We start from the raw sequence: 115,343 nt of genomic DNA, 5'->3' as shown, positions 1-115,343 counted from the left end.
CCGTCATCTGCGCAAGCAGAGATGCCAAAGTATCAATCGCCTTTGATGTGCTTCCAATGGCCTGCACGGTTCCTGCTGCCAGCGTATTTGCTCCCGGATTCTGCGCCGTTCCATCTCCCTGATATCCGGCATTTAGTTTCCCTGCTCCTTCTGCCAGTGCGGCAAGCCCGGCCTGTTCCTGCTCAATTCCTGCCGTCAATGCATTGACACCGTCTTTCACCTGACTGCTTCCGCTTGCCAGACTGCTGACACCTCCTGTGTAGGCATTGACACCCTCTGCCAAATCATTGACACCCTGCGTCAGTTCCCCGCTCTTACTGTTTAGCGTATTCACACCTTCTGCTAACGCTCCTACTCCGGTCTTTAGCGCACTGCTTCCATCAGCCAAGGTCTTGCTTCCGTCTGCCAAATCCTTACTTCCATCGGCCAGTGCGCTGCTTCCATCGGCCGCCTTCGCAGAGCCTTCTGTCAGCTGCTGCGCTGCGTTTTCCAACTCATCGACAGAATCACTAAGCCCATCAAAGCTGTCGATGCCGTCTAAGCCAACCTGATCCAGAACATCTGCCGCTGCCACCGTCATCGTCGGTCCTACGGATGCATTCTTTACGTCTGCCGTAATCGTAATGCTGTCAGGAATCTCAATATCCAGATCTTCACTGGACAGATTCAGATTCTCTTCCAATCCCGGAAAACCAAGACCGACCACAATGTTTTTGTCTCCGTCAGAAAGGATTCGCCCATTGTCGATCGTGACATTTGTATACTCATCTCCGGGAAGCATCATTGCTGTTACCATGGTAAACGGCGTGTACATTTCTACCTGCTCTCCTGACACATCTACCATCTCTTTCGACTGATTTTCATATTGAATCTTCATCTGAAGCTTCCCGTTCTTCCCCTTAAGTTCCTTTGGTGAAATTTCTTTTCCATCAAGCTGATAAGTAATCTTGACATTTACCGGAAGTTTCTGATTGGTAGTTCCCTGATAATAAATGTCTTTTCCTTCGGACTTCCAACTCATTTCATCCGCGCCATTTTGCGTATAGGTCTCTTCGCCCTTTACATTTTCAATCTCCTGAAGCGCTGTCACATCCTCTACTGCCCCTGTTCCCGGATTTTTCAGCCATTCTGTGACGGTTGTTTCTTTTACCATTCCGTCGGCGTCCGCTTTTACATACACGGACTCATCCTTGTAAACCTTTCCTTCTTCTATGACTGTACTATCTCCTAATACCTGTTCTGCTGCTTCTTTCAATTCCTGCGTATCCACTTCCTGCGCATCTGCCTGAAGGGATGTCTCATATGCACAAGTTCCAAGTAATCCGGTTCCTACAACAACTGCCATGGAACCTGCCAACATCTGTTTTACTTTTCGATTCTTCATTGTCTACTGCCTCCTATTTTCCTTCTGCCTTCTGGGGCAGAAAATTTTTACTCGTTTTTACAATTACTTTATCAAAAATCATAAACATGGACGGCAGAATAAATACTACCACCAGCATACTGATCAAAGCGCCTCTTGCCATCAGAATACAAAGAGAACTGATCATATCGATATCAGAATAGAATCCAACTCCGATCGTCGCCCCAAAGAAGCTAAACGCACTGACGATAATCGATTGTGCTGACGCCTTGTGAGCCGTGGTAATCGCATCGTATTTGCCTGCTCCGTGATTCCGCTCTCTCTTATAGCGGGTTGTCATCAAAATTGCATAGTCAACCGTTGCTCCAAGCTGAATCGTTCCAATTACAATAGACGCCACAAACGGAAGCTTCGTACCCGTATAATATGGAATTCCCATATTAACGAAAATAGCAAATTCAATAACACCTACCAGAATCACCGGAATGCTTGGTGACTTAAAGAGAATCAGAATAATCAGGAAAATGATTCCGATGGAAACCGCGCTGACCGTCTTAAAATCCTTATCTGTGATGCTGATCAAATCCTTCGTAAGCGGCGCTTCTCCTACCAGCATAGCTCCTTTGTCATAATGATCTAAAATCTTGTTAATCTCTGCCACCTGATGATTGACCTTCTCTGATGCCACTTTATAAGTAGAATTAATCAGAATCATCTTATAGCGGTCGCTCTGCAGCATCTCTGTCACCGACTCTGGAATCATGCTTTCCGGAACCCCGGGACCAATTACCCGATCCAGACCAAGCGCCCATTTCACACCGTCTACACTCTCAATCTTCTTTAGCATTTCCCCAGTATCTTTCGCTGACAGAGAACGATCTACCAGCAGCATATGCGTGGTATTCATATCATAATCATCTTTTAGTTTTTCATTGGCAATAATACTTGGAAGATCCTTCGGAAGCGTCTCATCCAGGTTATAGTACACTCCTACATGATTATTTCCGTAAACGGCCGGAATAAGTAAAAACAAAAAGATCGCCACATACCAGCCATATTTTTTTGTTACCTTATCGGAAATCTTTCCAATATCCGGAAGCAGCGGTCTGTGTTTCGTCTTCTCAATCCATTTATCAAAACAAAGAATCATAGACGGAAGAATGGTTACACATGCGATCACACCAAAGATGACGCCTTTTGCCATAACGATACCGATATCTTTTCCCAGTGTAAAGCTCATAAAGCACAGTGCAATAAAGCCGGCCACCGTCGTAACAGAACTTCCGATCACAGAGGAAAAGGTCTGGGAAATTGCATGTGCCATCGCCCGTTTCTTATCTCCGTCATACCGCACCTGTTGTTCCTGGTAGCTGTGCATCAGGAAAATGGAATAATCCATGGTAACTCCCAGCTGAAGCACGGCCGACAACGCTTTTGTTACATACGAAATCTGTCCCATGAACACATTGGATCCCAGGTTGTAAACAATCGCCATTCCAATACTAAGAAGAAACAGGATCGGTACAAATGCCGATTCCATCGTCACTGCCAGAACCAGGGTAGACAGAAGCACTGCAATTAATACGTAGATCGGTGTCTCCTTCTCAGACAATTCCTTGGTATCTTCTACTACTGCCGACATTCCACTTAGAAAGCACTGCTTTCCGGAAAGTTTTCGTATCTCCTTCACTGCATCAAGGGTCTCATCCGAGGATGTTGTATCGTCAAAGAAAATGGCCATCATCGTTCCATTTTCTGAATTAAACACTTCATAAATATCATCCGGAAGCATCTCCATCGGTACAGAAATGTCTGCCAGTGAATCATACCAAAGTACATTTGATACATGATCGACTTTCTCAATCTTATCTTTTAACGCTGCTACCTCTTTTTCTTTCATTCCATCAACCATAAACATGGAAAATGCTCCCGTTCCAAAGTCATCTACCATGATGTTCTGCCCTTGCATCGTCTCAATGTCTTCCGGCAGATACGTCAAAATATCGTAGTTAACTCTAGTATGGAGATATCCAAACACAGATGGAATCAAAAGCAGAATGCTGGCAATTAAAATCGCCACCCTGTGTTTTACCACTTGCTTTCCAAACTTAACCATAACTCATAGCTCCTTTTCTTTTATGACTATTAGTCATTTGTTACTCACTGCAATATACTACAAAAATGACCTTTAGTCAATATGTTTTTGACCAAAAGTCATTTTTTAGCTTTTCCTATTGCAATTCTCCAAAATCTCTGGTTATAATATGCCTAAGGAGTGAGTGATATTATGGGAAAAATCGACGAAAATAAGAAAAAAAAGAAAGAGGCCCTCTTTAATACAGCCTATGAGCTTTTTACCACCAAAGGGATTACCTCTACAACAATCTCAGATATTGTAGAAAAAGCAAAGGTTGCAAAAGGGACCTTCTATCTCTATTTTAAAGATAAATATGATATTAAAAACAAGCTGGTTGCCCACAAGACCCAGGAACTATTTGATGCGGCAGGACTGGCTCTTTCGGAAGCAAGAATTCACGGACTGGAAGATCAGATGATCTTTCTAATCGATCATCTGATCAACAGCCTCAAAGAAGACAAGCCTTTGTTAAACTTTATTTCCAAGAACCTGGTCATGGGAGCCCTGCGCTCTGCCCTGCTCACCGGAGAATACTCCGACGGGAAGGTCTACGAACAGTTTCTGGAACTGGTCGCTGCCGACGACCATGAATATGAGGATATCGATGTCATGCTCTTCACCATTGTAGAGCTGGCAGGGTCTGCCGGATATAATTCCATCATGTACGAAGAACCACTTCCCATCGATCATTACAAACCGTTCCTGTATCGAACGGTACGCTTAATTGTCAGAAGTCACCAAAAAGGAAATCTTCCTGATTAAGCCATTCTGGCAATACTCTCTGTAATCAATTTCTGAAATTCTGCTGCCACGCGGTCTGCCGTCTCCTGCACCTCCGCGTGGTTTAATTTTTTCTCTGACATTCCCGCTGCCAGATTGGTAATGCAGGAAATCCCGCACACTTCCAGTCCCATATGTCTGGCCGCCATAGCTTCGCACGCCGTGCTCATTCCCACCGCATCTGCGCCCCAGCTTCTGAACATCCGAATCTCTGCCTTTGTTTCGTATGCCGGACCGGTCGTCTGTACATACACTCCTTCTTTTAAAGAAATGGAAAGCATTCCGGCCGCCTCCTTTACTGCCTCCTGCATCCTGCGGCTGTACACTTCACTCATATCCGGAAATCTTGATCCTAACTGATCTATATTTGCCCCAATCAGCGGACTTGGCACCGCTGTTGTGATATGGTCTGTAATCAGCATCAGATCCCCCGGATGATAATCAAAATTCACACCGCCTGCTGCGTTCGTCAAAATCACTTTTTTTGCGCCAAGCATTCCCATCACCCGAATGGGAAGGACGACATCTGCCATGGAATATCCTTCGTAATAGTGCACCCGGCCCTGCATTGCCACCACTGGGACAATTCCCACATACCCGAATACAAACCTCCCCTTATGTCCAGCCACCGTAGACATCGGGAACCCTTCAATCTCCCGATACTCCACCGTCTGTTCAATCCGAATCGTATCTGCATAGTCTCCGAGTCCGGAGCCCAATACCAATGCAATCTGCGGCTGAAAGTCCGTTTTCCTTTGAACTGCTTTCACGCAGGATTCCAATTTTTCATAAATTTCATTCATATTTTTTTGCTTCCTTTCCTCTCTTATCCATCTACCATCCATATTATATTTCATTGAATCAAAGAAGCTTCGCAAGCATCGAAGTTCCAATGGTTCCTTCTGGCATCTCTATCTGAAAGTTCTCTGCGATGGTAGCGCCAATCGCCGCAAAGCTCTTCCCCTCTTCCAGCCTTCCGCCTTCCTTTATTCTCCGGGAATAGGAAAGAAACGGCACGTACTCCCTGGTATGATCGGTACCCTTGTACGTAGGATCATTCCCATGGTCTGCTGTCAGGATCAACAAATCATCTTCTCGAAGTCTGTCAAGCAAAACGCCTAAATTCCGATCAAACTTCTCGATCTCCTTTCCATAGCCTTCCACGTCCCTTCGGTGTCCCCACAGAGCATCAAAATCCACCAGGTTTACAAAGCAAAGGCCACAAAACTCCTGATCACAGACTTCCAGTGTCTGCTCCATTCCATGCACAGAACTGTCCGAATGATACGCCTTCGTAATCCCTTCTCCGCAGAAAATATCGTTAATCTTTCCAATACCGATCACATCCAGATCTGCATCCTTCAATGCATTTAAAACCGTCCTTCCTGTAGGTTTTAACGCATAATCACGACGGTTGCTGGTACGGTGAAATTCGCCCCGTTTCTTTCCCACGTAAGGTCTTGCAATCACACGTCCCACTCGCCATTCATCCTTCATGGTAATCTCTCTGGCAATCTCGCAGCATCGATATAAATTGGCAAGATCGAACGTCTCTTCATTTCCGCAGATCTGCATCACGGAATCTGCCGACGTATAGACAATCATGGCTCCTGTCTGAATCTCTTCTTCTCCCAGTTCTTCAATAATTGCCGTACCACTTGCACTCTTATTCCCAATAACACGCCTGCCGCAGCGTCTCTCAAGCTCCTGAATCAATTCCGGCGGAAATCCATTTTCCGTAAACGTCCGAAAGGGCTTTTCCGTCCGAAGCCCCATCATCTCCCAATGACCGGTCATGGTATCCTTGCCGTTGCTGGCTTCCGCAAACCTCGCATAACGCCCGATGGGACGTTCTTCTTCCTTCATTCTGCCGCCAGGATGAAGATTCACAAGTCCCAGTTTTTGAAGATTTGGAATCTTAAGCGTCTCCATTTTCTCCAGAATATGACCAAATGTATCTGCTCCTTCATCCCCAAAGGCTGCCGCATCCGACATCGCCCCAATTCCCAAAGAATCCAGTACAATTAAAAATATTCTCCGATATGCCTTCATGTGCCATCACCTCTCTACCGTCTTTGCCTGTTAAAGTTTTCCAATCTATCATAGAGCTCTTTTCGCATCGGTTCGTCCACGAATGCTGTGGTCGCTGCATTTTTCATACACCTTAGGATCTGTTCATTCGTCACCTGATACTGCTTTTGAATCCACGCGAATTCTTTCGTAAGAGACGTATTGCTCACCGTCCGGTTATCCGTATTAATGGTTACCAGAAGTCCGGCATCCAAAAATTCCTGAAGCGGATAAACAGACGCATCCGGTACCGCTTTCGTCTGAAGATTGCTGAGCGGACACATTTCCACTCCAATCTGTCCTTCCCTCATCTTCCTTTGTACTTCTTTGTTCCTGCGCATAGCAATTCCATGACCGATTCGTTTTGCACCAACTGCGGCTGCATCCAGAATATTTTCCACACTTCCACACTCGCCTGCATGAATCGTAAATGGCATTCCAAGTTTTCTCGTCTCCTGAAAAAGCTCCGCGAACTGTTTCATTGGATATTGGGCTTCCGCTCCTGCAAGATCCGCTGCACATACTCCTTTTCCAAGAAATTCCCTGGCAGAACGAATCATCTCATAATTTTCTTCAAAGCTATGGTGACGCATCGCACAGACAATCACATTGTAAGCAACATGATACTTTTCTTCCCCACGCTTCAGCCCTCGAAGCAGCGATTTGATTACCGTTTTTACATCCATATGATCGTTCACCGAAAGAAGCGGTGCAAACCTGATTTCTGCGTAGATGACGTTCTCCTTAGCCATCGTTCGAAGGACATCTTCTCCTGCCTCTTCTAAGCCTTCCTCATCCTGCAGACAGGACAGAGGAAGTGAAAACTTCTCCAGATACTCAGAAAGGCTTTGACAGTCTTCCTGCACGCAGAGTTCCCTTTGGCTGACAGACCGCCCAAGCCTTCGTTCTATATATTCCTGACTGAGAGAACCATCTAAATGACAGTGGAGTTCAATCTTCGGCAATCTTCTCAATTCTTCTGCTGTCATATTCCTCTCTCCCTTCCCAGATTCTTGGGTCCAAATCCCATCGGAAGTAATTCTCTCAATGTAAAAATCCGGTAATGTTCCCGGTCTATGGCCAGGATAATCTGAAACTGATCCGGCTCGCAAAATTCCATCATTACCTGGCGGCAGACACCGCAAGGCGCCGTATAATCTGCTGGCACGCCGTCTGCTCCGCCTACGATACAGATCCCAGAGAATTCTCGTTCTCCTTCACTGACCGCCTTGAAAAACGCGGTTCTCTCTGCACAGTTCGTGGGAGTATAAGCAGCATTTTCTATATTGCAGCCTGTGTAATATCTGCCATCCTTCGTTAACAGCGCCGCTCCTACCCGGAAGCCGGAATAGGGCGCGTAAGATTTGGAAAGCTGTTCAAGCGCCAGTGTAATCATTTTCTCAATCTGCATCTTAGAAAGCATTTTTCTCCCCACCTTCCCGGTCCTTTTGAATCATTTCCCGGATAGCTTCTACCGCTGTCTGGATAGCCAGATCCGTATCATGTACCACAGGATTTTCCATTCCCAACTTCTCCCGTTCCTGATTCGCAATCACCAGAAAGCAGGCTCCTGCCCGTACGTGAAGATAACTTGCCACCGTAAAAAGCGCTGCCGACTCCATCTCGGAAGCCAGACACCCTAACCGTTTCCAGGCTTCCCACTTCTGCATCAATTCATAGCCAACCGGCTTCGTTTCCGGTTCATGCTGTCCGTAAAAGGAATCCTTACTCTGCACCACACCTGTATGAAAGGAAAGCCCCTTCTTCTTCGCCGCCTGCAAAAGTGCATTCGTTACTTCAAGATCCGGAACGGCCGGAAACTCAATTGGTGCAAATTCCCGGCTGGTACCTTCCATCCGAATGGCGCCGGTAGCAATCACAATGTCCCCGCTTTTCACCTGCGGCTGCATGCCTCCGCAGGTTCCTATCCGCACAAACGTGTCTGCTCCGCAGTGATACAGTTCTTCCATAGCAATGGCCGCCGATGGTCCGCCAATTCCCGTTGATGTGACGCTGACCTTCTCGCCATCCAACATCCCCGTATAGGTAACATATTCCCGGTTGTCCGCAATTAACACCGGATTCTCCAAATACTGTGCAATCTTCACACACCGCTTCGGATCTCCCGGCAGTATCACATAACGTCCAACCTCTCCTTTCGACACCTGAATATGGTATTGTCTTTCTGCATCTTCCGAGTAATTCTTCATACAATCAACTCCTTTAGCACTATCCTTTTTAAGCTCTTTCCCCATCATCCTTCTGTCTTATAGTGTACCACAAAAGCGAAAAATCTACCATTCTTTTCGCTCCAGGAAGCAGATCGAGATCTTCATCGAAGTCAGCCCTGCCACGCACCAAAAGATACCAAGTCCCAGCACAATCACAGCACCCGACAGCTGTTCTACCTTACGAATCAGGTTAAGAACGCCCATAAGTTCTCCATCCTGCGTCAGCTTCATTACGAGATAGAAACCAAGGAAAAATACTGCCATAATCACGATAAAACCGATTCTTCCCTTCTCTACACCAAATTTAATCTCGATTGGGAACGCAATACTTAAGAACAGCACACAAATCGTAATCGATGACAATCCGGTTGCACCAATTGTCACAAGATCCACGGACTGCCCTTTGATCACACTTGCACCTATTGCCAGCACAGTAGAAACTGTCAGAGCAATAAGACAGGTAAGCAGCCCAAAAAGATATTTCTCTCTTACATAGGTTTTCCGGCTAAACGGCAAGGTAAACAAATAAACCGCGCCATTGTCAAATTCATCATAACTAAAAGACGTAATGGCAAACATAGAAAACATCATGGTAATATAACTGATTGCAAAATAAGGGGCATCCCAGGTAATCAAAAAGATCAGCCCCACAACTGCCATAACCATAAAAAACGATTTCTGATTCTTCATTAATTTCAAATCTTTGATTAACAATCCCTTCATGATCTGTCACCTCTTACCATCATCATAATCAACTCATCGATACTTCCCTTCTCCACAACGATATCCGGATAATTTTCCTGATAAAACTGTTTCTCATTCGTCAGGCAGCTATATCCAAAGGTTTCCTTTCTGGATCGAAGCACATAGGTCTTATCAAGACGCTCATACTGCTTCCCGTCAACCTTTAAGAGTCCATATTCATTCAATAGCGTATCCGTCTCCTCATGGAGAATCACCTGTCCATGATCAATCATATAAATATCATCACAAAAATCTTCCAAATCGCTGGAAATGTGGGAACTGATTAAAATCGCACGCCCTTCTATCTCCATATATTCCCGCAGCATCGTTAGCATCTCATCTCTTGCCAGCACGTCAAGCCCTGCCGTTGGTTCATCTAAGATCAAAAGATCTGCATGATGCGAAATTGCGGCCAGCACCTGTAGTTTCCGCTTCATCCCTGTTGAAAACTCTTTGATCTTCTTCGTCATAGGCAGTTCAAATCTGCGGCACTGCTCTTCAAAATAGGTCTGATCAAATTGATGATACATGGCCTTTAAAACCGGTATCAGATCCCGTATACTTAAGTATCCGCTAAATCCCGAATCTGCCAGTACCACTCCAAGCCGTTCCTTATCTTCCGGTGTTATCTCCTCCGGCCGTTTCCCGAACAGCTCCACCATTCCGCTCTCTGTGCGAATCAGTCCCAGCACAGCCTTGAATGTCGTACTCTTTCCTGCTCCATTCGCCCCAATCAACCCGGTAATCATTCCTGGCTTCACAGTCAGGGAACAGTCCAGATGAAAATCCTTATACTGTTTTTTTACATGTTCCAATTTTAACATTTTTAATCCTCCAAAATAATCTCAAACAGCTGCTTTAACTCTTCCCTGCTCATTCCACAACTTCTGCCTTTTCGGATCGCCGTCTCCAGATCTGCTTCCACTTCTTTCCTTTTTTCTTCCAGCATCACATTCTGATTGGCAAATGCCACAAAGCTTCCTTTCCCATGAACGGTAACGATCAGCCCTTCTTCTGTTAAAACATCATACGCTTTCTTTACCGTCAAAGCGCTGACCTTTAAATCCTTTGCCATTCCCCGAACCGACGGAAGCGGAGTATTTTCTTCCAATTCTCCCCTCATCACCATTCCTTTAATCTGATCTACGATCTGCTCATAAATCGGCTGCATGGAAGAATGATTTATAATCAACTTCATTTTTTCCCTCCTTTTCTATAAACAGCATATAACAGTTCACATCTGTTGTCAACTGTTATGTGCTGTTTATTTTCAATTTTTCTCCATCGGACGAATACTTCACATGAAACAATTCCATTTTACAGACAAAAAAGGACACCTGCCATCTGCAAAGTGTCCCTCTTCTTCGTTCTATATTCTATATCTTGTAGTTTGCCTAACAAACTCTGTGAATCCAGCCTTCCGGCGCTTCAATATGTCCCATCTGAATGCCTGTCAGCGTATCATAAAGCTTCTTTGTCACCGGTCCCATCTCATCCATACCGCTTGGGAAACAGATCTCTTTTCCATGATCTACCACCTTGCCAACCGGAGAGATGACTGCCGCTGTTCCGCAAAGTCCGCACTCTGCGAACTCTTTCACTTCATCAAAGTATACTTCCCGCTCTTCTACTTCCATTCCCAGGTAATGCTCTGCCACATACATTAGAGAACGTCTTGTAATCGATGGCAGAATGGTGGAAGACTTTGGCGTTACCAGTTTCTGATCTTTGGTAATAAAGATAAAGTTGGCGCCTCCTGTCTCTTCTACTTTGGTTCTGGTTGCTGCATCCAGGTACATATTCTCGTCGTATCCCTGGCTGTGAGCCTCCATAATTGCGTACAAACTCATGGCATAATTAAGACCCGCTTTTACGTGACCTGTTCCATGCGGCGCTGCACGGTCATAATCACAGACGCGAATGGTAATCGGCTTTGCACCCCCTTTAAAGTAAGGTCCAACCGGAGTCGTAAATACACGGAACTGATATTCATCCGCCGGTTTTACACCGATAACTGGATTGGATCCAAACATATAAGGACGGATATACAAGGTTGCTCCTGAACCATACGGCGGAACAAACGCCTTATTCGCCTCTACCACTTTGTGTACCGCCTCTAAGAAACGCTCTTCCGGGAATGCCGGCATCATAAGTCTCTTTGCTGAATCCGCCATTCTCTTTGCATTCAGATCCGGACGGAACATCACGATATGCCCATCTTCTGTCGTATATGCCTTTAAGCCTTCAAAACAAGTCTGTGCATACTGAAGTACACCCGCACACTCGTTAATCACAACATTTGCATTATCTGTTAAAAGTCCCGCATCCCATTTTCCATCTTTATAATTGGAAACGAAACGCTTCTCGGTCTCCATATATGAAAATCCCAAATTTGACCAGTCAATCGCTTTCTTTTCCATAAGTTCCACTCTCCTTCATCCTTCTACAGCTAATTTTAAATCTGAAGTTATTATAATACCATCGTTTTTAAAATTCAAGAGTGCGCTCTGTTTTTTACAGAAAATTTTAAATCCAAAATTTTAAATTACCGCTCCATCATGCTGATAGATTCAATTCCAACACTTCCTCCGCGTACCACTTCAATGCTGTCAAACTCTTCTTTCATCAGCTTAATCACCGCATCATTCTTCGTTCCGGTCTGCACAAATTCCAAAAGAACACTGTCCTTCCCATAATCAATGACCTTCGCCTTGAACGTCTCTGCGATCTGGAAGCACTCTACCTTATCTTCCGGTGTACATCTGCGCACTTTAACATACAGAATCTCTTTCATCCGAACAAACACGTCTGTAAAATCTATTACTTTGATGACTTCTACCATACGGTTTAACTGCTTTTTGATCTGTTCAAACGTCTCATTATCACTAACCGTTGCAATCGTCATCCTTGACACGGTAGGATCTTCCGTTGTTCCTACCGTCAAGCTGTCCAAATTATAAGATTTCCCTGAGAACAGACCGGAGATCTTAGAAAGAACTCCTACCTGGTTCTCTACATACAGAGAAATCCAGCGCTTTTTCATTCCATTTCCATTCATATGCCCATCCTCCTTAACAATCCAGAATCATCTCTTTGAGCGTTCCACCCGGCTGAATCATTGGATAAACCAGATCTTCCGGATCAATCTCAAATTCAATAACCACTGGTGTCTTCTGGCTCTTCATCGCCTCGCGAAAAGCCGGTTCAATGTCTTCCTTTCTCGTTACCCGGATTCCTTTTGCGCCATAACTTTCCGCCAGCTTCATAAAATCAGGCGTATAAGTCGGACACTCTACCTCTCCGCATCTTCCTCTGCAGGCAGCTCCGGAACGCAGACAGGTCATGGAATATCTCTTTCCATAGAACAGTTTCTGCCACTGACGCACCATTCCCAAATTGCTATTATTAAAGACACAGGAAATAATCGGCAGTTCTTCCAACACTGCTGTGGCCAGCTCCTGGCTGTTCATCTGCATTCCGCCGTCTCCGGAAATCGAAATAACCGGTGTATCCGGATTCCCGATCTTTGCACCAATGGCGCCTGGAAGTCCATACCCCATCGTTCCAAGTCCACCGGACATATAGAGCCTCTTCTTCTCATTCAATTCAATAAACTGCGCGGTAAACATCTGATGCTGACCTACATCGGTAATAATAATCGCCTCATCAAAAAGACGATTGATTGTCTGAATCACATCTTCTGGCGTCATAATCGGCTTTTTCTTCATCTCCATCGGATGCTCCTGCTTCCAGGAGTCAATCTGAGAAATCCATGCTTCTGTCTCACATTCTGCAGCGTATTCCCGCATTTTCTCAAGGGCTTCCTTCGCATCTGCTACAATCGGCACATCAACCTGCACATTTTTGGAAATTGCCGCCGTATCAATATCAATGTGGACAATCTGCGCATTCGGTGCGAATGAATGCAGTTTTCCGGTAATTCGATCATTGAATCTTGTTCCGATTGAGAACAGAAGATCACACTCATTGACCGCCATATTGGCTGCATAAGCGCCATGCATCCCCAGATTTCCAATATAAAGCGGATTCGTTGTTGGAATTGCCCCCCGCCCCATTACTGTCGTCACAACCGGAACCTTCGTCTGATTCACCACCTCGGTAAACAACGCTCCTGCACGGGAAATATTCACACCGCCTCCAGCCAAGAACAGGGGACGTTTTGCCTTTCCAAGCATCTTAATCGCCCGTTTCATCTGACCAATATGGACATGTGTATTCGGTTTGTATCCCCGGATATTTACTTCTTCCGGATATTCATTGCTTCCCAGCTCTCCCATTACATCCTTAGGAAGGTCTACCAGTACCGGCCCCGGCCTTCCGCTTCTCGCAATGTAGAAAGCCTCTTTCAAAATCCGCCCCAGATCCTCTCTTCTTCTTACGGTTACTCCGTACTTCGTAATGCTTCTGGTAATACCGACAATGTCTACTTCCTGAAAGGCATCGTTTCCAATCAAATGCCTTGCCACCTGCCCGGTAAAGCAGACAAGCGGTACGCTGTCATAATAAGCTGTCGCAAGTCCGGTTACCAGATTGGTTGCTCCCGGCCCGCTTGTCACCAGACAGACACCTACTTTCCCAGTCGATCTTGCATAAGCATCTGCTTCATGTACCAGCGCAACTTCCTGACGCGGAAGAATCACCTTCGTGTAATCCTGCTTATACAATTCATCACTGATATCGATCGTACAGGCTCCGGGATAACCAAAAATGGTATCTACCCCTTCTTCTTTCAATGCCTTTACCAATAACTTATTTCCACTGATTTTCTTCATATTCTCTACCCTCCATCAAAAGCTCTCATCAAAAAAGTTCCGTATCTTCTTTGCAATCGCCGCCCAGGAAATCCGGCTGACATCCGCCGCCTTTTTTGTCTCTGTCTGAATACTTGCAAATAGTGCATCTGCAAGATTTTTCTCGAACACAGGAAGACTTTCTTCTACTGCTTCATCCGTATTTTGCATCTTTGGCATCGGTACATAACGAACAAATGCCCCACTCGTATTAGATTCAATCCAATCTCGAATTCCCGGAAGATCCGTCACTACCACCCGGTCACCGCAGGCCAGTGCTTCAATGACCGTTAACGGCAGACCGTCAAAAAAGGAGGGAAGCACAAACACATCGCTCTGATTATAAACTTTGGCAAGCTCTGGCTGTGAAAGTCTTCCCAGAAACCGAACCGGATACGGACACTTAGACGCAAGATCCTGAATCTGTCGAAACTCCGTTTCATTTCCCGCACTTCCGGCAAGCAGAACTTCCAACTCTTCCCGCTTATATGGCAGATAAGAAAGACTCTTTATCAGGCTTTTTACCCCTTTTTTCTCTGCAATCTTCCCGGCAAATACAAGTCTGGTAATCCCATCTTCCGGCTTTTTCCCCATCACGTGGAATACATCCTTATTATATCCCATCCCAAGAATCGTGATCTGTTCTTCCGGCATATCATAAATCTTCTGCACGCCCTGCTTTTGTGCACTTTGAGGAACAAAGATATGATCCAGCTTCCGAATCTGCTCCCGAATATAACTGCGCTTCAAATCTGTCTTCTGCATCTGTCTAAGGTCAGTATTATGACAGAAGCCATAGATCGCATGCGATGGAAATCGTTCCCGAATCAGAGCAGTCAGTAGATACAGGTGATGACACAAAATCAGATCCGGACGGAACTCTCTTACCGCTTTTTCTGCTACTTCCAGAAATGCCTCTTCAAACTGCCGCGTCATCGTTTCCGTAAGATCGCAATACCGGATACTTTGATACGGCATCTCATCCGACATTCCCACGACAGGAAATGGCAGCCTCTCGCTTTCAAACAGAACCGGATACCATGCTGTCCCTTCCGGAAGCTCCACCTGGTCTTCCCGCGTAACACCTGCAATTACCGCCTGCGTACACCCTGACTTTGCAAATTCCTTTACAAGCTCCGTCAGATAGATCCCACTTCCGGTGCTGCTTGGCTTCTGTGCAGTAATACTCAATATCCTCATTACTTCCTTGCGTTCCTTTCGTAAATCGTAAAATAATATTCCAAATTAAAACAAGTCTGTTCTTCACTGATCTTTGTCATCGTCCACTCCGGATCCTCATCCAGATTCGGGAAGTAGGTGTCCGCATCGTAAGCATGATCAATCTTTGTCACCAGCGCCTTCTCACAGTACGGAAGCATAGCGCGGTAGATGCTCTCTCCGCCAATGACGTAAATCTCTCCTTCATACTTTTTCGCTTCTTCCATCGCCTCTTCAATACTGTGCACGATAAGCGCATCCTTCACTTTATAATTTGGATTCTTAGTAATCACAATATTGGTACGGTTTTTCAATGGCTGTCCCTGAGGAAAACTCTCCAGCGTCTTTCTTCCCATAATAACAATATTTCCCTTTGTGGTCTCCCGAAAATACTTCATATCCGCCGGAATACTCCACATTAATTTATTATTTTTCCCAATGGCCCAGTTCTTGTCCACTGCTACAATCAAATTCATCTTTGCATTTCCTCCTTTTTGTCCTTTTCGTCTTCTATATTGCTACCGGAATATTTTTAATCTGCTCGTGTGTCTCATAGTCAATCAGCTTTACATCATCCCGCGTAAACTCATAGAAATTCTTGACTTCCGGATTCAACCAGAATTTCGGCGCCGGAAGAGGCTTACGGCTAATCAGCTCCTCGATCATCGGAATATGACGGTCATAAATATGAGCATCTGCAATCACATGTACAAATTCTCCCACCTTCATGTCGGAAACCTGTGCCATCATATGAAGAAGCACCGCATACTGGCACACATTCCAGTTATTCGCTGCCAGCACATCATTGGAACGCTGATTTAAAATTCCGTTCAAGGTCAGCTTCTCGCTTCCCGGCTCCTTGGTCACATTAAAAGTCATGCTGTATGCACACGGATACAGATTCATCTCATGGAGATCCTGATGCACATAGATATTCGTCATAATCCGGCGGCTATAAGGATTGTTCTTCAAATCATAGAGCACTCGATCTACCTGATCAAACATTCCTTCCTTATACTCATGCTTTACTCCCATCTGATATCCATAGGCCTTTCCGATGGAGCCATCTTCATCCGCCCAGCTATCCCAGATATGGCTGTGAAGATCGTTAATGTTATTGGATTTCTGCTGCCAGATCCAAAGCAGTTCATCGGTACAGCTCTTAATGGCTGTGCGCCGAAGCGTAAGCGCCGGAAATTCTTTTGACAGATCATAGCGGTTGATGACTCCGAACTTCTTCACTGTATAAGCCGGTGTTCCATCCTCCCACACCGGGCGTACCTTCTCACCTCTGGTATCTGTCCCATTGTCAATTATATCTCTGCACATATCAATAAAGACTCTGTCTGCATAACTCATTTGCTTGCCCTCCTGTCCCTTATTCCATACATTATGCAACCATTTTACCATGTTTGTCCCAATAAAAAAAGAGGGATTCCTCCCTCTTCCACATTTCTCCTCTTCCCTATTTGCAGCACGTAAGCATAGCCTCCAGCGCATTAGCACTGCTGCTGTGCGACCGCTCCACACGGATATTGTAACGCTCTGCCTCTTTCAGCGCACAGCGAACCATCTTGTGCGCCACCGTAGAGGTGAACAGGATAATCAAATCCGGCCGGCCAATCTGCGTCTTTAGATTTCCTGACATTCTTGTAAATACCTTTGCCTTACATTGGTGCTTCCTGCATATCTGCTTGTACTGCTGTTCCATCCTCTCGTTGCCGCCTATAATTACAACACTCATCCGAACCTTCCTTTCCTGCCGCTAGTCATTTCCCTTTGGATTCCCGATTCCATATCTGTCATGCCAGACCATTCCTACGCCGCATGACAGACAATTTCACACATTCTCTTTCCTGTCAGAAATTCATTCACCGCACTTGTCTTCGCCTTGTCATAAGCCAAAAATATCATTCTTGCCCGCTCAGGATTCTCATAAACCTTCCAATATCCCGTCAAAAGACTTCCCTTTCCTTCCTGCCGGATAAACCCTCTGACATCCTCCACCGGATAATCTAAAAATGCTCCGATTTCGTGGGGAAAACAAATATGATTTCCGGAATATTCACAGACTCTATGTGCCAGCCTCTCAAGCACCCTCTCAAGCCACTCTTCTTCCATTTCATCCGCATTTAACGTTCCGACTCTTCCTTCTTCGTCTCTCTCCATATCATACGCATATCCATATTCCCTTAAAAAAGAGGCGACATCTCGCCGTTTCAGATATCGAATCAAAGACTTTCTTCGATAAAAATACACCAGACTTTTCCCCTTACGGGATGCCAGCACAAAATATTGAATCCCTGTTTCTTCTAAAGCTTCTTCCAATTCCTCACACTGCGATGCTTCCAGATTCATCACACAGGCAACTTTGATTCCTTTTAAAAACGGCGCGCCCTGCAGAATCATCCGAAACTGCAGCCTTCTCCTGATATCTTCATTGGAAAGCATGTATGATATAACTTCTACCGGCATTTTAATTCCCTCCTTTTATTTGATTATGATTATCATTTGCATTAATATTATCATAGACGAATTGCCTTGGCAAGAACTATTTTTCTAATACGGATATCTGAATACATAAAAAAGACCCCTATGCTTAACATAAGAGTCTTTCCATTCTTTTCTGCTTTTATTCATACGGACACTTTCATGGATCTTCAAACCATATTAATTACGGATCTGAAATATTATACAACACCTGATCCAGCATCCGTTCCAATGCCGCGACCTCCTTCTTACTCATACCAAGAGTCAGCATCTTGTCGATCTTCTTGCGGTCTGTCTCCATCCTTCGCTGGATATCATAGGCTTTTTCTGTCAAATAAATATTCTTGCATCTGCGGTCCTTATTACTTGGAATAATCAAGATATATCCTTTCTCATCCAGACGTTTTAACAACCCGGTTACGGTAGGATTCTTAAGGCTTAACGCTTTCTCAATATCCTTTTGGTTGACCGCTTCCTTACTGCTATGGAACAAATAATCCAAAACCGCGCACTGAGAGGATGTAATGCCTAACTTTTTCAGTCGGTTATTGCATTCTTTCTCATATACGTTATTAATCTGTTTGATCACAAACCCAATGGGCACCCTCTCTTTCATCCGCTCCTCCTACTTAAGATCTGGCAGTGCTTCCCACCTCTGAAAATACCCGCGCACGGGAAAGAATTTTCGCCACCGAATAATACAGCACAATCTCAATTGGAAGCATAATCAGCTGCTTTACTGCTCTCGCCGGAAATAAAGCAGCATAAGTGTCTCCATAGAGAATGGTCATCCAATAAGTGTTAAGAAACAGATTGATTAAGATCGTCACCGTCGTATTGGCCATGATAATCCGCTTTAAGCTAAGCGGCTTCCGATACAGGAACATTCCATAAATAACAGACGCCAGCATGGCGCTGATGGTGAGTCCTGGGAAAAACGCTCCTACCGGCTTAATGATAAAAGAAATAATATCAGCCAAAGCCGCAACCACACACCCCACTCCGGGGCCAAAAAGCATAGCCGTTAATTCCTTTGGCAGGAAATCAAAGCCAAGCCTCAAAAAGTCTGTCAGCTGCAGGCGGTAAAAGCCCAATACCACGGTAATCGCCAGCAGCATAGATGCCGCCACCATGGTTTTCATGCTTCTCAACTCTTGAAAGGAATCTGTAAATTGAGTTCTTAGTTTCTTCATAAAAAATACCTCCTTTGCAGTAGTCCTTAATGCTACGCATAAGCAGGTATATACACTGTCTATGTGTAGCAGCGGGATGCGGAACATGTACCGCAAACAATCCATTGCTGATTGCTTTTCGTCCCTCCGGCAACTCCCCGTCCGACTGGCACTTAACGCACATCTTCCTACTCTGCTTTTCTTTATTCTATTATTACACACACATTCTAGCACACTCTGTTTTATAACTCAACCCTTTTCATCCGGCGAAGTTCTCACAACATTTCATTTTGCGAAGCTCTCGCAGCGCATATCCAATTGCCACCAGTGCCGCCGCTGCGTCTGCAATCGGTCCTGCATACATGACACCGTCAATTCCCATAAGAATCGGGAAAATAATAATCAGCGGCAAAAGGAAAATCACCTGTCTTGTTAAGGACACCACAATTCCAAGCTGCGCCTTCCCGATCGAGGTGAAAAATCCCGACGACATAGGCTGAATTCCATTGATAAACGTCATCAGCATATAGATGCGCAGATAACGCTCTGCAAAGTGAAAATATGCCTCACTTCCCCCTCCGAAGATTCCCACGATAGATCGCGGGAAAATTTGGAAACACAGGCAGAAAATAATCCCCGTCAGCAATGCTGCCCGAAACGCCAATCCATAGGCCTTCCGCACCCGGTCATATTTTCCGGCTCCGTAATTATATCCCCAGATTGGCTGACATCCCTGGGAGATTCCGATACAAATTGCCATAAAAACCATATTCACCTTGGAAATCACACCCACACAAGCCAATGGAATATCCGTTCCATAAGAAGACAACGCACCATAATGGCGCAAAGTATTGTTCATCGTAATCTGAACGACTGCCATAGAGACCTGATTGATGCAGGACGCCATACCAAGGGATGCAATTGCCCGAACGAAATCGCCCTTCGGACGAAGCATAGAAAGCGTCAGTTCCATATTCCGCACCTTCCAGAAATACACAATCACCATCATGCCGGATACCATCTGACCAATCACCGTCGCCCACGCTGCACCTTTAATCCCCCAATTGCAGCCAAAGATAAACAACGGATCCAAGATCGTATTTAAAATGGCACCTGTCAGCATACACATCATGGAATACGTCGGGCTTCTGTCCGCCCGGATCAAATGATTGCCTCCCGTCGTCAACACCAGAAACGGAATTCCAACGGCCGTAATCCCGGTATAGTCCTGCGCATAAGGAAGCACCTCCGGCGTGACGCCAAAGAGCTCCAGGAGAGGGTTTAGGAACACCCCTACAATGATAGATATGATGACTCCACATATTACCAGGAGCGAAAGACCTGTCGCAGCAATCTGACATGCTTTCTTTCCCTGTCCCGCTCCCATCTCCAGATTAAAATTAGACGCACTTCCGATTCCCAAAAGCAGCGCTGTAGCCGTACAGATAATCGATACCGGAAATGCAATGTTCGTAGCTGCATTTCCCAGCATTCCCACTCCCTGCCCAATAAAAATCTGATCCACGATATTGTAAAGAGAGCTTACCAGCATACTGATAATGGCTGGTATTGAAAATTTTGCCATCAACCTTCCAATCCGTTCTGTTGCCAGCGGATTTGCTTCTTCTACTCTTTCACTCATGTTCTAACCTGCTTTTTCCAGTTTCTTACTCTTTCTTTAATATTCCCGGATCACACTGCTGATCTCTCTTGTGGTCTCCATATCCCGAAGATGCATCAGTGCATCTTCCATATGATATTCTTTCACCGGCTCTGTGACGATCACAAGTTCTGCAACTCCATCTGTAATTCTTTTCTGAATCACCTTTGAAATACTTACCTTGTGTACACCAAATACGCTCGCAATTGCCGCTAATACCCCCGGCTTATTGTCTACCTGCATCCGAAGGAAGAACTTATTCTTAATATCACGGAAATCCTTTATCTTCGTCGTCCGGTAACAGGTACAGCTGATCCGCCCCGTACAGTGGTACTGGATATCCCGGATCACATCGATCACATCACCCATCACAGCACTGGCTGTAGGGAATTCACCGGCGCCACGCCCATAGAACATCACATCGTCAACCGCGTCTCCATGCACAAACACTGCATTAAAAGAATCCCGAACAGATGCCAGCGGATGGTTCTGATCAATCAGCATCGGATATACCGCCACTTCGATTCCACCTTCTGTATTATGCGCAACACTCAAAAGCTTAATCACACTTCCGAATTCTTTCGCATAACTGATATCTCTGCTGGAAATTTTCGTAATTCCTTCTGTATAAACATCCTGAAATGTCACACGTGAATGGAATGCAATTGAAGACAGAATCGCTGCCTTTCTTCCTGCGTCCAGCCCCTCTACATCCGCCGTAGGATCTGCTTCTGCATAACCATACTCCGTTGCCTTTGCAAGCGCTTCCTCAAAATCCATTCCATCTTCAAACATTTTGGTCAAAATATAATTGGTGGTTCCATTCATAATTCCCACCACTTCTGTAATCTCATTGGCTGCAAGGCACTGTTTCATCGGACGAATAATCGGAATTCCTCCAGCCACAGCAGCCTCAAACAGGAAATCCACCCCATGTTCTTCAGCCGCATCCAGAAGTTCCCTTCCATGCTCCGCTACCAGATCTTTATTCGCAGTTACCACGTTCTTCCCAGCGCGAAGAGCTTCTAGAATCCGGGTTCTGGCTGGTTCAATTCCACCCATCACTTCTATGATCAGCTCGATCTCATCATCCATGATAATCTCTTCCCACTGATCTGTCAGAAGCGCGGGATCCACGCCTTTTCTCTCTTTATTTCTATCACGCACCAAAATCCTAGTAATCTCAAATCTTGCTCCCGTCTTCGACTCCATCTCTTCTTTCTGACGTTTTGCCAGTTTATAGACACCTGCGCCCACCGTTCCAAATCCAAGAAGTCCTGCTTTTATTATCTTATGTTCGGCCATTGCACTCGCACTCCTTTTCCAAATATTTTCTAAAAGTATAGCATAAAACAGGGCAATCTGCACGGCAGAATTATTTTTTCATTTTTTTCAGAAAAAGTGTTGACATCCATCTTTTCTTGTAGTATAGTATTCATTGTTCTGAGGAACACAAACGACACAGAACAACACAAAACATCAAATGCGACAGTGGCTCAGTTGGTAGAGTACGACCTTGCCAAGGTCGGGGTCGCGGGTTCGAACCCCGTCTGTCGCTCTCAAAAAACACTTGGAAAATTCCAAGTGTTTTTTATTTTATACCGAATGAAAACTTTTATAATTATGTCAGTTCTCTTCCATCCATACACAAAGAGGCGGCTCCCACTTTGGAAACCGCCTCTTTGCGATATTTACTCTTTTATCTTTCTATTTTTACTCTACGCTTTCTTCTTCACCTTCGCCCAGAGCCAGTCCCAGCTCTTCCAACTGTTTTTCGTCCACCACGTTTGGCGCTTCTGTCATCAGACAGGATGCATCCTTCACTTTCGGGAACGCAATGACATCACGGATACTGTCCTCTTTTGCCATCAGCATTACCATACGGTCCAGTCCGTAAGCAAGTCCTGCGTGAGGCGGAACTCCATATTTAAATGCATCTAAGAGGAAACCGAAACGGTCATAAGCTTCTTCTTTAGAGAAGCCAAGTGCCGCAAACATTCTCTCCTGTACGTCATCCTGGAAGATTCGTACACTTCCTCCGCCGATCTCATTTCCATTCAGCGTAATGTCATAGGCTTTCGCGCGTACGCGTCCCGGTTCACTTTCCAGATATGGCAGGTCTTCTTCCATCGGCATGGTAAATGGATGATGCATCGCCACATAACGGTTCTGCTCTTCACTCCACTCCAAAAGCGGGAATTCTGTAATCCACAGGAACTTATACTCATCCTTGCGAAGAAGGTCCATCTGTTTTGCCAGCTCCAGACGCAGATTTCCTAACACATCCCATACCACTTTATTCTTATCTGCGGCGAAAAGAAGCAGGTCTCCTGATTCTCCGCCCATGGCATCAATCAATGCCTTCATCTCTTCCTCTGTCATAAATTTTGCAAAGGAGGATTTCACTGTCCCGTCATTTTGAATTGCAATATAAGCAAGTCCCTTTGCGCCATAATCCTTCGCAAAGCTTACCAGCTTATCAATCTTCTTTCTTGGCATCTCGCCCTGGCCTTTGGCGTTGATTCCCCGAACCGTTCCGCCATTCTCGATTGCCCCTTTAAACACTACGAACTCGCTGTCCTTCACAACTTCTGTCACATCCGTAAGCTCCATGCCAAAACGGGTATCCGGCTTATCGGAGCCATAACGATCCATGGCCTCCTGCCAGGTCATACGCGGAATTGGAAGCGGCACTTCCACATCAAGGACATCTTTAAAGAGTTTTGCCAGCAGGCGTTCATTCACGTCAATCACATCGTCCACGTCTACAAAGGACAATTCCATATCAATCTGTGTAAACTCCGGCTGACGGTCTGCACGCAGATCCTCGTCACGGAAACACTTTGCAATCTGGAAATACCGATCACATCCAGAACACATCAGCAGCTGCTTGAACAGCTGCGGAGACTGTGGAAGTCCATAGAAATTACCTGGATGCACACGGCTTGGCACCAGATAATCTCTGGCTCCTTCCGGAGTACTCTTTCCAAGAATCGGAGTCTCAATCTCCAAAAATCCTTCCTCAGCAAGGAACTGTCTCGTCAATGTTGCCACTCTGCTTCGAAGCAGCAGATTCTTCTGCATATCCGGACGTCTCAAATCCAGATAACGATATTTCAGTCGAATCTCTTCCTTCGTCTTGGAATTTTCTTCGATCGGGAACGGAGGCGTCTCTGCCTCAGACAGCACCCGAAGCTCGGATGGAATCACTTCAATATCTCCGGTAGACAGATTTTCGTTGACTGCTCCAGAACGTTTTGCTACCTTTCCTACAATTGCCACTACATACTCTGCACGAAGCTTTGCTGCCTTTTCAATCAACGCTGCGTCCGTACTTCCTTCTTCAAATACCACCTGGATCAGCCCAGAACGGTCTCTGACATCAACGAACACCAGTCCGCCTTTGTTTCGATTCTTCTGTACCCATCCCATAATCGTCACGTTCTCGCCTACGTTTGCCGCAGACAATTCTCCACATCTGTGACTTCTTTTTAAGCCTTTCATTGACTCTGCCATTTTTCTTTACGTCTCCTCTCTATAACTGATCCACAGAATCGCAATAACAGTCTACAATCTCACTGTATCCGTCTTCCATCAGCTGCTCCTTCTGGAACTTCTTATTCTTCTTCATATTTGCAATCAGCACCTGGCTTCCGGCTTCTCTGTCCGCCTTCGCCATAGCAAGCACCTTCAGCATTCCTTCTTTTGGCATGTTTTTCTCCAACAGATAAGCTTTTCGCTTCGCCTTTCCCGGAACCTGATAACCATTTTCCAAAAGCAGCATTACGATTCTCTCAAATCCGATGGAAAATCCACAAGCCGGCGTATCCTGTCCGGTAAATTTTCCGATCATCTTATCATAACGTCCGCCTCCGGCTACTGAGCCGCCGAAATCGTCCATGGTTACCTCAAAAATCGTACCTGTATAGTAAGATTGTCCTCTCACCAGCGTCGGGTCAAATTTAAGATTAAACTCACACTCTTTGGCCGCTTCCACACTGGATATAATCAGCTCCATACCATCCGCCGTCTCATCTTTTAAGTAATCTCCAAGCTTTTCCTTCAAGTAACGGACACCCGTCACATCCGAATTCACTTCCTCAAAAAGATTCAAATAGGTTTCCACATTTTCTTTGGTATAACCCATCTCTTCCAGTTCTTTTGCAACGCCTTCGGCGCCAATCTTATCCATCTTGTCAAGAATGATGAACACTTCATCATAATCTTCTTCTCTAAAGCCACTGTAAGCCGCCATCGCCTTTAAAATGTTGCGGTCATTGATGCACACTGTAAAGTTGCGGAAGTTCAGTTTCCCAAGCATGGCTGTTGTTGCAAGGATCAGCTCAATCTCCGCCAAATTGCCCGGTTCTCCCAAAATATCAATATCACACTGCATAAACTGGCGGAAACGTCCTTTCTGCGGACGGTCTGCACGCCATACATTTCCAATCTGCAGAGCTTTAAACGGAGACGGAAGCTCATTTGCATGATTTGCGTAATATCTTGCAAGAGGAACCGTCAGGTCGTAGCGAAGTCCGCCGTCTGCCAGATCATTTTCCTCTTTTGCCGTATCAATCTTAAGCTTCTCTCCACGTTTCATAATCTTAAAGATCAGCTTTTCATTATCTCCCCCCTGCTTGCTGCACAGGTTCTCAATATGCTCCACACAAGGAGTCTCCATAGAGGTAAATCCATAGGTTTTATAAGTATCTTTGATCAGCCAGATCACATAATCCCTAATTTCCATCTCCTGTGGCAGGATATCTTTCATCCCGGTAACCGGCTTCTTCTTTAACGCCATAACCATTCTCCTTTTCGTTCTATCATCTCATCAATGCGGTCAATGTACGCATCAATCGCCTTTACATTTTCAATCCGCATCAATCGCGTCAGTTTCTGATTTCCACGTCCAGATGGCACCGGCTCTTTCAGCACAATTTTCGTCGATGCTCCAGCACCTGCTGCCACAATGGACTGTTTTTCTTCCATAATAAGTATATTGTATATTCCCGCTTTGTCAACCTTTGCATAACCAACATTTTCAAAATTCCCGGCAATATTCTTCTGGCGGTACAGATAATACGGGAAAAGCCCCATCCTGGCCGCCGATTCTGATGCTGCATGGATCATCTGTCCCAGACATTTTGCCAGCTTTCCACCGTCTTCTCCTAAGTCTTTCTGCTCCATCTTCGCCGCCCGCTTAATCGCAAGGGAGTGTACCGTCAGACTGTCCGGCGCCAGGCTTTCAATCTGGCGGAGAGTATCTTCCATCTCTTCACTCGTCTCCCCCGGAAGCCCGGCAATCAGATCCATATTAATATTATCAAATCCGATTTCTCTTGCTAGATGAAACGTCTCATAGATCTCTTCCACCGTATGTTTTCTTCCGATCGCATCCAGCGTTTTCTGCTGCATACTCTGAGGGTTAATCGAAATCCTGGTAATTCCATGCCGCTTCAATACTTCCAGCTTTTCTTTGGTCACACTGTCGGGGCGTCCCGCCTCCACGGTATACTCCAACAAAAATTCCCGCGAAAAACTCTGATCAATACAGGCAAGAAGACGCTCCAGCTGTTCTGCACTCAGAGTTGTAGGCGTTCCTCCGCCGATATAAATGGTATTTAACTTCTTATCCTTCGACCGTTCTGCAATAAATGTCAGCTCTTTGCACAGAGCATCCACATACTCTTCTACCCGGTCTTTCCAATCTGAGAGAGCACCCGAACTAAAGGAACAATAGGTGCAAACCGATGGGCAAAAGGGAATCCCCACATACAGACTATAACCATTCTCATAATCCAAGCGGTCTAAAAGCTGTTTTTCTCTTCCTGCAATCTCCCATGCAAGTGCTGCTTTTTCTTTACTTACCTTCATTTCATTTTGAAACCATGATAGGTATGTTTCATAATCCCAACCTACTTCCAGCTTCTGCATGGCAAGCTTTGTCGGGCGTACCCCTGTTAAAATTCCCCAGGCAAGTGTTCTTCCTGTAATCTTTGCAAGCTTCTGATAAAGTATCCGGTCCAGCTCTTTTTTCTCCATTTCCCCGGCCGCAGAATCTGTATCATCAAAGATTTCCACCTTCTGTCCGTCCGCAAGCTGTACCATTACATAATTAGAGGCTTTTTCCTCTACTCTGCAATGAATTTCCTCAGAGGGGTAAAAAGCCTTAATTACATGATACGCATTATAAGTATAAGTGTCTCTCTTACATATAACCTGAATCATTCTATTTGCTCCATTCTAAATAAATGGGTTATTCTGTTTCTCATAACCGATGGTGGTTTCTCCCATGTGTCCCGGATAAACCTTCGTCTCATCCGGCAATATCAGCAGTTTTTCCCGGATGGAATGCATCAGATCCGACATACTGCTGTTTGGGAAATCCGTCCTTCCTACCGATGCCTGGAACAAGGTGTCCCCACAGAAAAGTGTGTTTTCCGCCTCTACATAATAACAGCATCCGCCTTTCGTATGTCCCGGTGTATGAATCACCCGAAATTCATATCCTGCAAAGGAGAGGATCTCTCCATCTTGCACCGTCTCTGCCTTCGTAAATACATACCCCTCTGTATAAGTAGCGGACAGGTTCAGCCGCGGATCTTGCAGCACCTCTTCGTCCTCCTCCTCTACATAAACCGGTACATCATATTCTTTCAGGAACCCATCCAGCCCCATCATATGATCAAAATGGCCGTGTGTCAAAAAGATTGCTTCCACCTTAAGTCCTTCTGATTTCAAATGGTTCATCAGATATTCCGGGCTTGCTGCCGGATCAATGATCACGGTCTGCTTCGTTTCTTCATTAATCACGAGATAACAGTTGGTACTGATGATCCCCGTTACAAATTTTTCTATTTTCATCTCTTCTACCCCGCTGTTCTTTCTATATCGATCACACCTTCTAACTGCCTAAATTTCTCAATCAGCCGCGTCAATTCTTCTCTTCTGTGAACGATAAATCCCATCTCAATCGTTGCTGTTCCCTTCTTGCTGGTACGCACATTCATAGACTTCACATCTACATTACCCTCGGTGAAAATCTTAGACAGCTCCATCAAAAGTCCCTGTCTGTCATAGGCATACATTTTAATTTCTGCCAGATACTGTCCGCCCGACTTTTCTGCCACATCGCTTTCCCACTCGGCGTCGATCAAACGCGCCCGCTCTGACTCGGACAGGTGAATCATATTCACGCAGTCGGTTCGATGGATGGAAAGTCCCCGTCCTCTGGTAACAAATCCTACGATTTCGTCTCCCGGCACCGGATTACAGCAACGGGAAAACCGGACTGCCACATCGTCAATTCCTTTGACCACAATTCCACTCTTGGATTTTGCAATATGCACCTTATTCTTCGCTGCTTCTGCAACCTTCTCAAGAACCACTTCATCCGTCAATTCCTGCTTGTGCTCTTTGTTGTATTCCTCAGCCAGACGGTTGACTACCTGGCCTTCCTTCAATCCACCGTGGCCGATCGCTGCAAGCACCGCCTCCCAATCTCGGAATCCGTACTTTTTCTGTACAATCTCCATATACTTCGTATTCATAATATTGCTCTGGTTGATGTTCTTGGTCTTACAGTAAGCAGTAATCATCTCTTTTCCCTTGATGATATTGCTTTCCTTAAATTCCTTCTTGAACCATTGGTTGATCTTATTCTTTGCCTGTGTACTCTTAACGATGTTCAGCCAATCCCGGCTTGGCCCCTTGGAATTCTGGGATGTTAAAATCTCAATTCTGTCACCGTTTTGAATCTTATAATCAATGGTTACCAGTTTGCCATTTACTCTGGCTCCTACCATCTTATTTCCCACTGCACTGTGAATCGCATAGGCAAAGTCGATCGGTGTAGAGCCGTTTGGAAGATTCTTAACGTCTCCTTGCGGGGTAAAGCAGTATACATCCTCTGCAAAAAGATCCAAATCCCCTTTGATCAGATTTAAGAACTCCCGGTTATCAGACATATCTCTTTGCCACTCCAGAATCTGTCTAAGCCAGCTTAATTTTTCTTCTTCCTGCGCTGCCACACTCTTCTTTCCATCGTTTGATTCCTTATATTTCCAATGAGCAGCAATTCCATATTCTGCCGTCTTATGCATCTCCTGCGTACGAATCTGAATCTCAAATGGCTGTCCCACCGAACTCATCAGCGTCGTGTGCAGGGATTGATACATATTTGGCTTTGGCATAGCAATATAATCCTTAAAGCGGCCGGGGATCGGCGTATACATCTCATGAATCACTCCCAGCGCCGCATAACAGTCTTTCACAGAATCTACAATGATACGAACTGCGAACAGATCATAAATCTGATCCACCGTTTTATCCTGATTCACCATCTTTTTATAAATACTGAAGAAGTGCTTAACACGGCCATTGACATCCGCCTGAATCCCGGCATTTTTCATATGCGCGGAGACTTCATCCACAATCTGCTGAACGAATTCTTCCCGCTCCGTCTTTCTGGCATTGATTTGGTTTACCAGATCAAAGAATACCTCCGGCTGAGAATATTTTAAAGCCAGATCGTCAAGCTCTGTCTTAATCTTGGAAATACCAAGCCGCTGCGCAATCGGCGCATAAATGTCCATGGTTTCTTTCGCTTTTTCTTTTTGCTTCTCCGGCCGCATAAACTGAAGCGTCCGCATATTGTGAAGGCGGTCCGCAAGTTTGATAATAATCACACGAATGTCCTTTGCCATTGCAAGGAACATTTTCCGAAGGTTCTCCGCCTGTACTTCTAATTTATCCGAAGAATAAGACAGCTGTCCCAACTTTGTAACGCCATCTACCAGAAGCGCTACTTCCTCGCCAAACTCTTTCTTAATATCTCCGTCCGTCGCATCCGTATCTTCCACCACATCGTGCAGAAGTCCTGCTACGATCGTCTCCTTATCCATCTCCAGATCTGCCAGAATAATAGCAACCCAAAGCGGATGAACGATATACGGTTCTCCTGATTTACGGCACTGAATCCCATGCTTGTTAGCTGCAATATGATAAGCCTTCTCAATCATGGTCACATCCGTAGACGGGTGATATTTTCTGATACGGGCGATCAACATATCAAATAACTGGTCTGGATTTTCATAATCCTTTTCTGCCTTTACAGCGTGGCCGTCTACGATATCCAGTCCTTTTGCATTGTCTTTCACCAGCGCCTCCGTCACCGCGTGGCCGTCCAGTGTCTCATATGTTATTTTCCCTGACATATCAATGCCCCCTTTTTTTCGCTCATTCTCGCTTTAAACTTATTCTTAAGTATAGCATTACTCCGCATTATTTTCAAACAATTCTGCATATTTCCTATTCCATCATTTACTGATAATGGGTAATCACAATCTGAGGCGTCATCTGTCCCTGATACTCATTGAGATCTGGATAATAGGTCAGGGACATCCGAATATCTCTTCCTCTTCCCGTCAACAGCTCTTCTTCTGCCTTTTGTCCATATCGTTCTTTTACACACGCAAGGAAATTTTCTGCGTCTCGAAAACACAGTGCGTCTATCGATACTCCTCTTCCGTCTCTGACGCGAAGCTTTAGTACGCTGCGATTTTTCCCCAGGATTCTGGCTCCTAGAAGCTCCACATTTCGAGCTGCAAATACCGGCTTGGCATTCCCTTTTCCAAAGGGCTCCAAAAGCGACAGCTCTTCTATAAATTCTTCCGTTACACAGGAAAACGGAAGTTCCATGTCAATGACCACTTTTTCCTGCATCTCTTCTTCCGTCAGCGTACAACATTCATTCAGCATCCTGCGAAATTTCTCCACGTTACAGCTTTCCAACGAGAACCCTGCCGCCATTTTATGACCTCCGTATCGCGTCAAAAGTTCCTTACAGCGGCTTAGCTCCTCGTACATATGATACGTCTCAATGGAACGCCCGGACCCTTTGACACCTTCTTCCGCATCCGTCAGCACAAAGGTCGGCCGGTGATAACACTCCCGAATCCGTCCTGCTACGATTCCCGCAAGACTTTCATGGCAGCCCGCAAGATAGATCACCAGCACCCGGTCCTTTGAAAGACTTGTGGTTTCTACCAGTTCTTTCGCCTGCTCTACTGCTACTTCTGTCAGATCTTTGCGGCTGTCATTGAGCGCCTTTAAATCTCCCGCCAAAAGAGCCGCCTCTTTTTCGCTTTTGCTTCGAAGCAGATTTAATGCCCGCTTCGCAGTATCCAGACGTCCGCTGGCATTCAGACAAGGCCCCAGTACAAATCCGATGTGGTAGGCATTCACCCGTCTACGGTCAATTCCCGTACACTCCATCAGCGCCTTTAACCCAAGGTTCGAAGTCCGCCCCAGCATCTGCAGCCCTTCCCGAACCAGAATCCGGTTCTCACCTTCTAAGTCCATAACGTCGCCTACCGTAGCAATAGCCACATTTTCAATCAAATCATCAAAATCCTCTTCATCTCTTCCCATGGCCTCTCCTAATGCCTCAATCAGCTTATAGGCTATGGTTGCACCACAAAGTCCCGAAAAGGGATAATCACAATCCTTCTGCTTTGGATCAATGACTGCATCTGCCGGCGGAAGGTGGTACCTCTTCTTTCCTTCTGTTTCCTCATAAGGAATCTCATGATGATCCGTCACGATCACGGTCATTCCAAGACTTTTCCCATAGGCAATCTCCCTGGAAGCCGCGATCCCGTTGTCACAAGTAACAATGGTATCTGCCCCTTCCTGATATGCCCGTTCCACCAATTCCATGCTCAATCCATATCCATCTGCGATCCGATCCGGAATATCACTGTCTACTTTCGCTCCAAGTCTCTCCAGCCCTTCCATCAAAATATAGGTCGCGTTGACTCCATCAATATCATAATCTCCTATAATTCGGATTTTGCATCCTTCTGCAATCTTCTCCCGAAGGATATCCACCGCCTTTGACATATCCTTCATCAACATCCCATCTTTCAGATCGGCCAGTGTTCCATTCAGATACTGGTCAATCGCATCATCTCCCACAATATCCCGGTTACGGATCAGACACGCCAGTCTGGGACTAATATGGTATTTTTTCCCAATTGCTTCAAAATCAGCACCCTTTCTCAAAAGCACCCATTTTTCCATCTTGTCTTATTCTCCTCTTGTTCTATAAAAAACGGACTGCTGCAAAGAAAATAAATCCCCGCAACAGTCCATTGTTCTTATTTCTGTTTCTTTTCTGCTTTTTTCTCAAGCTTTGCCTTCATAACATACCACAATGCTCCTGTGATACATACAGAAGAATATGCTCCTGCTATAATACCAACCATAAGCGGAAGCGCAAACTCACGAACGGAGCTGACTCCCAAAACAAACAGTACCGCTACCATTACGAACGTAGTCAGTGAAGTATAAATACTTCTGGTCAGCGTCTGTGTGATACTCTTGTTTACCACCTCTGCAAGATCCGTTGTTCTCGTCTTGTAACGAAGTTCCTCACGGATACGGTCAAAGATAACGATGGTTGCATTGATAGAATATCCAACGATGGTCAGCATACATGCAATAAATGTATTTCCTACAGAAATTCTTGCCACTGCGTAGAATACCATTACAATCAGTACGTCATGGAGCAGCGCCAGTACTGCACTCGTTGCAAACCGGATATCCTTAAATCTAAACCAGATGTAAAGCAGCATACAGATTGTCGCAATAATCACTGCCACTACTGCATCCTGACGCATTTCATTGCTGACAGTAGAACTGATATTTTCTGCTGTAATCTTGGAAGTATCTACACCAAATTCATCTGCCATCGCCTGATTCAACGCTTCTCTTTCCTTCAGATCCAGTGTTACCGTCTTGATAATTACCTGCTTCGTTCCAGCTACTTTCTGGGTCTGTACATTGTGATCTCCGGTTACCTCTTCAATGACCGGCACAATCTCACTGTCAATCTCTTCAATGCTGTAAGCCTTGTCGAAGGTTACGTTGGTTGACGTTCCTCCTTCAAATTCCAGACTGTATGCAAATGCGCCCTTGCCTGTTGCAGAGTTAACTCCCATATAGATAACTCCTGCCACAATCACAGCCAGTGAAATACCAAAGAATACTTTTTTCTTCTTCAGGAAGTCGAAAGCTTTCCGCTCCTTCTGCGGACGATAATACAGTCTTTCCTTCTTAAGTCCCACTGCATAGAATGCATATACGATCATTCTGGTAATTACCAGCGCCGTAAACATGGATACGATAATACCAATGGCAAGTGTCTGTGCAAAGCCCTTCACAGAACCGGAACCTTTGAACCACAGCACTGCCGCAGCAATCAACGTTGTAACGTTTCCGTCCACAATCGCAGACAACGCTTTTCCAAAACCGGTTTTCAGAGAGTTCTTCACACTCTTTCCGCGGCTTAATTCCTCTCTCACACGAGCGAAGATAATGACGTTTGCATCCACCGCCATACCAATACTTAAGATGATACCTGCAATACCCGGAAGCGTCAGTGTTACGTTAAACGCATTCAGAATCACCAGGACAAGTCCTGTGTAAATCAAAAGCGCAAGACTGGATGCCAGTCCGCCCAGCGAATAAACACAAATCATAAAAATAAATACGATGGCAAGTCCGATTGCCCCTGCCTGTACACTCGTCTTAACCGCTTTTTCTCCAAGCTGAGCTCCTACAACATTGGATCTTAATTCCTCCAATTCCAGCTTCAAGCCACCAATACGAATGGTAGACGCAAGGGTGTCTGCATCTTCGAATGTCATGGAACCGGAGATCTCTGCCTGTCCGTCTTCAATTGCCTCATTTACATTCGGTACGCTGACGAATGCCCCGTCATAGTAAATTCCGATGGATTCTCCCGCTGCTGCTGCCGCTCTTGTTGCATCCGCAAATTTTGTCGTCCCCTCATCGGTAAACACCAGAGATACTACATTTTTATTGGCATTGGTTGTCTCATCCTGTCTGGTTCCTGCTTTTGCACTCTTAACGTCCACACCTTCTAAAACAATGCTTCCATCTGCCTTCAATTCATCAATTGTCTTCGTTAACTTATAGTCCTCTGCCTCGTTGCCGGTATTATTTACCCTTTCATAATTGGCTGTTCCGTCGCTTCCTGTCTGCTTAATAAAATACAAGCTTCCAGGCTGTCCCAGATCTTCCAGGATCTCATTTGCATCAGACACTCCCGGAATTTCAATATTGATCCGGTCGTCTCCTTCCTGGTAAACACTCGCCTCTGTGCTGTACTGCTCCACACGTTTCTGCAGTTTATAGATGGTGTCACTCATCTCTTCTTCTGTCGGATTCTCATCCTTGACCTGATACGTGATACTAACACCACCCGCCAGATCCAACCCCAGCTTGATGTTCTTCATCGCACCGGTTCCGTCTTTTCCGAATCCGACCAGCACTGTAAATCCCAGTACCGCAATCAGTACCGCAGTCGTGATCAGACTCAGCACGCCTTTTTTCTTGTTCATGCCGCTACTTCCTTTCTTAATTCCTTCCCTTATAATGATATATGTATTATACGTCAGCCAAGGCTGCCTTCATCATAATCGCACATTCTACACGCTTGCGCTGCATTTCACAGCCAATATCATAGGCATCATGAATGGTGCCATGGAAATTATAGGCATTCGCCATACATCCGCCGCTGCAGTAAAATTTCGCAAAACAATCCCTGCACTTATCCTTGGAATAGACATTGCAGCTTCTGAACTCGTCTGCAATCTCCGGCTTTACAATTCCCTCATCTACGTTACCCATCAGAAATTCTTCCTGTCCAACGAACTGATGGCACGGATAAAGATCCCCCCACGGAGTCACAGCCAGGTATTCCGTTCCTGATCCACATCCGGATAAGCGTTTTGCCACACACGGCCCACCGTCTAAGTCTATCATAAAATGGAAGAAATTAAACCCTTTTCCCTCTTTCTCCCGCTCAATCATCATCTTCGCAAGCTTGTCGTATTCTTCCATAATCACCGGAAGATCTTCCTTACGGATTGCGTACGGATCACTCTCATCCCCTACAACCGGTTCAATCGACATCTGCTTGAATCCCAGATCTGCAAAGTGCAGAATATCCTCTGAGAAATCCAGATTATTTCTGGTAAAAGTTCCTCGAACATAATACTTCTCCTGATTCCGGCTCTCGGCCAGCTTCTGGAACTTCGGAACGATCAGATTATAGCTTCCTGCTCCGTTTCTAAATGGACGCATCCGGTCATTGACTTCTCTTCGTCCGTCCAGGCTCAGTACTACGTTGTCCATTTCTTTATTGACAAACTCCTGAATCTCATCATTTAACAACACTCCATTTGTCGTAATGGTAAAACGGAAATGTTTGTCGTGAAGTTTCTCCTGCTCTCTTCCGTAAGCGACCAGGTCTTTCACTACCTGCCAATTCATCAGCGGTTCTCCTCCAAAGAAATCCACTTCCAGATTTCTCCGGTTGCCGGAATTTGCAATCAGAAAATCCAGCGCCTTCTTGCCCACTTCAAAACTCATCAGCGCGCGTCTCCCATGATATTCCCCCTCTTCTGCAAAGCAGTATTTGCAAGCCAGGTTACAATCATGCGCAATATGAAGACAAAGAGCCTTTACCACCGTCTTTCTCTTCTTTACTTCATCAATCATGCATTCATAAGTATCCGGAACGAACAGTCTCCCTTCTTCTGTCAGCTCCACAACGTCAGAAAATGCGTCCCGAATCTCTGACTCCTGATACGTTCCGCTGAGCTTTTCAATCACACCTTCTAAAACAGAAGGCTCCAAAAGTTCTTCCTTTGTATAGTCTTTTCCAGGCTCGTTTAAACTCTCAATCACGTCATAACACAGGTCGTCCACCACGTGAACGGCTCCGCTTATCACATCCATTACAATATTATATCCATTATTACGGTACTGGTGAATCACAGCCATATACCCCTTTCTATTTTCCTATTCTTCCGGCTTCTCTGATAGTGCCGCATACTGCTTTCACACAGCACCGAACTTTACCGCCGGATTCTCTTCCTTGTCCACAACATTTCTCGCCCAGATCCGTTTTACCCGGAGATGCCAGTAACGCAAAAGAAACAGCGACCCTTAAGACCGCTGTCTCCGAGTATTCCATATGACCTGAATCTTTCTTATTTCTTCTGCTCGCAAGTCTGATTTCCTACGGTACAGGATGTCTTGCATGCAGACTGACAGGATGTCTGGCACTCACCGCATCCACTCTTCTTTAAGTTGTTGTTCATCGTCTGTGTATTTAATGTCTTTACGTGTTTCATGTCCACATTCCTCCTTACTTTGCTTAACTTCTGTTATTATACCATCTTCCCTTCATTTTCGCAATGCTTTTATCACGAAATCATCCCTCCTGCCATACCGCCTCCCGCACACAGGATGAATGCCGTCAGCAAATTCCCCCCGCTTCCATTCAACGTATGATAAACGCCAAGGGTAATCAGAAGCAGTAGCACAAAATAGCCGGTGCCAAGCAGCATTCCCCACAAGAATCTTCTTGTCTTCGCCATCTTTCCAATCACAACGCCCCCAGCCAGTGTAGAGGTAAGATAAATTCCGATAATAGCTGCCGACACCGTCTTCTCATTCAATTCCAGCTTGTAAAGCGCTATAGTCAAAAGAAGAAGCAACACTCCCGTAATGACATAAGACAGCAACAGCGATTTCAGAACCCACATCACTTTCGATTCCTTTTGCAGATGTTTTTCCATCCTCATCCCTCCTTGTCTCTGTCACATCGTATGCGGAACTTCTTTCCGGTATGCCTATTACTGCTCCATTTGGCTTCCTAAAAATTCTGCTGCGCACTGCGCCATCTTCTGCTCCAGTTCTCCAAAGGGCTTCTTTGCTTCTTTTTCAAGCAAAATCACCCCGCCGATTACATCTCCTGCACAGATTACCGGCCATAAAACCTCATGCGCATAATTTTCTGCCTTCTCATCTATAGTCACATATCCCGTCTCTCCCTCCGATGCCGCAATCATCTTTCTGCCTGCAAGTGCATTTTCTAATGTCCGGTTGATATATCGCTCCTTCCAGTCCTTTTTTCCACTTCCAGCTGCCGCAATCACCTGATCCATATCACAGATCAACACCAGACAATTCAATACCCGAGACAGACTCTTAGCATACTGTTCGGCAAAAGCTGACAATTCTCCAATGGGCGAATATTTTTTCAGGATTACTTCCCCTTCTCTGTCTGTAAAGATTTCCAACGGATCTCCCTCCCGGATTCTCAAAGTCCTCCTGATTTCTTTCGGTATCACCACTCTTCCAAGATCATCGATTCTTCTGACTATCCCCGTTGCTTTCATAAAAAAACTCCTCCACTTACTGTACTTTCCATTTTTGGAAATAGTATCTGTAAATGGAGGAATTTTATACCTTATTTTACCGTTTATGTTGATTTATTTGTCGTTTTCTTCGATACACCCCAAAAACACTAATACCAGAAACCATTACCAGTAAGATCCAAAGTGTCATGTTTGTGCTGTCTCCTGTTTCAGGAGTCTTATCATTTACAGATGCATTTGGCACAACTGGTTTATTTAGATCATTTGGTTTGTTTGGTTCACTTGGAACTACCGGTGTAGCTTTTGCTTTTACCGTTACTTTGATTGTTTTCACTGATGAAGCGCCTTGACGATCTGTCACCTTATATGTAACTTCATATGTTCCTGCTTTTGTAGTATTGACCTCATTTTTCAAGACTGCAATTACGCTTGTAAGATCACCATCTTCCTTATCGGTTGCAGTTACATCTTTTAATGGATCAAATTCATCTCCGACTGTGATTGTCTTATCTCTTGCGTCGATTGTTGGAATCTGATTCAGACCTTCCATTTTCGGATTAACGGTTACATAAATCGTCTTTATGAAAGAAGCTCCCTGGCTATCCATTACTTTATAGGTAACTTCGTATACTCCAGCTTCACTTGTATTTACTCCATTTTCAATCACATTTTCTATTGTCAATGGAATACCGCCATCTTCTTCATCGGTTGCAGTTACATCTTTTAGTGGATCGAATTCATCTCCAACAGTAAGTGTCTTATCGCTTGCATTGATGGTTGGAACCCGATTGATCATACTTGCATTTCTCTTAAACTCCCAAGTTCCAACAAACTCTACATTCTCTGTTACGTTCTCATATTGATCAGGTGTCCAGCCTTTAAATGTCCATACACCATCTGCAACTTCTACATCATCAAATGTTGTATCCGGTGCAGTTACTGTACTTCCATGCTTAATGCTTCCTGCTGTTGGTAACTGATCTTTGATTTCTGTTGGAAGTTCTTCATCTTCGTTTGTAGATTTAAAGCTGTAATTTACCGAATAGCTATTTAATTCAAATTCCCAGGTTCCTGTAAATTTAATGTTTCTGTCTTCATCTGCTGTCGTTTCACTTGCTATTTTGCTATCGGCATCATATCCCTTAAATGTCCATGCACCATCTGTAACTGCAACTTTTGTTTCCCCTGGTTGAATTGCATTGATTGTATCACCTTCGGAGTATTTATTAGAATCTTCTGGCAATAAAGCAGTCACCTCAGGTGGAAGCGCTTTTCCTCTGGTTCCACTTATAAAATCATAGATTACATGGTATTCATCTTTAAAAGGACTTATTTTAAAGGAAACTGTTCCAGTAAAGTAGCTTTTAGTTCTAGAATCGGCGCCTTTGTTGTTATTAAATAAAAATGATAGTTGTGCTTTTTCAAATGGATTTTTACTTTTGCTATTTACATCATTCTCAGGAATATAAATATATGTTTTTCCATTTAATTTAGAAGTTGTATAGCTCTTTGAAGTATTGTCTGCAAATTCAACATTAACAGAGCTAGTATCCGTTAATGTGCCATCAATATCAATCGGCATTGGCAATTCAACTTTATACATGCCATTTTCTAAAGTTGTGATTACTGTTTTATCATAAGTAATACTTTGACTTCTAGCACTAAATGTTCGTCCTGCTACAATACTATTTGGCAGAGTTGTTTGCATTGGACTTAAATCAAATATTTGATTGCCTCCCAGGTCTAGAAATCTTAAGCTATCAAATTTAGATTTACCTAATGGTTCAACAGATTTAATTTTATTACGTCCTAAAGCGAGCGTTCCAATTTCTTTATGTTTTTCGATACCTTCAATAGATTCAACTTCATTGTAATTACATTTTACATAATATAATTCTCCATTCAATTGGCTAACCACAGGAAAATCTTTAAAGCCTGTTCCACTTAGAGATAATTCACCTAAATTTGGCATATTGCTAATTGCTTTAGCAATCATTTCAGGAGTATATGAATCTTTTGGCAAATTAGTACTATTGTCACTAATTTCAGTTATTCTTAATTGTTTCAAATTCGGATAATATGTATTCGTAATAGGTTCAATTGTTTCTCCTTTTGCCAATCTACTACAATCAAACAAATACATTCCATGAATATTTGTTAAATATTGTAACCCATCTAATGAAGTCGTATATTTAGCTGTACTTCCATTATCTCCATCTTTACCAAAATCAAAAACAAGATCTCCCCATGGATCATATTGAGGAGTTGCTAAAATCTCTTCTGTAACATATTGTCCACCCTGGTGACTTAATCCTGTAAATTCACCATAATTATTAATTAAATGTCTACGCATTGCCGCATCTTTGATAGAAACTAAACCTTCTACCGTATACGATTTTGTAACGGAGTGTTCTGTCCCATTCAAAGAATAGTTGATTGTAAAATTATAGGTTCCATTATCATAAAAATAGAATGTATATGTCCACTTAGAATTCTTATCATCTTTCTTAATTTCAGAATACTCAGGATATAAAGATTCGGCAGACGGCTCTATACTCGTTATTTCCAGACCATCTTGATATGGAATTTCCACAGTCAGCTGCATTAACTGCCATCCATTATATGGAACTTCTCTATCATATTCTAGAATTGTTTGTGTTGTTCCGCTCCATGGAGTACCATCAAAGAAAGTTGCTCCTTTTAACTGAATGTCCACATTTAATTCATCGTTTTGATTTGCAGCTACTTTTGTTTTATCTTCATTAACTTCTTGCAAGGCTTCATATGGAAGTGGAGAAGCATCTGTTCCTTGCGCGAATGCAGTCTGAGGTATCAAACCTAATACCATAACCAGTGTAAGAACCCTTGCAATTATCTTCTTAGGTAAATTCACTTTTATTCACTCCTTATTCCTCATTCTTCATTTTATCGATTTGTTTTTCGTCTTTTTCGATACGCACCAATAAAGGCAATACCGGAAGCAATTAATACTAACGTCCAAAGTGTCATGTTTGTGCTATCTCCTGTCTTAGGAGTTTTATCATTTACAGATGTATTTGGCACAACTGGTTTGTTTGGTTCACTTGGAACTACTAGTGTATCTTTGGCTTTTACAGTTACTTTGATTGTTTTCACTGATGAAGCGCCTTGACTATCTGTCACTTTATAAGTAACTTCATAAACACCAACTTTCGTATTGTCTACTTCATTTTTAATGACATTTTCGATGGTCAATGGAATATCGCCATCTTCCTCATCGGTTGCAGTTACATCTTTTAGTGGATCAAAGTTATCTCCTACTGTAATTGTTTTATCACTTGCATTGATGGTTGGAACCAGATTGATCACACTTGCATTTCTCTTGAATTCCCATGTACCTGTAAAAGTGATGTTTTTGTTTTCATCCGCATTAGTTGCGTTTGCTAATTTATTTTCTTCGTCATATCCATTAAATTGCCATGTTCCATCAGATACTTCAACCTCGGTTTTCTCTGGTTGAATAGCGTTGATTGTATCTCCTTCAAAATACATTTTAGAATCTTCTGGTAATAAAGAAGTCACTTCAGATGGCAGTGTTTTTCCAGATGTTCCACTTTCAAATGAATAAAGAACTTGGTATTCATCTTTTTGGGCTACCTGCCACATATCGTAATCTGATTTATCTTCTGTGTTTGCATCTGCAAGCTTCTTAAAATATAAACCATTTGTTTTTGCATTTTCATTTGCTAATTCAAAGGTATTTTCACTTACCTTTAATGCATTGATATAATTCTGTCCAACAATCGGCTCACCTTCTTTTGAAGTGTCTTTTTTATCAACAAGAGTTACTGCCGTTTTTCCTGTTGCTGTCCCCAAAATTTCTAAAGGTATCGTTTCATCAGGATAGTTTTCATCGCCTGTAAAAGCGAATAGATTTAATTTACTTGAAGCAGCATTATAATTTCCATATATACTAGTTGGGACAAACACACTCCATGTACTATTTGCAATTTCAGCATTACCATAGATTCTATTTATAAAGGCATGTTCATTAAATATATATGTATCATCACTGCTTGTTACAGCGATTTTATCATGCGGATTATCATCTTTATATCCATAGCCAAATGCAGCATAGTCATTCATTACAATTTTGGAATTTGATGTGTTTGTTGCACTTGTAATATATAGATAACCATTTGCAACCCATGTGCCATGATCCATATTCAAAGCACCTTTTGCATATGCTTGTTTATTGGTTGTCAATTTAGCATTTGTATTAATGTTTACATCATAAACTGTTCCAAATGCGTTCTTATTCTCATTTCCTAAGATTACATCTGAATCGTTTATTACATTTACAGTTTTGAAATAACCCACAATCGGAATAGAAGTACTTGCTTTATCCAAATTCAATACCGACTTATCACCAGCGCTGTTTTCTGTGACTTTTTGTCCCCATACCCCGTCTGTAAGCAATGTAAATTTAGGTTGTCCTGTAATATTAACGGTTGTATTTCCTTTTGTTGTACCAACACTACAATTAATTTGAGAAACTTGACCACCATCCATGTTGATTGTTGCGTTTTTCTCTATTGTACCGTCACTGATAGGATAGATATAACTGGTATTATCTTTGTCTCTTAATTCTGCATTTGTTGCATTAATAATAACATTCCCTTTCACAAGAGAGCCACTTACCATGGACTCATCCACACCGGTAATATCTTCCAAATGAGAGCCGTGGACATTGATGATCACATCTCCACCGACCACTGCGGAGTCTGCGCCCACAATCCCCGGTGGGTCATAGTCAGGCGTTCCGTTCCTATCCCATCCCCAAACATTTTCATAGGTGTCAATCGTTACATTGCCTTTCACCTGAAATAGACGACCGGAATTATTGATTTGCTCTCCGGCACCAGTAATATCCCAGTTATGACCAACGCGACAAATACGATCTGAGTCTTCGTACGCGGGATCACCGCCGATTATATGGATATTACCGTCCACAATAGACTGGTCGGCGTCTTCACGCATACCATTGATCCCATTAAAATAACCAGATTTAACCTGTACGGTTACATTCCCTTTAACGTGAGAATTATATGCACCGATCACATTCTGTGGTTTTGTATCCTTCGCTGGACTATCAAGAATCAATGTTACATTTCCGCCTACATAAAGCGGTCCGCCACCAGGCTTGTCTCCACCGTAAGCAGTTGCTTTATTCGTAGCCGCCAGATAATTTCCGCCTTCATTATTACCATAACTAATATTACCCGCAAGCTCTACATAAATGTCGCCTTCTACAGCCCCCTTGTAACTTCCGCCAATAACAACATTCTCTAAATCAGCAGTATTAATCTTACCTGTACCATTGATTTTGACATAAACGCTTGCGACTGTCTTTTTATTTCCGCCACCGTAAAGTGTACCAGAAATAGTAAATTCGCAATTCTCGGTAAAAATCGTTCTATGTCCACTACAATACAACGTTCCAGCAGAAGCCTTTACATTGTCTAATGTAATATCACCTACTAATTCACTTCCAAGAGTAAGTGCATATTTTTGACCTTCTGTACTTTTTACAATAATGGATTTATCCGCAACACCAACAAATTTTACATTACTTCCAATATTAGCACTTAAAACAATTGTTGCTTCTGTCTCTTGATTATTTTTAATTTCTTCTAATGCATTCTGCAATTCATCCGCACTAGAAACTTCATAAGTAGTTCCGTTAGAAATTGGATTTTCCTCTGAAGCTGGTAAAACTTCTTCATCCGTTTTCTTTTCCTCTAATCCAGATACTTCAACAGGAATTGTTTCTTCCTGTGATGTTCCATCCATCAAATAATTTACCTTGAAATCATATGTTCCATTTTCAGACGCAGCATAAGTAATAACTGATAAATCTTCTGCTTTCTTTGTACCATCCGGCAATGTTACATTCTCTAACTGAATGATTTCTGTATCTGCAAACTTTATAGAAATAGTTGCTTCTGTTTTGTCTTCATTAACTTCTTGCAAGACCTCATATTGAAGTGGAGAAGCAGCTGTTTCTTGCGCGAATACAGTCTGAGGTATCAAACCTAATACCATAACCAATGTAAGAAACCATGCAGTTATCTTCTTAGCCAGGTTCATTCGCATTCCCTCCTTATTCATTTTTGAACCAAAATACATATTAAGAGATAAATGAAATGGTAAGAAAAGCAGACTTTTTATCCCATGAAATAATAAGACTAATTTCTAAGGGAAACTACATAGATATCTGTTTTTCTCTGTATTTATATGTGTAAACAGTAAATACCGTTCATATTATCTCAATCTATAATTTTAACACCGCTGATAACAAAAGTCTACTTTTTATCCCATGAAAACCTAGTACTTTCAACACTTTTTTCGTATTTATTTATCCAGTTGGAAAAAGTATTATGATTTGTATTTAATAATCTTGCTCCTTTGCGTTTACTAATTTTATTTTCTTTCCATAATTGATAGATTTCTTCAAATTCTTTTGGAACCGGAATCGGTGGACGCCCCAGTCGTATGCCTTTTTCTTTTGCAATTCGTATCCCCTCTGCTTGCCGCTGTCTGGTATTTTCCCGTTCTACCTGTGCGACATAAGAGAGTATTTGCAATACCAAATCAGCTATAAACTTTCCTGTAATCCCATTCACTTGATTTCTAGTATCCAAAAGCGGAAAATCTAATACGATAATATCAATATTTACCTTTTTTGTAAGATAACGCCATTGTTCCTGAATTTCGTCATAATCTCGTCCCAAACGATCGATAGAATTGTTTATCTATAAACATCTCTTTTTCTAAAATCCCAATACTCTGCATTGCTTCTACTTGTCTTGCAATATTCTGATCTTTGCTTGAAACTCGAATATAAGCGTATTTTTTCATTATAATTCCTCCTTAATATTAAAGTATAAGAGAAATTATAATTTTCTTATCGCTTAGAAAATGAAAACCTCATAAACAAAAGCATCTACTTCATTTTAAAATTTTCGGATTAATAGCCAAAGAACAAGTCCAGCCCATCCGCAATTCCTTTTACCATCTGCGCCTGATACTCTGGCGTCTGCATTTTCTGATCTTCCTCTGGATTCGTCATATATCCCATCTCCACAATGGTAGTCGGAACCTGGCTCCAGTTATTTCCACTCATGGTATCCGTCTCCCACACTCCGTCATTCTCGCATCCGGCAGCTTCACAAAACTTCCCGATCACACAGTCTGAAAGTCTTCTACTTTCTCCATAAAGCCCCGGTACATAAGGATTCTGCGGTGTGATGCAGATCGTCATAGCTCCAACCGCGCTCTGATTTTCCGCCCCGTTTGCATGGATCCTGACATATGCGTCTGCTCCCGCCTGATTTGCCACATCCGCTCGCTGCACACAGCTTACCGGCACATCGTTTGACTCCCTTGTCATAAGAACTGTATATCCTCGAAGCTTTAGCTCTTCCCTAAGCTTTAGAGAAACCGACAGCGTCAGCTCGTACTCCGGCACCCCAGTTCTGACTCCCACCGTTCCGGAGGCATCTGCTGCCTTCTGCTCTAAAGAGCCCGGTCCAAGCGGCTCTGTTCCGGCTGCCACCACCTTTGAATGCCCCGGATCAATGACGACCGTCTGCGGTCTCTGCTCTGGTTTCTGTGGTTCTTGTTCCAGTTCTTCTGCCATTTCTTTTTCTTCCTCAGCGTCCTGCGTGTCCTGCTCTTTTTCCAGCATCTCCTGCTGTTCCTGAGACTTTTTTGATGCGTCCTGCTTTTCTTTTTCCTTCTCGCCGCCACATCCCGTCAATAATATTCCAAACAAAAGCGCCGCACATACCAGCGTCCTCATATTTCTTTGTGTCCTCATTGCATTTGCCCCCTATCTTCTATCTTCTATCTTCTTTATTCCTTTTATTTTACCGCAGCAAAACCTCTTTTGTCAGCCAGGAATCCACATGTTGCGCAAAAGATTTGTAATTCTGGAATCATTCTGTTAAAATAAAGGTTAAAAATGAACATCAAACAGGAGGAATCATCATGAGTAAAATTGAAGAAGTAAGAAGCGCCATGGTTGCCGCTATGAAGGCAAAAGACAAAGAAACCAAAGAAACCTTATCCGCCCTTCTGGCAGCGCTGAAGAATAAAGCAATTGACAAACGCGCCGACCTCACAGAGGAAGAAGAGGTTCAGGTTATTATGAAGGAAATCAAACAGACGAAGGAAACATTGGAAATGACACCAGAGGATCGTACCGATATTCTGGAGGAATGCCAAAAACGACTGGCTGTTCTGGAGCAGTACGCACCGAAAATGATGGATGAAACAGAAATCCGATCCGTCATCGATGCAACACTTACTGAGCTTTCCATCGATACTCCAACTGCAAAAGACAAGGGTCGTATTATGAAGGTTCTGATGCCAAAAGTAAAAGGAAAAGCGGACGGAAAACTGGTTAACGAGACTTTGATGTCTTACCTGAACTAGAATTTCTATTTATTGCAATGTACAAAACCCCCGGCAGAAAAATCTGCCGGGGGTTTTATCTCTTTACTCCTGAACACTATCCTTACTTTTGTCTATTGTCCTTCTGCCACATCATCTGTCTGCACCTGGTCAGCATATGGATCTGTCTCCATCATTTTCATGGTTACCTTCAGATCATTAAAGTCAATTTTTCTCCACACATTCTTATGCACTTCAATCTCTGCTTCTTTTCTCCATTTCTTGCAGGTATCGGTGTAAAGTTCATTTTTTCTTTCCTCTACAATACTCTGCTTCTTGCTGTCGGTAGCCGCCTGATCAAAAAGACTGGTTACCTTTGCGACATAACAGCCATCCTCCGTCTCAACAACGCCTGTTGTCTCTCCTTCTGCCAGTGCATCTGCTTCCTTACAGAGATCTGCCGTCGGAACGGTTGCCTCTTTATCAAAAGTGGCCGTGCTTACTTCCAGACTCTGCTCGCCCGCAAAAGTCTCAAAGTCCGCAGCCTTTACTCCTTCTGCAAAGCTTTCTGCCTGCGCTTTCATTGCAGCCTTTTCATCATCAGAAAGTTCCGTTGTATTGCCTTCCTCATCCTTATTCTTGTAAGAAAAGAATACATACTGCATGCTCTTTTGTGCCGCCTCTTCATCAGCGACTTCCGTGTCTGCTCCTGCCTTGATAGCTCCGACCATCTTTTCTCTGATTGCCATAAGTGTAAGCACACGCTCTACCGTCTTTGTATCTGCCCCAGAGACTTTCTCCTTCTCTTCCAGCCCGTTTACCTCATCAAAATCTGCTGCTGCTTTCTTAATTACTGCCTTCTCTTCGTCAGTAAGCGTTACGTCATACTCTTTCATATGCGCTTCCAAGAGAATCATATCTTCCAAATCTTTCTGAACGGAATCCTTAACTGACTCCTCATAAGTCTTGCCTTTCTCGGCTTCGGAATTCCACATATCTTCTCCCAGAATTTCGGCATAATAAGTCTCGTACTGCGCCTGTGTATATCTGGCATAGAAATTAGCTACTCCTGCCGTTACTTCTTCTTTTTCCACAGTCAGTGCTACATCGCTGTCTTTGATTGCGCTGCTGCATCCGGTGAGCGTTCCGATCATCAAGCCGCCCGCCAATGTCAGTGCAAGGAATCTTTTTTTCATGTCTTTTTATGTCCTCCTTCGTACCCGTTAACTGTTTTATTATATCCTGTTTTTACTATTCAATCAATGCTTTCAAACCATTTAACACTTTTTTCACGACTTCCAGACTGTCTTCCGGCTTTTCTTTTCGATTTCGAATCTTCTTCTCATAGATGAAACTTGGATTTTCCGCATCAGCCCGAAAAGCCAGCGTTCCCTTAAAGTTCGCGATCAGCTCCGGAATCTTCTGCGGCTGCACCTTTGCCTTCTCATACATGGTGAAGGTATAGATCTGTCCTTTCTGTTCTACAGACGTTACATAAAGCCTGCGCGCCTGCGCTTTTAAGCTTGCCACCGTCAAAAGCTTCTCCACCTTTTTCGGAATATCTCCAAACCGATCAATCAGCTCTTCGATCATATCTTCTTTCTCTTCCTCATTCTCAATAGCCGCAATCCTCTTATAAATATCCAGCTTCTGATACTCATTGGCAATATAAGAATCCGGAATATACGCATCCACATTCAAATCCATCGTCGTAGCAAAAGTCTCTTCTTCTATTTCTCCTTTCAGCAGCTTTACCGCCTCATTGAGCATCTTACAATACATATCGTATCCAACCGCTTCCATATGCCCATGCTGCTCTGCCCCCAGAAGATTTCCGGCGCCGCGAATTTCAAGATCTCGCATGGCAATCTTAAAACCAGATCCCAAATCGGTAAATTCCCGAATTGCCGCCAGGCGCTTTTCTGCCACTTCCTTTAACATTTTATCTCGTCGGTATAACAAGAACGCATACGCCATCCGATTCGATCTTCCAACTCGGCCTCTTAATTGATAAAGCTGCGACAATCCCAGCCTGTCTGCATCATGGATAATCATCGTATTTGCATTGGAAATATCAAGTCCCGTCTCAATAATGGTCGTAGAAACCAGAACATCGATCCCGCCGTTCATAAAGTCATACATAATCCGTTCCAGCTGATGTTCCTTCATCTGTCCATGCGCGAATTCTACGGTCAGCTCAGGAACCAGCTTCTTGATATGTGCAGTAACCTCCGCAATATCTTCCACTCGATTATAAACATAATATACCTGACCCTGCCTTGCGCATTCCCGCTCAACCGCTTCCCGAACCATCTCGTCATTATATTCCATAATGTAAGTCTGAATCGGCAGCCGATCATTTGGTGCCTCCTCCAGCACACTCATATCCCGGATGCCAATCAAGCTCATGTGAAGTGTTCTCGGAATCGGCGTCGCCGTCAACGTCAGCACATCAACATTTTCCTTTAACTTTTTGATCTTCTCTTTATGCTGCACGCCAAATCGCTGCTCTTCGTCAATAATCAAAAGTCCCAGATCTTTAAATTTGATATCGGATCCCAATACCCGATGAGTTCCAATCACAATATCCACCAGACCACGTTTCAGGTCTTCTACCGTCTTTTTCTGCTGAGCAGGTGTCCGAAACCGGCACATCAGATCAATCCGCACCGGGAAATCCTTCATTCTCTGAACAAAGGTATTATAATGCTGCTGAGCCAGAATCGTTGTCGGTACCAGATAAACGACCTGTTTATCCTCCTGCACCGCCTTAAATGCTGCCCGAATAGCAATCTCTGTCTTCCCATATCCGACATCTCCGCAGATCAGACGGTCCATAATCTTGCTGCTCTGCATATCCTGCTTCACCGCTTCGATCGCCATCATCTGATCCTCCGTCTCCTCAAACGGGAACATCTCTTCAAACTCCCGCTGCCAGACGGTATCTTCCCCGTAGACAAATCCTTCCTGCTCCTGCCTTGCGGCATAAAGTTTTACCAGATCTTTGGCAATCTCCCTTACCGCTCCACGCACACGGCTCTTGGTCTTATTCCATTCCTGGGTTCCCAACTTATTTAACTTCGGTTTCTTCGCATCGGCGCTGGCATACTTCTGAATCAAGTCAAGCTGAGTTGCCGGAATATAAAGATTCCCGCCCTGTGCATAGGAGATCTTCATATAATCCTTGGAGATCTTATCCACTTCAATCTTCTCAATCCCTTGATAAATCCCCAGCCCGTGGTTCTCATGAACCACATAGTCCCCCGGCTTTAACTCTGCAAAACTTGCAATCTTCTGTCCTTCGTACTTTTTTCTCTTCTTCTTTTTTCTAATCTTTCCAAAGATATCCGTCTCCGAGATTACGGTAAACTTCAGCATTGGGTACTCATACCCTTCTGCCACATGCCCATACGCCGTCATAATTTCCTGCGGCTTCACTTCACGATCCATATCTTCGCTGTAAAAACTGCTCAGGTTATAATCTCTTAGATCTTCCGCTAGACGTTTGGCACGCGTCCTTGAACCGGATAAGAGCACCACCCGGTATCCTTCTCTCTTATAGCGCTTCAAATCCTGTGTCAACATCTCAAAACTACTGTTATACGGATTGACACTTCTTGCCTGGAGCCCATAAGTACCGCGCATCACCAATTCTTTGCATCGAATATCCAGCGCAAAAAAGCCGATACTGCTGTAGGTATTTATTTTTTTCAAAATCTCTGCCGCCTGATAGAGACGAACCTCTCCTTCTTTCATCTCATACCCGGCTTCCACCCGTTTCTTCTGAGCTTCCATAAACTCTTCTTCTACGCCGCGGCCTTTTTCCACCAGGCGAACCGGCTCATTTAAAAAGAGAATCGTCTCCTCTTTCGGGAAATAATCCAGAAACGAAACCGCCGTTTCCTCTTCCCTCGGAAATTCCTCTGCCGGACAGATACACACCTCTTCTAAATTTTCTATCGATCTTTGGGTCTCTGGATCAAACGTACGAATGGAATCAATCTCTTCCCCCCACAGTTCGATTCTCACCGGCTGCTCTTCTGTCAGCGGATAGACGTCCAGAATTCCGCCTCTGACCGCAAACTGTCCCGGTCCTTCAATCTGCACCTCCCGGTCATACCCCAGATCTGCAAGTTTTCGTGCAAGCGCATCTAAATCCAGTGTATCGTCCTGTTTGATTCGAATCATCCGTCCTGCAATGACATCTCTTGGAAGCAATGCATCCATAAATGCATCAAAACTTGTCACCACCGTCAGACTTTCTCCTGCCACCACCGACTGCAGCACTTCCATCCGCTCGCGAACCAGTTCTTTACTTCTTAAATCAGCCTGATAAAAAAGAAGATCCTTCGCCGGATAAAAATAAGTCTGCGGATCCAGAAAACGATATTCTTCATAGACCTGTTTTGCCTTCGACTCACCGGCACAAACCACGACTTTATAACGGATATTCTCGCTCAGGGCATACATCATGTGAGTTTTCTGAGAATTTACACACCCCGTTACCCGAAGCATCCCCGGTTCCTTCTTTCGTTCTCTATATAATTCTTCGTATTCTGCCAGTTCCTTAAGCGGCGCAATCAAAGCCTGCATATTTACGTCTCCTTTGGCGTTACTTTTCGGTTATATTCATTCATTGCCTCATCTATACGACCGGTCAGCATCAATTCTACCGCCCGCATTGCATTGTGATAGCCTTCCTCCATTTGCTCCTTTTCACCTTTTGAGAAGTGCCCGAGCACATAGTCTGCGAGATCATATTTCTTTGGTTTCTCTCCTACGCCCACCTTGATCCGTGGAAATATCTGCGTTCCCAGATGTGCAATAATATTTTTTATTCCATTGTGGCCGCCGGCGCTTCCTTTCTTCCGAATCCGGAGCTGTCCCACATCCAGACTCACATCATCATAAATTACTACCAGCTCATTCTCCGGATCAATCTTATAATAATCCACTAACCCACGAATACTCTCTCCACTCAAATTCATATACGTCTGCGGTTTTACCAGAATCACCTTCTGACCTTCGATCATTCCTTTTCCGATGAATGCCCTGCTTTTCCTTACATCCACCGATATATTATATTGCTTTGCAATGACATCTATCACATCAAATCCTACATTGTGGCGTGTTCCTTCATACTGCGCCGTCGGATTTCCAAGTCCTGCTATTATATACATCTTTCTCACCTTCCGTTCTCGTTTTCCTTTCCATTCTACAGGATGGTACGCCTTTTGTCACGCAAAAGAAACGAATAATCCTCCTGCTTCTCACATACATTATAGAAAGCAGAACATATCATATCACATACAGGAGGTCTCTTATGAGTTCCAGAACAAAAATTATCGTATTGCATATGAAGGAGATCATCTACACAGCGGTGTTTGCGGTACTTGGCATTGTACTGATTCTGCTGCTTCTGTTCATGTTCCTTCCCGAACGGGAGAAACACACAGACAAAGAAGCAAAATATACACCTGGGAGCTATACTTCCACCGTTACCCTCGGCAGCAATGCTCTGGAGGTAGAGGTCTCCGTTGATGAATCCCGTATTCATTCTATTCGTTTTTCCAATCTAAACGAATCCGTATCTGCCATGTACCCGCTGATTCAGCCCACTCTGGAAGAACTTGCCGAGCAGATCTACGCCAAACAGTCTCTGGAGAATCTTGAATACTCCTCTGACAGTCCATACACGGCACAGATCATTACTGACGCCATACGGAAAGCATTAAAAAAAGCCGAAACCACCAAATAGTTTCGGCTTTTCTCTTATCCTTCTACGATCAGGTATCTTCCTCCCGGAAGTGCGAACACCTCAGATGCCTCTTCGATCTCTTCCATAGACATTCCGTCTATATCAAGACCCTCTTCTTCCAGAAATTCTTTCACCTCGTCCAGGCTCTCCACCACTGTCGCCATACAGTCTTCCAGGAAAGCTTCTGCTTCCTCCAGTGTCTCTGCCACCGGTTCATCGAATAATTTGGACTGGTCTCTTAAGAACGTCTTCAGACACTCTTCATCATACTCATACATGTTCCTTGTTCCTCCCTTATCACATATTCCTCACTTTATACGAACTGCAACAGTTCCTCCGGTCTGTCAATGATTCTCTCTGCTCCGGCTTCCAAAAGCTCTTTACGCTCCCTGAATCCCCAGGATACGGCAACTGTTGAAACCTGCGCACGGTGTCCCGTCTCAACATCCACCTCGGAATCCCCAATATAAAGACATTCCTCTTTCTTTACTTCCAGCGCTTCCGCTGCCTGGTACACGCCTTCCGGATCCGGCTTTCTCTTAACGCCTTCCTTCTGACCCTGCACAAAATCGAACACACCGTCTCCAAAGATCTCCCGAACCACCTTATCTGCCTGCTTATCTGGCTTATTAGACAGCACTGCAGTCTTGATTCCCCGATCTTTTAAGTTCTTAAGGGTACTGACAATTCCTTCATAAGGTGTTACATGATATGTACAATTCGCGTCAAATATACGTCCATATATCCGCATTCCTTCTTCCAGGCGCTCACACGGATCTGCTCCGGCAGCCTGAAGCGAGAGCTCCATCAGCCGTCTCGCTCCATTCCCCACAAAACTTTTACACTGTTCCTTCGTAATCTTTTGAAGTCCCATCTCCTCTAACGTTAACTGCACCGAATATGCCAGGGACTCCAGCGTATCCGTCAGTGTTCCATCCAGGTCAAATATACAAGCTTTTATCATGACATCTCCTCCATGCAATTATGATAGTATGCACGTATCAAAAATGCAAGAGAAGATTATAGAATTTTATAAGAAACTCTGTCTCTATAAAATCTGTTACCCTTCCAGATACTGCCGCATCACCTTCAAGGCATTTTTTTCCAGACGGCTTACCTGCGCCTGCGAAATATGAATCTCATCAGCCACCTCCATCTGTGTTTTCCCTTCAAAAAAGCGAAGGGTAATAATATGACGTTCCCGTTTATTTAACCGATTCATCGCTGCTTCCAGGGACAGATTTTCTATCCATTTCTCCTCTTTATTCTTAGTATCGCTGATCTGATCCATCACGTAAAGAGCATCTCCACCGTCATTGTAAACCGGCTCCTGCAAGCTCATAGGCACCTGAATAGCGTCCAGGGCAAATACAATATCTTCTTTGGAGATTCCAATCTCAGAAGCAATCTCTTGAATGGTCGGCTCTTTCAAATAACGCTTCACATAATTTTCTTTTGCATAAATCGCCTTATATGCCGTATCCCGCAGTGACCGGCTGACCCGGATAGAATTGTTATCCCTCATATATCTACGGATCTCTCCAACGATCATGGGAACCGCATAGGTCGAAAATTTCACATCCAGCTCTGTATTGAAGTTATTGATCGCCTTAATAAGCCCAATACAGCCAATCTGGAACAGATCGTCAGGATTTTCATTGCTGGCGCCAAACCGTTTGATTACGCTTAATACCAGGCGCAAATTCCCCTTGATATACGTTTCCTTCGCTTCCTCATCGCCAGCCTTAATCCGGACAAACAGCGCTTCCTTTTCTTCTTCCTTCAAGACAGGCAGTCTTGACGTATTGACTCCGCAAATCTCTACTTTTCCCTGTGCCATAAATAAAACCCTCCTACCAGATCCATCGATGTTGTCTAGTAGGAAGGTTCTCCAGATGCTTCTATGTTATTCTGTTTCCCGTGAAAATAAAAAAAGTTTTAGGACTTGACAAACTGCGCATGATAAAGGTCTGCATAAAATCCGTTACGTTCCAATAATTCTCTGTGGTTCCCCTGTTCAATAATCGCACCGTCCTTCATCACCAGAATCTGATCTGCCTCCTGAATGGTAGAAAGACGGTGTGCCACCACAAACGAAGTTCTTCCTTCCATCATATGTGCAAACGCATTCTGAATTTTCAGTTCTGTTCTGGTATCAATGGACGATGTTGCCTCATCAAGAATCAACATCGACGGAAGACAAAGCATCACACGCGCAATACACAAAAGCTGCTTCTGCCCCTGAGACAATATGCTGCCATCCTCTCCCAGCACCGTATCATATCCATTTGGAAGCCGGTTGATAAAACCGTCGCAATAGGCTTCTTTTGCCGCCTTTATAATCTCTTCTCTGGATGCATTCGGGCGTCCGTAAGCAATATTTTCCCAAACGGTGGCAGATTTCAGCCACGTCTCCTGCAGCACCATTCCAAAACTGGCTCGAACGCTGTTTCTCGTCAATTCATCCTGCCGGATTCCATCCAGACGGATCTCTCCCTCATCTACATCATAGAACCGCATCAGAAGATTGATAAGCGTCGATTTTCCACATCCTGTCGGACCCACAATCGCAATTCTCTGCCCTGGCTTCACATGAAGATTCAAATCCTGAATCAGCGGCCGCTCTGGTGTATAGGAAAAAGAGACATGTTCCAGATCTACGTATCCTTCCACATTCTCAAGTTCCCGAACCGTCTCTTTCTCTTCTGGAATCGTCGGCTCGTCAATCAGCGCAAAAACCCGCTCTGCAGACACCAGCGAATTCTGAAGTTCCGTCACCACCCCGGAAATTTCATTGAAAGGTTTCGTATACTGATTGGCATAGTTCAAAAAGCTGGTCAACTGCCCCACAGTAATGGCTCCCCGAATAGCCAGCAGTGCTCCAATGACTCCCACCGCCGCATAGACAATGGAATTTACAAACCGGGTGGATGGATTTACAATCGATGAAAAGAAAGTCGCCTTCATGGAATATCCCGCCAGATTCTCGTTTAATTTCTCGAACCGTTCCCCCGCTTCCTTCTCCTGAGAAAACGCTTTTACCACCTTTAGATTTTCAATCATCTCATCTGTAAACGAAGTCATCTCTCCCCGCGTGCGGGACTGATGCTGGAACATCGAAAAGGTCTTTTTCGCAATAAACCGTGCCACAAAAAAAGAAAGAGGCGTTACCGCTACTACAACTGCGGTAATAACCGGATGAATTCCCAGCATGAACAACAATGTGCCGCCAATGGTCATAACACCGGTGAACAGCTGTGTAAATCCCATCAAAAGACCTTCCGAGAACTGATCTGTGTCTGTGATAATCCGACTTACAATATCCCCAGATGGATGGCTGTCAAGATATCCAGACGGAAGCTTCTGCAGCTGTGCAAACGCCCGTACCCGAATATCTTCTGCCACATAGTATGTTACCTGATTATTAATATGGTTTTTCAGCCATTGAAGGATCGCAATTAGAATCGTCAAAATCCCAATTTTTTTAAGAATCTGCAAAAGTTCCTTAAACTCTACTGCTTCCGCTCCGATAATCTGATCAACGCCCTGACCAATCAGAATGGGAATATAAAGGGTCGCAGCAACCGACACTGCCGCCAACAGAATGGACAAAATTACACGCCCCCGGTACCTGGCAATATACTTCAGAATTCTCCGGATCGTTTGGTTTCTCTTACCGTCCATCTTTCGACACCTCCTCTCCCAGCTGCGACTGGCAGATTTCCCGATAGACACCACATTCTGCCAATAGGCTTTCATGTGTTCCCACCCCTGCAAGCGCACCTTCCTCCAATACCAAGATCTGATCTGCATATCGAACTGCCGATACCCTCTGAGATACCAGGAACACCAAACGCTCTTTATTCTGTTCATTTAAGGACTTCCGAAGCGCTGCATCGGTAGCATAATCAAGCGCGGAAGAAGCGTCATCCAGAATCAGAATCTGCGGTTCCTTCACAAGCGCCCTTGCTATGGTTAGGCGCTGCTTCTGACCTCCGCTTAGATTCCTTCCATTCTGTTCAATTCTAAGATCCAGTCCCTCCTTCTTTTGTTCTACAAATTCTGCTGCCTGCGCAATTTGAAGCGCTTCTTTTAGCTTTGCATCCTTTGCATCCTTCTTTCCCCACTTCAAGTTATCCCGAAGGGTTCCCTGAAAAAGTACCGGATTCTGAGGAACAACTCCTATCATCGCCCGAAGCGCCGCAACATCCATCTGCCAAATCGGAACGCCGTCAATGCGGATCTCTCCCTGCCGGACATCATAAAACCTTGGAATCAGATTGATAAGTGTCGTCTTTCCACTTCCGGTTCCTCCGATAATCCCAATCGTCTGTCCTCTTTCTGCCGAAAATGTCAAATGACTTAAACTTGTACTTTGACTTCCCGGATAAATGAAACTAACATCGTCAAATTCCAGAAAGCCCTTCTTAGCATTTGCGCCTTCTTGTCTCTTCCGGTCCCCCTCCAGATTGGACTCCTCCTTTAAACCTACTGCCTTCTGCTGCTCTGACTCCAATTCAAACACAGCGTTCACTCTTGACAGACAAGCGGACGCCTTCGTCATAAGAATAATCAGATCTGCCAGCTTCATCAGCTCTGCCAAAATCTGCAGCATATAATTCACCAGCGCAACCACTTGTCCCTGCGTCAGACTTCCGGCATCTACGCGGATTCCTCCTGTATAGAGGAGGCCCATCACCGCCAGATTCACTACAATGTACGTCAATGGATTTAAAAGCGCCGAGATCTTTCCTACGAAAACCTGAAAAGCAGCCAGTCGATCCTGCTCCCTCTGAAATTCTTCTTGTTCCTGGCTCTGCCGGTTAAATGCACGGATGACTCTGGCTCCAAGAAGATTCTCTCTGGTCATCAACACCACCCGATCCAATTGCCTCTGCACTTTTTTATAAAGCGGCATGGAACAGAGCATAATAGAAAACACGATGATCGAAAGAACCGGAATCGCCACCGCAAACAGAATCGCCGCCTTCCCATCCACAGTAAACGCCATCGCCATCGCTCCAAAAACAATGAACGGTGAACGCATAAACAGGCGCAGAAACATATTAATTCCATTCTGCACCTGATTGATGTCCGACGTCATCCTTGTAATCAATGTCGAGGTTCCCGACTCGTCAATCTCCGCATAACCAAGACTTAGAATTTTCTGAAACAAATCCCGCCGAAGTCCCGTTCCCACATGAATGGCAACCCGCGCCGCAAAATACTGCGCGGTGATCGAGCACACCAGCCCGATCACCGCTAACAAAAGCAAAACTCCTGCCATTTTTAATACATACGCGGAATCCTCTTCTCGAATTCCGTGATCAATCATGCCTGCAACCACCAGTGGAACCAACAGTTCCAAACATGCCTCCAGGCATTTAAACAGAGGTGCCGTCACCGTCCTTACTTTATAACCTTGAAAATATTTCCCTAAACGCTTCATTTGTTCTTACTCTCGATCCCACTTCTCCGTCAAATTCTGAATCTGGCTTTCTAACTTTGCCAAGTCTTTATTCGCCAGCCCTTCCTGCTTGTAAACCACCTCAAGGAGCCGCTTGGCAGCTGCAACCACACGGTTAAAGGCATGGTCTGCCCGAATTTTAACCGGTTTTTCTGCCGCCTTCTTCGGCATTTTTATACCTTCCGTTACAATCTCGCCCGTTGCCAGATCTACACATCCTCCAGAATACGGCGCAAAGGCCGGACATCCGATCGTTTCCTCTACCAGACCTGCAAAATGATCCGTCACGGTATCTTCTCCATGTACCACAATCACACGATCCGGTTTTTGTTCAAAGCCTTTCAGCCAATCAAGGAGTCCCTTCTGATCCGCATGTCCGCTAATTCCTTTCAAGACTTCAATTTTGGCATTCACGGTAATACTGTCCCCGAAAAGCTTCACCGACTCCGCCCCTTCAATCAACTTGCGTCCCAGCGTTCCAACCGCCTGGTATCCCACAAAACAAACCGTACACTCCGAACGCCACAGATTGTGTTTCAAATGGTGCCTGATTCTTCCCGCTTCACACATGCCGGATGCCGAAATAATCACCTTCGGCTTCTCGTCAAAGTTGATCAGCTTCGACTCCTCACTGGTAATCGTCGTCTTAAGACCCGGAAAAATCAGCGGGTTGATTCCCTGTTCTACTAAGGCCATCGCCTCTTCATCAAAACAGGATTTCACATTTTTATTAAAAACATTCGTTGCTTCAATTGCTAACGGGCTGTCTACATAAACCTCAAATCCCCGAAATTCCGGCAACAGATCTCTCTCTTTGATCTCCCGGATAAAATACAAAAGCTCCTGCGTCCTTCCTACCGCAAAAGACGGAATCACCACATTCCCGCCGCGGAAAAATGTCTCTCGAAGAATCCGCGTAAATTCTCCCACATAATCCGGCCGTTCCTCTCCGTGCGTGCGGTCTCCATAAGTGGATTCAATCACCACATAATCCGCCTCCGACACTTTCCCCGGATCCCGGATAATCGGTTGATTGGTATTTCCCACATCTCCTGAGAACACAATCTTCTTCGTTATGTCCCCTTCTGTTACCCACACTTCAATGCAGGCAGATCCAAGCAGATGACCGATATCGTGAAATTCCACTTCAATGCCTTCACACAGTGTAATCCTCTGCTCATAATCACAGGGAGCCAGAAGCTTAATCGCCGCATCTGCATCCGCCATCGTATACACCGGCTCATACAGTTCGCCTCCGCTTCGTCTCGCCTTTCGATTCCGCCATTCTGCCTCAAATTCCTGAATATGCGCACTGTCACGGAGCATAATATTACAGAGATCTGCCGTAGCAAATGTAGTTACCACTTCTCCCACAAATCCCTGCTTGCAGAGCAGCGGAATATTTCCGGAGTGGTCAATATGCGCATGGGTCAAAAGAATGTAGTCAATATCTCCCGCAGTAACCGGAAGCTGCTGATTCTCATAGAGATCCGGTCCCTGCTCCATTCCGCAGTCGATCAGGATATTCTTTCCACATGCTTCCAGCAGATGACAGCTTCCTGTCACTTCGTGAGCTGCACCATAAAAATTAAGTCTCATATACCCAACCCCTTTTTCTTTTCATTGTAACACCTTTTTCTCATTGTTTCTATGAATACTTTACGATCTCACGTTTTAATCTCTGCATAATCTTTTTTTCCAGTCTTGAAATATAAGACTGCGAAATCCCCAGAAGATCCGCCACCTCTTTTTGCGTCTTCTCTTCTCCGTCCGGCATCCCAAGTCCAAACCGCATCTTAATAATCGTTCGTTCTCTTCCTGACAGCCTCCCGATTGCTCGAAGCAATACTTTCTTCTCTGCTTCCTGCTCTAAATCCCGGTAAATCGTATCCTCCTCCGTTCCCAGAATATCCGACAGCAGAAGTTCATTCCCATCCCAATCCACATTCAGTGGCTCATCGATGGATACCTCCAGCTTCGTCTTATTGTTTCTTCTAAGATACATCAAAATCTCATTTTCAATACAGCGCGACGCATATGTGGCAAGCTTGATATTCTTCTCCGGATTAAACGTATTAATTGCTTTTATTAACCCAATCGTACCAATAGAAATCAAATCCTCTACCCCAACCCCTGTATTATCAAACTTTTTCGCTATGTATACCACCAGCCTCAAATTATGTTCAATCAAAATTTTTTTAGCCAGTTCATCCTCTTCTGATCCCAAATGGCTGATCGCTGTCGCTTCTTCTTCCGCGTTCAAAGGCGCCGGCAAAATATCCGCTCCCCCGATATAGTGAATATCCTTCTTATCCGGGAAAAGAAGCGTCCTAAGATCCGGAACAACTTTGAATTTGAATTGATGAGGTACCGCTACTTTAATTACCATAATTATACTCCTCCTGTAAATATATCAGGATTCAGAATCATCTGGTAATCATCTCCGCTAAGATTTCCTTCTCCAACAGCGGCCAAAGGGTGCTCGATCCAGCATTTTCTTTCCTCTATCCATATCCCATCCAGTTCAAAAAGCGGCATGACTCCCGCCTCTTTTCCGATAGAATGGTATGGAATATAGCGAAACGGCTCTTCCCCCTGCTCCCAAAGCTTCTCTGCCGTCTCCCTGCTAAGTACCGACACCGGTTTCCCGCTCCAGATATCCGTCAACGTATTTCCGGTATCCACAAGAGCCTTCACCTCACACTCCTTCTCTCCTTTCTTCAGACGGATACGCATCCGATTCCGATTCTGCCGGATCTGGCACACCGCCAAATCCCAGAGAGCAGAGACTACCAAATAGCTAAGCACCGCCAACAGAAAGAACAAGCTTCCCATCCGCAGATAGGGCTGGAGCAGCTCCATCACACCGCCAAGAAAGATTCCGCCGATATGGAGAAATATCCACGCCTTCGCCAGCTCTCTTCCCCGATGAATTCCAAGTCCTGTTATGATCATTACAAGACTAACCGGTATGTACAGAAGAGCATACTTCAAAACCGCAGATGGAATCGGAAGAATTACCACCAAACAAGTAAAAACACTTCCCAGAAACGCCCCAAAGCAACGCCGTCCCATAGAAACCTCTCGCTTCAACATTTTCCCCAAAAGCAAAAGTGTCAGATAATCCATCATAAAGTTTACCGTGAAAAACACATCCAGATACAGTTCCATGCACGCATTCACCTTCTTCCGCCTTCGTTATTCACCGGTCAGTCTGATTGTTAAGCAAGACATATTATACGAGCCGTGGCCGAAAGATTTTGTCAGAAGCTGTTGCCTGTTCGGATTTTCGTTCGACAAATTTTCCCTGCGTTTCCGCAAAAATAAATATTAAAAAAACAGAGTCCATCTGCATCTGCAAATGAACCCTGTTTAAATTTTTAAGTATAATAACTGTTAAAACATTCTTATTTCTTAAAGAAATCCGGAATCTTAATAGACTGCTCTTTCACTCTGCTTGTTGGAGTCTTTGGTGTCTCCAATGTCGGAGCGGTTCCGCCTACCGGTCTTCTAGTGGTCGTTCCCGCACCATTTCTAGGTGATGCCATACCAAGATCCAATCCCGCTGAAGATGCTGTTCTAGTACTTGTCTGTCTTGCCGGAGCAGTTCTCGTAGGCTTTGCTGCTGAAGCATTCTGAGTCTGTCTCTCATAATTCTGAGACGCAGATGCAGATGCATGAGGCATAGAAGACATTCTCGAATTCTCCAATCTAGATTTTAACTTTGAAGCGCTTCCTCCTACATTATGCAGACCTGTCGCAATAACCGTAATCGTAGCTTCATCTGCTCTAGAATCGTCGTACATCGCACCGAAAATAATGTTGGCATCTTCTCCTGCCAGCTCCTGTACATATTCTGCCGCATCTGACGCATCCATCAATGTGATATCACCAGATACATTAATAATAACATGGGATGCTCCTGCAATCGTGGTCTCAAGAAGAGGACTTGCTACAGCCTGCTTCACAGCCTCCAGCGCTTTATCATCACCACGGCCCTGACCGATACCGATATGCGCAATACCTTTGTCCGTCATAACCGTCTGTACGTCAGCAAAGTCAAGGTTAATCAAAGAAGGTACATTAATCAGGTCGGTAATACCCTGAATACCCTGCTGCAGAACCTCATCCGCTTTCTTCAGAGCCTCCGGCATGGTTGTACGTCTGTCCACCACTTCCAAAAGCTTGTCATTTGGAATAACAATCAGTGTATCTACACTCTCTTTTAATTTTTCAATTCCAGCAAGAGCATTATTCATACGGGTCTTGGACTCGAAACGGAACGGCTTTGTTACAACGCCAACCGTCAATGCTCCCTGCTCTTTTGCAATCCGTGCAACGACTGGTGTTGCTCCGGTTCCGGTACCTCCACCCATTCCACAGGTAACGAATACCATGTCTGCACCTTTTAATGCAGCGGAAACTTCTTCTGCACTCTCTTCTGCTGCCTTCTCACCAATCTCTGGTCTTGCTCCTGCTCCCAGTCCTTTGGTAATCTTGTCACCAATCTGCATAAGGGTTGGTGCCTTACATAACTGAAGTGCCTGTTTATCTGTATTAATAGCGATAAATTCAACGCCGGCAATCTGTTCGTCAATCATTCGGTTTACAGCGTTATTTCCACCGCCTCCAACTCCAACAACAATAATTTTTGCCGCCGCTTCTGATTCGTTCGTCTTAATTTCTAGCAAGGGTTTCTCCTCCTTTGTTTCCTCATTATATATTATACATCCCATACATAAGCGCTGAAAAAGTTCAGTTTTGCCATATATAACTATATAATATAGACTTTTGTATAAAAGATCAATAGAATTTATTTATTTTTATTAATTTTCTTGCGGAAATTCCCCTTTATCAAAGGTAATTGTCGTACTTGTCTCCGAATAATTTTCCAAATGCAGGGTTCCTTCTTGATCTCCAAGCTTTTCCAAAATCGGACGAATCTGTGCAATCTGCTCTGGAGTAACCGTTTTCCCCAGACCGACGCAGACATTTCCAATGTAAAGATACAGCTCATGGTTGATGCAGACAATTCGGTCCGACGAAAGCTCATGCTTACTGATCTCCTGTGTAGCGTCCAGAATTTCCTCAAAAATCCTGGTATCCTCCGACTTCAGCTGCCCATAGAGGCTGATCCCTTTTACCTCAATGCCTTCCACCCTCGGAATCCCTTCTATGGCCGCGGTAGACTGGGCAACCACCGTTCCCTCTTTGTCAAAATATGCATACTCCTGCCCATTTTGGACATATCCGATAATCGGCTTTTCCTTCACCTTAATTTCCAGCGCCCAAGGTGCTTTCATATGAATCTTTAAGTTCTCCAGGCAGGGAAGCTTCTCACCTTTTCCCAAAGCGTACTTTCCAAGAATATACAGCGTATTTACAGAATACTTATCATTCTTCACCATATCTACAATTTCCTGATCCGTACTGTACTCATTTCCACTGACTTCTATTTCCTGTACATAGAACAGAATCAATATCCCCAAAGCAAGAATCGCCGCCGCCAAAAGAAGTACTACAAACGCATACAATCGGTGCGTCTTTTTCTTCTTGGTCGTTTTCTCTTCCCGCTGTTCTGTTTTTTTCATTTTCTATATTCCTCTTTTCATCGGTGTTTTATTTATCAGTTTATTTTACCAAAGATGATACGCTAAGCACAAGCCCCATTTCCAAAAGCAGGAATACAACTGACGTTCCGCCATAACTGACAAAGGGAAGTGTAATTCCCGTATTCGGAATCGTATTTGTCACTACTGCAATGTTTAGAATCACCTGAATCATCATATGCGCCATGGCACCGCACGCAATCAGCGCACCAAATAAATCTTTGGCATGGGTCGCAATCACGAAAAAGCGCCATATCAGAATTAAAAATAACAGCATCAGAAAACCGGCTCCAAACAATCCGATCTCCTCGCAGATAATCGAGAAAATCATATCGTTTTGTGCCTCCGGCACAAATCCCAGCTTCTGAACGCTCTGCCCCAATCCCCTTCCAAATAGTCCGCCGGAGCCAATGGCATAGAGCCCCTGAAGGGTCTGATACCCCTTTTCATACGCCTCCGGATTTCTCCAAATCGCAAGGCGTTCCAGACGATAGCTTTCCAAGGCAAGAAATACGCCCAAAAATCCTACTCCCGCAAGCCCCATCACCACAAACTGTCCATACTTCGGACTCGCCGTAAAGATCAGGACGCCTCCGATTCCGAGAATGATGATCGCCGTACTTAAGTTGCTGGCTCCCACCAGGCCCACAATAGGAAGAATTAAGAGCATCACCCTTGCCATTGTCCGCATCTTCCCCATCCGTACCGCATCACGGCTGACTATGCAGGCAAGGAAGATGATCACCGCCACCTTCGCATACTCAGAAGGCTGAAAAGAAAAGGGTCCTAAAGACAACCATCTTTTGGACCCATTGTATTCATCTCCCACGAACAGAACCGCCAGCGACAATAAAACAGCCGTCGCATAACCCAGCCACGCAAAGCGTTTCCAGATATGATAATCCATTCTCGCCACCATAAACATTCCTGCTATTCCAAGAAGGGTTGCAAAGATCTGTTTCTTCAGATAGTAGAACGAATCGTGAAACTTTACTTCTCCGTTGTAAGCGCTGGTACTGTAAAGGATGACAAGCCCCATCGCAAGGAGCGCTGCAAGTACAGCAAGCATTACAACATCATATTTTCTTTTTCCCACCTGACTGTCCCTTCGTCCGGTCAATGTACGCCACCTCTTATAAGGAATTTACAATTTCTTTAAACTTCTCTCCGCGTACTTCATAATTCGGAAACATTCCCCAGCTTGCACAGGCCGGTGACAAAAGTACTGCATCTCCGTTCTCAGCCGTCTTCGCCGCCAGAAGAACTGCCTCCTCAAATGTATCTGCAAACACATAGTCATGGAAACCACAGGCATCTGCGTCTCTTGCAATCTTCTCTTTCGTCTCGCCAACCAGGATCAGCTTCTTCACCTTACCGTCAAAGCTTTCTATCCATTCTGTATAGACAGAATCCTTATCGTATCCGCCTCCGATCAGCACGGTCGGACGGTTCATCGCCTGGATTCCCTTGATCGCAGCATCTGGATTGGTACCCTTAGAGTCATTGTAGTAAGCTACACCATTTTTCTCCGTCACGTATTCAATCCGGTGTTCCACGCCGCCAAATACTTTCACACTCTTTCGGATTACATCCATCGGCACACCATACACATAAGCCATAGCTGCCGCCGCCATCACATTTTCATAATTGTGTGTTCCAAGAATCTTCAAATCCTCTACCGCACATACTTCCTGCTTTTTCCCATAAGCCAGGATTATTTTCCCTTCTTCCAGGTAAATCCCCTCTTCTAATGTATGCCGGCTGCTGAAATACAGAACCTTAGCACGAATCTTTTTTCCAAATTCCCGCGTCAATTCATCCTCATAATTCAAAATGCAGAAATCTTCTTCTGTCTGATTCCTGGCGATGTTCTTCTTCGCATTAACATAAGCTTCCATCGTGTGATGCCGATTCAAATGATCCGGCGTAAAATTCAAAATAGCACTGACTTTTGGCCGAAAGCTGTCAATCGTCTCCAACTGAAAACTACTCATTTCTGCCACTGTAATCGTCTGATCAGTCATATCATCTGCCACGATGGTATATGGATTCCCGATATTGCCTACTACATAGACATCATCCTGATAATTCTTCATAATCTCGCCCAGAAGAGACGTTGTTGTTGTCTTCCCATTGGTACCAGTAATTGCCAGCACATCCCCTCTGCCATACTGATAAGCAAGCTCAATCTCTCCAATCACACGTATCTTCTGCGCCTTCATGGCTTCTACAATCGGAAGATCCGTTGGAACGCCAGGGCTTAACACAACCAGATCCAGCTCCGAAAGAAGTTCTTCCGGGAATGTTCCAATCACAACTTCCGCTCTGCTTCCTGGTGTCAGACGTTCTTTTACCTCTTCTGCTTTCAATGCATTGTTCCCATCATAGAGCACAACTTTTGCTCCATGCGTTTCCAAAAGTTTTACCGCACCGATTCCGCTGATCCCAGAACCAAAGACGAGAACCTTCTTTCCTGTTACATCCATCATCTCTATCTCCTTCTCTCCTGCCACGCATTTCTCCATCGTCTTTCCTGACTACATTGCCATCAAAGCAACCAGGCACAGGATAGCCGTAATAATGGAGAATACTGCTACAACTCGAGTCTCTGACCATCCACACAATTCAAAATGGTGATGAATCGGCGCCATTTTGAAAATTCGTTTTCCACCCGTCTTTTTAAAGTAAGTAACCTGAATCATAACAGATAACACTTCTACCATGTAAATCAAACCGACGATAATGATAAAAATCGGCATCTGCAGCATATAAGCGGTCGATGCAACGAATCCGCCAAGAGCCAAAGATCCTGTATCTCCCATAAACACGCTGGCCGGATACACATTAAACAGTAAAAATCCAAGCAGCGCACCCACAACCGCACAGGTCACCGGCTCGATTCCGCTCTTGGTTCCGATCGCCACTACAGTAAAGAAAGTTGCTACCAGAACGGTTACACTAGAAGCCAACCCGTCCAGTCCATCCGTAAAATTCACACCATTTACGGTTCCAATCACTGCGATGAACAACAGCACAATCGCAAACCATCCAAGATCCAGATACTTTCCTCCGGAAAATGGGATCAGCATTTTCAGTGATACATCCGTAAATTTCACCAGATAAAATGCAAAAATCGCCGTCACCACGATCTGAAGCGCCATTTTCTGCTTCGGAAACAACCCGTCAGAACGCTTCATCACAACTTTTAAATAATCATCCAGAAATCCGATCAGACCAAAGCCCAGCGTCACAAACAGAATCGGAATGATCTTTGGATAATCCTTCAGATAAAACACAGAAGTAATGACAATACTCAATAAGATGATCACGCCTCCCATGGTCGGTGTTCCCGCCTTTTTCAGGTGAGACTTCACACCATCTTCCCGCTCTGTCTGTCCCATCTTTAGTTTTCTGAGTACCGGTATAATCAACGGTCCCATAATCACACTCAGTGCAAATGATATCAATACCGGAATAAATACTGTATAATCCATAATCCACCTCTTCGTTTCTTTTGTTATTCTTTCCTTTTACATAGGGGCTTCTCCCTCCCCTAACCTTCCCTAGTATACTGCATTTCCTGTTCTTTTTCAATGCCAAGATAGGGGAATATGCTTTCAAAAATATTACCGATCACAGGCGCTGCTATCGTTCCTCCATAGTAAATCCCTTTCGGATTATCAATCACACACATTCCCAACACTTGCGGATCATCAGCCGGTGCAAACCCTATAAAAGAAGAAATATATTTATTGGCGCTTCGAGGCAGCGTCTGGGATGTCGCCGTCTTTCCCCCGACTGCATAACCTTCAACGTATGCATTCTTTCCGGATCCTTCGGAGACAACACTTTCAAGCAGACGCTGCATGATTTTTGACGTCTCTTCCGATACGATCCGCTCTCCATTTCCATAACCAAACTTCTTTACTTCCTCCCCCTTAAAGTCGCATACCCGGACTCCCAAATGCGGCGTCACCCTTTTCCCTCCGTTAATCAGTGAGCTAACCGTAGCCGCCATTTGAATGGGTGTCACCTGAAAAGACTGCCCAAAGCTCATCGTTGCAAGTTCCACCAGCCCTACATTTTCTTTTTGATGCATAATCGTGGATGCCTCTCCCGGCAAATCAACTCCTGTTGGCTCCATCATCTGAAACTGTTCAAAATATCGATAAAAATGATCCACTCCCAAGCGCTGTCCAATATCGATAAACACCGGATTACAGGAATTCTGAATTCCCTGCACAAAAGTCTCCGTTCCATGACCTCCCGTCTTGTGACAGCGAATTTTACGATCTTCCACCACCCGGTAGCCGGGGCAGGAAAAGGTATCATCTAAGTGTACCGCCCCCTCTTCCAGACACGCGGCTGCTGTAATAATCTTAAATGTGGATCCCGGTTCATAGGTATCATTGATACAGCCATTGCGCCACATCTGATTTAAAGCATCCTGCTTTTCCTCTGCCGTCATCCTTTCTTGTTCTGTCGTTCTTCGTTTAGAACTTTCATTCTCCTTTTCCAGCTCTCCTTCTGTAGGAAGAGTAAAAGGTGCATTCAGATTAAACTCCGGCACATTTACCATAGCGAGAATCTCTCCATTTTGAGGATTCATCAGCAAAATCTCCACCTGATCCGCCTGTTTTTCTTCCATCACCTTTTCTGCCGTCTGCTGTGCATAGGTCTGGATATTATAATCCAGACTGATCTGAAGGGTATGCCCCGGTATCGGCTCCACCCGATTTTCCGCCACAGCTTCCAATTCCATCCCTCTGGCATCTGTGGTCGTTAGAATCCTTCCATTGATTCCTTTCAGATACTCCTCGTACTTTACCTCCAATCCCACAATCCCCTGATTGTCTCCTCCTGTAAATCCAAGCACCTTTGACGCCAATTCCTGATAGGGATAATACCGTTTGAAATCTTCGTCTACTTTTACACCCGGAAGCTCCAAATCACGAATCTTATCCCCCGTCTCCTTATCTACGTTCGTTCGGATCCGCTCCATTGAGGATACCTTCTCCACCCGTTTTCTTACCTCTTCCTCGTCCATTTCAAGCGCCGAAGAAAGCGCTGCCACCACTTCCTCTACATTCTCAATCTGACTGTGGATCACCGAAATCGTACAAACCGTGCGGTTGGTGGCAAGCACTGTTCCGTTCGCATCCACAATCTCCCCTCTGGCGGCTTTGATTTCCCGTTCCCGTTCATGCAGCTCCTGCGCTTTTTGCTGATAATACTTTGCATCAAAAACCATTAGATAGCAAAGCCTTCCCAACAATCCCAAAATCATACAAACTGCACATAAGAACACCACCAGCATCTTCTTTTTGTGATATGTTTTATTTTTTCCCATAAAAAAACCTCACAACAGCCTTTCTATTAATTTATTAGGTCTGTTGTAAGGTTATTCTGCTTAATTTGTCACTGCTCCCTCTGCCGCATCTGCAGGCACTGCTTTCGGGACTCCCAGATACGGGAAGATTTCTTCCATAATATCAGAAGCGAGCTCTGTTGCATACGTGCTGGATGCTTGACCTGCAACATTCGGTTCATCCACAACCACATACACCACCACTTCCGGATTTTCCTGCGGTGCATACCCAATAAATGAAACCAGATATTTGCCATTGCCTCGCGGCAGCTTCTCAGCCGTACCTGTTTTTCCTCCGATATCGTATCCTTCTACACCAGCTGAAGCTCCTGTTCCTTCCTGAACAACGCCCAGCATATAATCTTTGATCAAATCACTGCTTTCCTTGGAAATCGTCTTCTTTAATAAAACCGGATCCTTCGTCTCTGTCACATTTCCATTCTCATCCTGGATCTGTTTTACCACATGAGGCTTGTAATAATCTCCGCCATTAACCAGCGAACAGAACGAAGCAGCCAGCTGAGTCATCGTCACATTAAAGTTCTGACCAAAAGCATTCGTCGCAAGACTGGCGGCATCCATATTTTCCGGCGTATACAAAAGTCCTTCTGTAGAACCTTCTCCCGGAAGATCGATTCCTGTATATTCTCCAAATCCAAACAATTTCTGATAACGGCAGAACTCTTCTGCTCCCAAACTCTCTCCAATCTCCATCAATGCTACATTGCAGGAGTTTTCCAGCGATTGTTTCAATGTCTGAGGTCCATGCCCTTTCCGGTTGCTGCAATGAATATCATGGTCCCCCACATGCAGCACACCTCCGCACATGTAGCCTTCTTCTCCTGTCAGAGTCCCATTTTCCAGCCCCGCAGCAATCGTAAATGGTTTAAACGTGGAGCCAGGTTCATAGGTATCACTGACACAGAAGTTATTCCACAGATTATTCAGCACATCCAGTTTCTCTTCATCACCCATGGCTTCCAGCTCTTCCTCTGTGTAATACGCACTTAAATCTCTTGGATGATTCAGATCATAGTTCGGATAAGAGGCCTCCGCCAGGATCTCTCCATTCTGCGGATTCATCACAACCACCGCCGTATTCTTACTTCCTTCGCCTTCTGCAAATTCATTTTTATGCGCCTCATTAAATGCCAGAACGTGTTTTTCTACAATACTTTGTACCTGCAGATCGATCGTCGAAACGACCGTGCTTCCGTTTTCCGGTTCTTTGACTGTACGCTCAAAAGAGGAACCTGCATCCAGGTAACCATACTCTCGCCCATCCGTACCATTCAGAACCGAATTATAGGATGCTTCTATTCCGTTGCTTCCCACATTTCCATCTACAGTAAACCCAACCACATCACAGGCCAGCGTTTGATAGGGATATGTTCTCACATAATCTTCTTCTAACCAGATTCCCTTTACATCCGAATACTTCTTTTCGTCTTCTTCAATCTCGCGAAACTCCAGCGCCTTTTCATAAGATACGCCCTTCTTCAATACATTATATCTGCCGGAGGAATTTTCTTTTATCAACGTCCGAATCTCTTCTTCGTCAATCTCAAAGCAGCTTTTCAGAACCTCTATCGTCGGCTCCACATAATCCTCATTGCTAAGCATCACTTTTACATCCAAAATGACGTTGTAAACACGCTCGCTGGTAGCAATCTTTGTACCGTTACGGTCTACGATATCACCTCTTTTAAAGGGAATGATCCGACTGTCATACTGCTGCTGATCCAATACTGTCTTCGTATATTTGTCTCCACTTGATGCATTGATATAGGTAATTCTTCCCACCAAGAAAACAAAAGCTAGTATAATTGCCATAAACAACATTACTAGCTTTTTCTGCATCAGTTTGGAAAATTTCTTTTTAAAAAAATTCGTTTTCTTTTTTGCCATAATTCCAACCTATCTTGAAGTCTTATCCGACTGTGCAAGCACACCGTCTTTTGGAATCTCCTCATACTGTTTTACGTAATCGGTTGCCGGGTTTTCATACTCCACAATTTGTTCCGGTGAAGCATAAACCATTCCGAGATCATTCTGAGCACGATCTCTTACTTCATCCAAATTAACCGAATCCATCACAGCATTTTGACGGGTGGTATTCTCTTCCTTCATATCAGCCAATTCTTCCTGCATCATTGTAATATTCTTGGAACGATCGACGATACTGGACTGCAGCCGAACATAGTTCACACATACGATTAATGCAAGCATGGCAGCCACCGCAAGAAACACCACATAGCCCCGACTCATATGCTGTGCTTTCTTCCGGTTCTTTTTCACCTGTCTGCTGACCTTTTTCTTTGGTCTTTCGGGCAACTTTTCCTGGCGGTCCGGATCATAAACCGGTTTGGTCACAACATTTCCATATACATACATCTGCTGCGATGCGCTGTTTCCTCTGTAGTTCTGATTCATTTGTCTGTCTGTATAACGCTGTCTTTCCGCCACGTATAGTCACCCCTTTCACATTAATCTTTTCTTTTTTGCCTTAACTGCGTTCAAAAATCCGAAGTTTCGCACTCTTTGAACGACTGTTGTTCGCCAATTCTTCTTCACTTGGAAGAATTGGTTTTCTAGTAATAATACTCCCCTTGGATTTCTTCCCACATACGCATACAGGAAAATCCGGAGGACAGGTGCAAGGATTCTCGTTTTTCTTAAATGCACTCTTTACAATTCTGTCCTCAAGCGAATGGAAGGTAATAATGCACAATCTTCCACCCGGATTTAACAATTCAATCATATCATCCAATGAATCTCTAAGAACCTCAAGCTCCCTGTTTAGTTCAATGCGAATTGCCTGGAACGTCCGCTTCGCCGGATGCCCAGACTTCTTCTGATACTTCATTGGAATGGCCTGTCTGATAATTTCCGTCAGCTGGCCTGTCGTCTCGATCGGTTCTTTCTCGCGTGCGATTACAATATGTTTTGCAATATTCTTAGCAAACTTATCCTCCCCGTAATCTCTGATCACCCGATAAAGTTCCATCTCACTGTAGTCATTGACGATGTCCCTGGCCGTCATCTTCTGACGTGTATCCATCCGCATATCCAGTGGCGCATCTTCACGATAGGAAAATCCCCGTTCTGCCGTATCTAACTGATAAGATGATACGCCCAGATCAAGGACGATTCCATCGACCTTGTCAATGCCTAATTCCTGGAGCTTTGACTTCATATTGCAATAGTTGCTCCTGACTATTGTAACCTTCTCCCCGAAGTCTTTTAATCGGAACCCGGCCGCTTCAATCGCAGCCTCGTCCTGATCTATTCCTACAATACTCCCCTGTTTTCCAAGGCGCCTGCATACTTCATATGCATGTCCGCCTCCACCAAGTGTTCCGTCCACATAAATTCCGTCCGGCTTGATGTTTAATCCATTTACTGTTTCATCCAGTAATACTGATTTGTGTACGAATTCCATATCTTCTCCCTCTTAGATACTGAATCCACTTGCTTCCATATCAGATGCAATATCTTCAATGTTAAGTTCCACTTCAGCATTCTTTTCTTCCCATCTTTTCTTGTCCCAGATCTCAGCACGCTTCCCCATGCCGACAAACACAACTTCTTTATCAAGATGTGCAAATTCTCTGAGTACGGAAGGGATGAGAGTTCTGCCCTGCTTATCCAGATCGCCATCCGTGGCGCTTCCCTGGAAAAAATATGCAAATGCACGGGCTTTCTTATCGGTGGTTGTTGGCAAAGCGTTCAATTTCTCTTCAAAGGCGTCCCATTCGTTCTCCGGGTATACATACAGACAGTTCTCCATTCCTTTCGTAATGACGAAATGCTCCCCTAAATCGTCACGATACTTGGCTGGAATAATTAATCTGCCTTTTGCGTCAATATTATGACTGTACTCCCCCTTTAACATTAGAACTCACCTTCTCCCACATGGTTCACCACTTGGTCACCACTTCATTCCACTTTTCACCACTTTCTACCACTTGAACCCATTGTAAACTACTTTTTCATCTATTTCAAGAGCTTTTCACGTTTTTTTCACATCATCTATTAAAAAAACGCAGAAAAAAAACGAGCAGAAAATCCTGCTCGCTTCATTTTTATTCTCTTATGATTCTTTTTCTACCACTTTTTTACCACAATCTACCACATGGCTTCCATTTATTGAACCGGTTCCTCCACCTGAACGGCCGCAAGGTTCTGGGACAGCTCATTCACTGCTGTATAATCCACCTGTGCTTCCTGCTGCGGCTGCTTTGCATCATATGTTGTATAAGCGGAATAGCCAATCCATCCGACCAATGCAATTCCCACCAAACCTACGACACATTTTCGGATCACATTACCGAATTTTTCTTTCTTCATGTTTTTTTTGCGGTTTGCTTTTTCCTGTTTATAGCGGTCTACTTTTTCCTGACTCATGATTTTTGTCCCTTCTATCCTGATATCACTTTTTCAACTGAAAAATATTCTACCATATTCCGGCCAATTATACAACCACTATTACACCGCCATCAGATGCATACATACTGCTGATACCAGCCGTGTCTAAAATGATCACATCCCGAAAAGAAGCTTTCTCTTCCAGCATCTTCTTTACCTCTTTGGCTCGTTCCAAACAATTACAGTGCGCAATTGCCAAAATTTTCTGTTCCGAATTCCGAACCTGCACCGTCACTTCTTCCACCATTTTCGCAAGCGCTTTTTTAACTCCCCGAGCTTTTCCTAATTGAACAATGGTTCCTTCCGGTGTTGCTCCCATCACCGGCTTAATATTAAGCGCAGATGCCATTACCGACTTAATTCCCGTTAATCTTCCGTTTTTCCGAAGTGTCTCCAGTGTCTCCAGCACAAAATAGGTATTCTGTTCACAGATATAAGCTTCCACTGTATCAATTACCTGCTCAAATGTCATTCCCTGTTCTTCACATTCCGCAATTTTTAACGCAATCAGTGTTTCTCCCACGGATGCGGACCTGGAATTAAAAACATGAATATCTTTTTCTCCATATTCTTCTTTATACAGACTCTTTCCCAACACAGCGCTATTATAAGATCCACTCAGTTCTGCGGATAATGTCACTGCATAAACATGCTCCTCTTCACAGTGATACCCTTCCATATACCGTTCAGGAGACGGACAAGATGATTTGGCACACTCTTCAGTCTCCGCAACAATCTTCAAAAAAGATGCCTGATCAAACGTCTCATCATCTACGATATGATGTCCTCCTACATCTATATGCAGCGAAGCCGTCTCATAATGGCCGGACGCCTTCATCTCCTCTGTCAGTTCTCCACAACTATCTACAATAATTTTATAACTCATATGCTTCCTCCCGGCACACCAACACTCACACAATCCGGTGTGTCATTCGCTTCCATAATATGTAGTTTTGAATACCACGTCTTTAATCATAGCATATTTATCTGACAAAAGGAAGTCTTTTATTCATGGAATTTAATTTTTCGCGAAACCCCCAACGCGATTCCCATTTCTGCCATTAAAAACAACACCGCCGTACCTCCATAACTGATAAACGGAAGCGTAATTCCGGTGTTCGGAATCAAGTTAATTACTACGGATACATTTAAAATAACCTGCAGTGCAATGTGGCTGAAAATTCCCGTCACAATCAAAGAACCGTACACATCCGGTGCGTTCTGCGCAATAAACAGCAGACGATACAACAGCATTCCAAACAGCACCAGCACAACAATGGCTCCAAATACACCCAATTCCTCACATATTACCGACAGAATCATATCGTTCTGAACTTCCGGAATCACCATTTTCTGGGCGCTGTTTCCAAGACCTTTGCCAAAAAAGCCCCCGGAACCAATCGCATACAATCCCTGCAGTGTCTGATATCCAACTCCTGACGCATACTCTTCCGGCCTTAACCAGGTCAAGATTCTCCGAATACGGAAGTTATCACTGGTGGTTAACGTTGCATTCAAAATCACCACCGTCACCAAAATCAACACCAGGCCGATTACTACAATCGCTACAAACGGCTTTGTCTTTGGATGCACTACAAAAATAATGATGCAGGTAATCCCCATTACAATAATCGCCGTACTTAAGTTATCCGTCAAGAATAATACACATGCCGCAGAAAAACCTCCCCACAGCAACACACGAATCACGCCATTTAGAGTCTTAATTTCTTTACCCATACTGCAGATCAACGCCGGAATAAAAAGAATCACTGCAATCTTTGCTACCTCAGACGGCTGAAGCTGCTGATCAAAAGGCAGACGAATCCACCTCTTTGCACCATTTACCTCCTGTCCAAGCGGAGTCTGCACTAACGCCATCAAAAAAATCGACAGAAAATAAATCGGTTTTGACCACTTAATATAGAAATGATAATCAATATGCATCACAATATACATACCGATAAATCCGGCTATAATAAAGAGCAGCTGACGCACAAAAAAATGCATGCTGTTCCCATATTTTACCAATGCACTATAAGAACTGGTACTATACAGCATCACCAGTCCAAAACAGATCAGAAAAATCAACACTGCCAGCAAACTATAATCAAAATATACTGCTTCTTTCCTTTTCAAAGCACCTTTTTTCTTCATTTTTTCATTCTTTGTTATTCCCATTTTTTACACTCCAATCGTCTTTTATTATACTCATATCTATCCACAAAAACAACCGGAAAAATGTCGCCTTAAAATTGTTCAGATTTTTCAACAATCTTTTTGAATTTTTCTTATAGTTATGCTAAAATATGAATGTATATAGCATTTTATAGATATACCTAATATAAATATAAGAAAAGCAAGGAGGCCCATTCTCATGAAGTGTCCAATATGTGGTCAGGAATTAAAACCGGGAAAAAAAGATCCTAATTATCTGTTATGTTACAACTGTAAGAAAAAATTCAAAGTGCCGGCACAAAAAGCTTCCGGTAAGACTGAAAAAAAAGAAGTGGACGAAGAAGAAATTCACGCACCTAAATATGCCAATATTCCTCCAAAACATGTTCGCGAAAAACGAGAACAGGAAATGCGCCGCGCATACGATGAGATGCTTGCTGTCGGAGATGGTAAGAAAAAGAAAAACAAACCTGCCCGTCGGGTAGAAGAACCTGAGGATGATTTCTACGAGGACGATTACGAGGATGAAAAAATGTCTAAAGCGCCGATTATTATCCTTGCCATTGCTATTCTTATTGTTATAGCAGTGATCGCCTTTCTGCTTCTCCGATAAACGAAAATTTGATCTGACATAAAAATCGCTTAATCTTTCAGGATTAAGCGATTTTCATATTCTGCTCTTCTATTTTACCGGGCAGGAATCAAACGCAGGATTCACTGCATAGAAATTTCGACTGTCTAACTTCTCCTGCGTAAGCCTTAAGCATTCCCCAAATCTTTGATAATGCACAATTTCACGCTCTCTTAAGAAACGAATCGGATCACAGACTTCCGGATCCTTCACCAGACGAAGAATATTATCGTAGGTGGTTCGAGCCTTCTGTTCTGCTGCCATATCCTCGTGGAGATCCGTAATCGGATCGCCCTTCGACTGGAAATATGTTGCTGTCCACGGCGCACCACTTGCCGCCTGCGGCCACAATGCAAGTGTATGATCCACATAGTATTTATCGAAACCAGAACGTTCTAACTCTTCTACACTTAAATTACGTGTTAATTGATGCACAATTGCACAAATCATTTCCATATGAGCCAGCTCTTCCGTTCCGATATCCGTTAATGTTCCCATCACTTCCTTATAAGGCATACTATATCTCTGAGACAGATATCTCATCGAAGCTGCCAATTCTCCATCCGGGCCTCCGAACTGCGTAATAATCACTTGCGCAATTTTCGGGTTTGTATGGGTAATTTTTACCGGATACTGTAATCGCTTTTCATAATTCCACATTCCTTAACATCCCCCTTCCTGCCATGGCCACGGTTCCTGAATCCAACACCAATATTCTTCCGGAGTGTACGCCGTATCCAATGTCAGCGGGCCGTAGTATTTCGCATATTCCTTCAATGCCTCCACACGCTGTTTCTGAAATTCCTCAAAATATTCCAGTGCTTCCTCACATCCGGGATGTGTATCCAAAAAAAGTTTTACATCATCGACCACAAAACTGACCACATTAATCCAATCCATCAGCTCACGTCGGCAAGGCTTATTCTCCATCATCTACAACAACCTCCCATTCCTTTAAATGGTTTATCCAATTCTTGAAAGATTGTTCCTTTCGCAAACCCTTTTTCAGCATCATAAAGATCACACCATTTCTGCCAAGGCACGTAGGCCATCGCAATCGGCATCCCAAAGATCCTGTCTTCTTTTGCACAATCATTTTTTTGAGCCTGCTGAACACACGGTTTTACAGAAGACATTGCCTGGCATCCAGTTTGACACCCAGTTTGGCATCCATATCCGCCGCGCCGCATGGTATCCGAAGTATTATAGCGATAATTCTGCATTCTTGATGCTCCTTTCCCTTTTCATTTACACTACTATTGTATGGGAAAACTGTCATGTTGTGCTTACAAGAGGAGCCGCATCCTTTCTCTTTGGATGCGGCTCCTCTATTTCCTGATCTTTCTATTCTTAATTTTCTGTTTTTTCTTATCTTTCTTCTGCGTTTTGATTTTACTCTCTTAATTTCAGGAGTCCCTCCATCAAAATCTTTACATCATCCAAAATATAATCAAAGGCCCCAGCCTTATAAAGATTCATCAAAATCATTCCGATCGGCACCGCGAAAATCATCGCAATCACACCGCCAATCTTGTATCCTGCATATAAAAACACCAGTGTCAGAAGCGGTTTTAATCCCATACTATCCCCCACCAGCTTCGGCTGGATAAGCTGACGCACCAGCTGTGTCACCCCATAAAGGATCACAAGGCCGATCACCATCTTATAATCTCCCACCATTAATTTATATAGTCCCCACGGTATCAACGCCGTTCCCGTTCCAAAAAACGGGAGAAAATCAAGAAGCGCAATCAAGATCGCCAGTAAGAAGTAGAAATGAACATCTAAAATCACAAAACCCACAATCAGGATCAGGCACACAACGATCATAATCTTAAACTGCGCCTTAAAGTAACCGCCCACTGCATATTTCAGATTATCCATCACCATGCTCATCCGTTCTACCAGTGGATCCGGCGCCACTTTTTTAGCCCAGATAATTACTTCCTCCCGCTCTGCAATGAAAAAATACGAGGAAATAAATGTGACAATAGTCCCAATAAAGATCGATGGAATCCGCTTGGCAAAATTTCCAGCCGCCGCCATTGTCGGCTCACTGATTCTTCCGATCAGATTGCCCATCGTCTGATCCAGATTACTGATCATCGTCTGCCAGCCTTCCTGCACTTCTTCCGGAAGCATTTCAAAAATGCCCTCTAAGTTTTCTCCCACTGTATAGAAGCCACTCTCCAAATCCCGATAAATTCCCGGCATGTTTTCAATCAACGCACGAATCTCCTGCCACAGCTTACTGCCAAGGAAGTAGCAAAGAAGTCCAACTCCGGCCAATACCAGAATAATAATCAGTGCAGATCCCAGCTTTTTCACAATCCTCACCCGTTTTTCCAGCCAATTTACCAGAGGACTTGCCACATAGGCAAGGAACCATCCAATTACAAAAGGCATGAAAAACGCGAGCAGACGATATCCAACGTAAATAAATAAAATTGTTCCAATCAAGCTGACCGCTAAGCTGACGATCACCTTCCAGTAGGGACGTTCATCGTGTAACTGTTCCTTAAAATTGGTCTGCATTTATGATTCCACCTCTTTTTGATCCGGTTCTTCATCAGAACCTTTCCCCAGATACTCTGTTTCCACAAATTCCCAGATTTCATCGCGCCCCTGCTTGGTCACAGATGAAAACGGAATCACTTTGGTTCCGGGAATCAGTCCCAGTCCTTGTTTTACCGCCTTTAAATGTTTTGCCACCTGACTTCGCTTAATCTTATCTAACTTCGTTGCAATAATAATCGGCTCAAATCCCTGCGCTACAATCCAGTCATACATCATTTTGTCATTTGCTGACGGGTCATGTCGGATATCGATCAACAAGAATACCGCTTTCAACTGTTTTGATCCATGCAGATAACGTTCGATCAGCTTTCCCCACCGAATTTTCTCCTGCTCTGAGACCTTCGCATATCCATATCCCGGCAAATCCACCAAATACATTTCATCATTGATATTATAGAAGTTAATGGTCTGTGTTTTTCCGGGAGTTGCCGATATCCTCGCGTAGGATTTGCGATTCATAAGTGCATTGATCAGCGACGATTTTCCAACATTAGACTTTCCCGCAAACGCAATTTCTGGATAACTATTATCCGGAAGCTTACTGGTAATACCACACACCGTCTCTAAATTAATATTTTTGATTATCATCCTTTTCGTCTCTCCTTTTACGCTTTTCATTTACAAAAGTGCAGCCTCTAAGACCTCTTCCATATAACTCACCGGGAGAATCTTAAGCCCACGGGTAATCTCTGCTGAGATTTCTTCCACATCCTTCTCATTTTCCTTTGGTATCACCACTGTATGTATCCCGGCATTCTTAGCTGCCAAAAGCTTCTCCTTTAATCCGCCAATCGGAAGCACTCGACCGCGAAGCGTAATTTCCCCTGTCATTGCCAGATCTGCCCTTACCTTTCGCCCGGTAATTGCAGAGATCATTGCCGTTGCCATAGTAATACCGGCAGACGGCCCGTCTTTAGGAACCGCTCCCTCCGGAATATGAATATGAACGTCATGCTCTTTTAGGAAATTCTCCGAAATCCCATACTCACCGCTCACAGAACGGATATAGCTGATTCCAGTTCTAGCCGACTCCTTCATTACGTCACCTAATTGACCTGTCAGAAGAATCTCACCCTCACCCGGCATCACATTTACTTCAATCTGAAGGGTATCACCTCCGACACTGGTCCATGCCAGACCGCGGACAATTCCAACCTCATCTTCTTTGTTCGCCATCTGATAAGTGTAAACTTCTTTTCCCAGATACTGACAGAGATTGCGTTCTGTCACACGTACAGCCTTCTTCTGGCTTTCCAGAATCTCTCTGGCTGCCTTCCGGCAAATATCTCCGATTTTCCGTTCTAACTGACGCACACCGGCCTCTTTCGTATAATTGCGGGCCATTTTCCACAGTGCATTTTTACTGATCACAAGTTGATCTTCTGTCAGTCCGTGTTTTTCCCGCTGTTTGGGAATCAGATGTCTTGTTGCAATATGCATTTTCTCATTTTCTGTATAACTGCTGATTTCAATAATTTCCATTCGGTCAAGAAGCGGTCTTGGAATCGTCTGAAGCGTATTCGCTGTCGTAATAAACAAGACTTCGGACATATCAATAGGCACCTCCAGATAGTGATCCCGAAATTTGCAGTTTTGCTCACTGTCCAGCACCTCTAAAAGCGCTGAAAAAGTATCCCCTTTATAATCATTGCTGACTTTATCGATCTCATCTAAAAGCATCAGCGGATTCTTCACCCCTGCCTGACGCAAACCTGCGGCAAGCCGTCCCGGCATTGCTCCTACATAAGTCTTTCTGTGTCCGCGAATTTCCGCTTCGTCCCGCACTCCGCCTAAAGAAATGCGGACATAAGGCTTCTTTAACGCACGCGCAAGAGATCTTGCAATGGATGTTTTTCCAGTTCCCGGCGGTCCCACTAGACACAGAATCGGTGCGTCTCCCCGTTTTGTCAAGGCGCGAACTGCCAGAAATTCTAAAATTCTTTCCTTTACTTTTTCCAATCCGTAATGCTCTGCTTCCAATACTTCTTTTGCATAAGCAATATTCTGATGCTCCTCACACATTTTATCCCAGGGCATCTCCAGCATGGTTTCAATATAGGTACGGATAACACCGGTTTCCGCCGGGCTTCCCATCGAATTGCGAAATCGTTTAATCTCTTTATAAAGCTTTTCTTTTACCTCATCTGATGCCTGAAGCTTTTCTGCCGCCTGCTGAAATTCATCCGCATCTGACAAGGTGCTGTCATCACCGAGCTCTTCCCGAATCAGCTTCATCTCTTCTCTTAAAATGTATTCTCTCTGATTTTTATCCACCCGCTCTTTGACCTTCGCCTGCAGTTCTTCTTTTACATTCAGTACCTGAATCATACTTACCAGCTTATATACCAACAGTTCATATCGATCCATCAAATTCTGTTCTTCCAGAAGGAGCTGCGCGTCTTTATACCCAAACGGCACATTTGCCGCAATTACATCCACAAGCTTTTGCAGCTCTTCTGTCTGCTCTACCTGAAAGGCCAGTTCCTTAGAAAGCTTCGGATTTTTCAAGAGATATTCTTTAAAAATATCCTGAAGACCAGAACGCATTGCCTCCACACTAAGCGGATTTTCTTCTTCCCCGTCTGTCTGCACTTCATCCGGGACTTCTGTCACATTCGCACGAAGATACGGATCTTCAAATTCCAGCACATTCAGTCTCGCTCTCGTTTCTCCCACAATCAATACTCTTAGCATCTTCTTAGGAAGCTTAACCACCTGTTTAATGGACGCAATACAGCCGATTCTATATACATCAGCGATCCCGGGATCTTCCGTATCAAGTTCAATCTGAGCAGAAAGAAAAATTTTCTGATCGCCTTCCATTGCCTCCTCGATTGCCTGAATTGATTTCGTTCGGCTTACATCAAAATGCTTCACCATCTCCGGCAGCACTGTAAGCCCTCTAAGCGCTACCATAGGCAGACTTTTTGTCTCTACATTCATATTTTCCACTCCTGTATGATATTTTTGACCTCTATATGAAAACAGGCGGGCACAATCTTTATTCTTGTACCCGCCCATGATAGTTATGCACTCTCAGATCTGACGGATGTGTGTACACACTCCGGTTCTCCGATTCCTTTTACAACGTCTTCCGTAATACGACAAGACTTCAATGTGTCGTCTGACGGAGCTTTATACATAATATCCATCATGATCTTCTCCATAATCGCACGAAGACCTCTTGCTCCTGTCTTTCGCTTCAGCGATGTTTCAGCAATCGCCTCCAATGCCTTATCGTCAAAGATCAATTCTACCCCATCCAGTTCCAGCATTTTCTCATACTGTTTCGTAATGGCATTCTTCGGCTCCGCCAAAATACGCACCAATGCTTCCTTATCCAGCATTTCAAGCGCAACGGTAACCGGCACACGTCCTACCAACTCTGGGATGAGACCGAATTTCACCAAATCCTGCGGAAGCACCTGTTGAAGCAATGCATCCACATCATTTTCATGCTTATCTGCAATTTCTACATTAAATCCAATAGACTTCTGATCGATTCGTTTTTCAATAATCTTATCAATTCCCTCAAATGCACCTCCGCAAATAAAGAGAATATTGGTAGTATCAATCTGAATCAACTCCTGGTGCGGATGCTTTCTTCCTCCCTGCGGCGGAACACTTGCAACAGTTCCCTCAATAATCTTTAAGAGCGCCTGCTGTACACCCTCTCCGGATACGTCTCTGGTAATAGACGGATTCTCAGACTTTCTTGTAATCTTATCAATCTCATCAATATAGATAATTCCATATTCTGCACGTTCAATATCTCCGTCTGCCGCCTGAATAATCTTAAGAAGAATATTTTCCACATCTTCTCCTACATATCCGGCCTCTGTCAGAGCCGTAGCATCTGCAATAGCAAACGGAACATTCAGGATCTTGGCAAGTGTCTGAGCCAGAAGTGTCTTTCCACATCCGGTTGGCCCTAACATTAAAATATTACTTTTATGTAATTCTACTCCCAAATCCTTCTCTGCCATAATTCGTTTATAATGATTGTACACCGCCACAGAAAGGACTTTCTTCGCCTCGTCCTGACCAATCACATAGTCATCAAGGAAATTCTTGATCTCTTCCGGCTTCAACAGATTGATATCCGCAAATGGATTCCACTCTCTTCCATCATCATATACAAATTCTTCTTCCAGTATCTCATTGCAGACCTCAATACACTCATCACAAATATAAGTGCCATTAGGACCCGCAATCAGCTTGCGCACCTGATTCTGCGTCTTATTACAGAACGAACATCTCACCTGATCATCGTTCTTATTTACCATACTTCCACCTCATAATCAGACAGCCATTCCTAGCGGCTTTTAATAACTTCGTCAACCAAGCCATATGCTTTTGCTTCTTCAGCTGACATAAAGTTATCACGTTCCGTATCAATGCTGATAACATTCAGCGGCTGTCCCGTATTTTCTGCCAATATCTGATTTAACTTCTGACGAGTCTTCAGGATGTGCTCAGCCGCAATTTGGATTTCTGTTGCCTGTCCCTGTGCGCCGCCAGATGGCTGGTGAATCATAATCTCCGCATTCGGAAGCGCCAGTCTCTTGCCTTTGGTACCTCCTGCAAGCAGGAAAGATCCCATACTTGCAGCCATACCGATACAAATCGTCTCTACATCGCACTTAATATACTGCATGGTATCATAAATTGCCATACCTGCAGTCACAGATCCTCCCGGACTGTTGATATACAGATGAATATCTTTCTCCGGATCCTCTGCTTCCAGGAACAAAAGCTGCGCTACAATCACGCTTGCTGACGCGTCAGTTACCTCTTCCCCAAGGAAGATAATTCTGTCTTTTAATAATCTTGAATAGATGTCATAGGAGCGTTCCCCACGGCTTGTCTGTTCAATTACATAAGGAATTACACTCATGTATATGCCTCCTTTGACTATACGTTCTTCTTAAAATTCTTATTTTTCAACGGCATTTTCTACAAGGAAGGATACTGCCTCCTGCACTGCCATATCTTCTTTCATCTGTTTCTTTTCGTTCTCACCCATAAACTCTTTCAGCTTATCTGCTTCCATCTTGTAAGCTTCTGCCATCTTGGCGATCTCTTCATCCAGCTTTTCATCGCTGATCTCAATATTCTCAGCCTTTGCAACTGCCTCCAGAACCAGACGTGTCTCAATTCTCTTCACTGCCTGTGGCTTCAGTTCTTCCATCATCTTTTCAGCTGTCATGCCTGTAAACTGGAAGTACTGCTCCATAGTCAATCCCTGAGACTGCATTCTCTGAGCGAACTCATCTGCCATCTGCATTACCTGTGTATCGATCATTGCTTCCGGAATCTCGTAGGATGCATTCTTAATTGCCTGCTCCACTACCTGATCTTCCTGTTTTCTCTTTCCTTCAGAAGCTTTTTCTTCTTTGATCTTCGCTTTTACATCTGCTTTGTACTCATCTAAAGTATCAAATTCTGATACTTCTGCTGCAAACTCATCATCGATTTCTGGCAACTCTTTGGCCTTGATCTCATGGACTGTACATTTGAATACAGCTTCTTTTCCCTTCAGTTCTTCTGCATGATACTCTTCTGGGAATGTCACTTTTACTTCTACTTCTTTCTCTGTCTCTGCGCCTACTAACTGCTCCTCAAATCCAGGAATAAAGGAACCAGAACCAATTGTCAGCGGATAGTTTTCTCCCTTACCGCCTTCAAAAGCCTCTCCGTCAACAAAACCTTCAAAATCAAGGATCACTTCATCGCCGTCCTGTACTGCGCGATCTTCTACAGTGATTGTTCTTGCATTCTTCTCTGCTTCTTCTTGAATCTTGGCATCTACTTCTTTCTGTGTCACACGAGTAGATACTTTGTCTACTTCCAGACCTTTGTACTCTCCAAGTGTCACTTCCGGCTTAGTTGCCACATCAGCAGTAAAAATAAATGCTTTTCCCTTCTCGATCTGTACAACATTGATCTCCGGTCTGGATACGATTTCCAGATCACATTCATCATATGCCTCTGCATATGCCTTTGGAATCAGCTCATTTGCTGCATCATCATAGAAAATTTCTGCTCCGTACATCTTCTCGATCATCTGACGCGGAACTTTTCCTTTACGGAATCCCGGCAAAGAGATTTTGTTTTTCTGCTTCATATATGCACTCTGAAGCGCTTTCTCTAAATCATCGGCTGGAACTTCGATTGTAAGTTTCGCCATGTTTTTTTCTAATTTTTCTACCTGTAAACTCATTTACTATTTTCCTCCTGTTTCTATCCCTGTTCCGGACAGTTTTTCCCGGAAAATGGGCATACTACATTACATTCACCTCAGAAGTATAACACAAACCCTCGCAAATATCTAGCCCCCGATTTCATCTAACTTCAGGATTTTTAGAATCAATGTATTCATGTCATCTTCATCAATAAAATATTCATTCTTTTTATCTGCTCTCACATGCAGAATCACCGTTTCTTCTTCCTGGTATTCCTGATCCTGGAATGCTGCATCCAGAAGTTCATACGAATGATTAATAATGTCTCCCAGCATTTGCTGATTTACTTCTTCCTCTGTACCAACATATCCGCCTTCTCTGACCTTTTCTGCAATCTTAAGCGAATCTGCCACTAACAATTCCTGATACTTTTCAAATAGGTCTGTAGGCCAGATAGAAACCGGAACTTCATATTCCCGCTTCCCACTCTCCTTTGCCTCTTTCACATCATAGCGCATCGTAGTCAGGATCGTCGAAACCAACTGTGCAAAATTCTGCCGCTTCGTCTCCGGAAGCTCCAGTCCGCTGGCAATATTGGTCTCTACAAACTGATCAATAAACGCCTGATATTGCTGCATCAGATCTTCCTTTGTGACTCCATCCACATATTCCAATGCCCCTGCGGATTCTCCCTGAAAGTTAAGATCTAAAAGCGCCTTCGTATATCCTCTGGCATCAAACTTACTCCCACATCCGCTTAGAAGTCCGGTCATCACCAAACACAGCAGTAAAACCCAGCAAAACGGTCTTCTTTTTTTTCTATTCATAGAGAATTGCCTCGGCAATTTCGGCAGCTTTCTCTGCTTCGGACAACATCTCGATCAGCTTTAATGCAAATGCAATCGCAGTACCTGCACCGCGGCTGGTAATCAGATTGCCATCCACCGTTACATCCGTCCGTGTCATAACCGCTCCCTGAATTTCCTGTTCTACAGACGGATAGCAGCTGACTCTTTTTCCTTTCAGAAGTCCCAGATTACCAAGAATTGTTGGAGCCGCACAGATGGCACCAATGTATTTTCCATCTCGGTTAAATTCTTTCACCACTCGTCTGACACCCTCATGCGCGTTCAGATTAGAGGTTCCCGGCATTCCTCCCGGAAGTACAATCATATCCGATTCGACAAAAGCTACTTCTTCGAATAAATCTTCTGCCTGCACATTAATCCCATGCGCCCCATGAACCGTATAATCATCGGTAATAGAAACGGTTCCCACATAGATTTGTGCCCTTCTCAAAAGATCTACAACAGTCAGGGCTTCAATTTCTTCAAAGCCGTCTGCCAAAATCACACTTACTTTTTTCATTGATATCAGCCTCCTTGATCTTACATTTTATCATTTTAGCATTGTTTACATTTTTTGTATACTCCATTATTATGGTAGCTGTAAGCACCTATATCATGCATACTCTAATTACAGATAAGAAAGGAACCTACTATTATGGAAATCGAACGAAAATATCTCATCCATCAACTTCCAAACGATTTAGAAAGATACCCTTGTCGAATCATCGAACAGGGGTATCTGTGCACAGAACCGGTCATCCGCATCCGTCGTGACAACGATACGTTTGAGTTAACTTACAAATCTTCCGGTCTGATGATCCGAGAAGAGTACAACCTTCCGTTAACCCAGGATGCTTATACCCATCTTCTCTCCAAGGTTGACGGAAGACTCATTCAAAAACGCCGTTATATGATTCCTCTTCCGAATGATCTGACGATCGAGCTGGACCTCTTTGAAGGTGACCTTGCGCCCCTCGCGCTTGCAGAAGTAGAATTTCCAGACGAAGATACTGCCAGACATTTTCAGGCGCCTGACTGGTTTGGTGAAGACGTTACGTTCTCCGGAAAATACCACAACAGCCAATTAAGCAAATCCAATTAGCATCATTTTGTTGCTTTCTTTCTCTTTGTGACGTTTTGTTGCATAGATTTCTATTTATTTGGCAAATTGCTATACTAACAGGAGATATTATTTTCCGGAGGATAGAAGGACATGCCAAATATACAGCTTGCAAACAATTTAAGATACCTTCGCAAACAGTGCGGCCTGACCCAGACCACACTGAGCGACATGCTGAATATTTCCAGACAGGCATATTCCAACTATGAGACAAGCAAACGCACACCAGACCTGGACTCTTTGCTTCTTCTTGCCTCTTTCTACCAGGTTAATCTCGATGCTCTTGTTCTTAAAAATCTTCAGCACAGCGACACCTCCGGCATTCTGTCTGAAGATCCTGCTCCTTACGCGCTTGCATCCGAGAAAAAAACCGGTAATACGATCTATCTCTCAGAAGAGGAAATCGATATGATTATTCAATACCGTACCCTCTCCCATGAGAACCAACAGATTATTACCGGCTTTCTGCGTGCAAATTCTGAAGTTTAATACTGCGGCTTTTAATCCGCCATTCCAAATCCATCATGAACCGCATTCATTGCTTTTTCAATATCATTCTTGGCAACCAATACCGTGATTCGGATCTCAGATGTCGAAATCATATTAATATTAACACGGGAATTATACAATGCCTCGAACATTCTCGCTGCAACTCCCGGATTACTCATCATACCCGCCCCGACAATGGACAATTTTGCAACATCTTCATTATAAGTTACTTTTTGAATCGTCAGTCTTTCTTTATTCGCATCCAATACCTGAAGCGCATTTTCAAGATCTTCTGAAGCAACGGTAAAGGAAATATCTTTTGTTCCTTCTCTTCCCACAGACTGAAGAATAATATCCACATTAATGTAGCTCTTAGCAAGCGTATCAAAAATCTGGAATGCAATTCCCGGTTTGTCATCCACTCCAATTACCGAGATTCTAGCCGTATTACTGTCCGCCGCAACACCCGTCACTAATAATTTTTCCATTTTGGAAGCCTCCTTCACTACGGTTCCCTCTGAACGGTTCAGGCTGGACCGTACTACTAATTCTACATTATATTTCTTTGCCATCTCTACAGACCGATTGTGAAGTACCTTCGCTCCCAGACTGGCAAGCTCCAGCATCTCATCATAGGTAATCGTATCCAGCTTTTTGGCGTTCTTTACGACTCTTGGATCTGCCGTATAGACACCATCCACATCTGTATAGATTTCACAACGATCTGCGTGAAGCGCCGCTGCCAGTGCAACAGCAGTGGTATCAGAACCACCCCGGCCAAGAGTGGTAATATCGTCATATTTATTGACTCCCTGAAATCCAGTCACTATAACGATCTTTCTGGAATCCAGCTCGTGCTGAATCCGTTCAGTATCCACTCGCTTAAATCGGGCATTTCCATACCGTGAGGTAGAATGCATCATCACCTGAAATGCATTTAAAGAAACCGCTGGCACATCCAGCGCCTGCATTGCCATTGCCATCAAAGATACTGACACCTGTTCTCCTGTAGTAAGGAGCATATCCAACTCTCTCTTTTTCGCCTTTGGGTTGATCGTATTGGCCAGCCCAATCAGATGATCCGTAGTATCTCCCATAGCAGAAAGCACCACCACCACATCATTTCCCGCTTTATATTCTTCAATACAACGGTTTGCGACATTAAAGATCCTTTCTTTATCAGCGACCGAACTGCCGCCAAATTTCTTTACTACTAACATAACTCCTCCTGCAGCAGATGTCCGATCAGACGATAACCATCTTTCTCATACCGTCCTGACGTCTCTGCCGTCTTCTCGTTGTAAGCCACAAGTCCGTCCTGTTCCTTCGTGCTGTCATACAGAAGATATGGTACGGGATCTCCCGTATGGGTCCGAACTTCTATCGGTGTCGGGTGATCTGGAAGCAAAAGAAGTCGATAGTCCTCTCCTGCCTGATTCAGTTTCTCTGCCACTGTTCCCAGGACCTCTTTATCGACATGTTCAATGGCCTCAATCTTATGAGCTGCACTTCCCTGATGTCCCATTTCATCCGGGGCTTCCACGTGGATATAAGCAAAATCATATCCGTCTTCTGTCAACGCCTGAACTGCTGCCAGCGCCTTTCCCTTGTAATTGGTATGAAGACCTCCATTTGCACCTTCCACACACACACAGTCCATACCAGCTCCAATGGCAATTCCTTTCAATAAATCTACTGCTGAGATCATCACGCCCTTTTTCCCGGTTCGCTCCTCAAAGGAAGTCAAAGCAGGTTTCGTTCCTGCCCCCCAGAACCAAAGAGAATTGGCTGGTTTCAATCCATTTTTCCTTCGATTTTCATTGATCGGATGATGTTCCAAAATCTCATAACTTTTCTCCATCATCTCCCGTAATACAGGGTCCTTTGGAAGATAAGATCCGATTTTCTTCGTCAAAATATCATGGGGCGGTGTCAGTTCAAGAACCCTTCCCCCCTTCCAGATGAGAAGATGACGATAACTGGTTCCCGTATAAAACTGATAGCCCTCTTTCACAAGTCTTTCTTTTACTGCGCTAAGCAGAACTTCTGCCTCCTGCGTACTGATTTCATCAGAACTGTGATCCAGAATCGTGCGTTCTTCATAAGCGTCCCCTTCTTCTGAAAGAGTCACCAGATTACAACGGAACGAGATATCGGAATCCGCCATATCAACTCCGATACTAAGCGCTTCCAGAGGGGATCTTCCGGTATAATATTTTTTCGGGTCGTATCCCATTACAGCCAGATTCGCTGTATCACTTCCCGGCGCCATTCCCTTTGGTACCATGGAAGTCATTCCAATCTCCGAAACCTTTGCCAGTGTATCCATCACTGGTGTATGAGCCGCTTCTAACGTCGTTCTCCCGGAAAGTTCCGAAAGCGGCCGCCCTGCCATTCCATCACTCAACAATATGATATATTTCATAGGCATCTCCTTTTCTTGCCGTCCTGTTTTCCTAGCCTTCTACACGGATCATATGAAGAATCTGCTCCCGATATAAACGGGCGCGCACCTCATAATCTCCTTCCATCATCACCGGTGTTATAAATCCAAATTCTCCATCCAGTCCCTCTGCCCGGACAACTTCTACGTCCCCAAAGGAATCCTGAATTGCCGGAAGGAGACTTTCCTCTTCTCCTTTTATCCGAACGAAGAAACGACGTTTCGCACCGGCTTTTTCCTCTAACCGAAGCTTCTCTTCCTTCCACATCGTCATAATATTACGGTTCAAATGCTTCGCAGCATCTACGACATCTGCCACTACTGCACTGGCCGTAGGAAGTTTTCCTGCACCACTTCCATAGAACATGGCATCTCCCAGGACATTTCCATGTACAAAAATAGAATTAAACACGCCGTCCACATGGTACAGCGGATGATCCGCCTTCAGAAGGAAGGGCGCTACAATTGCATGAAGCCGGTTGCCAGCATAGCGCTTACTGGACGCCAACAGCTTAATTGTCATCCCCATACCCTTCGCATACTTCATATCTTCAGCTGTGATTTGTGTAATTCCTTCACAGTAGATATCTTCAAAATCCACCTGCTGTCCTGAGATCAGAGAGGACAGGATCGCAATTTTTCTACAAGCATCATATCCTTCCACATCTGCTTCCGGATTCCTCTCCGCGTAGCCTTTCTCCTGTGCCTCTTTCAGCACGTCCTCGTAGTCCGCCCCTTCATAGAACATCCGGGTCAGCATATAGTTGGTCGTCCCGTTCAAAATACCGGTAATTTCCTCAATCTCATCTGCTGTCAGCGAAGAGTTCAAAGGTCTTATAATCGGAATTCCACCTCCGACACTGGCCTCAAACAGAAAATTAATATTCTGCTCTTTTGCAATGGATAACAATTCCGCACCATGCTTGGCTACCAACGCCTTATTGGAAGTCGCCACACTCTTTCCTGCCTGCAAGGATCGCTTGACAAATGTGTATGCCGGTTCAATTCCTCCCATCACTTCCACAACAATCTGAACCTCTTCATCCTCGATAATCGTCTCAAAATCATGGACAATCTTCTCCTGTACCGGATCTCCCGGAAAATCCTTCAAATCCAGCACATACTTAATGTTCAATTCATCTCCGATTCTCTGACTGATCCGGGAGCCATTGGTATTCACAACCTCTACCACACCGGAACCAACCGTTCCATAACCTAATACCGCTATGTTAACCATATGCCCTCCTTATCCGCTGACTGTTTGTTTCAAATATGCATTGATGAACAGATCAATCTCTCCATCCAACACTGCATTCACGTTACTACTCTCCGCATTCGTTCTGTGATCTTTCACCAGTGTATACGGCTGCATCACATAGGAACGGATCTGATTTCCAAATCCAATCTCCTTAACCTCACCCCGAATATCAGAAACCTTCTCTGCCTGTTCCTGCTCCTTCAGCATCTGAAGCTTCACCTTCAGCATCTGCATTGCCTTTTCTTTATTATGGTGCTGAGACCTTTCATTCTGACACTGTACTACAATTCCCGTCGGAAGATGGGTTATCCGAATTGCGGAAGAAGTCTTATTTACATGCTGACCTCCGGCTCCGCTGGCACGGTAAGTATCAATCTTTAACTCATCATCTGCAATCTCGATATCAATCTCATCTTCTATATCCGGCACCACATCACAGGATGCAAAGGATGTCTGACGTTTCCCCGCTGAGTTAAACGGAGAAATTCTAACCAGACGATGCACGCCTTTTTCTGATTTCAGGTACCCGTAAGCATTCTCCCCGTTCACCTCAAAGGTGACGGACTTTGTTCCTGCAATATCTCCTTCCAGATAATCCAGTATCTGAAGTGAAAAACCTTTCCGCTCCGCCCAGCGACTGTACATACGGTAAAGCATTCCTGCCCAGTCACAAGACTCTGTACCGCCTGCTCCCGCATGGATCGTTACAATTGCGTTACACCCATCATATTCACCAGACAGCAGAGTCTGAATCCGAAGTTCCTCAAATAAAGTTTCAAAGGATGCTATCTCCGCCTCAATCTCACGAATCATTTCCGGATCCTCTTCTTCGTATCCCATTTCTATTAACACCTGAATATCCTCATAGGTGCGGTACAGGCTTTGAATCGTCTCCTGAAGCGCCTGTAAATCTTTTAATTCTTTCATCAGCTTTTGGGATTCTTCCGGCTGATCCCAAAAGCCTGGTTCTTCTATCTTACGCTGTAATTCTTCGATCCGTCTCTCCTTGCCGGCCGGGTCAAAGTGAATCCCTCATTTCAGCAAGTGGTTCCTCATAAGAATTCATCAATGTTTTAAACTGATCTAATTCAACCACCTAATCACCTCTTTTTCTGATTATTTCCGTCCACAGCACTGTTTGTATTTCTTACCGCTTCCACATGGGCATGGATCATTTGGATACACCTTTTTCTCCGCCCGCTTCTTCGGCTCTTTTACTGCGCTGTCATCTTTATTGGTTCCGGTCACCTTTGCAACCTGTTCTCTTTCCACCTTCTGTTCCAACTTGATGTGAAGCAGCGTACGAACCGTATCTTCCTCAATACTCTTCGTCATCGCATCAAACATCTCATATCCTAACATCTTATACTCTACCTTTGGATCTCTCTGACCATATGCCTGCAGACCGATTCCCTGACGAAGCTGATCCATATCATCAATATGATCCATCCATTTGGCATCGATCACCTTCAGAAGTACCACTCGCTCCAGTTCGCGGATGTGTTCCGGCTCTGGGAACTCAGATTCTTTCGCCTCATAAGCCTTGGCAGCCCGCTCTTTGAGCATATGCTTCAACTCTTTCTGGCTCATATTCTTAACGTCTTCTTCCGTAATCGGAGCCATTGGAATCGTATTGTGAAGAGCCAGATTCAACTCAGCTAAATTCCACTCTTCCGGATCCTGATCGGAACTGGTCATACGATCCACCAGGTTTTCTACATATTCGTTCATCATATGGAAAATAGAATCCCGCATATTTTCTCCGTCTAACACCCGGCGTCTCTCTTCGTATATAATTTCTCTCTGCTCGTTCATAACCTGGTCGTATTCCAGCAGATTCTTACGGATTCCGAAGTTATTGCTTTCAATCTTCTGCTGTGCCTTCTCGATTGCACTGGAAAGCATCTTATGTTCAATCTGTTCCCCGTCCTGCACGCCAAGTGTATTAAACACATTCATCAGACGCTCGGATCCAAATAAACGCATCAGATCATCTTCCAGAGAAATGTAAAATCTGGATTCACCCGGATCTCCCTGACGTCCGGAACGTCCGCGCAGCTGGTTATCAATTCGTCTGGACTCATGGCGCTCCGTACCGATGATCTTTAAACCGCCGGCCTCTTTCGCCTCATCATCCAGCTTAATATCCGTACCACGTCCCGCCATATTGGTCGCAATGGTAACGGCATCATGGATACCCGCCTGAGCAACAATCTCCGCCTCCATCTCATGGAACTTGGCGTTCAATACATTATGCTGAATACCTCTTCTCTTCAGCATTCCACTTAACAATTCGGATGTTTCAATGGTAATTGTACCTACCAGAACCGGCTGATGTTTCGCATGTGCCCGCTCAATCTCATCACAGACAGCGCGGAACTTTTCTTTCTGGGTCTTATAAACCGCATCCTCTAAATCCTCACGGAGAACCGGTTTGTTGGTCGGAATCTCAACAACGTCCATTCCGTAAATCTCACGGAATTCCTTCTCCTCTGTAAGGGCAGTACCTGTCATACCTGCCTTCTTCTGGAATTTATTAAACAGGTTTTGGAACGTAATCGTTGCAAGTGTCTTGCTCTCCCGTTTTACCTTCACATGCTCCTTCGCCTCAATCGCCTGATGAAGACCGTCAGAGTAACGGCGTCCTGGCATAATACGTCCGGTAAATTCATCTACAATCAGAACTTCGTCATCTTTCACCACATAGTCCTGATCTCTAAACATCAGATTATGTGCGCGAAGCGCCAGAATAATATTGTGCTGAATCTCCAAATTCTCCGGATCTGCAAGGTTATCAATATGGAAGAACTTCTCTACCTTCTTTACACCATCCTCGGTCAGGTTGACATTCTTCTCCTTCTCATTGACAACAAAGTCACCTGTCTCTTCAATATCTTCACCCATAATGGCGTTCATTTTGGTGAATTCTCCGCTTGCCTCTCCACGCTCCAGCTGACGGGCCAGAATATCGCATGCTTCATAAAGCTTCGTAGACTTTCCGCTTTGTCCGGAAATAATAAGCGGAGTACGCGCCTCATCAATCAGAACTGAGTCAACCTCATCAATGATGGCATACTTCAGCCCTCTCTGCACCAGCTGCTCCTTATAAATCACCATATTATCACGCAGATAATCAAATCCCAGCTCATTATTCGTCACATAAGTGATATCACAATTGTAAGCAGCCCGTCTTTCATCATTATCCATACTATTTAATACAACGCCGACTGTCAGCCCCAGGAATTCGTGAACCTGTCCCATCCATTCCGCATCACGCTTTGCAAGATAATCATTGACCGTGACGATATGGACACCCTCTCCTGTTAATGCATTTAAATATGCCGGAAGGGTAGACACCAGTGTCTTACCTTCTCCTGTCTTCATCTCTGCAATACGACCCTGGTGAAGAATAATTCCACCGATTAACTGCACTCGGTAATGCTTCATTCCCATTGTACGGAAAGCTGCTTCTCTGACAACCGCATATGCCTCCGGAAGCAGGTCGTCAAGCGTCTCCCCCTCTGCTAGGCGGTTCTTAAACTCTTTGGTTTTTCCCCTCAATTCTTCATCCGAAAGCTTCTGTATTTCCGGCTCCAATGCCTCGATCGCATCTACGATCGGGTAAATTCTTTTTAATTCATTTTCACTATGTGTTCCAAATATTTTTGTAAATAAACTCATGTGACGTATACTCCTTGTCATGAATTTGGCCTATAAATGACCACTCTATCCTTCCATTCTAGCACCAACACTGTTTCAGTTCAACTAATTTATAAAGTGTTCACACTATCGTTACGATTCGGACATAGTCCCTGCCTTTTTACATACTCATAAGGTATCGAACCGCCAAATAAATCCAACGCACTTCCGATTGTATAGTCCAATCGCCCACCCGACATCTGCCGGAAGGCTTCCAAGTCTTCCATTTTCCCGATCCCCCCTGCGTAAGTAATCGGTATGTTTTCCACGGACCGCAGTATTTGCACCAAATTTTCTTCCACTCCGGAGGCTTTTCCCTCTACATCCACTCCATGTACCAGAAATTCATCGCAGTACGCTGCGAGCTCCTCCATTTTCGCTCTTGTAAGGCGTACATTCGTAAATGTCTGCCACCGATCCGTCACAATATAGTAATCATCGCCTTTTCTGCGGCAGCTGACATCCAGCACCAGATGCTTTCTTCCCACTGCCTTTTCAAGCTCCTTAAGCCTGTCTAAACGGATTTCCCCGTCCTTAAATACATAGGATGTAACAATGACATGACTTGCTCCGGCCTCCAAATACTCTTCTGCATTCTCCGCCGTAATTCCGCCTCCGACCTGCAGCCCTTTCGAATATGCCCGAAGCGCTTTCAGCGCCTGCTCTTTCGTCTTCTCGTAATAAGGAGAAGACGAAGAGTTCAGAAGGATCACATGCCCGCCCGGCAGATCATCCTCCCGGTACATTCTCGCATAATACGCCGCATCCTGATCCGATCTGAAATTTTCAATCGCCTGATCTCCCTGATCTTTCAGGCTTCCTCCCACAATCTGCTTTACCGCTCCATTATGAATATCAATACATGGTCTGAACCGCATAATACTCTCCTTTTTTCATCCGCAATTCTTTGCTTTTCATTGATTCATGTTTCGTGCTTAGTTTATTCTACCATAGGCCGCACTTCTTGAAAAGAGAGCACACTCTATTTCATTTTACATTCAGCCACATTTCCATCAAACAAAAATACCGGGACTTACCAAGCCCCGGCATCACAAATATTCTATCTCACTTTTATCTTGTTGTCTTATCAGGATCATTTTCATCCATCATTTCATTGACTCCGTTTTCGGCATCTTCTTTTATGTCCTTGGCTCCATCTTTGATATCTTTGCCAATTTCATCTGCGACGCCGTCACGATTGCCATCCTCTATGGCATCATTCTTTCCAGCATCATCCATCTTGCCCTCTTCATCATCCGCCATATCTCGATCCTGATCCTTACCTGTAGGATCCTGATCCTGCGTCGCCTCGTTATCCTTTGCATTCTTGTCGCTTCCACAAGCGGTTACACTCATCATCGTCCCTGCACACATCAGAACGAGCATCCATTTTTTCAACTGTTTCATGTCTGTCTCCCTTTCCTGTATCATGGTCTGTTATCAAGCAATACTTGCTACAGATACTATTTGCAGATACCGGAAATTTATACCGCTTTTTCTATGGAATTTTTTTCCTTTTCTTTTGGCTGAAACGTAGTTAAAACATCACATCCGTTCTGCAATCTTTCCACTTCGGTAAGCTGCCAGCAGACGTTCCAGATCCAAAATCTGTTCCTGCAACTCTCGTCCTACATCCGTATCCCCAACCAGCTTACGCTCAACCACCCGTTTAACGATTGTACTGTCCGAATGAATATCACTTTCTTTTTCGATGGCACCTTCCGTAGATTCAAACGGCTCATGGGCGGCCAGAATCAAACCGTAAGAATTATAGATAAGCGTATACCCTGCAATTCCCGTTTCTTTCTGATAAGCTTTGGAAAATCCACCATCAATAACCAGAACTTTTCCACCACATTTCACCGGACTCTCCCCACTTTTACTCTTAACCGGAACATGCCCATTGATAATGTGGCTTCCCTCTTCCGGCAGACCAAACTCCCGCAAAATTCCATTCATTGCCTGCTCATTCTCCAGAAGATGATAGTAGGGATTTTTCTCTTCCTTATGGGTCGCTTTATCTGCAAGAAAATACCGTTCAAACGTCGCCATCTTATCCTTTCCAAAAAGCGGAGAATCTTCTCCCAGCCAGATATACCACATCAAATCCCGACCTTTTTTTCGCTCTTCTTCCTCCATCGCATAAAAGCCTTTTCTCACAGAACTTTCCAGCATCTCGTACAAGCTTTTCCCCTGATATTCTTTCCCATATAAAGAAACTTTCTTCAAGCTCCCATCTTCCGCAAGCGGTACACAGCCATGATACAGAAGATTCTGATTGCAAATCTTATAAAGCCCGCCTTTACTTAGCAGAAACCTCATATGCCGCTGCAGCTTTTCACAATTCTGAAAGGCTCCCGTCAGACGCTCCATAATCTCCTCTTCCTCTTTCGTCAGCGCATAAGGATCTTTCCAATCAACCGTAGGGAAATTCGTATCTAACAGCTCATATGTATGCCCCTGTATCTCTATCGTTCCAGTCTCACAATTCATAAGGTGCAAAAGATTCCTGCTATCCAAATGAAATTCCGGATGCTCTCGGATCAATTGCCCTTCCACCTTAAACTGAATCACAGACATTGCCTTATGCATCTTTATTTCTAAGAGCTTCTCTTCTTTCCCATGCCCGGATTCTCCTTTCAGCTGAAAGCAGGCACAAGAATCCTGCTCATACGTATTCATCGCAAATGTGGCAAGCGGAAGCAGATTAATTCCATATCCATCCTCAAGAATATCTAAATTGCCATACCTTGCGCAAATGCGTATCACATTCGCAATGCACCCTCTCTGACCGGCTGCTGCCCCCATCCACAACACATCATGATTCCCCCACTGGATATCCACAGAATGGTACGCCATTAACTTGTCCATAATAATGTGCGGCCCAGGCCCCCGATCATAAATATCCCCTACAATATGAAGATGATCTACGATCAGCCGCTGGATCAGCTCACTTAGTGCAACAATAAACCGATCTGCACGCCCAATACGGATAATCGTACTCACAATTGCATTATAATAGGATTCTTTATCTATTCCTTCTGCCTTTTCCGTCATCAGTTCTTCGATCACATAGGCAAAATCCGGCGGAAGGGCTTTGCGCACTTTAGAGCGGGTATATTTACTTGCTGCACATTTACACACTTCTATCAGGCGATACAGAGTAATCCGGTACCATTCCTCCATATTTTCTTCTTTCTGTCTGATCCGCTCCATCTTCTCTTCCGGATAATAAATAAGAGTAGCAAGCGTCTGTTTTTCCCTGCTACTCATTGTATTCCCGAATACATCTTCAATTTTACGGCGCACTGATCCCGAACCATTCTTAAGCACATGAGAAAAAGCCTCATATTCCCCATGAATATCCGTAAGAAAATGCTCCGTGCCTTTCGGCAGATTCAGAATTGCCTGCAGATTAATGATCTCCGTTGATGCCTTGGCGATGGTTGGATACAATTCAGAAAGGCGTTCCAGATAACGATCTTCCAATTCTTTCATGCAGTCCTCCTTCTCTTTGCAGACAAGGACAGCAAAATCCGGCTTTTTCGTCCATCTCCTGCTGTCCTTGTTCTGTAAAGTTAAAAATGAATTACATCTGACATATCATAGCGCCCAGCTGGTTTCCCTGCCAGGAACTTCGCAGCTTCCACCGCTCCTTTTCCAAATACAGATTTGGAATACGCGGTGTGCTTAAACTCAATCACCTCATCCACACCGGCAAAAATCACTTCATGGTCTCCCACGATCGTTCCACCACGTACAGCTGAGATTCCAATTTCTTTCTGATCTCTTTTCTGTCTGACCTGGCTTCTGTCATATACATATGTATATTCCTGATCCAAAGCCTCATTGATCGAATCTGCCAAAGCCAGAGCCGTTCCGCTTGGTGCATCTACTTTCTGGTTGTGATGCTTCTCCACCAATTCAATATCGTAACCAGCCGGTCCCAGAACCTTTGCCGCATCCTGAAGGAGCTTCATTAAAAGATTGATTCCCAAAGACATATTGGCAGATTTTAAGACTGCCGTCTTTCCTGCCGCCTCTTCTACCTTCGCAAGCTGCTCTTCGGAAAGTCCCGTTGTACACAGTACAACCGGAAGCGCCTTCTCCACACAGTACTTAAGAAGCGCATCTACTGCCGCCGCATTGGAAAAATCAATCACAACATCTGCTTCCACATCACACTTCTCAATGCTATCAAATACCGGGTAGTCGTTGGTGATTCCCATATACCGATCAATTCCCGCCACAATTTCTATCTGTTCATCTGCTTTTGCAAGACCACTGATCACCTGACCCATCTTGCCATTACAGCCATGCATAATCGCTCTTACCATCTTTTTCTTATCCTCCTGTCACTTCTGCAAAAGCATTTTCGCCATTGTATGTATCACGCCATGCCACTCCTAGACAAGCGCAATCCCGAAATCCTTCATTGCCTTCGCCAGTGATTTCTCATGTTCCGGTGTCAGTTCCGTAAGCGGCATCCGAAGCGGACCACAATCGTATCCCATCAGCTTCATCGCCTTCTTTACCGGAATCGGATTCACTTCGCAGAACAGCTGCTCTACCAATGGAATCGCCTTTAACTGAAGTTCTGTACTGGCCTTTATCTCTCCGTTAAAGAAGAATTCACAGATATCGTGCGTCTCTTTCGGAGCAACATTAGACAATACAGAAATGACTCCCTTTCCGCCCAGTGACAGAATCGGCACAATCTGATCATCATTTCCGGAATAAAGATCAATGTTCCCATCCGTCATTGCCATAATTTTCGCAACCTGGGAAATGTTGCCGGAAGCTTCCTTGACTCCTACAATATTATCTACATTCTTCACCAACTCTGCAACGGTAGCTGGCTCGATGTTACATCCTGTTCGACTTGCAACACTGTACATAATAATCGGAGCTTTTGCTTCTCTGGCAACTGCTGTATAGTGAGCAATCAGTCCCTGCTGGGTTGCCTTATTGTAATACGGAGTCACAACCAGAAGTCCGTCTGCTCCGTTTTCAGCCGCCTCTCTTGACATCTCAACAGCCGTTCTGGTGCAATTTGAACCGGTTCCTGCAATTACCGGAATCCGCTTTTTCGTCCGCTCAATGGCAAACTTCACACACTCCATATGCTCTTCTTCCGTCATCGTGGCTGATTCCCCTGTAGTTCCACATATAATAATACTATCCGTACCATTCTCACAGTGATAGTCAATTAATTCGTCCAGCTTATCATAATTGATCTCTCCATTCTCCTGAAATGGGGTTACGATCGCTACGCCTGCGCCTGTAAAAATAGACATAATATCCTCCTGCCTTTCTATCAACATTCTGAAATACATTCATAATGAAATTCTATCATTATTCAAATATGATGTCAATGAAAAGCCCTTCTCTACTCCATGCACTCAAGTTTGCTGACCGACACCTCGTATGCCACCCGTCTTTCCGTCCTCTCTTCTGTCAGCTTTTTCACATATTCCCGGCTTTGGATTCTCCCTGTAATCTGCACATGTTCTCCAACTTCAAAGGAAGAAGCATACCTGGCATTCCTTCCCCAGCAAATACAAGGTATGTAATCGGATTTTCCATAAGGTCGGTTAACCGCCAAAAGAAGATCTGCAATTTCTCGTCCAAGAGGCGTCTTCCGATACACCGGAAGTTTACAGATATATCCGTCTAACAGGATATTATTTGTCTTCGCTCCATCCAGCTCTTCTTCAACAAATTCAATCTCCCGCGCAAACACAGACAGAACCAGTCTGTTCTTCACCTCGTCATGTCGGTTATAGGACCGAAACTGTCCGCTCACCATAATAAATTCTCCTGTGTAATCCTGTGATACATCAATCAGCCGTTCCGATACCATAACCGGAATCTGATCCTGTGAGTTGCTAAGTCTTCTGACACTTACTTCTACCATATAGAATCCTTCTCCAAACACCTCATGGCTGAATGTAAATGGAGTTACGATTTCTCCCATAATGGTTACCTGGTTGTTTTCAATAATCTTATCTGACATAATTTGAGTTTCTCCCTTCCTCTGCGTCGTATTTCTAGGTCATTAATCAGTCTATGAACGGTTCTGGCATTTTAGAACTACTTTTTTCAAAAAATCAGATATCCGCATCCCGGTACTTGTAAAATCCACAAAATATGATAAACTATTAAAGTTAATGTAAAAAAATGTATTTAATAGGTAGAGAAAAGGAAGGTTCATATGAAAACAAAACGTGAAGATGTTCGTAATATTGCAATCATCGCCCATGTTGACCACGGTAAAACCACCCTGGTGGACGAGCTGTTAAAACAAAGCGGTGTATTCCGTGAAAATCAGGAAGTAGCCGAACGTGTCATGGACTCTAACGATATCGAGAGAGAGCGTGGAATCACCATCCTCTCTAAAAATACTGCCGTCTATTATAAAGGTACGAAAATCAATATCATTGATACACCAGGACACGCTGACTTCGGAGGCGAAGTAGAACGTGTTTTGAAAATGGTCAACGGTGTTATTCTGGTCGTAGACGCATTTGAAGGCGCCATGCCGCAGACCAAATTCGTATTAAGGAAGGCACTGGAATTAGATCTTCCAGTCATCGTCTGCATCAATAAGATCGACCGTCCGGAAGCAAGACCGGAAGAAGTTATTGACGAAGTTCTGGAGCTTCTGATGGATCTGGATGCATCCGACGATCAGCTGGATTGCCCATTCATCTACGCTTCCGCCAAATCCGGAATTGCTGTTTTAGACTTAACAGATGAAGAAAAAGATATGCAGCCGCTGTTCGAGACGATTCTCGACTATATTCCAGCTCCGGAAGGTGATCCGGAAGCCCCGACTCAGATGCTGATCAGCACCATCGACTACAATGAATATGTCGGCCGAATCGGCGTTGGAAAAGTAGACAACGGTACCATTGCCGCCAACCAGGATCTGATCATGGTTAACCACCACGAGCCGGACAAACAGAAGAAAGTAAAAATCAGCAAATTGTATGAATTTGACGGATTAAACAAGGTTGAAGTCAAAGAAGCTTCCATCGGTTCCATCGTTGCCATCTCCGGTATTGCAGATATCTCCATTGGTGACACACTCTGCTCCCCGGAAGATCCGACTCCGATCCCGTTCCAGAAGATTTCTGAACCAACCATCGCAATGCAGTTCATTGTCAATGACAGCCCATTTGCAGGCCAGGAAGGAAAGTACGTTACCTCTCGTCACCTCCGCGACCGTCTGTTCCGTGAGCTGAACACAGACGTCAGCCTTCGAGTGGAGGAATCCGAGAACACCGACAGCTTCCGTGTATCCGGCCGCGGTGAACTTCATCTTTCTGTATTGATCGAAAATATGCGTCGAGAAGGATATGAATTTGCAGTCAGCAAAGCAGAAGTTCTGTATAAAAAAGATGAAAACGGGAAATTATTAGAACCAATGGAAGTCGCTTATATTGATGTACCGGAAGAATTCACCGGAACAGTCATTGATAAATTAAGCCAGAGAAAGGGAGAACTCCAGAATATGGGAACCGCAAGCGGCGGCTACACTCGTCTGGAATTTAAAATCCCATCCAGAGGTCTCATTGGCTACCGCGGAGAATTCCTGACCGACACCAAAGGAAACGGAATTATGAACACCGCATTTGACGGATATGCCCCATACAAAGGCGATATCCAGTACCGCAAACAGGGATCTCTGATTGCATTTGAAACCGGAGAATCCGTAACCTACGGTCTCTACAGCGCCCAGGAACGTGGAATCCTCTTTATCGGCGCCGGCGAGAAAGTTTACTCCGGTATGGTAATCGGCCAGAACGCTAAAACAGACGATATTGAAGTAAACGTCTGCAAAACCAAGCATCTGACTAATACCCGTTCTTCCAGCGCAGACGATGCACTGCGCCTGTCTCCTCCGAAGCTCTTAAGTCTGGAAGAGGCGCTTGATTTCATCGATACCGATGAACTTCTGGAAGTAACACCGGAAAACTTGAGAATCCGCAAAAAAATCTTGGATCCAAAAATGAGAAAACGAGGAAACAGATAATGTCATTCTTATGGTTATTAGAGGGGATTCGTACCCCATTTCTCGATAAACTAATGCAGTTTATCACTTATTTCGGCCAGGAAGTTATCATCATTGCGTTTGTCTGTGCACTATATTGGTGCATAGACAAACGTTTTGCATATCTGCTTGGTTTCACTTACTTTACCGCTGGTCTTTGTGTCCAGACCTTAAAAGTTACCTTCCGCATTCCCCGCCCCTGGGTACTGGATCCCGCTTTCCATGCAGTTGAAAGCGCAGTCCCCGGAGCTACCGGCTACTCTTTTCCCAGCGGACACACCCAGGGAGCCACCTGTCTGTTCTACCCGCTGGCGAAAAAGTCCCAAAAACTCCCCCTCAAAATCCTCTGCGTATTAGCTTTTCTTCTCATTGGATTTTCTCGGATGTACCTGGGCTGCCATACTCCAAAAGACGTGCTGGTATCTATGGGATTGTCTCTTCTTATCGCCACATTCATCTGGCACTTTCAGTCTGCATTTCTTGACGATAACCGTTACCTTAAGCCTATTGCCTTAATACTCTTTCTGACTTCTATAGCTGTTGCACTCTATGCACTATGGCTTATGAAAAACGGAACCATTAGCGCCAAATATGCTTCCGACTGCTGCAAAGCCGCAGGCGCAGGTCTTGGCTTTTCTGTCGGCTGGTACCTAGAGCGAACCCATTTCCATTTTGATCCCCAAATCGGCTCTACTTCCGCAAAGGTAATCCGACTGCTTTTGGGGCTATTTTTCACCGTACTCTTAAAAGAAGGTCTTGGGATGCTGGCACAAAGTTCTATCTTGGCAAAGATGGCGGAATACTTTATACTGGTATTATGGATTTTAATTATCTATCCATGGATCTACCATAAACTAGCCAGGAGGAATTTATGAAACATTTTGCAGAAAAATTTTTACAACGTGTAGCAGTTATCTTGGAATTTTTCATCGCTCTCATGTTATCTGTCGGTATTATTTTACTTTGTCTTCGGATGGCAGGTTCACTGATCTATATTCCAGATCTGCAAGTGTGGCCAAACTATGACGATCTGCTAGAGACATGCTTTAACCTGATTATCGGTGTTGAGCTGATTCGCATGATGTATTACCACACGCCAAACACCGTCTTCGAGGTACTGCTCTTTGCCATTGCAAGACAGGTCATTATCGACCACTCTTCTATTATGGGCAGTCTGATCGGCGTCTGTGCCATCGCAGTCCTGTTTGCTACCAGAAAGTTCTTATTCTGCGAATTCGATATAGCAGAAGAAATCATTTTCCGAGCAAGCACAAAGGCTCATACCGTTAACAAACTTCTCGATATTGATATTCCACATGAAAAAGGGGAAACTCTTCTCGATGTCCTTTCAAAAAAATGTGAAGAGTACGATATCGAAATCGGGGTTGGTGCGAGTGTTTATTTTCCAGACTTTGGTCTTCGTGTAGCCAAAATGCATGACAAAAAAGTTTCAAGAATTCAAGTAATACATGCTATACATTGACGTCAAAACGTGTTATACTACATATATCAGATAGATCGTTGGTATTTATATTAATTATCTGACTATATCTTCTGAAATTATGTCGAAAAGGGGTTGGACAGCATGAAGTATATCATTATTGGAAAAAACATCGATGTAACACCAGGATTAAGGGAGGCAGTTGAACACAAACTCGGAAAATTAGAGCGATATTTTACTCCCGATACGGAAATTCACGTAACTTTGAGTGTTCAGAAAGAACACCAGAAAATTGAAGTCACCATCCCTGTCAAAGGTGGAATCATCCGCTCCGAACAGGTAAGCAGTGACATGTATGTATCGATTGACCTGGTAGAAGAAGTCATTGAACGTCAGCTTCGCAAATATAAAAACAAACTGAATGCAAGACATCAGGAAGACGGCAACTTTAAACAGGAATTCTTTGATGCTGCAGACAGTGTAGACGAGGATAACGAAATCAAGATTGTCCGCACCAAAAAATTCGGATTCAAGCCAATGTATCCGGAAGATGCATGTGTGCAGATGGAATTACTGGGACATGATTTCTATGTATTCTGCAATGCAGAAACAGACGAAGTAAATGTTGTATACCGCCGAAAAAATGGTACCTTTGGATTGATTGAACCAGAATTTTAAGTAAAATTTTATAAAGAGTGGGAGCAAAATCAAAGATTTTGCTCCCACTCTTTCTTACTCTTTAAACAACCTATCCAGCAATTGCTCTCTATGATTCACAAACATTTCCGTCACCTGATAGCTAGAGGTATCTTCATACGCACAAGTATGTACTGCACCTTCGTCAAACGTCCATATCTTGGCTTCTGGAATGGCCAGTAAAATCGGCGAATGCGTTACGATAATAAACTGTGCACCGGCTTTTGCATATCGATGGATTTCCAACATAAGCGTCAACTGCCTGTGCGGTGACAACGCTGCCTCCGGCTCATCCAAGATATAGATGCCATTCGGCTGCATTTGCTGCTGTGCCAATGCCAAAAAACTCTCTCCATGAGATTGCGCATGAAATCTGCTTGATGGATGCCCTGCATCTGCATAATCTTCTTCTTTTGTTGCCACGTTATAAAAACTCTCTGCACGTAGAAAATAACCGTGCTTCGCCTGCCTGAATCCTTTGGACAATCGTATCGCTTCACAAAGATTAGAATGAGAATCATAGGTAGAAAAAGAATAGTTCTTCGTTCCACCCTCCGGGTTAAACCCATAAGCAACCGCAATCGCTTCCAATAACGTAGATTTGCCACTTCCGTTTTCTCCGACAAAAAACGTAATAGGGGTTTCAAACTCTAATTGCTCAACCCCTTTCAGTGCCTCAATGTTTTTCAAATAGCTGTCCCGCTCAATTTTATTCCAATCAATTTCCAATCCACGTATAAATTGCTGATTCATACAATCTATTTTCCCCTTTTGTCCACATAAAAATACACATCACATTTCTTTACTTACATAGGAGTTCCAACTTCTATCAGATTTCCATCCAAATCGTAAAAACGAACCACTTTTTGCCCCCAGCTATGTGTCACAAGCCGATTTACATACTGAATGGAAGGATATAACTTTTCCAGCTTTTCGACAAAGCCTTCTATGTCCTGCTCTTCAAAATACAATTCACAAGAATTATTTCGCGGAATAATATCTTTCTCCAAAAATTTCTTCCAAATATCTTCCTCCTGCAGGACAAGACCTTCTGTTAAAATCACATTGCCTTCATGATCGAGTATCACATCAAGTCCAAACAAGTCATGGTAAAACTTTTTTGATTTTTCAATATCTTTGACAACAATTAAAACATTTTTTAATTTCATTATCTGTATCTCTCCTCTCCAACGCGGAAAACCGGAATTTATTCGTTTACTATTTAACTCTTGCAGATTATAACTGTATTAAAAAGAATACCAATACACTGAGAATTATTATTACCATCCCCACTAAGACGAACATTATGGATGTAAAGCTTCCCGAAATTGGTCTGTCTACATAACATTTTTTAGGATCGTTTGGATTATAAAAAACTGTCACCTTACTGCCGATAGGCCATAGCTGTTCTGCAATCTAATGCAAATTTGCAATAGGTCCGATTTTTATATGTAGCCAACCTTTTTCATCTTCATAAGCTTTTGACTGCACCTTTATGGGGAGTCCAGATATTCTTATTCTCTTTACTCCACGAAATTTTTTCTTCGCTTTATAACAAACCCCATCCACAAAATATTCCACAATTGGATACATTCTTCCATCCCCTGGAAATCCATATTGTATAACAATGCCTTCTGTATGTTGCGTACACAGCTTATTTTGCCTTTCTGCGATAATATTGATGATGACTCCGGCCAACGCTAATATTATGCCAAGACCTCCGACTGTTATCACTTCTAACCATGCAATTTGTAATTCAAACATAGCATTCATCTCCTTAAATAATATACTTGCTCTATAAGCTGGAATTTACACACTTCCCATATCATCTAATGCTAATAATCAAGATTTCTGTTGCAACCAATAACTAGAAATTGCTTCTAACGGAGCATATTTATCATATTCTTTTTCACACTTTTTCAATTCTCTATATTCTCTTTTTTCTTCCTCACTCATGTTCAGCGGATTTTTATACAGCAAATCTTCATACAAATATACACTAATTTCCATATTCATAATCTCATCATGTAATTCACTTATCTCTTCTTCAGATACGTCTAATTTAAGAGAACAAGGAATTTCATCTACAAAACCAAGTTTATATAAATTGTAATCCTCAATAATTATTTCAACTTTCCAATTAGGTTTCAGTTCAGAGAGTAATGACTTATATAATTCAGCTAAAGATTTTGGTATGCTTTCTATAAGCATAATATCAGTTCCCCCTACAACTTCTAATTTAACATTCACACTACAAACTGAGATTTGCATTAGTCATCTAGTGTACACAGGCGCCACTCATTTTCATATAAGACAGCAATTCCATCTGTTACTTTTGCATATGGCATTTCCAATTCTCTGTTGAAGTTTGTTTCGCCATCTTTTTTGGGAAAGGTATCTGTATATGATGATATATGTCCAATGATAGCACGATCGTCAACTTCTTCTACCATTGACTCCGAGACCAAATAATAAACCTCTCCATCCACCATAATAGCAGCCGGATAATCTGTTTTAGACTCCGATGTCGTACAACCAACTGTTCCACACAGACAAATCAATACCAGTACAATTGCTATTGTCTTTCGCATCCTCATCCCCCCAACTTTTAACTTTTACACTTTTCTTATCGGATGTCTAATGACAGTTTTCCACTTTTCCGGAGCAACCTTTCTTGCATCAGACATATAAATCTCATGGTGTAATCTATCCTTGTTTATATCATTAACATATCCATTCTGCTCCAAATATGCATCCATAAGTGCAACGGTTGCGGGTTCATCGTCAAATGCTCCCAAGTGCATTATCTGAACACACAGACCCTCGTCAATGCTCATAAATTCTGCCGATGAGCAATCATTTTTTTCTTTTTGGCTGCGGTTTCAACCGCCCAATCAAAGTCCTTTTGGGTTATAAAGTCAGGCAAACGGATAACAGAAATCCAATTAAATGTGGACTTTTCAGTATAATCCACACCATCCAAATTTTCTTGCCACCAGAATCCTTCAAGCGGAGGAACTACATATTCAAAAAAGCCCTCAATTTTATAGTCGGCTTTATAACTCATTTTCAGCGTGTATGCAACAGCATATAACATACTAATTGCCTGCTTATATGCTCCGCCTTCTTCGTTTGGATTTCCCTTTCCTCTGACTGCAATGTAATTTGCTTTAGGAACATTTACAATCTCTGGCTTATTCTTCGGCATATAAAATTCTTTGTATTCTTTCTTGAAATCAAAAGCCATAGCTACCTCCATAGTTCCTATTTGTTTATCTCTTATTTTTTAAGCACTCTTGTATACCCCAACTAAATTATAAGCTATCTTTTTCTGAATGGCAGCGCCGTTAAATTTCCAAGCGCCGCGATAACACCATATACGATCGCATAAATCCATGCGGTTGAATTATAGAAAATAAATATAGATGGAGTAAATATAAGCGCTGCAAGCAAAGCATACCAAGGGTTAAAACCATTTTTTATTCCATACATAACAGACGTCAAAAAACATATTACAGGGATAATAATTAACAGAATCACGATCCCACTTCCTGTATCTTTTATCCCCCAAGGGATTCCATAAAAAGCTATGCCTAATACAAAATAAAAAATAAGATTTCTTTTTATTCTATCCATAAAATTTTCCCCTCTAAACTGAAAACTGCAGCTCTATTTATGGAGTATCTATATCGTTTTTTCTAACACAAACCATAATCCAATGAAAAACACCACAAATATAATCATACTTAATGTGGTAAAAATTTTGCTATATTGCATTATACTTTCCATCTCTAACAAAGTGTTCAAATTGATAGTTTCGCTTTCTGTTAAAGCATTCACATCTGTATATGGTGTCAATGCCTGATACTTTAAATTGAAAGAAAAGAAAATAATTACATAAACACCTATTAGAAAGCCTAAAATAATCACAAATTTGTTCAAGGATCTATCCCACGTAAATTTTCTTTTTTGTAAAACAAAGAATACAAATAGCATTACCGCACTTCCCAAAAGTAAGAGCCCTATTTCCATTGCAAATGTCAAAAGTATCTGATTATTTGTTTTTCCCACTACTAACATTATAAGTGAATCCATTCCTGTTTTAACACATGAAGCAATTATTCCAAAGATAAGGCCATGAAAACTCGCCTTTATAAGATTGTCGTTCCCGGTATTTGCAATTTTTCCAGCAAAATATAAAGAAGCAGAATAAAGTCCCCATAATATGAATGACATTACAAAATACAGATCAAAATGGCTCAAAGACATATAGGGTATCCCTACGAAGCACTTTGAAATTATCCCAAAAGCAGTTGTTGATATGGTTACAATTATCAAACTCTTATTTTCTTTCATTATTCATATACACCTACTCTATTTCTCTCAACTTTTTGGAAATCATTAAATGAACGATCAGCAATAGTATCACTATACAAGCGAAAATAATGGTTATCCACACAGGCGTCTGCACTTCTGGACGCAGTCCCAAAATTAAGATTCCCATATATATGCTGCCTATAATTTCAATTAACTTCTGTACTTTTTCACGTTCTTCCCGGAGTTGTACCCTGCTCTTTATCTTCTCTAACTTCCATATCCCATAATTAATCTGAACGTCTCTTACATCTTCGTCTGCGATCAATTCATCCATACTCACATCTAATTCCAATGCCAGTTTTTTCGCCGTAATCAGGTCCGGACACCTCGAACCATTTTCCCAACGACATATGGTCTGCCTTGAAACATAAAGTTTGTCGGCAAGCTGCTGTTGTGTAAGATTCTTTTCTTCTCTTAACTTCTTGATATTATCATTTAATGCCATACTGTGTACCTCTCTTTCATTCTTATCATATAATGATAAAACTCAAAAGAAAAGTACCGGTCTGCATTTCCTTTGTTTCCATTTTGGTAACATACGGTCAGATTCTGTAAAACCAAAATTCTACGAGAGTCAATAATATAAAACTATAACAGCCCTGACTCAACAGACAAAGCGGTTATATTCTCAACTCCCTCAACATCGGGGATATCATTATTCTATTTCCAGTTCTTGTCCATGATTTCTCTCGCCTGTTCCTCCGTAAGCTGATATTCCTCTTTTATCTGAGATAGCGTTTCATTATAAGACAGCCCTAATTTCTTACACATCATTATTCCGCCTCTAGTACTTCCGGCAAAATCTGCTTCTCTCAATTCTTCTGAAAATAATTCATTCAATGCGTCACACATCCTTTTTCCTCCTCCATTTGCTTCCAATTCGCTCGCGCAATCAGATTCATCACTGCGGAGTAGTCCTTGGAATGTCTGTTTTTCTCATAGTTCGATACTAAGGTGCGAATTTCTTCTCCTGCCTTTAAGTTCGTTCTAAGAACCTGTAACCAGTAATTTTCATCTTCATCTAATTCTTTCAGGTTCAAATACTGCATCGGAATAGCATCTCCCTGAAGATAATAAATACCTTTACTTTTCTTCTCTATTGTTATGTTTCTCACTTCTTGCAAATGCCGAAACATTTCTCTCGGATAGTGGCTTCCAGCGAATGTAATCGTCATATCTTTCGGGTCGATTTCCCTCACGTGCTCTGTGTTGGACTGATAAAAGCAGGTGTACCCATACACCTTATAAAAATCATTTACACTCAAAACGTCTTCCGGCGACTTATACTCAATAATATTATGCCCCCGGAATATTCTTCCTATCTTCTTCTGTATGACAATCTCTCGTAGTTTCTTGATTGCCAGAATGTCAATCTTGGGTGGCGCTTTACTAAGAAGATATTCCTCCTGCAACTCCAGATATTTCATTTCTTCTGATAAAGTAATCCGAAGTGCCGCTGCGAATGCCGGGTGCCATTGTAACTTATCTTTTCCCATCTTACGCTCCTTCCCGCAGGAAGGTGTGCAAAAGAGAAGATACCTATAATTTTTATTATAAGGATACTAAGACAAATATACAACATCTTTCCTGCCATATCTGATTGTGATTTGAAAATCTTGGAATTCTCTGACCGAATGGTCTGAATCTTATAGAACATGTTCCTTAGAGTTCTTTGATAAGGTTAGTATAGAAGATAGCGAATAGAAAGGCAAGAAAATATTTTAGCAAAATATCAGTTACGCCAGCAAGGTATCCCATACTAATGTTAAGAACAAGGTCTATCTTCTGACATTGTTCAAATGTATCATAGCGTTTTCCATTTTCAACCTTAGAGCAATCACTCTGGTCAATCCCAGTCATATGTTACCTTTTATAGTTTATACAATATACGATTAACCCATGTCACAATGTCCTATTTGCAATAGGGTTAAATCGACCTATTATTGAGTGTAGTACTATAAGAAGAAAGGAATGTGAAATTATGAAAATGAAAAAATTTTTTCGCATAATAACTGTTCTACTTTTATTTACAGCCTTGATGGTTAATTCCAATCAAACTGTGTATGCAGAAGAAAAAGAACCTACTGTAACTTGGAAAATACCTCAGAAAATAAAAATTGGAGAAATTGTTAAGGCAGTTGCAGAAGGGACGAATTTCCCTACAGAACCTCTAAGTGAATGGAAAAATCCTTGGACTGGCGAGATATTTTATTTCCGACCTTTAGCAACATTAACCAAGCCAAATCTGTACGGGGGTCACTCAGATCTTTTTGGAAGTGCAGGATTTGAGTCACATGTTTTTGAGGCATCAGAAGTTGCAGAAGATGGTTCTGTAGAAATTTCTGTGGGGGAAGACGGGGTTTCAGCTTTTAAACCCGTTACAATTACTTTGCAATGTGCAGTAGTTAATTCATCATCAGGAACGATTATAAAAAATATTGCGGAACCATATTCTGTTACAGTAGAAGAACCTGTTATTGAAGATAACGCTCCTCAGGCAGTTAATATTGGAGATACGGAATCACTCTTTATCTTATCCAGTATCTTCCTTGAAAATTCTACAAGTTCCTTTTTATCCGTTTCATCAGGACGACCTGTCGCAAATTGATGCATAATAGAATGTTCTGCAACAGCTGTAATAGCAGCAACACAGTAAAAGCCTTTCTTTGTTAAATAGTCCGCTAATTCTTTCAGCGTGTCTTCATATGCTCTGTTTCCATAAGATACTACTGGAAAAAATATCAGGCGTTTTCTAAAGCATCCGAAAAATTTATCGAAAAGCTAAAACAGCTTTCTTGATTTCACTTCGTTTCATCTCGCTTGATTACGTCACCCCATAAATACCTCAAGCCGAGGAAACTTCCCTGCAAGCAGGTGTTCCCTCGGCTTGAATTATTTGCGCGGCTTACTTTTGAACAATATTTATAATCTTCTTTGGTACATAGATCTCTTTCACAATCGTACCTGTCAGTTTATCTGCAATCGCTTCTTTTCCTGCTGCAATCGCTTCTTCTTTGGAAATATCTGCTGCGATAGAAATGACAGCTCTTGTCTTTCCGTTGATCTGTACCGGGACCTCGATCTCATCATCTTTCATGGCATTCTCGTCATAGGTAGGCCATCCGGCAGTAAATACGCTTCCTTCATGTCCTAACTGCTCCCACACCTCTTCTGCGATATGTGGTGCAAATGGGGACAGAAGCACTGCCATCGTTGACAGCGTCTCTTCATCGATTCCGCCTTCTTTTTTCGCAATCTCAATGAGCTTGTTATTATGCTCCATGAATCCAGAGATTGCAGTATTCAGACTGAAGCTCTCCAGACGGATTGTAATATCCTTCACCAGTCTATGACGTTCTTTAATCATTTCTTTAGAAGCTTTTACGTTTGCTTCCTTGCTGTCCATAACAAGATTCCAGAATCTCTTTAAGAATCTGTTTACACCGTCAATTCCTCTGTCATCCCACTCTGCGTCTAACTCCGGCGGTCCTACGAATAATTCGTACATTCTTAAAGAATCGCATCCGTAATCTCTTACGAGGTCATCCGGAGATACGACATTTCCTTTGGATTTACTCATCTTAATTCCGTTTTTGCCTGTAATCATTCCCTGATTGAAGAGTTTCTGGAATGGCTCATCAAAATCGATTGCTCCGATATCACACAGGAACTTTGTATAGAAACGTGCATACAGAAGATGAAGTACCGCATGCTCTACACCACCGATATACATATCTACCGGAAGCATCTCATCTGCTTTTTCCTTGGAAACCAGTTCATCATTATTGTGATTGTCCACATAACGCAGGAAATACCAGGAAGATCCTGCCCACTGCGGCATTGTATTTGTCTCACGTTTTGCAGGCTGTCCACATACAGGACAAGTACAATTTACCCACTCATCAATAGCTGCAAGTGGAGATTCTCCGGTTCCTGTCGGCTCATAAGATTCTACGTCCGGAAGTTCCAGTGGAAGCTGATCTTCCGGTACCGGTACGTTTCCGCAGTGCGGGCAGTGAATGATCGGGATTGGTTCACCCCAGTAACGCTGGCGGGAGAATACCCAGTCACGCAGCTTGTAATTTACAGTTGCACGTCCAATACCACGTTCTTCGATAATATGTGGGGCTTCTTTTTTAAGGACTGCGGATTCCATTCCATTCCACTCACCGGAGTTAATCATGGTTCCAACTGCCTCTGTGTAAGCCTCTGTCATATTTTCAATTTCTTTTCCGTCTTTTGCAATAACCTGAACAATCGGAATGCCGAATTTCGTTGCAAATTCAAAGTCACGATCGTCGTGAGCCGGTACACACATGATTGCTCCGGTTCCGTAATCTGCAAGTACATAATCAGATAACCAGATCGGTGTCTTCTCTCCATTTAACGGGTTAATCGCATAGCTTCCTGTAAATACACCTGTCTTATCTTTATCCTGCAGACGATCTACATTTGACTTCATAGATGCGTCATAAATATATTTCTCAACAGCTTCTCTTGTCTCATCATTAGCAAGGCTTGCAGCCAGCTCATGTTCTGGAGCAAGTACCATGAAGGTTGCACCATATAAGGTATCTGGTCTGGTCGTATAGACCGTAATCTTCTCGTCCCGTCCATCTACCGGGAAGTCCACCTCTGCTCCATAAGATTTTCCAATCCAGTCGGACTGCATTTTCTTAACCTTTTCCGGCCAGTCAAGCTTATCAAGATCACTTAACAGACGCTCTGCGTAAGCAGTAATCTTTAACATCCACTGACGAAGATTTTTCTTCGTTACTTCTGCTCCGCAGCGCTCACATTTTCCGTTTACCACTTCTTCATTGGCAAGACCTGTTTTACAGGACGGACACCAGTTAATCGGGAACTCCTTCTCATATGCAAGACCTTCTTTAAACATCTTTACGAAGATCCACTGTGTCCACTTGTAGTAATTCGGATCTGTGGTGTTTACTTCGCGATCCCAGTCGTAAAGCGCTGCAATTTCATTAATCTGACGCTTGATATTCTTGATATTTTCCGCTGTAGAAATAGAAGGATGCACTCCCATCTTGATTGCATAGTTCTCAGCCGGAAGACCAAAAGCATCCCATCCCATCGGATGAATGATATAGTATCCCTGCTGTAATTTATATCTGCTCCACACATCAGAGATCACATATCCTCTCCAGTGTCCTACATGCAGACCATTTCCTGACGGATATGGAAACATGTCCAGACAGTAATATTTTTCTCTCTTGCTGCCATCTGCATTTTCCTTGACATTAACCGGGTTCTTCTCCCAGTTTTCACGCCATTTTTTCTCAATTGCCTTATGATTATAAGGGACTTTTGACATGATAAACTTCCTCTCTTTCTTCTTTCATAAAAATCATTTCATAAAAAAACAAAAGCCTTCACATCTCACAAGAGACGAAAAGGCTTATTTTCCGTGGTACCACTCTTCTTCATCCGCAGATTCCTCTGCAAATGCACTCATTGTTTCTATAACGGGAATTCCCGCCGACATCTATACATACACTTTCATTTTCCTCTTTAGAAAAGTAAAAAATCCCGTGTCCTTCAATACCGGAACTCCAAGGCGAGTTCAAAGTTTCCACCCGCTGCCTTGCACCATCCGGCAGTTCTCTGAACGGTTTCTCACTTCTACTGATCCTCTTCATCGCTTTTCTCATATACGTTACTTATTATAGGAAGAATCTTAAAATAAGTCAAGAGGTTTATCTTGGATTCTCATCCCACACATTTCCCCCCTTCATTTTCAAGTGCAAAATATATAATTTTTGTATTGTTTCCGTATATCTTTTAGTGTATAATAAACATAAGTTAATCGTACTGAGGGGGCTCAGTATAATATGATACATAAAGGAGAGTTTGCCATGGTAAATTTATTAACAGGTCCTAAGGGCAGCGGAAAGACACAACAAATGATTGAGCAGGCGAATGCTCAGGCTAAAAAATGTAATGGAAATGTAGTATTTATTAAGAAAACTCACCGTGACACAGCAAGTGTTACCTTCGACATTCGTACAGTATGTATGGATGATTTCCCGGCAATTGAAAATATTGACGAGTATATCGGATTTTTATATGGTATGTACAGTTCCAACCACGATATTGAATGCGTATTTATCGATGGTATTTTGAAACACGCGAATATTTCTCTCGAAAATATTCCTACTTTTATCGAAAGATTGAAAAAGATTTCTGCAGAATGCGGAATTGAATTTTATGTAAGCATCAGCGCAGACAAAGCTGATTTATCTGAAATCAACTCAGAAGGCTGCAACTATCTGAATTAAGAATAACAAAGGAAAATATCAGGCAGTCCCTTACGGGCTGCCTGTTTTATGGTAAAAAAATGAGTGGAATCAAAGACGCCAGAAAACGTCAAAAGAAAAAGAAACAAAAGAAACAACTCCGGGCTCTCATCTGCATTGTCGTGCCTCTCTTCCTCTGTCTGCTGTTGTTCTTCGGCATCCGAAGCATACTGTCAAAGCCAGACAAACAGCCGCCCAAGGAAACTACGCAATCCGTAGACGATAAAGAAAAGGTGGCTAAAAAGCCTGCCAAAAAGGAAAACAAAGAAAACAAAAAAAGCGACAAAACAAAATCTGTTAATACACCAAAACCCCAGGTTGAAAAGCTAAAGCTAGATAAAGAAACGCCAAAAGATTCCGATCAGGGGATTTCGATCACTATAAGTTCCATGGGAGACTGTACACTGGGAACAGATATCAACTTCAATCCCGCAACCAGCCTCAATGCCTACTACAATGCGCAGGGAGCAGATTACTTCTTCCAGTATGTCCGCCCCATATTAGAAAAGGATGATTTATCCATCGTCAATATGGAAGGAACCCTGACAACTGAAGAACAAAGGGAAGCCAAGACCTATGCTTTCAAGGCCGACCCTGAATATTCCAAAATCCTGTCCGGAAGTTCTGTTGAGGCAGCGAATCTTGCCAATAATCACAGCCATGATTACGGAAGCAAGAGTTACACCGACACCATCGAATTCTTGGAAAGTGACAATGTTGCAACCTTCGGATTTGAACGTGTCAAGTTAATAGAGTTAAAAGGTATTAAAATCGGTCTTACCGGTATCTATGAACTTGCAGATCATTTAGATAGAAAAGAACAGGTAAAGGAAAATATTTCCGCACTCAAAAAGGCGGGAGCTCAATTAATTATCGTCAATTTTCATTGGGGAAATGAACGGGAATACGTTCCCAATGAAATCCAGAAAGAGCTTGCTCATCTTGCGATTGACAAAGGCGCTGATCTAGTGATCGGTCATCATCCCCATGTTCTTCAGGGGATTGAAAAATACAAAGATCGTTATATTGCCTA

At 43.6% G+C, this 115,343-nt stretch carries 110 protein-coding genes, 1 tRNA gene, 1 pseudogene, 1 riboswitch and 1 other annotated feature (2 of these 114 cut by a window edge); of the genes and pseudogenes, 14 read left to right on the top strand and 98 right to left on the bottom strand.

Translation table 11 applies throughout. From position 1 onward, the window contains the following. A protein-coding gene (locus WKT00_RS00795) for a hypothetical protein (RefSeq protein ID WP_340260335.1) crosses the window boundary here: on the bottom strand, nucleotides 1-1,384 show its 5' portion. The gene continues 830 nt to the left of window position 1, outside the view; 1,384 of the gene's 2,214 nt are visible here — the first part of the coding sequence; it begins with the start codon at nucleotides 1,382-1,384; the stop codon falls past the left edge of the window. Between the two features lie 13 nt (nucleotides 1,385-1,397). Next, entirely contained in the window at nucleotides 1,398-3,479 is a 2,082-nt protein-coding gene (locus tag WKT00_RS00790; protein WP_340260333.1) for an efflux RND transporter permease subunit, read from the bottom strand. A 171-nt stretch (nucleotides 3,480-3,650) separates the two neighbouring features. On the opposite strand from WKT00_RS00790, the gene WKT00_RS00785 reads away from it, so the two are divergent. After that, nucleotides 3,651-4,262 (top strand): TetR/AcrR family transcriptional regulator, encoded by a 612-nt coding sequence (locus WKT00_RS00785; RefSeq protein ID WP_101694609.1) that lies wholly within the window; start codon nucleotides 3,651-3,653, stop codon nucleotides 4,260-4,262. Here the strand turns inward: WKT00_RS00785 and WKT00_RS00780 are convergent. From WKT00_RS00780 to WKT00_RS00685, 20 genes are all read right to left on the bottom strand, one after another. Then, entirely contained in the window at nucleotides 4,259-5,083 is an 825-nt protein-coding gene (locus tag WKT00_RS00780; protein WP_101694610.1) for a purine-nucleoside phosphorylase, read from the bottom strand. The two genes, WKT00_RS00785 and WKT00_RS00780, sit on opposite strands and share 4 nt — an antisense overlap. A gap of 58 nt (nucleotides 5,084-5,141) precedes the next feature. Then, on the bottom strand, nucleotides 5,142-6,332 hold the full coding sequence (locus WKT00_RS00775) for a phosphopentomutase (RefSeq protein WP_101694611.1): 1,191 nt from the start codon (nucleotides 6,330-6,332) through the stop codon (nucleotides 5,142-5,144). 14 nt (nucleotides 6,333-6,346) lie between these two features. Then, on the bottom strand, nucleotides 6,347-7,339 hold the full coding sequence (add, locus tag WKT00_RS00770) for an adenosine deaminase (RefSeq protein ID WP_101694612.1): 993 nt from the start codon (nucleotides 7,337-7,339) through the stop codon (nucleotides 6,347-6,349). Next, on the bottom strand, nucleotides 7,336-7,773 hold the full coding sequence (locus WKT00_RS00765; protein WP_101694613.1) for a cytidine deaminase: 438 nt from the start codon (nucleotides 7,771-7,773) through the stop codon (nucleotides 7,336-7,338). Before WKT00_RS00765 ends, add begins: the two co-directional genes overlap by 4 nt. Then, a complete protein-coding gene (gene udp / locus WKT00_RS00760; RefSeq protein WP_101694614.1) occupies nucleotides 7,763-8,560 on the bottom strand; it encodes a uridine phosphorylase in 798 nt (265 codons plus the stop codon). The genes WKT00_RS00765 and udp overlap by 11 nt, the downstream gene beginning before the upstream one ends. A gap of 84 nt (nucleotides 8,561-8,644) precedes the next feature. Then, a complete protein-coding gene (locus tag WKT00_RS00755; RefSeq protein ID WP_101694615.1) occupies nucleotides 8,645-9,304 on the bottom strand; it encodes an ABC-2 transporter permease in 660 nt (219 codons plus the stop codon). Beyond that, nucleotides 9,301-10,149 carry an ABC transporter ATP-binding protein gene (locus WKT00_RS00750; RefSeq protein WP_101694616.1) on the bottom strand — a complete coding sequence of 283 codons (849 nt, stop codon included), beginning with the start codon at nucleotides 10,147-10,149 and terminating at the stop codon, nucleotides 9,301-9,303. The genes WKT00_RS00755 and WKT00_RS00750 overlap by 4 nt, the downstream gene beginning before the upstream one ends. A 2-nt stretch (nucleotides 10,150-10,151) precedes the next feature. Next, nucleotides 10,152-10,523 carry a GntR family transcriptional regulator gene (locus WKT00_RS00745; protein WP_101694617.1) on the bottom strand — a complete coding sequence of 124 codons (372 nt, stop codon included), beginning with the start codon at nucleotides 10,521-10,523 and terminating at the stop codon, nucleotides 10,152-10,154. Nucleotides 10,524-10,719: 196 nt separating this feature from the next. Next, nucleotides 10,720-11,745, bottom strand: a complete 1,026-nt coding sequence (locus tag WKT00_RS00740; protein ID WP_101694618.1) for a branched-chain amino acid aminotransferase — start codon at nucleotides 11,743-11,745, stop codon at nucleotides 10,720-10,722. 125 nt (nucleotides 11,746-11,870) lie between these two features. Continuing rightward, the gene (ilvN, locus tag WKT00_RS00735) at nucleotides 11,871-12,383 is read right to left on the bottom strand and encodes an acetolactate synthase small subunit (protein ID WP_101694619.1); all 513 of its coding nucleotides are present in this window, start codon (nucleotides 12,381-12,383) and stop codon (nucleotides 11,871-11,873) included. Between the two features lie 13 nt (nucleotides 12,384-12,396). Continuing rightward, complete coding sequence (gene ilvB, locus WKT00_RS00730; protein WP_101694620.1) at nucleotides 12,397-14,118, bottom strand: biosynthetic-type acetolactate synthase large subunit; 1,722 nt, start codon at nucleotides 14,116-14,118, stop codon at nucleotides 12,397-12,399. A gap of 15 nt (nucleotides 14,119-14,133) precedes the next feature. After that, nucleotides 14,134-15,336: a glycosyltransferase family 4 protein gene (locus WKT00_RS00725; RefSeq protein ID WP_340260310.1), complete on the bottom strand. Its 1,203-nt coding sequence runs from the start codon at nucleotides 15,334-15,336 to the stop codon at nucleotides 14,134-14,136. Beyond that, nucleotides 15,336-15,830: a dihydrofolate reductase gene (locus WKT00_RS00720; protein WP_101694622.1), complete on the bottom strand. Its 495-nt coding sequence runs from the start codon at nucleotides 15,828-15,830 to the stop codon at nucleotides 15,336-15,338. The genes WKT00_RS00725 and WKT00_RS00720 overlap by 1 nt, the downstream gene beginning before the upstream one ends. A 34-nt stretch (nucleotides 15,831-15,864) precedes the next feature. After that, complete coding sequence (gene thyA, locus WKT00_RS00715; protein WP_101694623.1) at nucleotides 15,865-16,713, bottom strand: thymidylate synthase; 849 nt, start codon at nucleotides 16,711-16,713, stop codon at nucleotides 15,865-15,867. Nucleotides 16,714-16,819: 106 nt separating this feature from the next. After that, a complete protein-coding gene (locus WKT00_RS00710) occupies nucleotides 16,820-17,098 on the bottom strand; it encodes a DUF2325 domain-containing protein (protein ID WP_101694624.1) in 279 nt (92 codons plus the stop codon). A gap of 74 nt (nucleotides 17,099-17,172) precedes the next feature. Then, the gene (locus WKT00_RS00705) at nucleotides 17,173-17,829 is read right to left on the bottom strand and encodes a DUF3793 family protein (protein WP_101694625.1); all 657 of its coding nucleotides are present in this window, start codon (nucleotides 17,827-17,829) and stop codon (nucleotides 17,173-17,175) included. A 199-nt stretch (nucleotides 17,830-18,028) separates the two neighbouring features. Next, nucleotides 18,029-18,460, bottom strand: a complete 432-nt coding sequence (locus tag WKT00_RS00700) for a MarR family winged helix-turn-helix transcriptional regulator (protein WP_101694626.1) — start codon at nucleotides 18,458-18,460, stop codon at nucleotides 18,029-18,031. 13 nt (nucleotides 18,461-18,473) lie between these two features. Continuing rightward, on the bottom strand, nucleotides 18,474-19,037 hold the full coding sequence (locus WKT00_RS00695; protein ID WP_101694627.1) for a folate family ECF transporter S component: 564 nt from the start codon (nucleotides 19,035-19,037) through the stop codon (nucleotides 18,474-18,476). A 67-nt stretch (nucleotides 19,038-19,104) separates the two neighbouring features. Continuing rightward, nucleotides 19,105-19,214, bottom strand: a riboswitch (THF riboswitch). Between the two features lie 61 nt (nucleotides 19,215-19,275). Next, a complete protein-coding gene (locus WKT00_RS00690; protein ID WP_340260302.1) occupies nucleotides 19,276-20,658 on the bottom strand; it encodes an MATE family efflux transporter in 1,383 nt (460 codons plus the stop codon). Between the two features lie 36 nt (nucleotides 20,659-20,694). Continuing rightward, nucleotides 20,695-21,981: a homoserine dehydrogenase gene (locus WKT00_RS00685; RefSeq protein WP_101694629.1), complete on the bottom strand. Its 1,287-nt coding sequence runs from the start codon at nucleotides 21,979-21,981 to the stop codon at nucleotides 20,695-20,697. 180 nt (nucleotides 21,982-22,161) lie between these two features. Between WKT00_RS00685 and WKT00_RS00680 the strand changes: the two genes are divergently transcribed. Next, nucleotides 22,162-22,234, top strand: a tRNA-Gly gene (locus WKT00_RS00680). Nucleotides 22,235-22,389: 155 nt separating this feature from the next. Here WKT00_RS00680 and aspS read toward each other — a convergent pair. From aspS to WKT00_RS00595, 17 genes are all read right to left on the bottom strand, one after another. Beyond that, complete coding sequence (aspS, locus tag WKT00_RS00675) at nucleotides 22,390-24,192, bottom strand: aspartate--tRNA ligase (RefSeq protein WP_101694630.1); 1,803 nt, start codon at nucleotides 24,190-24,192, stop codon at nucleotides 22,390-22,392. A 19-nt stretch (nucleotides 24,193-24,211) separates the two neighbouring features. Then, the gene (gene hisS, locus WKT00_RS00670) at nucleotides 24,212-25,483 is read right to left on the bottom strand and encodes a histidine--tRNA ligase (protein WP_101694631.1); all 1,272 of its coding nucleotides are present in this window, start codon (nucleotides 25,481-25,483) and stop codon (nucleotides 24,212-24,214) included. Further along, nucleotides 25,468-26,904: a coproporphyrinogen dehydrogenase HemZ gene (gene hemZ, locus WKT00_RS00665; RefSeq protein ID WP_340260297.1), complete on the bottom strand. Its 1,437-nt coding sequence runs from the start codon at nucleotides 26,902-26,904 to the stop codon at nucleotides 25,468-25,470. Before hemZ ends, hisS begins: the two co-directional genes overlap by 16 nt. 15 nt (nucleotides 26,905-26,919) lie before the next feature. Further along, nucleotides 26,920-27,540 (bottom strand): MBL fold metallo-hydrolase, encoded by a 621-nt coding sequence (locus WKT00_RS00660; RefSeq protein WP_340260295.1) that lies wholly within the window; start codon nucleotides 27,538-27,540, stop codon nucleotides 26,920-26,922. Between the two features lie 5 nt (nucleotides 27,541-27,545). Beyond that, nucleotides 27,546-29,891 (bottom strand): RelA/SpoT family protein, encoded by a 2,346-nt coding sequence (locus WKT00_RS00655; RefSeq protein ID WP_101694634.1) that lies wholly within the window; start codon nucleotides 29,889-29,891, stop codon nucleotides 27,546-27,548. A 106-nt stretch (nucleotides 29,892-29,997) separates the two neighbouring features. After that, complete coding sequence (gene recJ, locus WKT00_RS00650; RefSeq protein ID WP_340260292.1) at nucleotides 29,998-31,758, bottom strand: single-stranded-DNA-specific exonuclease RecJ; 1,761 nt, start codon at nucleotides 31,756-31,758, stop codon at nucleotides 29,998-30,000. Nucleotides 31,759-31,835: 77 nt separating this feature from the next. After that, on the bottom strand, nucleotides 31,836-34,103 hold the full coding sequence (gene secD, locus WKT00_RS00645) for a protein translocase subunit SecD (protein WP_101694636.1): 2,268 nt from the start codon (nucleotides 34,101-34,103) through the stop codon (nucleotides 31,836-31,838). 46 nt (nucleotides 34,104-34,149) lie between these two features. Further along, nucleotides 34,150-35,544 carry a thioether cross-link-forming SCIFF peptide maturase gene (gene scfB, locus WKT00_RS00640; protein WP_101694782.1) on the bottom strand — a complete coding sequence of 465 codons (1,395 nt, stop codon included), beginning with the start codon at nucleotides 35,542-35,544 and terminating at the stop codon, nucleotides 34,150-34,152. A gap of 16 nt (nucleotides 35,545-35,560) precedes the next feature. Next, the gene (locus tag WKT00_RS00635) at nucleotides 35,561-35,743 is read right to left on the bottom strand and encodes a hypothetical protein (RefSeq protein WP_340260289.1); all 183 of its coding nucleotides are present in this window, start codon (nucleotides 35,741-35,743) and stop codon (nucleotides 35,561-35,563) included. A gap of 16 nt (nucleotides 35,744-35,759) precedes the next feature. After that, the gene (gene scfA / locus WKT00_RS00630; RefSeq protein ID WP_101694638.1) at nucleotides 35,760-35,903 is read right to left on the bottom strand and encodes a six-cysteine ranthipeptide SCIFF; all 144 of its coding nucleotides are present in this window, start codon (nucleotides 35,901-35,903) and stop codon (nucleotides 35,760-35,762) included. 72 nt (nucleotides 35,904-35,975) lie between these two features. Next, nucleotides 35,976-36,350: a TIGR04086 family membrane protein gene (locus tag WKT00_RS00625; RefSeq protein WP_101694639.1), complete on the bottom strand. Its 375-nt coding sequence runs from the start codon at nucleotides 36,348-36,350 to the stop codon at nucleotides 35,976-35,978. 57 nt (nucleotides 36,351-36,407) lie between these two features. Beyond that, nucleotides 36,408-36,953: a stage V sporulation protein T gene (spoVT, locus tag WKT00_RS00620; RefSeq protein WP_101694640.1), complete on the bottom strand. Its 546-nt coding sequence runs from the start codon at nucleotides 36,951-36,953 to the stop codon at nucleotides 36,408-36,410. A gap of 76 nt (nucleotides 36,954-37,029) precedes the next feature. Then, on the bottom strand, nucleotides 37,030-39,825 hold the full coding sequence (locus tag WKT00_RS00615; RefSeq protein WP_159459844.1) for an SHIRT domain-containing protein: 2,796 nt from the start codon (nucleotides 39,823-39,825) through the stop codon (nucleotides 37,030-37,032). Between the two features lie 32 nt (nucleotides 39,826-39,857). Continuing rightward, nucleotides 39,858-43,061 carry an SHIRT domain-containing protein gene (locus WKT00_RS00610; protein ID WP_340260283.1) on the bottom strand — a complete coding sequence of 1,068 codons (3,204 nt, stop codon included), beginning with the start codon at nucleotides 43,059-43,061 and terminating at the stop codon, nucleotides 39,858-39,860. 215 nt (nucleotides 43,062-43,276) lie between these two features. After that, a complete protein-coding gene (locus tag WKT00_RS00605) occupies nucleotides 43,277-43,705 on the bottom strand; it encodes a recombinase family protein (RefSeq protein ID WP_306346029.1) in 429 nt (142 codons plus the stop codon). Further along, the gene (locus tag WKT00_RS00600) at nucleotides 43,689-43,832 is read right to left on the bottom strand and encodes a recombinase family protein (protein ID WP_306346030.1); all 144 of its coding nucleotides are present in this window, start codon (nucleotides 43,830-43,832) and stop codon (nucleotides 43,689-43,691) included. Before WKT00_RS00600 ends, WKT00_RS00605 begins: the two co-directional genes overlap by 17 nt. A 109-nt stretch (nucleotides 43,833-43,941) precedes the next feature. Then, entirely contained in the window at nucleotides 43,942-44,793 is an 852-nt protein-coding gene (locus tag WKT00_RS00595; RefSeq protein WP_200816237.1) for an N-acetylmuramoyl-L-alanine amidase, read from the bottom strand. A gap of 170 nt (nucleotides 44,794-44,963) precedes the next feature. Between WKT00_RS00595 and WKT00_RS00590 the strand changes: the two genes are divergently transcribed. Continuing rightward, complete coding sequence (locus WKT00_RS00590) at nucleotides 44,964-45,410, top strand: GatB/YqeY domain-containing protein (RefSeq protein WP_101694642.1); 447 nt, start codon at nucleotides 44,964-44,966, stop codon at nucleotides 45,408-45,410. A 92-nt stretch (nucleotides 45,411-45,502) separates the two neighbouring features. Here the strand turns inward: WKT00_RS00590 and WKT00_RS00585 are convergent, their stop codons facing one another. From WKT00_RS00585 to pth, 3 genes are read right to left on the bottom strand one after another with little or no spacing between them, the layout of a single operon-like run. Beyond that, complete coding sequence (locus WKT00_RS00585; protein WP_340260275.1) at nucleotides 45,503-46,564, bottom strand: peptidylprolyl isomerase; 1,062 nt, start codon at nucleotides 46,562-46,564, stop codon at nucleotides 45,503-45,505. 55 nt (nucleotides 46,565-46,619) lie between these two features. Further along, nucleotides 46,620-49,961, bottom strand: coding sequence for a transcription-repair coupling factor (gene mfd / locus WKT00_RS00580; RefSeq protein WP_340260273.1), 3,342 nt, complete (start codon nucleotides 49,959-49,961; stop codon nucleotides 46,620-46,622). 2 nt (nucleotides 49,962-49,963) lie between these two features. After that, nucleotides 49,964-50,548: an aminoacyl-tRNA hydrolase gene (pth, locus tag WKT00_RS00575; RefSeq protein ID WP_101694645.1), complete on the bottom strand. Its 585-nt coding sequence runs from the start codon at nucleotides 50,546-50,548 to the stop codon at nucleotides 49,964-49,966. Nucleotides 50,549-50,691: 143 nt separating this feature from the next. On the opposite strand from pth, the gene WKT00_RS00570 reads away from it, so the two are divergent. Continuing rightward, nucleotides 50,692-51,126: a hypothetical protein gene (locus tag WKT00_RS00570; protein ID WP_101694646.1), complete on the top strand. Its 435-nt coding sequence runs from the start codon at nucleotides 50,692-50,694 to the stop codon at nucleotides 51,124-51,126. A gap of 14 nt (nucleotides 51,127-51,140) precedes the next feature. Here the strand turns inward: WKT00_RS00570 and WKT00_RS00565 are convergent, their stop codons facing one another. The 21 genes from WKT00_RS00565 to WKT00_RS00465 all read right to left on the bottom strand — a co-directional run bounded on the left by WKT00_RS00565 (nucleotide 51,141) and on the right by WKT00_RS00465 (nucleotide 74,176). Then, nucleotides 51,141-51,404 (bottom strand): glyoxalase, encoded by a 264-nt coding sequence (locus WKT00_RS00565; protein ID WP_101694647.1) that lies wholly within the window; start codon nucleotides 51,402-51,404, stop codon nucleotides 51,141-51,143. 35 nt (nucleotides 51,405-51,439) lie between these two features. After that, the gene (locus tag WKT00_RS00560; protein WP_101694648.1) at nucleotides 51,440-52,090 is read right to left on the bottom strand and encodes an HAD family hydrolase; all 651 of its coding nucleotides are present in this window, start codon (nucleotides 52,088-52,090) and stop codon (nucleotides 51,440-51,442) included. A 96-nt stretch (nucleotides 52,091-52,186) separates the two neighbouring features. Next, the gene (sigG, locus tag WKT00_RS00555; protein ID WP_101694649.1) at nucleotides 52,187-52,966 is read right to left on the bottom strand and encodes an RNA polymerase sporulation sigma factor SigG; all 780 of its coding nucleotides are present in this window, start codon (nucleotides 52,964-52,966) and stop codon (nucleotides 52,187-52,189) included. A gap of 98 nt (nucleotides 52,967-53,064) precedes the next feature. After that, a complete protein-coding gene (locus tag WKT00_RS00550) occupies nucleotides 53,065-54,810 on the bottom strand; it encodes an ABC transporter ATP-binding protein (RefSeq protein WP_340260268.1) in 1,746 nt (581 codons plus the stop codon). After that, on the bottom strand, nucleotides 54,800-56,575 hold the full coding sequence (locus WKT00_RS00545; protein WP_101694651.1) for an ABC transporter ATP-binding protein: 1,776 nt from the start codon (nucleotides 56,573-56,575) through the stop codon (nucleotides 54,800-54,802). Before WKT00_RS00545 ends, WKT00_RS00550 begins: the two co-directional genes overlap by 11 nt. 6 nt (nucleotides 56,576-56,581) lie before the next feature. Then, on the bottom strand, nucleotides 56,582-58,192 hold the full coding sequence (locus WKT00_RS00540) for an MBL fold metallo-hydrolase RNA specificity domain-containing protein (protein ID WP_101694652.1): 1,611 nt from the start codon (nucleotides 58,190-58,192) through the stop codon (nucleotides 56,582-56,584). A 49-nt stretch (nucleotides 58,193-58,241) separates the two neighbouring features. Continuing rightward, the gene (sigE, locus tag WKT00_RS00535; protein ID WP_101694653.1) at nucleotides 58,242-58,982 is read right to left on the bottom strand and encodes an RNA polymerase sporulation sigma factor SigE; all 741 of its coding nucleotides are present in this window, start codon (nucleotides 58,980-58,982) and stop codon (nucleotides 58,242-58,244) included. Between the two features lie 2 nt (nucleotides 58,983-58,984). After that, nucleotides 58,985-59,764: a sigma-E processing peptidase SpoIIGA gene (locus WKT00_RS00530; RefSeq protein ID WP_101694654.1), complete on the bottom strand. Its 780-nt coding sequence runs from the start codon at nucleotides 59,762-59,764 to the stop codon at nucleotides 58,985-58,987. A gap of 236 nt (nucleotides 59,765-60,000) precedes the next feature. After that, nucleotides 60,001-61,284: a cell division protein FtsZ gene (ftsZ, locus tag WKT00_RS00525; RefSeq protein ID WP_101694655.1), complete on the bottom strand. Its 1,284-nt coding sequence runs from the start codon at nucleotides 61,282-61,284 to the stop codon at nucleotides 60,001-60,003. Nucleotides 61,285-61,419: 135 nt separating this feature from the next. Beyond that, entirely contained in the window at nucleotides 61,420-62,184 is a 765-nt protein-coding gene (locus WKT00_RS00520; protein WP_101694656.1) for a cell division protein FtsQ/DivIB, read from the bottom strand. 40 nt (nucleotides 62,185-62,224) lie between these two features. Then, on the bottom strand, nucleotides 62,225-63,271 hold the full coding sequence (locus tag WKT00_RS00515; protein WP_340261521.1) for an FtsW/RodA/SpoVE family cell cycle protein: 1,047 nt from the start codon (nucleotides 63,269-63,271) through the stop codon (nucleotides 62,225-62,227). Between the two features lie 64 nt (nucleotides 63,272-63,335). Beyond that, a complete protein-coding gene (gene murD / locus WKT00_RS00510) occupies nucleotides 63,336-64,688 on the bottom strand; it encodes a UDP-N-acetylmuramoyl-L-alanine--D-glutamate ligase (protein WP_101694786.1) in 1,353 nt (450 codons plus the stop codon). A 51-nt stretch (nucleotides 64,689-64,739) separates the two neighbouring features. After that, complete coding sequence (mraY, locus tag WKT00_RS00505; RefSeq protein ID WP_101694657.1) at nucleotides 64,740-65,696, bottom strand: phospho-N-acetylmuramoyl-pentapeptide-transferase; 957 nt, start codon at nucleotides 65,694-65,696, stop codon at nucleotides 64,740-64,742. A 59-nt stretch (nucleotides 65,697-65,755) separates the two neighbouring features. Beyond that, the gene (locus WKT00_RS00500; RefSeq protein WP_340260262.1) at nucleotides 65,756-67,552 is read right to left on the bottom strand and encodes a peptidoglycan D,D-transpeptidase FtsI family protein; all 1,797 of its coding nucleotides are present in this window, start codon (nucleotides 67,550-67,552) and stop codon (nucleotides 65,756-65,758) included. A 60-nt stretch (nucleotides 67,553-67,612) separates the two neighbouring features. Further along, nucleotides 67,613-69,478, bottom strand: a complete 1,866-nt coding sequence (locus tag WKT00_RS00495) for a peptidoglycan D,D-transpeptidase FtsI family protein (RefSeq protein ID WP_101694659.1) — start codon at nucleotides 69,476-69,478, stop codon at nucleotides 67,613-67,615. 9 nt (nucleotides 69,479-69,487) lie between these two features. Further along, on the bottom strand, nucleotides 69,488-70,003 hold the full coding sequence (locus WKT00_RS00490; RefSeq protein WP_101694787.1) for a hypothetical protein: 516 nt from the start codon (nucleotides 70,001-70,003) through the stop codon (nucleotides 69,488-69,490). 73 nt (nucleotides 70,004-70,076) lie between these two features. After that, nucleotides 70,077-71,012, bottom strand: coding sequence for a 16S rRNA (cytosine(1402)-N(4))-methyltransferase RsmH (rsmH, locus tag WKT00_RS00485; protein ID WP_101694660.1), 936 nt, complete (start codon nucleotides 71,010-71,012; stop codon nucleotides 70,077-70,079). A gap of 12 nt (nucleotides 71,013-71,024) precedes the next feature. Then, nucleotides 71,025-71,465, bottom strand: a complete 441-nt coding sequence (gene mraZ, locus WKT00_RS00480; protein WP_101694661.1) for a division/cell wall cluster transcriptional repressor MraZ — start codon at nucleotides 71,463-71,465, stop codon at nucleotides 71,025-71,027. Nucleotides 71,466-71,716: 251 nt separating this feature from the next. Beyond that, the gene (locus tag WKT00_RS00475; protein ID WP_101694662.1) at nucleotides 71,717-71,977 is read right to left on the bottom strand and encodes a hypothetical protein; all 261 of its coding nucleotides are present in this window, start codon (nucleotides 71,975-71,977) and stop codon (nucleotides 71,717-71,719) included. Nucleotides 71,978-72,044: 67 nt separating this feature from the next. Next, entirely contained in the window at nucleotides 72,045-72,884 is an 840-nt protein-coding gene (locus WKT00_RS00470) for a DegV family protein (protein ID WP_340260258.1), read from the bottom strand. A 119-nt stretch (nucleotides 72,885-73,003) separates the two neighbouring features. Further along, a complete protein-coding gene (locus WKT00_RS00465; RefSeq protein WP_173814096.1) occupies nucleotides 73,004-74,176 on the bottom strand; it encodes an FtsW/RodA/SpoVE family cell cycle protein in 1,173 nt (390 codons plus the stop codon). Nucleotides 74,177-74,372: 196 nt separating this feature from the next. Here WKT00_RS00465 and WKT00_RS00460 point away from each other — a divergent pair, with 196 nt between their 5' ends. Continuing rightward, nucleotides 74,373-74,786 carry a hypothetical protein gene (locus WKT00_RS00460; RefSeq protein ID WP_101694664.1) on the top strand — a complete coding sequence of 138 codons (414 nt, stop codon included), beginning with the start codon at nucleotides 74,373-74,375 and terminating at the stop codon, nucleotides 74,784-74,786. A 69-nt stretch (nucleotides 74,787-74,855) separates the two neighbouring features. Here the strand turns inward: WKT00_RS00460 and WKT00_RS00455 are convergent, their stop codons facing one another. The 11 genes from WKT00_RS00455 to WKT00_RS00405 all read right to left on the bottom strand — a co-directional run bounded on the left by WKT00_RS00455 (nucleotide 74,856) and on the right by WKT00_RS00405 (nucleotide 84,934). Continuing rightward, entirely contained in the window at nucleotides 74,856-75,464 is a 609-nt protein-coding gene (locus tag WKT00_RS00455; RefSeq protein WP_101694665.1) for a manganese catalase family protein, read from the bottom strand. A 3-nt stretch (nucleotides 75,465-75,467) separates the two neighbouring features. Continuing rightward, entirely contained in the window at nucleotides 75,468-75,737 is a 270-nt protein-coding gene (locus WKT00_RS00450) for a spore coat protein CotJB (RefSeq protein ID WP_101694666.1), read from the bottom strand. Further along, nucleotides 75,734-76,027, bottom strand: coding sequence for a spore coat associated protein CotJA (locus WKT00_RS00445; RefSeq protein ID WP_242962632.1), 294 nt, complete (start codon nucleotides 76,025-76,027; stop codon nucleotides 75,734-75,736). The genes WKT00_RS00450 and WKT00_RS00445 overlap by 4 nt, the downstream gene beginning before the upstream one ends. Before the next feature lie 169 nt (nucleotides 76,028-76,196). Beyond that, complete coding sequence (ytvI, locus tag WKT00_RS00440; protein WP_340260249.1) at nucleotides 76,197-77,339, bottom strand: sporulation integral membrane protein YtvI; 1,143 nt, start codon at nucleotides 77,337-77,339, stop codon at nucleotides 76,197-76,199. Further along, nucleotides 77,340-77,969 carry a ribosome biogenesis GTP-binding protein YihA/YsxC gene (gene yihA, locus WKT00_RS00435; RefSeq protein ID WP_173814094.1) on the bottom strand — a complete coding sequence of 210 codons (630 nt, stop codon included), beginning with the start codon at nucleotides 77,967-77,969 and terminating at the stop codon, nucleotides 77,340-77,342. Between the two features lie 30 nt (nucleotides 77,970-77,999). Further along, on the bottom strand, nucleotides 78,000-80,324 hold the full coding sequence (gene lon, locus WKT00_RS00430) for an endopeptidase La (RefSeq protein ID WP_340260245.1): 2,325 nt from the start codon (nucleotides 80,322-80,324) through the stop codon (nucleotides 78,000-78,002). Nucleotides 80,325-80,407: 83 nt separating this feature from the next. Then, complete coding sequence (gene clpX / locus WKT00_RS00425; RefSeq protein WP_101694669.1) at nucleotides 80,408-81,667, bottom strand: ATP-dependent Clp protease ATP-binding subunit ClpX; 1,260 nt, start codon at nucleotides 81,665-81,667, stop codon at nucleotides 80,408-80,410. A 29-nt stretch (nucleotides 81,668-81,696) separates the two neighbouring features. Continuing rightward, nucleotides 81,697-82,278 carry an ATP-dependent Clp endopeptidase proteolytic subunit ClpP gene (gene clpP, locus WKT00_RS00420; protein ID WP_101694670.1) on the bottom strand — a complete coding sequence of 194 codons (582 nt, stop codon included), beginning with the start codon at nucleotides 82,276-82,278 and terminating at the stop codon, nucleotides 81,697-81,699. Between the two features lie 39 nt (nucleotides 82,279-82,317). Continuing rightward, nucleotides 82,318-83,604 carry a trigger factor gene (gene tig, locus WKT00_RS00415; protein ID WP_101694671.1) on the bottom strand — a complete coding sequence of 429 codons (1,287 nt, stop codon included), beginning with the start codon at nucleotides 83,602-83,604 and terminating at the stop codon, nucleotides 82,318-82,320. A 108-nt stretch (nucleotides 83,605-83,712) separates the two neighbouring features. Next, complete coding sequence (locus WKT00_RS00410) at nucleotides 83,713-84,393, bottom strand: hypothetical protein (protein WP_101694672.1); 681 nt, start codon at nucleotides 84,391-84,393, stop codon at nucleotides 83,713-83,715. After that, entirely contained in the window at nucleotides 84,386-84,934 is a 549-nt protein-coding gene (locus WKT00_RS00405) for a DJ-1 family glyoxalase III (protein WP_340260241.1), read from the bottom strand. The genes WKT00_RS00410 and WKT00_RS00405 overlap by 8 nt, the downstream gene beginning before the upstream one ends. A 135-nt stretch (nucleotides 84,935-85,069) precedes the next feature. Between WKT00_RS00405 and WKT00_RS00400 the strand changes: the two genes are divergently transcribed. Together WKT00_RS00400 and WKT00_RS00395 are read left to right on the top strand one after the other, a co-directional pair. After that, nucleotides 85,070-85,516 carry a CYTH domain-containing protein gene (locus tag WKT00_RS00400; RefSeq protein ID WP_101694674.1) on the top strand — a complete coding sequence of 149 codons (447 nt, stop codon included), beginning with the start codon at nucleotides 85,070-85,072 and terminating at the stop codon, nucleotides 85,514-85,516. A gap of 111 nt (nucleotides 85,517-85,627) precedes the next feature. Further along, nucleotides 85,628-86,023, top strand: a complete 396-nt coding sequence (locus WKT00_RS00395) for a helix-turn-helix domain-containing protein (RefSeq protein ID WP_101694675.1) — start codon at nucleotides 85,628-85,630, stop codon at nucleotides 86,021-86,023. A gap of 11 nt (nucleotides 86,024-86,034) precedes the next feature. Here the strand turns inward: WKT00_RS00395 and WKT00_RS00390 are convergent, their stop codons facing one another. The 11 genes from WKT00_RS00390 to WKT00_RS00340 form a co-directional block, all read right to left on the bottom strand. Further along, nucleotides 86,035-87,243 carry an aspartate kinase gene (locus WKT00_RS00390; protein WP_101694676.1) on the bottom strand — a complete coding sequence of 403 codons (1,209 nt, stop codon included), beginning with the start codon at nucleotides 87,241-87,243 and terminating at the stop codon, nucleotides 86,035-86,037. Beyond that, complete coding sequence (locus tag WKT00_RS00385) at nucleotides 87,237-88,448, bottom strand: cofactor-independent phosphoglycerate mutase (protein ID WP_101694677.1); 1,212 nt, start codon at nucleotides 88,446-88,448, stop codon at nucleotides 87,237-87,239. Before WKT00_RS00385 ends, WKT00_RS00390 begins: the two co-directional genes overlap by 7 nt. A gap of 31 nt (nucleotides 88,449-88,479) precedes the next feature. Then, complete coding sequence (locus WKT00_RS00380) at nucleotides 88,480-89,703, bottom strand: homoserine dehydrogenase (protein ID WP_173814091.1); 1,224 nt, start codon at nucleotides 89,701-89,703, stop codon at nucleotides 88,480-88,482. A gap of 9 nt (nucleotides 89,704-89,712) precedes the next feature. Next, nucleotides 89,713-90,820, bottom strand: a protein-coding gene (prfB, locus tag WKT00_RS00375; protein WP_340260236.1) for a peptide chain release factor 2 whose coding sequence is annotated in 2 segments (ribosomal slippage) — nucleotides 89,713-90,744 and nucleotides 90,746-90,820 — 1,107 coding nt in all. Because the reading frame shifts where the segments join, the coding sequence is not laid out codon by codon here. A gap of 20 nt (nucleotides 90,821-90,840) precedes the next feature. After that, a complete protein-coding gene (gene secA, locus WKT00_RS00370) occupies nucleotides 90,841-93,405 on the bottom strand; it encodes a preprotein translocase subunit SecA (RefSeq protein ID WP_101694680.1) in 2,565 nt (854 codons plus the stop codon). 89 nt (nucleotides 93,406-93,494) lie between these two features. After that, complete coding sequence (hisA, locus tag WKT00_RS00365) at nucleotides 93,495-94,301, bottom strand: phosphoribosylformimino-5-aminoimidazole carboxamide ribotide isomerase (RefSeq protein ID WP_340260233.1); 807 nt, start codon at nucleotides 94,299-94,301, stop codon at nucleotides 93,495-93,497. Between the two features lie 193 nt (nucleotides 94,302-94,494). Next, nucleotides 94,495-94,830 carry a hypothetical protein gene (locus WKT00_RS00360; RefSeq protein ID WP_340260231.1) on the bottom strand — a complete coding sequence of 112 codons (336 nt, stop codon included), beginning with the start codon at nucleotides 94,828-94,830 and terminating at the stop codon, nucleotides 94,495-94,497. Nucleotides 94,831-94,968: 138 nt separating this feature from the next. Continuing rightward, nucleotides 94,969-96,921 (bottom strand): fructose-1,6-bisphosphatase, encoded by a 1,953-nt coding sequence (locus tag WKT00_RS00355; protein ID WP_340260229.1) that lies wholly within the window; start codon nucleotides 96,919-96,921, stop codon nucleotides 94,969-94,971. Nucleotides 96,922-97,001: 80 nt separating this feature from the next. Further along, nucleotides 97,002-97,760: a 4-hydroxy-tetrahydrodipicolinate reductase gene (dapB, locus tag WKT00_RS00350; RefSeq protein ID WP_173814088.1), complete on the bottom strand. Its 759-nt coding sequence runs from the start codon at nucleotides 97,758-97,760 to the stop codon at nucleotides 97,002-97,004. 69 nt (nucleotides 97,761-97,829) lie between these two features. Continuing rightward, on the bottom strand, nucleotides 97,830-98,720 hold the full coding sequence (gene dapA, locus WKT00_RS00345) for a 4-hydroxy-tetrahydrodipicolinate synthase (RefSeq protein ID WP_101694685.1): 891 nt from the start codon (nucleotides 98,718-98,720) through the stop codon (nucleotides 97,830-97,832). A 92-nt stretch (nucleotides 98,721-98,812) separates the two neighbouring features. After that, the gene (locus WKT00_RS00340; RefSeq protein ID WP_101694686.1) at nucleotides 98,813-99,439 is read right to left on the bottom strand and encodes a single-stranded DNA-binding protein; all 627 of its coding nucleotides are present in this window, start codon (nucleotides 99,437-99,439) and stop codon (nucleotides 98,813-98,815) included. 198 nt (nucleotides 99,440-99,637) lie between these two features. On the opposite strand from WKT00_RS00340, the gene typA reads away from it, so the two are divergent. From typA to hpf, 4 genes are all read left to right on the top strand, one after another. Further along, a complete protein-coding gene (gene typA, locus WKT00_RS00335; protein WP_340260225.1) occupies nucleotides 99,638-101,461 on the top strand; it encodes a translational GTPase TypA in 1,824 nt (607 codons plus the stop codon). Further along, a complete protein-coding gene (locus WKT00_RS00330; protein ID WP_173814086.1) occupies nucleotides 101,461-102,354 on the top strand; it encodes a phosphatase PAP2 family protein in 894 nt (297 codons plus the stop codon). Before typA ends, WKT00_RS00330 begins: the two co-directional genes overlap by 1 nt. Next, the gene (locus tag WKT00_RS00325) at nucleotides 102,351-102,962 is read left to right on the top strand and encodes a transporter (RefSeq protein WP_101694689.1); all 612 of its coding nucleotides are present in this window, start codon (nucleotides 102,351-102,353) and stop codon (nucleotides 102,960-102,962) included. Before WKT00_RS00330 ends, WKT00_RS00325 begins: the two co-directional genes overlap by 4 nt. A gap of 102 nt (nucleotides 102,963-103,064) precedes the next feature. After that, a complete protein-coding gene (gene hpf, locus WKT00_RS00320) occupies nucleotides 103,065-103,598 on the top strand; it encodes a ribosome hibernation-promoting factor, HPF/YfiA family (RefSeq protein ID WP_101694690.1) in 534 nt (177 codons plus the stop codon). Between the two features lie 54 nt (nucleotides 103,599-103,652). On the opposite strand, the gene WKT00_RS00315 is transcribed toward hpf, so the two are convergent. From WKT00_RS00315 to WKT00_RS00260, 12 genes and pseudogenes are all read right to left on the bottom strand, one after another. Continuing rightward, complete coding sequence (locus WKT00_RS00315) at nucleotides 103,653-104,369, bottom strand: AAA family ATPase (protein WP_340260220.1); 717 nt, start codon at nucleotides 104,367-104,369, stop codon at nucleotides 103,653-103,655. A gap of 53 nt (nucleotides 104,370-104,422) precedes the next feature. Next, nucleotides 104,423-104,785: a VOC family protein gene (locus tag WKT00_RS00310; RefSeq protein ID WP_340260218.1), complete on the bottom strand. Its 363-nt coding sequence runs from the start codon at nucleotides 104,783-104,785 to the stop codon at nucleotides 104,423-104,425. 67 nt (nucleotides 104,786-104,852) lie between these two features. Continuing rightward, nucleotides 104,853-105,011 carry a DUF3592 domain-containing protein gene (locus tag WKT00_RS00305; RefSeq protein ID WP_340261517.1) on the bottom strand — a complete coding sequence of 53 codons (159 nt, stop codon included), beginning with the start codon at nucleotides 105,009-105,011 and terminating at the stop codon, nucleotides 104,853-104,855. 21 nt (nucleotides 105,012-105,032) lie between these two features. Next, on the bottom strand, nucleotides 105,033-105,380 hold the full coding sequence (locus WKT00_RS00300; RefSeq protein ID WP_340260216.1) for a hypothetical protein: 348 nt from the start codon (nucleotides 105,378-105,380) through the stop codon (nucleotides 105,033-105,035). A 78-nt stretch (nucleotides 105,381-105,458) separates the two neighbouring features. After that, nucleotides 105,459-105,827: a hypothetical protein gene (locus tag WKT00_RS00295; protein ID WP_340260214.1), complete on the bottom strand. Its 369-nt coding sequence runs from the start codon at nucleotides 105,825-105,827 to the stop codon at nucleotides 105,459-105,461. A 59-nt stretch (nucleotides 105,828-105,886) separates the two neighbouring features. Continuing rightward, nucleotides 105,887-106,207, bottom strand: coding sequence for a hypothetical protein (locus tag WKT00_RS00290; protein ID WP_340260212.1), 321 nt, complete (start codon nucleotides 106,205-106,207; stop codon nucleotides 105,887-105,889). Nucleotides 106,208-106,231: 24 nt separating this feature from the next. Continuing rightward, nucleotides 106,232-106,863 (bottom strand): annotated as a pseudogene (locus tag WKT00_RS00285) (GyrI-like domain-containing protein). Nucleotides 106,864-106,937: 74 nt separating this feature from the next. Next, nucleotides 106,938-107,252, bottom strand: a complete 315-nt coding sequence (locus tag WKT00_RS00280; RefSeq protein WP_340260210.1) for a hypothetical protein — start codon at nucleotides 107,250-107,252, stop codon at nucleotides 106,938-106,940. Nucleotides 107,253-107,300: 48 nt separating this feature from the next. Then, on the bottom strand, nucleotides 107,301-107,972 hold the full coding sequence (locus tag WKT00_RS00275) for a hypothetical protein (RefSeq protein WP_340260208.1): 672 nt from the start codon (nucleotides 107,970-107,972) through the stop codon (nucleotides 107,301-107,303). A gap of 13 nt (nucleotides 107,973-107,985) precedes the next feature. After that, the gene (locus WKT00_RS00270; protein ID WP_340260206.1) at nucleotides 107,986-108,438 is read right to left on the bottom strand and encodes a helix-turn-helix transcriptional regulator; all 453 of its coding nucleotides are present in this window, start codon (nucleotides 108,436-108,438) and stop codon (nucleotides 107,986-107,988) included. Nucleotides 108,439-108,653: 215 nt separating this feature from the next. Further along, nucleotides 108,654-108,845: a hypothetical protein gene (locus WKT00_RS00265; protein WP_340260204.1), complete on the bottom strand. Its 192-nt coding sequence runs from the start codon at nucleotides 108,843-108,845 to the stop codon at nucleotides 108,654-108,656. Continuing rightward, on the bottom strand, nucleotides 108,830-109,489 hold the full coding sequence (locus tag WKT00_RS00260; protein WP_340260202.1) for a 3-isopropylmalate dehydrogenase: 660 nt from the start codon (nucleotides 109,487-109,489) through the stop codon (nucleotides 108,830-108,832). The genes WKT00_RS00265 and WKT00_RS00260 overlap by 16 nt, the downstream gene beginning before the upstream one ends. Before the next feature lie 485 nt (nucleotides 109,490-109,974). Here WKT00_RS00260 and WKT00_RS00255 point away from each other — a divergent pair, with 485 nt between their 5' ends. Beyond that, the gene (locus WKT00_RS00255; RefSeq protein WP_340260200.1) at nucleotides 109,975-110,601 is read left to right on the top strand and encodes a hypothetical protein; all 627 of its coding nucleotides are present in this window, start codon (nucleotides 109,975-109,977) and stop codon (nucleotides 110,599-110,601) included. Nucleotides 110,602-110,898: 297 nt separating this feature from the next. Here the strand turns inward: WKT00_RS00255 and leuS are convergent, their stop codons facing one another. After that, entirely contained in the window at nucleotides 110,899-113,328 is a 2,430-nt protein-coding gene (gene leuS, locus WKT00_RS00250) for a leucine--tRNA ligase (RefSeq protein WP_101694693.1), read from the bottom strand. Nucleotides 113,329-113,395: 67 nt separating this feature from the next. Continuing rightward, nucleotides 113,396-113,662 (bottom strand) — a binding site (T-box leader). Between the two features lie 207 nt (nucleotides 113,663-113,869). Between leuS and WKT00_RS00245 the strand changes: the two genes are divergently transcribed. Together WKT00_RS00245 and WKT00_RS00240 are read left to right on the top strand one after the other, a co-directional pair. Beyond that, nucleotides 113,870-114,292 (top strand): hypothetical protein, encoded by a 423-nt coding sequence (locus tag WKT00_RS00245; RefSeq protein ID WP_101694695.1) that lies wholly within the window; start codon nucleotides 113,870-113,872, stop codon nucleotides 114,290-114,292. A 59-nt stretch (nucleotides 114,293-114,351) separates the two neighbouring features. Further along, nucleotides 114,352-115,343: the 5' portion of a CapA family protein gene (locus tag WKT00_RS00240; protein ID WP_340260197.1), read on the top strand. Its footprint extends 241 nt past the window's final position; the window shows 992 of its 1,233 coding nt (coding positions 1-992); the start codon lies at nucleotides 114,352-114,354; the stop codon falls past the right edge of the window.

It is taken from the genome of Dorea sp. ICN-14282 (genome assembly GCF_037890115.1).
Classification (GTDB): Bacteria; Bacillota; Clostridia; order Lachnospirales; family Lachnospiraceae; genus Dorea_B; species Dorea_B phocaeensis.
Note: the sequence above shows the minus strand (reverse complement) of the source record. Positions and strands in the feature narration are given on the sequence as shown.

Excerpts from the sequence above, each read along its gene's own strand:
- WKT00_RS00700 (WP_101694626.1), bottom strand. The coding sequence starts at position 18,460 with ATGAAAGAGAGGGTGCCCATTGGGTTTGTGATCAAACAGATTAATAAC.
- WKT00_RS00325 (WP_101694689.1), top strand. The coding sequence starts at position 102,351 with ATGAAACATTTTGCAGAAAAATTTTTACAACGTGTAGCAGTTATCTTG.
- WKT00_RS00595 (WP_200816237.1), bottom strand. The coding sequence starts at position 44,793 with ATGAGGACACAAAGAAATATGAGGACGCTGGTATGTGCGGCGCTTTTG.
- mraY (WP_101694657.1), bottom strand. The coding sequence starts at position 65,696 with ATGGATTATACAGTATTTATTCCGGTATTGATATCATTTGCACTGAGT.
- WKT00_RS00260 (WP_340260202.1), bottom strand. The coding sequence starts at position 109,489 with ATGGGAAAAGATAAGTTACAATGGCACCCGGCATTCGCAGCGGCACTT.
- sigG (WP_101694649.1), bottom strand. The coding sequence starts at position 52,966 with ATGGCACAGGGAAAAGTAGAGATTTGCGGAGTCAATACGTCAAGACTG.
- secA (WP_101694680.1), bottom strand. The coding sequence starts at position 93,405 with ATGAGTTTATTTACAAAAATATTTGGAACACATAGTGAAAATGAATTA.
- WKT00_RS00635 (WP_340260289.1), bottom strand. The coding sequence starts at position 35,743 with ATGGAATACTCGGAGACAGCGGTCTTAAGGGTCGCTGTTTCTTTTGCG.
- typA (WP_340260225.1), top strand. The coding sequence starts at position 99,638 with ATGAAAACAAAACGTGAAGATGTTCGTAATATTGCAATCATCGCCCAT.
- WKT00_RS00660 (WP_340260295.1), bottom strand. The coding sequence starts at position 27,540 with ATGAAAATAGAAAAATTTGTAACGGGGATCATCAGTACCAACTGTTAT.
- WKT00_RS00750 (WP_101694616.1), bottom strand. The coding sequence starts at position 10,149 with ATGTTAAAATTGGAACATGTAAAAAAACAGTATAAGGATTTTCATCTG.
- WKT00_RS00530 (WP_101694654.1), bottom strand. The coding sequence starts at position 59,764 with ATGGAACTGTATCTGGATGTGTTTTTCACGGTAAACTTTATGATGGAT.
- WKT00_RS00765 (WP_101694613.1), bottom strand. The coding sequence starts at position 7,773 with ATGCTTTCTAAGATGCAGATTGAGAAAATGATTACACTGGCGCTTGAA.
- WKT00_RS00610 (WP_340260283.1), bottom strand. The coding sequence starts at position 43,061 with ATGAACCTGGCTAAGAAGATAACTGCATGGTTTCTTACATTGGTTATG.
- secD (WP_101694636.1), bottom strand. The coding sequence starts at position 34,103 with ATGAACAAGAAAAAAGGCGTGCTGAGTCTGATCACGACTGCGGTACTG.
- WKT00_RS00495 (WP_101694659.1), bottom strand. The coding sequence starts at position 69,478 with ATGGCAAAAAAGAAAACGAATTTTTTTAAAAAGAAATTTTCCAAACTG.
- rsmH (WP_101694660.1), bottom strand. The coding sequence starts at position 71,012 with ATGGAATTCGTACACAAATCAGTATTACTGGATGAAACAGTAAATGGA.
- WKT00_RS00455 (WP_101694665.1), bottom strand. The coding sequence starts at position 75,464 with ATGTGGAATTATGAAAAGCGATTACAGTATCCGGTAAAAATTACCCAT.
- WKT00_RS00545 (WP_101694651.1), bottom strand. The coding sequence starts at position 56,575 with ATGAAGCGTTTAGGGAAATATTTTCAAGGTTATAAAGTAAGGACGGTG.
- WKT00_RS00315 (WP_340260220.1), bottom strand. The coding sequence starts at position 104,369 with ATGAATCAGCAATTTATACGTGGATTGGAAATTGATTGGAATAAAATT.
- sigE (WP_101694653.1), bottom strand. The coding sequence starts at position 58,982 with ATGGTAATTAAAGTAGCGGTACCTCATCAATTCAAATTCAAAGTTGTT.
- WKT00_RS00515 (WP_340261521.1), bottom strand. The coding sequence starts at position 63,271 with ATGCTTGCTGTACTTGCAGCGCTCCTTGCGATGGGGCTTGTCATCCTT.
- WKT00_RS00740 (WP_101694618.1), bottom strand. The coding sequence starts at position 11,745 with ATGGAAAAGAAAGCGATTGACTGGTCAAATTTGGGATTTTCATATATG.
- WKT00_RS00560 (WP_101694648.1), bottom strand. The coding sequence starts at position 52,090 with ATGATAAAAGCTTGTATATTTGACCTGGATGGAACACTGACGGATACG.
- WKT00_RS00270 (WP_340260206.1), bottom strand. The coding sequence starts at position 108,438 with ATGGCATTAAATGATAATATCAAGAAGTTAAGAGAAGAAAAGAATCTT.
- WKT00_RS00340 (WP_101694686.1), bottom strand. The coding sequence starts at position 99,439 with ATGTCAGATAAGATTATTGAAAACAACCAGGTAACCATTATGGGAGAA.
- spoVT (WP_101694640.1), bottom strand. The coding sequence starts at position 36,953 with ATGAAAGCAACGGGGATAGTCAGAAGAATCGATGATCTTGGAAGAGTG.
- WKT00_RS00500 (WP_340260262.1), bottom strand. The coding sequence starts at position 67,552 with ATGGGAAAAAATAAAACATATCACAAAAAGAAGATGCTGGTGGTGTTC.
- WKT00_RS00785 (WP_101694609.1), top strand. The coding sequence starts at position 3,651 with ATGGGAAAAATCGACGAAAATAAGAAAAAAAAGAAAGAGGCCCTCTTT.
- tig (WP_101694671.1), bottom strand. The coding sequence starts at position 83,604 with ATGAGTTTACAGGTAGAAAAATTAGAAAAAAACATGGCGAAACTTACA.
- WKT00_RS00275 (WP_340260208.1), bottom strand. The coding sequence starts at position 107,972 with ATGAAAGAAAATAAGAGTTTGATAATTGTAACCATATCAACAACTGCT.
- WKT00_RS00755 (WP_101694615.1), bottom strand. The coding sequence starts at position 9,304 with ATGAAGGGATTGTTAATCAAAGATTTGAAATTAATGAAGAATCAGAAA.
- WKT00_RS00330 (WP_173814086.1), top strand. The coding sequence starts at position 101,461 with ATGTCATTCTTATGGTTATTAGAGGGGATTCGTACCCCATTTCTCGAT.
- murD (WP_101694786.1), bottom strand. The coding sequence starts at position 64,688 with ATGGATGTAACAGGAAAGAAGGTTCTCGTCTTTGGTTCTGGGATCAGC.
- dapA (WP_101694685.1), bottom strand. The coding sequence starts at position 98,720 with ATGTCTATTTTTACAGGCGCAGGCGTAGCGATCGTAACCCCATTTCAG.
- add (WP_101694612.1), bottom strand. The coding sequence starts at position 7,339 with ATGACAGCAGAAGAATTGAGAAGATTGCCGAAGATTGAACTCCACTGT.
- WKT00_RS00450 (WP_101694666.1), bottom strand. The coding sequence starts at position 75,737 with ATGATGGAGAATAAGCCTTGCCGACGTGAGCTGATGGATTGGATTAAT.
- WKT00_RS00470 (WP_340260258.1), bottom strand. The coding sequence starts at position 72,884 with ATGAGTTATAAAATTATTGTAGATAGTTGTGGAGAACTGACAGAGGAG.
- WKT00_RS00400 (WP_101694674.1), top strand. The coding sequence starts at position 85,070 with ATGGAAATCGAACGAAAATATCTCATCCATCAACTTCCAAACGATTTA.
- hemZ (WP_340260297.1), bottom strand. The coding sequence starts at position 26,904 with ATGATTCAGGTTATATGTAAGAGAGACACTTATACTTATAATGCGTAT.
- WKT00_RS00405 (WP_340260241.1), bottom strand. The coding sequence starts at position 84,934 with ATGAAAAAAGTAAGTGTGATTTTGGCAGACGGCTTTGAAGAAATTGAA.
- WKT00_RS00390 (WP_101694676.1), bottom strand. The coding sequence starts at position 87,243 with ATGTTAGTAGTAAAGAAATTTGGCGGCAGTTCGGTCGCTGATAAAGAA.
- udp (WP_101694614.1), bottom strand. The coding sequence starts at position 8,560 with ATGAAGAATTACTCGGAAGATGCAGAAAGACAATACCATATTCAGGTG.
- WKT00_RS00255 (WP_340260200.1), top strand. The coding sequence starts at position 109,975 with ATGAAAATGAAAAAATTTTTTCGCATAATAACTGTTCTACTTTTATTT.
- WKT00_RS00520 (WP_101694656.1), bottom strand. The coding sequence starts at position 62,184 with ATGAAAAAAACAGAACAGCGGGAAGAGAAAACGACCAAGAAGAAAAAG.
- hisA (WP_340260233.1), bottom strand. The coding sequence starts at position 94,301 with ATGCGGTTCAGACCATGTATTGATATTCATAATGGAGCGGTAAAGCAG.
- WKT00_RS00600 (WP_306346030.1), bottom strand. The coding sequence starts at position 43,832 with ATGAAAAAATACGCTTATATTCGAGTTTCAAGCAAAGATCAGAATATT.
- clpP (WP_101694670.1), bottom strand. The coding sequence starts at position 82,278 with ATGAGTGTAATTCCTTATGTAATTGAACAGACAAGCCGTGGGGAACGC.
- leuS (WP_101694693.1), bottom strand. The coding sequence starts at position 113,328 with ATGTCAAAAGTCCCTTATAATCATAAGGCAATTGAGAAAAAATGGCGT.
- clpX (WP_101694669.1), bottom strand. The coding sequence starts at position 81,667 with ATGGTAAATAAGAACGATGATCAGGTGAGATGTTCGTTCTGTAATAAG.
- lon (WP_340260245.1), bottom strand. The coding sequence starts at position 80,324 with ATGAATGTAGAGACAAAAAGTCTGCCTATGGTAGCGCTTAGAGGGCTT.
- WKT00_RS00475 (WP_101694662.1), bottom strand. The coding sequence starts at position 71,977 with ATGAGTCAGGAAAAAGTAGACCGCTATAAACAGGAAAAAGCAAACCGC.
- WKT00_RS00385 (WP_101694677.1), bottom strand. The coding sequence starts at position 88,448 with ATGAAATATATCATATTGTTGAGTGATGGAATGGCAGGGCGGCCGCTT.
- WKT00_RS00780 (WP_101694610.1), bottom strand. The coding sequence starts at position 5,083 with ATGAATGAAATTTATGAAAAATTGGAATCCTGCGTGAAAGCAGTTCAA.
- WKT00_RS00725 (WP_340260310.1), bottom strand. The coding sequence starts at position 15,336 with ATGAGGATATTGAGTATTACTGCACAGAAGCCAAGCAGCACCGGAAGT.
- recJ (WP_340260292.1), bottom strand. The coding sequence starts at position 31,758 with ATGGAAAAATGGGTGCTTTTGAGAAAGGGTGCTGATTTTGAAGCAATT.
- hisS (WP_101694631.1), bottom strand. The coding sequence starts at position 25,483 with ATGGTTATGGCGTTAAAGAAGAAGCCGGTTACCGGGATGAAAGATATC.
- yihA (WP_173814094.1), bottom strand. The coding sequence starts at position 77,969 with ATGATAATCAAAAATATTAATTTAGAGACGGTGTGTGGTATTACCAGT.
- WKT00_RS00720 (WP_101694622.1), bottom strand. The coding sequence starts at position 15,830 with ATGAATTTGATTGTAGCAGTGGACAAGAACTGGGCCATTGGGAAAAAT.
- WKT00_RS00310 (WP_340260218.1), bottom strand. The coding sequence starts at position 104,785 with ATGAAATTAAAAAATGTTTTAATTGTTGTCAAAGATATTGAAAAATCA.
- mfd (WP_340260273.1), bottom strand. The coding sequence starts at position 49,961 with ATGCAGGCTTTGATTGCGCCGCTTAAGGAACTGGCAGAATACGAAGAA.
- WKT00_RS00460 (WP_101694664.1), top strand. The coding sequence starts at position 74,373 with ATGAAGTGTCCAATATGTGGTCAGGAATTAAAACCGGGAAAAAAAGAT.
- WKT00_RS00745 (WP_101694617.1), bottom strand. The coding sequence starts at position 10,523 with ATGAAGTTGATTATAAATCATTCTTCCATGCAGCCGATTTATGAGCAG.
- WKT00_RS00380 (WP_173814091.1), bottom strand. The coding sequence starts at position 89,703 with ATGGTTAACATAGCGGTATTAGGTTATGGAACGGTTGGTTCCGGTGTG.
- WKT00_RS00655 (WP_101694634.1), bottom strand. The coding sequence starts at position 29,891 with ATGTCAGGGAAAATAACATATGAGACACTGGACGGCCACGCGGTGACG.
- WKT00_RS00290 (WP_340260212.1), bottom strand. The coding sequence starts at position 106,207 with ATGCGAAAGACAATAGCAATTGTACTGGTATTGATTTGTCTGTGTGGA.
- WKT00_RS00790 (WP_340260333.1), bottom strand. The coding sequence starts at position 3,479 with ATGGTTAAGTTTGGAAAGCAAGTGGTAAAACACAGGGTGGCGATTTTA.
- WKT00_RS00570 (WP_101694646.1), top strand. The coding sequence starts at position 50,692 with ATGAGTTCCAGAACAAAAATTATCGTATTGCATATGAAGGAGATCATC.
- WKT00_RS00585 (WP_340260275.1), bottom strand. The coding sequence starts at position 46,564 with ATGAAAAAAAGATTCCTTGCACTGACATTGGCGGGCGGCTTGATGATC.
- mraZ (WP_101694661.1), bottom strand. The coding sequence starts at position 71,465 with ATGTTAAAGGGGGAGTACAGTCATAATATTGACGCAAAAGGCAGATTA.
- WKT00_RS00685 (WP_101694629.1), bottom strand. The coding sequence starts at position 21,981 with ATGGCCGAACATAAGATAATAAAAGCAGGACTTCTTGGATTTGGAACG.
- WKT00_RS00540 (WP_101694652.1), bottom strand. The coding sequence starts at position 58,192 with ATGAGACTTAATTTTTATGGTGCAGCTCACGAAGTGACAGGAAGCTGT.
- WKT00_RS00490 (WP_101694787.1), bottom strand. The coding sequence starts at position 70,003 with ATGAATCAGAACTACAGAGGAAACAGCGCATCGCAGCAGATGTATGTA.
- hpf (WP_101694690.1), top strand. The coding sequence starts at position 103,065 with ATGAAGTATATCATTATTGGAAAAAACATCGATGTAACACCAGGATTA.
- ilvB (WP_101694620.1), bottom strand. The coding sequence starts at position 14,118 with ATGAAGAAAATCAGTGGAAATAAGTTATTGGTAAAGGCATTGAAAGAA.
- ilvN (WP_101694619.1), bottom strand. The coding sequence starts at position 12,383 with ATGAATGGAAATGGAATGAAAAAGCGCTGGATTTCTCTGTATGTAGAG.
- WKT00_RS00355 (WP_340260229.1), bottom strand. The coding sequence starts at position 96,921 with ATGAAAGAATTGGAAGATCGTTATCTGGAACGCCTTTCTGAATTGTAT.
- WKT00_RS00265 (WP_340260204.1), bottom strand. The coding sequence starts at position 108,845 with ATGTGTGACGCATTGAATGAATTATTTTCAGAAGAATTGAGAGAAGCA.
- WKT00_RS00625 (WP_101694639.1), bottom strand. The coding sequence starts at position 36,350 with ATGGAAAAACATCTGCAAAAGGAATCGAAAGTGATGTGGGTTCTGAAA.
- WKT00_RS00245 (WP_101694695.1), top strand. The coding sequence starts at position 113,870 with ATGGTAAATTTATTAACAGGTCCTAAGGGCAGCGGAAAGACACAACAA.
- WKT00_RS00410 (WP_101694672.1), bottom strand. The coding sequence starts at position 84,393 with ATGAATAGAAAAAAAAGAAGACCGTTTTGCTGGGTTTTACTGCTGTGT.
- WKT00_RS00710 (WP_101694624.1), bottom strand. The coding sequence starts at position 17,098 with ATGAGTGTTGTAATTATAGGCGGCAACGAGAGGATGGAACAGCAGTAC.
- WKT00_RS00705 (WP_101694625.1), bottom strand. The coding sequence starts at position 17,829 with ATGCCGGTAGAAGTTATATCATACATGCTTTCCAATGAAGATATCAGG.
- WKT00_RS00695 (WP_101694627.1), bottom strand. The coding sequence starts at position 19,037 with ATGAAGAAACTAAGAACTCAATTTACAGATTCCTTTCAAGAGTTGAGA.
- thyA (WP_101694623.1), bottom strand. The coding sequence starts at position 16,713 with ATGAGTTATGCAGACAGAGTCTTTATTGATATGTGCAGAGATATAATT.
- scfA (WP_101694638.1), bottom strand. The coding sequence starts at position 35,903 with ATGAAACACGTAAAGACATTAAATACACAGACGATGAACAACAACTTA.
- WKT00_RS00690 (WP_340260302.1), bottom strand. The coding sequence starts at position 20,658 with ATGAGTGAAAGAGTAGAAGAAGCAAATCCGCTGGCAACAGAACGGATT.
- WKT00_RS00445 (WP_242962632.1), bottom strand. The coding sequence starts at position 76,027 with ATGCAGAATTATCGCTATAATACTTCGGATACCATGCGGCGCGGCGGA.
- pth (WP_101694645.1), bottom strand. The coding sequence starts at position 50,548 with ATGTATATAATAGCAGGACTTGGAAATCCGACGGCGCAGTATGAAGGA.
- dapB (WP_173814088.1), bottom strand. The coding sequence starts at position 97,760 with ATGGTAAGAGCGATTATGCATGGCTGTAATGGCAAGATGGGTCAGGTG.
- WKT00_RS00280 (WP_340260210.1), bottom strand. The coding sequence starts at position 107,252 with ATGGATAGAATAAAAAGAAATCTTATTTTTTATTTTGTATTAGGCATA.
- WKT00_RS00360 (WP_340260231.1), bottom strand. The coding sequence starts at position 94,830 with ATGAAACAGTTGAAAAAATGGATGCTCGTTCTGATGTGTGCAGGGACG.
- WKT00_RS00775 (WP_101694611.1), bottom strand. The coding sequence starts at position 6,332 with ATGAAGGCATATCGGAGAATATTTTTAATTGTACTGGATTCTTTGGGA.
- aspS (WP_101694630.1), bottom strand. The coding sequence starts at position 24,192 with ATGGCAGAGTCAATGAAAGGCTTAAAAAGAAGTCACAGATGTGGAGAA.
- WKT00_RS00565 (WP_101694647.1), bottom strand. The coding sequence starts at position 51,404 with ATGTATGAGTATGATGAAGAGTGTCTGAAGACGTTCTTAAGAGACCAG.
- WKT00_RS00465 (WP_173814096.1), bottom strand. The coding sequence starts at position 74,176 with ATGGGAATAACAAAGAATGAAAAAATGAAGAAAAAAGGTGCTTTGAAA.
- WKT00_RS00550 (WP_340260268.1), bottom strand. The coding sequence starts at position 54,810 with ATGGACGGTAAGAGAAACCAAACGATCCGGAGAATTCTGAAGTATATT.
- WKT00_RS00300 (WP_340260216.1), bottom strand. The coding sequence starts at position 105,380 with ATGTTTGAATTACAAATTGCATGGTTAGAAGTGATAACAGTCGGAGGT.
- ytvI (WP_340260249.1), bottom strand. The coding sequence starts at position 77,339 with ATGCAGACCAATTTTAAGGAACAGTTACACGATGAACGTCCCTACTGG.
- WKT00_RS00395 (WP_101694675.1), top strand. The coding sequence starts at position 85,628 with ATGCCAAATATACAGCTTGCAAACAATTTAAGATACCTTCGCAAACAG.
- WKT00_RS00590 (WP_101694642.1), top strand. The coding sequence starts at position 44,964 with ATGAGTAAAATTGAAGAAGTAAGAAGCGCCATGGTTGCCGCTATGAAG.
- WKT00_RS00295 (WP_340260214.1), bottom strand. The coding sequence starts at position 105,827 with ATGCTTATAGAAAGCATACCAAAATCTTTAGCTGAATTATATAAGTCA.